Here is an 89,785-nt window from a genome sequence, read left to right as displayed (position 1 = left end):
GACGACAACCGCTTCCCCGGCATGAATCCCCATCCTCACGAGAATCCACCCCGTTGCAACAACCACTTGAGCCCAAGCCGCGCGGAGGCGCGACACGCCGCAAATCGTGTGGATCAAGCCGGCGCGGCCGGGCGAGGCGTGGCCGGCCGGGGACCGGGAAAGCTCGCGCGTCGGTGCCGGCCGGAGACGGGGAGCAGGGCGTGCGGCTGACCGGGGTGTCGCGGGAGTCCGGGTGGACCGGGCTGTCGGTGAGCACCACCCTGACCAACGCGGGCACCCGTCCCGGGCTGCGCCTGCCGGGGCGGGTGATGCTCACCGCCGGGCCGGAGGACGTCCCGGTGCGGCACGTCCGGCTCGGGCTGGTCGCCCAGGCCGAACCGGAGGATCCCGGTGCGCCCCGCCGCCTGGTGCAGTACCACCAGGTGCCGGTCGCGGGCCGGTTCGTGGTGCCGGCGGGACGGCGGCGGGCGATCGACTTCGCCGTGCCGCTGCCCTGGGAGACCCCGGTGACCATCTTCGGCGGGGTGCCGCTGCTGAGCCTGCGTACCGGGCTGCGGACCGAGGTCTCCGTCGACCCGGACCTGGACCAGGGCGCGATGGTGCCGGTCTTCGTCCACCCGCTCCCGACCCAGCTGCACATCCTGGCCGCGCTGGACACGCTCGGTTTCGCGATGCGCCAGGCGGGCCTGGTGCAGGGGCGGCTGCCCGGGGTCGAGCAGGTCCTCCCGCTGCACCAGCGGCTCGGTTTCTGGGTGGGGCCGCTCTACGCCGGCCCGATCACCGAGCTGGAACTGATCTTCGTGGCGAACTCCGCGGGCCTGGAGGTGCTCCTCTGGATGGACCGGCGGCTCTCCCTGGCGGGCATCACCCACCAGAGCATCAGCCGGTTCCGGATCTGGCACCTCGGCGACGACCAGCGGGACTGGGTCGCCGTCGTGGACGGCTGGCTGCGGGAGGCGATCAACCGGCACGCGGCGGCCGCCGCCCACGCCCACTGGTCGGCCAACATCACCGAGTCGGCCCACGTCAGCCGCCGGCCGGACCACCCGGTCGCACCCGGTTACGGCCTGGGCGGCACCGCGGGTGGCGGCGGCATCGGCGGGGGCGGCGGCGACGGCACCTGAGCCGGCTACACCGAGGCGGTGGCGAGCTTGAGGCCGAAGCCGAGGAAGAGCACGCCGACGCCGGTGGTGGCGCCCGCGGCCAGCCGCCGCCGGCGCCGGAACTGCGCCGCGAGGAACGTGCCGGCGAAGATCAGCGCGGTGAGGTAGAGCGCGCTGGTCACCTGGGCGATCAACCCGAGCAGCAGGAACGACAGCGCCGGCCAGGCGTAGCCGGGGTCGACGAACTGGATGAAGAACGAGATGAAGAAGAGGATCGCCTTGGGGTTGAGCAGGCTGATCACCAGCGCCTTGCGGAACGGGCTGCGCATCGCCGCCGGCTCCGCGGCGTCGATCAGGCGCGGGGCCGCCGGGTCGTTGCGGTCGCGCCAGCGCCGCCAGGCGCCGCGCAGCATCGTCAGCCCGACATATCCGAGGTACGCCGCGCCGGCGTACTTGATCACCAGGAAGAGCGGCGGGTACGCCTGGAGCACCGACGCCACCCCGGCGGCGGAGAGGATCATCAGCACCGAGTCGCCGACGAACACCCCGCCGGCGGCCCGGTAACCGGCCCCCACCCCCCGCTTCGCCGCGGTGGAGAGCACGAAGAGCGAGTTGGGCCCGGGCAGCAGGATGATCGCCACGGTTCCCAGCAGGTACGTCCAGATGTCGGTGATGCCCAGCACGCCCGCCATCCTCACCCCACCGGTGCGGCCGCGCGAAGCCTTTTCCGGAGGCTGACCTGTGCGTTCGGCCACTCGTCGGCCAGCATCGAGTAGAGCGCCGAGTTTCGCCAGGTGCCGTCGGAGCGGCGGCGGTTGGCCCGCAGGGTGCCCTCCCGGGTGGCGCCGAGCCGTTCGATGGCCCGCTGCGAGCGCTCGTTGAGGGTGCTGGTCTGCCAGGTGACCCGGACCGCGTCCAGCTCCTCGAAGGCGCGGGTGAGCAGCAGCAGCTTCGCCTCGGTGTTGATCCCGGTGCGCCACCACGCCCGCCCGAGCTGGGTGAAGCCGATCTCCACCGACCGCAGCCCCTCGTCGGGCTCGTAGTAGGAGGTGGTGCCGACCACCGCACCGGTGGCGGCGCACCGCTGCACCCACGGCACCCGCACGCCCCGCTGGTGGGCGTCCAGCGCGGCCCGGACGTGGTCGGCCATCTCGGCCACGCTCGTCGGCCGGGGGCTGCCGATGTAGCGCCACACCTCCGGGTCGTCGAGCGCGGTGTACAGCTCCCCGGCGTGGGCCAGGTCGAGCGGTTCCAGCACGACGTGCTCGCCGCGCAGCACCGCCGGCTCCAGCCAGGGCGACCGGGCCGGACGGAGGTACGCCGGCACCGGCGCGGTCACCCCGGCGTCCGGTTCGGGCACCCCGGCGGCCAGCCGAAGCGGCACCACCCCGGCCCAGTACGGCAGGTCCGCATCGGCCGGGTCCTCGCTGACCCCGCCGCTGCGGGAGCGCACCGACACCTCGCGCAGGGGCAGCGCCAGCACCGCGGTCTCGGCCAGCTCACGGCGGTTCGGTGGGCGGCTGTCGGCGCCGCGGCCGAGGCCGACCTTCTCCACCAGCGCGGTCATCGCCGCGCGCTTCTCGCCGTCGTCGGTGACGAGGTGGGCGGTGCCGTGCGCCACCACCGAGCGGTAGTTGGCGCTGTGGTGGAACTGGGAGCGGGCGTAGACGAAGCCGTCGAGCAGGGTGACGGTGACGCAGACCGCCAGCCCGGCGTCGCCCCGGGCGGCGAGCAGCGGCCGGCTGCCGGTGGAGCCGTGCAGGTAGAGGGTGTCGCCGACGCGTACGTGCAGCGTGGGCAGCAGCCGCGGCTCGCCGTCGGAGACGAAGCCGAGCACGCAGTGGTGGGCCTCGTCGAGCACCGCGTGGGCGGCGGCCCGGTCGTAGCTCATCCGGTCGCGGGAGCGGCTGGCGGTGGTCCGCGCGGTCGGGGGGTACATGCGACATCCCACCTTTGTTCTAGTACAATCTCGGAGTTGTGGCAGTACGTTATCAGATCAGCGGGGCGACGTCGGCCGCCATTTCGGCCAGCGTGGAAACCGGCATCCGCACGGGCGCGCTCGACGCCGGCGCCGCCCTGCCCGCGGTCCGCGCCCTCGCCCTCGAGCTGGCGGTCAGCCCGGCCACCGTCGCCCGGGCCTACCAGGAGCTGCGCCGGCGCGGCCTGATCGTCACCGCCGGCCGGCACGGCACCCGGGTACGCCCCCGGCCGCCGGTCGCGGGCCGCCGCGCCGTGCTGCACCCGCCGCCCGCCCCCGGCACCCGGGACCTGTCCCTCGGCCGGCCGGACCCCCGGCTGCTGCCCCCGCTCGGCCCGCACCTGGCCGCGCTGGCCGCCGAGATCGGCCCGCCCACCGGGTACGCGACCGACGCCGTGGTCCCCGGCCTGGCCGCCGCCGCCCGGGAGCGGCTCACCGCCGACGGCGTGCCGGCCGACGACCTGACCGTCACCGGCGGCGCGCTGGACGGCATCGAGCGGCTGCTCGCCGCCCACCTGCGCCCCGGTGACGCGGTCGCGGTGGAGGACCCGGGCTGGGCCAACCTGCTCGACCTGGTCGCCGCGCTGGGGCTGCGTCCGATCGCCGTGCCGGTGGACGCGGAGGGGCCCACCGAGGCCGGGGTGCGCGACGCGCTGGCCCTCGGGGCGCGGGCCCTGGTGGTCACCAGCCGCGCCCAGAACCCCACCGGCGCCGCCGTCTCCGCCGACCGGGCCGGCGCGCTGCGCGAGCTGCTCGCCGGCCGGCCCGACCTGCTGCTGATCGAGGACGACCACGCCGCCGAGCTGGCCCGGGTGCCGCTGCACCCGCTCGCCGGGGCGACCCCGTCGTGGGCCTTCGTCCGGTCGGTGAGCAAGCCGTTCGGCCCCGACCTGCGGCTGGCGGTGCTGGCCGGCGACGAGGCCACCGTGGCCCGGGTCGCCGGGCGGGCCCGGGTCGGCGCCGGCTGGGTCTCCACGGTGCTGCAACGCCTGGTGCTGGCGATGTGGGACGACCCGGCAACCGCCGCGCTGGTCGGCCGGGCCGGAGCCGAGTACGAACGCCGCCGTGCCGGCCTGCTGGCCGGGCTCGCCGCCCGGGGCCTGACCGGGTGCGGACGCACCGGCATCAACGTGTGGCTGCCGGTGCCGGACGAGACGACCGCGGTCACCGCCCTGCGGGATGCCGGCTGGTCGGTCGCCCCGGGCGCGCTCTACCGGATCGCCGCCGACCCGGGCATCCGGATCACCGTGAGCCCGCTCGACGCCGCCGACGTCGCGCCGCTCGCCGACGCGGTGGCGCGGGCGGTACGCCCGGCGGGCCAGCGCGGTTTCACCGCCTGACCGCCCACTGTGGTCCCGACCAGGTCGCGGGGCGCGATCGCCGGGCCGCGCGGGTGGCCGCCGGATGATTCCGCCCGGTGCGCCGGGCGGGTCCCGTCGCGTGACGGGCGCCACGCGGGGTAGAACAGTCGCCATGGCCGAGCAGACCGACGCACCCGGTGCCCAGCAGTTCATCCCCCCGCAGGCCGACACCCTGGACGAGCTGCGCGCCGCATCCGCCGGCTGCCAGGGCTGCGAGCTCTACCGGGACGCCACCCAGACGGTCTTCGGCCGGGGCGACGAGAGCGCCCGGGTGGTCTTCGTCGGTGAGCAGCCCGGCGACCTGGAGGACCAGAAGGGACTGCCCTTCGTCGGCCCGGCCGGGCGGCTGCTGCGCAAGGCGGTCGACGACGCCGGGCTCGACCCGGGGCAGCTCTACATCACGAACGCCGTCAAGCACTTCCGGCACGAGGTGCGGGGCCGGCGGCGCATCCACCAGACCCCGGACCGGGTGCACATCACCGCCTGCCGCCCGTGGCTGGTCGCCGAGTTCGCCCGGCTGCGTCCGGACCTGGTGGTGGTGCTCGGCGCGACCGCCGCCAAGGCGCTGCTCGGGCCGTCGTTCCGGGTCACCCGGCAGCGCGGCGAGCTGCTGCCCTGGCCGGCGTCCGCCCAGAACCCGCAGGATTTCACCCGGGTGCCGGTGGACAGCGCGGGCAAGGTCGCCGACGCGCCCGCCGCCCGGATGCTGGCCACCATCCACCCGTCCGCGGTGCTGCGGGCCGACGACCAGGGCGCCGCGTACGCGGGGCTGGTGGCCGACCTGACCGTCGGCGCGCGCGCCCTGGCCGCCTGACGGGGTCGACCCACGCGGCCCGGCCCCCGGCACGATAACCGCCGTCGCTCCGCCCGTGGCGCCCGTCATGTCCATGATCGCGCTCGAACCGGGATGTAGTGGCCTCCTGACGCCGCCGTGACCACTACATCCATGTTCGCGCGCGATCATGCAGACCGCCGGCCGGGGGCGTCGGCCGGGCGGCGCCGGTCGACCCCTGGGCAGCGCGGGTGAGCGGTGCCACACTGGCCGGCATGGAGCAGCATCTCTACGAAGCCGTCCACGAGGAGTTCCGCGACCTGTGCCGGGAGTTCCTGGCCCGCGAGGCGGTTCCGCACCACGAGCGCTGGGAGGCCGAGGGCATCGTCGACCGGGAGGTGTGGCGCAAGGCCGGGGTGGCCGGGCTGCTCGGCATGGACGTCGACCCGGAGTACGGCGGCGGTGGGCAGCAGGACTTCCGGTTCAACGCGGTGCTGGTCGAGGAGGTGGTCTCCGCCGGCTGCTCGGGGCTCGGCTTCGGCCTGCACAACGACGTGGTGGCGCCGTACCTCACCGAGCTGACCACCGACGACCAGCGCAAGCGCTGGCTGCCCGGCTTCTGCTCCGGCGACCTGGTGACCGCGATCGCGATGAGCGAACCGGGCGCGGGCTCGGACCTGGCCGGGGTCCGCACCAGCGCGGTCCGCGACGGCGACGCGCTCGTGCTCAACGGCCAGAAGACCTTCATCACCAACGGCGAGATGGCCGACCTCGTGGTGGTGGTGGCGCGGACCGCGCCGGACCAGGGCGCGCACGGGGTGAGTCTGGTCGCGGTGGAGACCGGCACGCCCGGATTCAGCCGGGGCCGGCGGCTGGCCAAGGTCGGCCTGAAGGCCAACGACACCGCCGAACTCTTCTTCGACGACTGCCGGGTGCCGGCGGAGAACCTGATCGGCACCGAGAACCACGGCTTCTACCACCTGATGGGCAACCTGCCGCGGGAGCGGCTGAGCATCGCCGTGGCCGCGGTGGCGGCGGCGGAGAAGCTGCTCGCGGTCACCCTCGACTACGCCCGTTCGCGGGAGGCGTTCGGCCGGCCGATCGGGAAGTTCCAGCACAACCGGTTCCTCCTGGCCGAGCTGGACACCGAGGTCACCATCGCGCGCACCTTCGTCAACCACTGCGTCGCCGAGTTCAACGCCGGGCGGCTCTCGGTGACCGACGCGGCGAAGGCGAAGTGGTGGACCACGGAGCTGCAGAACAGGGTCGCCGACCGGTGCGTGCAGCTGCACGGTGGCTACGGCTTCATGCTGGAGTACCCGGTCGCGAAGGCCTGGCTGGACGGGCGGGTGCAGACCATCTACGGCGGCACCACCGAGATCATGAAGGAGATCATCGGGCGCGGCCTCGGCCTGTAGCGAAACCGGGTGTGGCCGGCCCGGTCAGGTGCGCGAGGATGGGAGGCCCTTACCGAGGAGGTCCGATGGCCACCGACCTGACCGCGCCGGCCCGTACCCGGCCGGACGTCGCGCCGATCCAGCGGCGGACCCTGGGTCTGCTCTTCACCACCCAGATCATCGGCGGGATCGGCGTCACCATCGGCATCGCGGTGGGGGCGCTGCTCGCCGCCCGGGTCGCCGGCACCGCGGTCGCCGGCCTGGCGCAGAGCGCCGCCGTGGTGGGCGGGGCCCTGCTCGCCGTACCGGTCACCCGGATCATGAACGGGTACGGACGCCGGCCGGGGCTGGCCTTCGCCTACCTGGTCGGCGCGGTCGGGGCGGTGCTGGTGGTGCTCGCCACCGGCACCCGCTCCGTGCCGCTGCTCTTCCTCGGCATGCTGCTCTTCGGCGGGGGCACCGCGGCGAACCTCCAGGCCCGCTACGCCGCGGTGGACCTCGCCGAGCCGGCCCGGCGGGGACGCCAGCTCTCCCTGATCGTCTGGGCGACCACCATCGGCGCGGTGTCGGCGCCGAACTTCGCCGCGCTCGCCGACCGCACCACCAGCGGTTGGGGGTTGCCGGCGCTGGCCGGCCCGTTCGCGTTCAGCGCCGCCGCCTTCGTGCTCGCCGCCGTCGTACTCCTGGGTCTGCTGCGGCCCGACCCGTTGCTGACCGCGCGCCGGCTGGCGGCGGCCGAGGCCCCGGTGGCGGCCGGGCCGCCGCCGGACCTCACCCCACCGGCCGGCGCCGTCGCCCCGCCGGCGCCGACCGCCCGGCGCGGCGCGGGGATGCGGGTGGCCTGGCAGGTGGTACGCGGGCGCCCGGCCGCCCGGCTCGGCATCGCGGCGGTGGCGGTGGGTCACGTGGTGATGGTGGCGGTGATGTCGATGACCCCGGTACACCTCGGCGACTCGCACGGCGACGCGGACGTGCTGCGGGTGGTCGGCATCGTGCTGAGCCTGCACATCGCCGGCATGTACGCCCTCAGCCCGGTGGTGGGCTGGCTCACCGACCGGCTCGGTCGCCGGGCGGTCATCCTCGGCGGCGTCGGCACGCTGCTGGCCGCCTGCGCGGTCGCCGGCACCGCCGGGCACCACACGCCCCGGCTCTCCGTCGGCCTGGTCCTGCTCGGGCTGGGGTGGTCCGGCACCATGGTGGCCGGCTCGACCCTGCTGTCGGAGTCGGTGCCGGCGGCGGTCCGGCCGAGTGTGCAGGGCTTCTCCGACCTGACGATGGGGCTGGCCGGCGCGGGGGCCGCCGCGGCCAGCGGGTTTGTCATGCGGGCGGCCGGTTATCCGGAGCTCACCCTGCTGGCGGCGATCGCGGTCGTGCCCCTGGTGGCGCTAGCGTTGCGTCCGGTGCCGGCGGGGGCACCCGACGAGGAGGAATGATCACGTGCGGCTGACCGACTTCTGGGCCCGGTTGGAGGAGGCCTTCGGGCCGGGTTACGCGGCCAGCATCGCCCGCGACCAGGTGCTCTCCCAGCTCGGTGGGCGGACCATCGAGCAGGCGCTGAGCTCGGGTGAGCAGACCCACGTGGTGTGGCGGGCGGTCGTGGCCGCCTATCCCGACCGGGTGCCCGCGCGGCTGCGTTGAGCAGCCTGTTCCCCGCTTCCGCGTGTCGCTTGCCGACTCGTACACCTGTTCGGCTATTGTCCACAGCGGGGGTGCTCGTCCACAGCTCACGGCCGGTCGGCTGGTTTTCTGTCGGACCCAGCGCCTAGCGTGTCCCGCGTGACGCGAAGCTCAGGAAAGACGCCGGCGAAGGCAGGGGTGGCAAACATGGCCGCAGGGCCCGACCGGGAGAAGGCACTCGACCTTGCTCTCGCTCAGATCGACAAGCAGTTCGGCAAGGGTTCGGTGATGCGGCTGGGGGAGCGGCCGGTCATCCAGACCTCGGTGATCCCGACCGGCTCGATCGCGCTCGACGTGGCGCTCGGCGTGGGCGGTCTGCCCCGCGGCCGGGTCGTCGAGATCTACGGTCCGGAGTCCAGCGGTAAGACCACGGTCGCCCTGCACGCGGTGGCCAACGCCCAGCGGGCCGGCGGCATCGCCGCCTTCGTCGACGCCGAGCACGCGCTCGACCCGGAGTACGCGAAGGCCCTCGGCGTCGACACCGACGCCCTGCTGGTCTCCCAGCCGGACACCGGCGAGCAGGCGCTGGAGATCGCGGACATGCTGGTCCGCTCCGGCGCGATCGACATCATCGTGATCGACTCGGTGGCGGCCCTGGTGCCGCGCGCCGAGATCGAGGGCGAGATGGGCGACAGCCACGTGGGTCTCCAGGCCCGGCTGATGAGCCAGGCGCTGCGGAAGATCACCGGTGTGCTCAACAACACCGGCACCACCGCGATCTTCATCAACCAGCTCCGCGAGAAGATCGGTGTGATGTTCGGCAGCCCGGAGACCACCACCGGTGGTCGGGCGCTGAAGTTCTACGCCTCGGTCCGACTCGACGTGCGCCGCATCGAGAGCCTCAAGGACGGCACCGACGTGGTCGGTAACCGCACCCGGGTCAAGGTCGTGAAGAACAAGGTCGCCGCGCCGTTCAAGCAGGCCGAGTTCGACATCATGTACGGCAAGGGCATCTCCCGCGAGGGCTCGCTGATCGACGTCGGCGTGGAGCAGGCGATCATCCGCAAGTCCGGCGCCTGGTACACCTACGACGGTGACCAGCTCGGTCAGGGCAAGGAGAAGGCCCGGGAGTTCCTCAAGGAGAACCCGGACGTGGCCGCCGAGATCGAGAAGAAGATCCTGGAGAAGCTCGGCGTCGGGGTCGGCGCGGGCGACGCCGCCGGCGGCCCGGAGCTGCCGCCGGTGGACTTCTGACCGGTCGCCGGTTAAATGGCAGGACGACGCGCCCGCACGGGGCGGGGCTGGGACGCCGGTCCGCCCCGCGCGGGTGACGCCAACAGCACTCCCCGGCCGCGCCGGGGTCGTCGCGGCGGGTCCGACGGGACCGACCCGGAGCCGCCGGCCGGCCCGCCGCGGGACGAGGCGGAGCTGGCCCGGGAGATCTGCCTGCGGCAGCTCGCCGTGCGCCCCCGCACCCGGGCCGAGCTGGCCGGGGCGCTGGCCAAGCGGGGCATCTCCGACGAGGTGTCGGCCGAGGTGCTCGACCGCTACGACGAGGTCGGCATCATCGACGACGCCGCCTTCGCCCGCGCCTGGGTCTCCAGCCGGCACACCGGCCGGGGCCTGGCCCGCCGGGCGCTCGCCAACGAGCTGCGCCAGCGCGGCGTGGACGGCGAGGTGGCCAGCGAGGCGCTCGGTGAGCTGGACGAGGAGACCGAGGCGGAGACCGCCCGTGCCCTGGTGGAGCGGAAGCTCCGCACGGCCCGGGGTGAGCCCGACGCGGTGTTCCGGCGGCTGGTCGGGATGCTGGCCCGCAAGGGCTACCCGCCCGGCGTGGCGATCCGCGCGGTGAAGGACGCGCTGGCCGCGCAGAGCGCCGAGGCGGCGGAGTTCGCCGAGCAGATCGACGCCGAGGCCCTCGCCGAGGCCGAGGGGGAACTCGACCGGGACAGCCGGGTGGTGGAGTGAGCCGACGGGCAGGATGATCCGGTGCTGAAGGCGTGTCTCAACGGTGGCCGTCGACGCGACGAGCACGACGCCGTGCCGGTCACCGCCGCCGAGCTGGCCGCCGACGCGGTCCGCTGCGCCGAGCTCGGCGTGCCGGCCGTGCACGTCCACCCCCGGGACGCCTCCGGCGCCGAGTCGCTGGCCCCCACGGTGATCGCCGACACGGTCACCGCTCTCCGCGCCGCCCGACCCGGCCTGGCGGTCGGCGTGACCACCGGCGCCTGGATCGAGCCCGACCCGGCCGCCCGGGTGGCCGCCGTACGTGCCTGGCCGGTCCTGCCCGACTTCGCCTCGGTCAACGCCCACGAGGAGGGTGCGGAGGCGGTCGCGGCGGCCCTGCACGAGCGGGGGGTGCTGGTCGAGGCGGGGCTCTGGACCGGGTGGGCGGTCCGGTCCTGGCGGCGGTGGCGGACGCCGGCCGGACGGCTGCTGGTCGAGTGCACCCCGGACGACCCGGCGGCGGCGCTGGCCGACGCCGCGATGATGCTCGCGGCCGTCGGTCCCGACGACCCGCCGGTGCTGCTGCACGGCGAGGGCGCCGGGGCCTGGCCGGTGCTCGGCGAGGCGGTCCGCCGGGGCCTGGACACCCGGATCGGCCTGGAGGACACCCTGCACCTCCCCGACGGCGGGCTCGCGACCGACAACGCCGCGCTGGTGGCCGCGGCCGTCGCCCTCGGCGCCGGCTGAGCCGGCGAGGTCACCGCGCCGGCCTTCCGAGGCCCGTGCGGTGGCACAGCCCGGCGGCGACACCCACGCCCACCGCGGCACCGGGGCCGAGGGATCAGGGCACCGGGAGTTCGGCACCCTGTCGACAATCGGCCGTACGCACGGTTGCCAACCGCCGGCCGGCCACCTCCGGCGGCGGCCGGCTGTCCTTCTTTGTCCCTGGCTGTCCGCCATGCGCCTACCACCGGGTGACGGGACAACTTCTCTCCGTTCGGGGGGTTTGATCATGACTCCTTGACCGGAGGGCCCCCGGCGACCTAGCCTCGCCCTACAGGCTCACATTGCCCGACCAGCGCAGGCTAAGCGCACAACATAGATCTCGTAACGGAACAGCATCACTTTGGCCAGCTCCACCGGCCTTTGACGGTAGCTCCGGACAGCCGGTCCGGAGCCGACCCGACAACTGCACCCGGCTGTCGGCGACGCCCACGTGGCTGCGCCGACGGAGAGCTGTACCCACGGCCAGCCGCTCGGTCGGGCGTCCAGAGCCGCGGTGGCCCGTGCCCGGCACGGTCCGTCGCGGCGTCGACGTTCAGGGGAGGCGGCCATGACGGCGCGGCACAGGGACCGATGGTCCCCAGGAGGTGACGGCCGGCGGACGCCCGCCGTCGGCGCGCGGCAGCCCGGGACGGTCGATGGTGCGGCGGCGGCTGTCGTCGCGGGCCGGGCCGGGGTGCCGGCATGACCGCGTTCGACGTCGTCCTGCTCGTCGCGGTGCTCGTCCTGGCCGTGGTGGTGGTCGGGGCCGTGCTGTTCGGCGTCCGCGCGCTGCGCCGCTTCGGCGCGGCGCCCGCGCCGGAGGACCCCGCCTACATCGCCGAGAAGGACCGCCAGGAGCAGTCCCTGGCCGCGCTGCGCACCGCCGCCGACGAGGCCAACAGCACCATCGACGTGGCGAAGTCCGCCGCCGCCGCGGCGCGTACCGAGGCCGCCGCCGCCAAGGCCGAGGCGAAGTCGGCCCGGGCGGAGGCCCGCCGGGTGCTGGACGACGCGCGCGCCGAGGCGGACACCATCCTGGAGCGCGCCCACAAGCAGGCCGAGATCGATGCCGAGCAGCTGCGGACCACCGCCCGGCGCAGCGGCGAGCGGGAGGTGGCGGTGCTCGCCGCCACCACCCGGGAGCAGGCCGCCGAGGTGGAGCGCCGGGCCGCCCGGATGGACGAGCGGGAACGGCTGCACACCGAGGAGGTCGAGCGGCTCGCCGAGCGGGAACGGCAGCTCACCGCCGCCAGCGCCGCGCTCGCCGAGCGGGAGGCGGCGATCAGCGCCCGGGAGACCGCGCTGACCGCCGCGGAGGAGCAGCGCCGGCGCGAGCTGGAACGGGTCGCCGGGCTCACCGCCGAGGCCGCCCGGAACGAGCTGGTCGAGGCGATCGAGACCCAGGCCAAGCGGGAGGCGGCGTTGCTGGTCCGGGAGATCGAGTCCGACGCCCGCAACACCGCCGAGCAGCGGGCCCGGCACATCGTGGTGGACGCCATCCAGCGGGTCGCCAGCGAGCAGACCGCGGAGAGCGTGGTGAGCGTCCTGCACCTGCCCGGCGACGAGATGAAGGGGCGGATCATCGGTCGCGAGGGCCGCAACATCCGCGCCTTCGAGTCCGTCACCGGGGTCAACCTGATCATCGACGACACTCCCGAGGCGGTGCTGCTCTCCTGCTTCGACCCGGTACGCCGCGAGGTCGGCCGGCTCACCCTGGAGAAGCTGGTCCTCGACGGCCGCATCCACCCGCACCGGATCGAGGAGGTCTACGAGGTGGCCCGCGAGGAGGTGGCGGAGCTCTGCCACCGGGCCGCCGAGGACGCCCTGGTCGAGGTCGGCATCACCGAGATCCACCCGGAGCTGGTCACCCTGCTCGGCCGGCTGCGCTACCGGACGTCGTACGGGCAGAACGTGCTCAAGCACCTGGTGGAGACCGCGCACATCGCCGGGATCATGGCCGCCGAGCTGCGGCTGGACGTGCCGACCATCAAGCGCTCGGCATTCCTGCACGACATCGGCAAGGCGCTCACCCACGAGGTGGAGGGCAGCCACGCCATCATCGGCGCCGACCTGGCCCGCAAGTACGGCGAGAGCGAGGACGTCGTCCACGCCATCGAGGCGCACCACAACGAGGTGCCGCCGCAGACCATCGAGGCCGTGCTCACCCAGGCCTCCGACGCCTGCTCCGGCGGCCGGCCGGGTGCCCGTCGGGAGAGCCTGGAGGCGTACGTCAAGCGGCTGGAGCGGATCGAGGAGATCGCGGCCGGCAAGCTCGGCGTGGAGAAGGTCTTCGCCATGCAGGCGGGCCGGGAGGTCCGGGTGATGGTCAAGCCCGACGACGTCGACGACATCGGCGCGGCGGTCCTGGCCCGGGACGTGGCCAAGCAGATCGAGGAGGAGCTGACCTACCCGGGTCAGATCCGGGTGACCGTGGTCCGCGAGTCCCGGGTCACCGAGATCGCCCGCTGAGTCCCCGCCGTCGGGGCGCGGTGGTGGCGGACCACCGGACACACGACGAGGGCCGGCCCGGAATCCCGGGCCGGCCCTCGTGTCGTGTCAGGTGCGGATCAGGCGCCGCCCCCGCCGCCGCCCCCGCCGCCCTCGGCCTGCGAGATGAGCGCCGCGGCCGGCGGGTTCTGGGCCGGGGTGTTGGCGGTCTTGCGACCCTGGGAGAGCCGGCGCTGGAGGTACTGGGCCAGCTTCGACAGCGAGTAGTTCACCACGATGAAGAGCACCGCGATCACGACGTACACCTGGATCGGGTTGCCCAGCACGCCGATGATCTGCTTGCCGATGTTGAGGGTCTCCTCGTAGCTGATGATGAAGCCCAGCGAGGTGTCCTTGAGGACCACCACGAGCTGGCTGATCAGCGCCGGCAGCATGATCCGGAAGGACTGCGGCAGCAGGATCATCCGGGTGGTCTGGAGCGGGGAGAGCCCGATCGCGGCGGCGGCCTCCCGCTGGCCGCCCGGCAGCCCCTCCATGCCGGAGCGCAGGATCTCGGCGATGACCACGGAGTTGTAGATGGTCAGGCCGATCACCAGGTACCAGAGGGTGTCCATGGAGATGCCGAACTCGGGGAAGCCGCGGGCCACGAAGAAGATGGTGATGACGACCGGCAGGCCGCGGAACACCTCGACGCAGACCCGGGTGACCGCCGAGAGCAGCAGGCTCACCCCGCGCAGCAGGTACGCCAGCGGCGTGGCCAGCCCGGTGAAGCGTCGCTGGGTGAGGCTCTTGAGCTGGATGCGCAGCACGGCGAGCAGGGTGCCGACGACCAGCGAGGCGACGATGGCCAGCGCCGCGGCGGTCAGGGTGTTCTTGAAGCCGATCCCGATCCGCTCCCAGACCAGGGCGAAGTTCTCGTTGGCGGGGTCGACCAGCGGCCCCCACAGCTCCATCGAGAACTGGCCCTTGTCGGCCAGCGGCCGGTAGATCAGGAAGTACGCCCCGACGAGCAGGACCACCGCGGCGACCAGGCTGCTGATCAGGGTGATCCGCCGCTGACGGGGACCGGGGACGTCGTAGAGGACGCTGGTCTGCTGACTCATCGGGCCACCGCCTGTCGCTTCTCGATCCGGTCCAGCAGGGCACCGAGCGGCACGGTCATGATCAGGTAGCCGATCGAGATGCCGATGGCGACCGGGATGAAGGCGTAGCCCTCGGCTCCGGTGAGCTGGTCGGCCGTGGCCGACAGGTCGCCGACGACCCCGAAGAAGCCGGCCAGCGCCGAGTTCTTGATCATCGCGATGATCACCGAACCGAGCGGAACGATCGAGGCCTTCCAGGACTGCGGCAGCACCACGTACCGCAGGTTCTGGCCGAAGGTGAGGCCCAGCGAGCGGGCGGCCTCGGCCTGGCCGGCGGGCACGGCGTTCACCCCGGAGCGCAGCGCCTCACAGACGAACGCCGCGGTGTAGAGCACCAGGGCGATCAGCGCGAAACGGAAGTACGGCAGGTCGGTGTCGAGCCGGCTGAAGACCGCGCCGAGACCGGGGATGCGCAGGAAGTCGGCGTTGGAGCCGAGCGCCGGCAGGCCGAACGCGGCGAAGAACATCACCACGGTCAACGGCATGTTCCGGAAGACGTTCACGTAGCCGGTGCCGACGGCGCGCAGCGGCGGCACCGGCGAGATCCGGAGCACCGCCACGACGGCGCCCAGGAGCAGGGCGCCGATCGCGGCGAGCACGCAGATCTGGAGGGTGAGCCAGAAACCACCCGCAAAGACGTCGAACTTGTCGATGAGCACGTTCACGGGTCGGTGTTCCTCCCCACCCTCCAGATCGAAGGATCAGATCAGTAGCGGTTGATGGTCGGCGGGGTGCCCAGCTCCGCGCCGAACTTGCCGGCGGTGTCGTCCCAGGCCTTCTTCCAGCGGCCGTCGGCGATCGCCTTCTCCAGCGTGTCGTTGATGAAGGTGCGGAACGCGGTGTCCTCCTTCTTCACCCCGATGCCGTACGGCTCCTTGGTGAAGTTGTCGCCGGCCAGCTTGAACGACGCCTCGTCCTTGGCGATGTAGCCGAGCAGGATCACGTTGTCCGTGGTGACGGCGTCGACCTGACCGCCCTTGAGGGCGTCGCGGCACTTGTCGTAGGTGTCGAAGAGCACCAGCTGGGTGGCGACGTCCTTGACGTACTGCTTGATGGTCTCGGCCGGGGTGGAGCCGGTCACCGAGCAGACCTTCTTGGTGCCGTCCTTGAAGGAGTCCGGCCCGGTGATGGCGGTCTCGCTCTTCTTGACCAGGATGTTCTGGCCGGCCTCGTAGTACGGCCCGGCGAAGGCGATCCGCTCCTTGCGCTTGTCGTTGATCGTGTACGTCGCGGCGACCAGGTCGACGCTGCCATCGACGATCTTGTCCTCACGGACCTTCGAGGGGGTCTCCACCCACTCGATCTTGTCCTCGGAGATGCCGAGCTCCTTGGCGAGGATCTTCGCGACCTCGACGTCGAAGCCCTCCGGCTTGCCCGACAGGCCCTTCTGACCGAAGCCCGGCTGGTCGAACTTGGTGCCGATCTTGATCTTCTGGGCCTTGTTGAGCTTCTCCATGGTGGTGCCGGCGGCGAAGGACTTGCTGCCGGCGCCGGTGCCCTCGTCGGCGTCGCCGCCGCAGGCGGCCAGGCCGAACGCCAGGGTGGCGGCCGCCGCGAGCGCCGCTACGCGCTTGATACGCATACTCATCTCCTTCTTGGGGGTTGAGCCCGCCGGGGGACGGCGCGCTCCACGTACGGACGCCTAGTGCGTGAGGATCTTGGAAAGGAAGTCCTTGGCCCGCTCGCTGCGCGGGTTGGCGAAGAACTCGGTCGGGGGCGCGTCCTCGACGAGCTGCCCGTCCGCCATGAAGATGACCCGGTTGGCCGCGTGCCGGGCGAAGCCCATCTCGTGGGTGACCACGACCATGGTCATGCCCTCGCGGGCCAGCGACGTCATCACGTCCAGCACCTCGCCGACCATCTCCGGGTCCAGCGCGCTGGTCGGCTCGTCGAAGAGCATCGCCTTGGGCTGCATGGCCAGCGCCCGGGCGATCGCCGCCCGCTGCTGCTGGCCGCCGGAGAGCTGGGCCGGGTACTTGTCGGCCTGGTTGGCGATGCCCACCCGGTCGAGCAGGGCCAGGCCGCGCTCGCGCGCCGCCGCCGGCTTCTCCTTGCGGACCTTCACCGGCCCGAGCGTGACGTTCTCGAGGATCGTCTTGTGCGCGAAGAGGTTGAACGACTGGAAGACCATGCCGACCTCGCTGCGCAGCTTGGCCAGGGCCTTCCCCTCGGCGGGCAGCGGCTGCCCGTCGAAGGTGATGGTGCCGGAGTTGATCGGCTCCAGCCGGTTGATCGTCCGGCACAGCGTCGACTTGCCGGAGCCGGAGGGGCCGATCACCACGACCACTTCACCCCGGCCGACGGAGAGCGACACGTCGTCCAGCACGTGCAGGGGGCCGAACCACTTGTTGACCCCGTCCAGCACGATGAGCGGTTCGCCCGTCGTCACGTCGTCCACCGTCCCTGTCGTCTCCCGGAAGCGGGGTCGGTCGACCCCCGGTTGGGCCACTGTAGGCGGGGTGACATGGCGGAATGCAACTCAGATGGTCACGGAGCGGTAACACCGGTTCGGATCGTGGCCCGGAGTCCGGATTACGCCATCCATCGGCCCCACGAGTGGCGGAACCGCCGCCTCGTGGAGATCATGTGGGGATGACCCCTCGGCTCCGGCTGACCGATTACGCCCGCGGCGGCGGCTGCGCCTGCAAGATCCCGCCGGGCGAGCTGGAGGCGATGGTGGCCGGGCTCGGCCCCGCCACCGGCACCGCCGACCTGCTGGTGGGTCTGGAGCACGGTGACGACGCCGCGGTGGTCCGACTGGACGAGCGGACAGGGCTGGTCAGCACCGCCGACTTCTTCACCCCCGTGGTCGACGACCCGTACGACTGGGGCCGGATCGCCGCCGCCAACGCCCTCTCGGACGTGTACGCCATGGGCGGCACCCCGCTGGTCGCGCTCAACCTGCTCTGCTGGCCGCGCGACGTGCTGCCGCTGGAGCTGGCCCGTGAGGTGCTGCGCGGCGGCCAGGACGTCGCCCGGGAGGCCGGCTGTCACCTCGCCGGTGGGCACAGCGTCGACGACGACGGCCCGAAGTACGGGCTCGCCGTGACCGGGGTGGTCCGCCCCGAGGAGCTGATCACGCTGGACGCCGGCCGCGCCGGGCTGCCACTGTCGCTGACCAAGCCGTTGGGCGTCGGTGTGCTCAACACCCGGCACAAGAACACGGGGGAGAGCTTCCCCGAGGCGGTCGCCGCGATGACCACCCTCAACCGGGACGCCGCCCGCGCGGCGGTCTCCGCCGGCGTCCGGTGCGGCACCGACGTGACCGGGTTCGGGTTGCTCGGGCACGCCAGCAAGCTCGCCCGGGCGAGCCGGCTCACGGTGGCGATCGACGCGTCCCGGGTGCCGTACCTGCCGGGCGCGCGGGAGGCCGTGCGGGACGGGTACGTCAGCGGCGGCACCCGGCGCAACCTGGACTGGGTGACCCCGTGGACCGACTTCGGGGCGACCGGCGAGGCGGACCGGCTGCTGCTGGCCGACGCGCAGACCTCCGGCGGGCTGCTGGTCGCCGGTGAGGTGCCCGGCGGCACCGTGATCGGCGAGCTGTTGCCGCGCGGCGAGGAGTTGGTGCGGGTCCGCTGATCGGACGACCGGCCGGCGTGGGTTCCGCCGAACGGGCACCGTACCCGATAAACTGTCATCTTCCCGCTACTCGCAGCAACGGCGCTCGAGGAAATTTTGCCCGGAATGGTCACAGACCGGTAACTTGCCCCCGGCTGAGGTCAAATGCCCCCCACCATCGTCAGTAAGGCCCGATCCGGAGGCCGGTGGGACGAACGCAGCGAGGAGGCGGCATGACCGAGCTGTGGAACTGGAGAATCGACCGGGCGGCACCCGTGGAGGTGTACCCGGCGCTGGCCGAGGCGCTCGGCCGGGTGGTGATGCCCCTCGCCGTGGCCGACCCGGCGCGGCTGCCCAGACACGCGGTGATCTGCGACGTGTGGGAGGCGCCGGGGGAGTTCGGCACCGTCGTGGACTGCTACGGCGTACCCGAATCGCTGAACGAGCAGCGCGGCATCGCCGCGCTGGCCCGGCTGCTCGACCGCAACTGCCTGATGGCCGACGACACCCTCGACGCCGGCCGGCACCTGCTGGTCGCGCCGGACGGCACGATCCGGCCGGTGCACTTCGACGTCGTCGAGACCGACGACGGTGAGGTGCTCAGCAACCAGCGGCTCTGCACCCAGGCCAACCCCGGCTGCCGGGGCTGGTCCCGGTGCCACCGCTCGCGCTGGGCCCCCGACTCGGTGGTCCCGGCGCTCGCGGCCGCCTGAGCGGCGCCGCCGCCGGCCGGCCCGACCCGCCGCGAGGCGGGCCGGCGCACCTGCCCGGTCAGGTCTGCGGGGCCGAGCGGCCGCCCCGGACCTCCAACCGGTCCAGCAGGGTGGCGGTGGCGGCGGCGACCGCCCGGACGGCCTCGTCGAAGGCGGCGGCGTTGTGCGCGGCCGGCGCCCGGAACCCGGAGATCTTCCGGACGTACTGCAACGCGGCCGCCTCGACGTCCGCCGGGGTCACCTCCGGCACGTACGGCTCACGCAGGGTCTTGATGCTGCGGCACACGGCTCCTCCTCGTCTCCGGCGCTCCGGTGGTCCCGGATACGCTGTGCACGTCATGACTACCGCAGCCGCGAGCAGCCCGCGCACCTACCAGGTGCGCACGTACGGCTGCCAGATGAACGTGCACGACTCCGAGCGCATCTCCGGCCTGCTGGAGCAGGCCGGCTACGTGCGCGCGCCCGAAGCCGACGGCAACCCGGACGTGGTGGTCTTCAACACCTGCGCCGTCCGGGAGAACGCCGACAACCGGCTCTACGGCAACCTGGGTCATCTGCGCCCCGTGAAGGACAAGCACCCCGGCATGCAGATCGCCGTCGGTGGCTGCCTCGCCCAGAAGGACCGCGGCGACATCGTCCGCAAGGCCCCCTGGGTCGACGTGGTCTTCGGCACGCACAACATCGGCTCGCTGCCGGTGCTGCTGGAGCGGGCCCGGCACAACGCCGCCGCCGAGGTGGAGATCCTCGAATCGCTCGACGTCTTCCCGTCCACGCTGCCGACCCGGCGCGAGTCGACGTACGCCGGCTGGGTGTCGATCTCGGTGGGCTGCAACAACACCTGCACGTTCTGCATCGTGCCCTCCCTGCGCGGCAAGGAGAAGGACCGCCGCCCCGGCGACATCCTCTCCGAGGTGCGCGCCCTGGTCGACGAGGGCGTGCTGGAGGTGACCCTGCTCGGGCAGAACGTCAACTCCTACGGCGTCGAGTTCGGTGACCGGTACGCGTTCGGCAAGCTGCTGCGCGCCTGCGGCGACATCGACGGGCTGGAGCGGGTGCGGTTCACCAGCCCGCACCCGAAGGACTTCACCGACGACGTGATCGCGGCGATGGCCGAGACGCCGAACGTCTGCCACTCGCTGCACATGCCGTTGCAGTCCGGCTCCGACGACGTGCTGCGCGCGATGCGCCGGTCGTACCGGTCGGAGAAGTACCTGGGGATCATCTCCAAGGTCCGGGCGGCGATGCCGGACGCGGCGATCACCACCGACATCATCGTCGGTTTCCCCGGCGAGACCGAGGCGGACTTCCAGCGCACCCTGGACGTGGTGCGGGAGGCCCGGTTCTCCTCGGCGTTCACCTTCCAGTACTCGAAGCGCCCCGGCACGCCGGCCGCCACCATGGACGGCCAGCTGCCCAAGCAGGTCGTGCAGGAGCGCTACGAGCGCCTGATCGCCTGCGTCGAGGAGATCACCTGGGCGGAGAACAAGAAGCTGGTCGGGGAGACCGTCGAGGTGCTGGTCGCCGTCGGCGAGGGGCGCAAGGACGAGCGCACCGGCCGGATGTCGGGCCGGGCCCGCGACGGCCGGCTGGTCCACTTCGACGCCGGCTCGTACGCCGGCTCGATCCGACCGGGCGACATCGTGCACACCACCGTGACGTACGCCGCCCCGCACCACCTCAACGCCGACGGCGAGCCGCTGTCGCACCGGCGTACCCGGGCCGGTGACGCCGCCGAGGCGGGACGCTCCCCGCGTACCCCCGGGGTGCTGCTCGGGCTGCCCACGATCGGTGCGCCGGCCGCGGCGCCCGCGGCGGCGACCGGCTGCGCCGCCCACTGACGCCACCGCCGACGGCCGGGACCGCCACGCGGAGGCCCCGGCCGTCGCCGTGTCGGCCTCAGCAGGCGGTGCCGTTGAGCTTCACCGTGCCCGGCGCGGACGCCGCGCCGTTGGCGGTGAAGCCGATCGTCACCGACGCCCCCGCCGCCAGCGACCGGGCCCAGTCGGGCGCGGCGGCGGTGACGGTCGTCCCGGACTGGGTGACCGTGGCGTTCCAGCCGCTGGCCAGGCTCACCCCCGAGGGCCAGGTCCAGGTCACCGACCACGGGTTCACGGCGGCCGTGCCGGTGTTCTTCACCGTCAGTTCGCCCTGGAAGCCGCCCTGCCAGGCGTTGACCTGCCGGTAGCCGGCGGTGCACCCGCCGGTCGGGGCCGGGGTGGTCGGTGTCGGCGACGGGCCGCCGCCACCGCCGCCCACCGGCGGGATCAGGTACGGCTGGAGGATGGCCTGCTTGGTGGTGTTGATGCTGGTCCAGTCGTCCAGTGCGATGCCGCCGGTGTCACCGGAGTTCGGGTTCCACGACCAGTAGGTGAAGGACATCCCGGTGACCCCGGTGCCGGTGTAGGCCATCAGCCGCTCCAGCCAGACCTTGTCCTTCGGGTCGGCGAGGGTGCTGCCGAACTCGCCCATCATGATCGGCGCGATGTTCTGCCTGTGCAGGTAACCCCAGTACCTGTCCCAGATCGCCGGCATGTTCGCCGGGTAGTCGGGGGCGTCGAACCAGGCCTGGCGGTAGACCGACGTGGCGTACTCGTGCGGGGAGTAGACCAGCCGGTTCGCCACGTTCAGCCGGACCGGGAACTGGCCGGCCTTCGACAGGTTGCCGCCCCACCAGCCACAGTCCTCGTCGTTGCTGGTGTCGCCGTCCCAGACGTTCGACAGTCCCCCGCTCGGGCAGCTCACCCCCTCGACGAAGATCAGCCAGTTCGGCTGGACCCCCAGGATGGCGTTGCCGGCCCGCTCGGCGGCGAGCCGCCAGTCCCGGGCGGGGTCCCCGCAGCCCCAGCAGGCCCCGGTGGCGGCCGGGTTGGTGCCCTCGGCGTGCGGCTCGTTGTGCAGGTCCGCGCCGATCACCGTCGGGTTGCCCGCGTACCGCTGGGCGAGCATCTTCCAGTCGTTGATCCAGGTCGCCTCGGAGACGCCTGCGGTGTACCAGAGCGCCGACTGCCCGGCGGCGGTCGGCCGGTGCCGGTCCAGGATGACCCGCATCCCCTTGCCGCCGGCGTAGTCGATGACCTTGTCGAGGATCTGCAGGGGGGAGAGGCCGACCAGGTCCGGGTTGACGTGGTCGTTGATGCCGCTGGCCGTCGCGCCCGGCTTCAGCGCGTCGTTGGAGTAGGGGACGCGCAGCGTGTTGTAGCCGAGGCTGGCCATCTTGTCGAGCTGGCCACGCCATGGGTTGCCCGACCACAGACCGTGGAAGGTCTTGTTGTCGGTCTCCATGCCGAACCAGTTGATGCCGGTCAGCCGCACGGTGGCGCCGGTGCTGTCGACGATCCTGTTGCCGCTGGTGTGCAGGTAGCCGGTGCCGGTGCCGCCGGGGGCGGCGACGGCCGGGGTGGTACCGACGGCGGCGGCGACGAGGACGCCGGCCGCGGCGGTGGCGAGCGCGGTGAGCGCGCCGCCGAGGGCGGTGGGTCGGTGCATGCGAGCTCCACTTCGGATGCCCCGGGCGCCGCACGGCGGCGCGGGGCGAAAGACCAGGGACCGGGCCGCCGTCCGCCCGTCACGCTCCTCTTCGAGTACGCGGACAGGACGTCGCGGCCGACGTCACGTGGGTCACTCGCGGGATGTGCACCGGCGACTCCCGACGGCGGTGTACGCCGTCAGCGCCCTCGCGCCGGTGTCCGACCTGGCTCTGCCGCCCATTCTGATCAGCCGACCTCGATGCGTCAACCAGCCACCCGGATGCCGGGCCGCCGCCCCGGTGCCGCAGCGGCGATGGCCGAGCCCAGATCCCAGATCGTGTTGTTGCGGCGCCTCGTGCTGGCCCGGCGACGCTGCATCCGAGCACCGGCCACCTGCTGCATGGCGGTGTCGCGGTTCGTGCCCGAGCGGCGGCTGCCTCCGAGCGCCGGCCACCTGCAAGATCACGCTACATCCTGGATGTAGTGGTGTTCCATCGACTGCGAGGCCACTACCTCCAGGATGTAGCACGATCTTCAACGAGCCGCCCGGATGCCGTGCGCCGGCCCCGCGCCCGAGCGACGACGGCTGCACCGACACACCGGACACCTGAAAGGTCGTGATGTTGGGCCTCAGGCCGGGGCGACGACGGCGGCATCCGAGCGCCGGCCACCTGCTGGGTGGCGGTGTGGCGGTTCGTGCCGGGGCGGCGGCTGCCTCCGAGCGCCGGCCACTTGCAAGATCACGCTACATCCTGGATGTAGTGGTGTTCCATCGACTGCGAGGCCACTACATCCAGGATGTAGCACGATCTTGGCGCGGCGCGGCGCGGCGCGGCGGGGCGGGGCGCGGCGGGGCGCGGCACAGGCCGGGCGGCGTAGGCCGGGGCGGCGCGGGGGTGGCGGGGTGGATCAGGGACGGGCCGGGCGTGCGGGAGCCCCCGGTCCCGCCAGGGGACCGGGGGCTCCCGGGGCGTGTCAGGTCAGCCGGCCTGCTCGGCGAGCTGGAGGAACTGCCGCTTGGAGGCGAGGGCCTGCTCGGCCTCCTTGATCCGCCGGCTGTCCCCGGCGGCCTGCGCCCGGGCCAGCCGCTCCTCGGCCTCGGCCACCTGCGTGCGCATCTGCGCGAGCAGGGGGTTGTCCTCCTTGGTGGTACGCCGCCACGCGGAGTCCATGACCTCGCGGACCTTGTCGTCCACCGCCCGCAGCCGGCGCTCCAGCCCGGCGGCGGCCTCCCGCGGCACCCGACCCGCCTCGTGCCACTGCGCCTGGATCTCCCGCAGCTTGGCCTGGGCGCCCTTCGGGTCGCCGTCGACGTCCAGCGCCTCGGCCTCGGCGAGCAGCGCCTGCTTGCGCTCCAGGTTGCCCCGCTGCTCGTTGTCCCGGGCGGAGAAGACCTCGCTGCGCCGGCTGAAGAAGGCGTCCTGCGCGGCCCGGAACCGTTCCCAGAGCTTCTGCTCGGCCTCCTTGGAGGCGCGCGGCGCGGCCTTCCACTGGTTCATCAGTTCCTTGAGCTGGTTGGCGGTGGCCGCCCAGTCGGTGGACTCGCGCAGCTTCTCGGCCTCGGCGACCAGTTCCTCCTTGACCGTCTGCGCCTGCTTGCGCTGCTGGTCCAGGGAGGCGAAGTGGGCGCCCCGGCGGCGGGTGAAGCCGTCGCGCGCCGCGGCGAACCGCTTCCACAGCTCACCGTCGGTCTTCTTGTCGACGCCGCGGATGGTCTTCCACTCGTCGAGGATCTCCTTGAGCCGGTCCCCGGCGGTCTTCCAGCCGGTCGACTCGGCGGCCAGCTTCTCCGCCTCCTCGACCAGGGCGGTCTTGCGGGCGAGGGCCTCACCCCGGGCGGCGTCCCTGGCGGCCTTGGCCTCGCCGGCCTTCTCCTCGGCGACCACGGCGAGCTTGTCCAGCCGCGCGGCCAGCGCGTCGATGTCGCCGACGACGTGCGCCTCGGCCAGCGAGGCGCGGATCCGGCGGATCGTGGTCAGGGAGTGGCCGGCGTCGGCCGCGCCCGAGTTGAGCCGGGCCTCGGTCAGGTCCACCTCGGTCACCAGGTCGGCGAAGCGCCGGGCGAAGTGGGCCAAGCCCTCCTCCGGGGCACCCGCCTGCCAGGATCCGACCACCCGCTCGCCCTCGGCGGTCTTGACGTACACGGTGCCGTCCGCGTCAACCCGTCCGAAGGCAGTCCAGTCGCTCATGTGCCCATCCTCGTTCTCCCGGCGTCGACGGGACACCCCCGCGACGCCGCCACGGCGCAGCAAAGTTACAACCGGCATTGTCACAGGTCCGCCCCCGTCCGCGTCGAGCGCCTGTCGCCGACCGTGACCATACGGTGTCCTAGTGCCCGAATGGCCGGATCGGCCCGGGGACGCACCGGCGAGTCCGGCTACCGTGAACCCGTGCCTCTGGTCGCCGCCGCCGTCTGTCCCCACCCGCCGATGATCGTCCCCGAGCTGGCCGGCGCCGCCGCGCCGGAGCTGGACGACCTCCGTTCCGCCGCCGACGCGGCGGTCGCCCGGCTGCTGGCCACCCGACCGGACTGCCTGGTCGTGCTGGGCGGCGGCGCGGCGACGGGCTGGATCATCCCGCCCGCCAGCGGCTCGCTGCGCCCGTGGGGCCTCGACCTGACCGTCCCGCTGGTGCCGGGACTGCCCGACATCGGCCGGCGGCTTCCCCTCCCCGTCACCGTCGGTGCGTGGCTGCTCGGCCGGCAGCCGGCGGGCACCCGGGCGGGCGTGCGCCTGGTCGGCGCGCAGGTGAGCCCGGAGGCGCCCCCGACGGAGCTGGCCAGGCTGGCCGACCAGGTGCACGAGTACCGGCCCCGGGTGGCGCTGCTGGTGATGGGGGACGGGTCGGCCTGCCGGGGGCCGAAGTCGCCCGGCTACCACGACCCGCGCGCCGAGGCGTACGACGACGGGGTGGCCCGGGCCCTGGCCGACGCGGACGGCGACGCCCTGCTCGGCCTGGACCCGGGGTTGTCGGCGGAGCTGAAGGTCGCCGGCCGGGCCTCCTGGCAGGTGCTGGCCGGCGCGGTCCGCACGGCGGGCGGTGACTGGCGCGGCGAGCTGCGCCACTACTCGGCGCCGTACGGCGTCGCCTACTTCGTGGCGTCCTGGGAGCGGGCGTGAGCGGCGTCGTGGTGGCCGTGGTCGGGCCGACCGCGGCGGGCAAGTCGGCGCTGAGCATCGCTTTGGCGCACGCGCTCGACGGCGAGGTGGTCAACGCCGACTCGATGCAGCTCTACCGGGGCATGGACGTGGGCACCGCCAAGCTCACCCCCGCCGAGCGGGAGGGGGTGCCGCACCACCTGCTGGACATCTGGGCGGTGACCGAGCCGGCCAGCGTCGCGGAGTACCAGCGGCTGGCCCGCGCGGCGGTCGACGACATCCTGGCCCGGGGGAGGGTGCCGCTGCTGGTGGGCGGTTCGGGGCTCTACGTGCGGGCGGTGCTGGAGCAGTTCGAGTTCCCCGGCACCGATCCGGCGGTGCGGGAGCGGCTGGAGCGCGAGCTGGCCGCGGTCGGCCCGGCCCCGCTGCACGCCCGGCTGGCCGAGGCCGACCCGGCGGCGGCGGCCGGCATCCTGCCCGGCAACGGCCGGCGGATCGTCCGGGCCCTCGAGGTGATCGAGCTGACCGGGGCGCCGTTCACCGCGGCGTTGCCGGAGCCGACGCCGTACTACCCGTCGGTGCAGCTCGGCGTCGACCTGGACACCGCGCTGCTGGACGAGCGGATCGCGCTGCGGGTGGACCGGATGTGGGCCGACGGGCTGGTCGCCGAGGTCCGCGAGCTGGCCGGCCACGGCCTCGCCGAGGGGCGTACGGCCAGTCGGGCGCTCGGCTACCAGCAGGTGCTGCGCTTCCTCGCCGGGGAGCTCAGCGAGACCGAGGCGCACGACGAGACGATCCGGGCCACCCGGCGCTTCGTGCGGCGGCAGCGCTCCTGGTTCCGCCGTGACCCGCGGATCCACTGGCTGGACTCGGCGTCGCCGGAGTTTGTCGGCACTGCCCTGCGGGTCGTCGCCGACCATCGGGAATGATGGGGGCGTGGAGTTCACCAAGGGCCACGGCACCGGCAACGACTTCGTGATCCTGCCCGATCCGGACGGCACGCTCGATCTCACCCCGGGGCTGGTCGCCGCGATCTGCGACCGCCGCCGCGGGGTCGGCGGCGACGGCGTGCTGCGGGTGGTGCGGGCGGCGAAGCATCCCGAGGGCGTCGCCCTGGCCGGCGAGGCCGAGTGGTTCATGGACTACTGGAACTCCGACGGTTCCTTCGCCGAGATGTGCGGCAACGGCGCCCGGGTCTTCGTCCGCTACCTGCTGGAGACCGGGCTGGCCACGCCGACCGGCGTGGCGTTGCCGGTGGCCACCCGGGCCGGGGTGGTGCGCGCCCGGGTCGAGGGGGACACCATCGCCGTCGAGATGCGCCGCCCCCGGGTGTACGACGCGTCGACCACCACCCTCGGCGCGCTGACCCTGCCCGGCGCGGCGGTGGACGTCGGCAACCCGCATCTGGTCTGCGCGCTGCCGGCCGGGCTGGAGCTGGCCGCCCTGGACCTGACCCGGGCGCCGGACTTCGACGGCGAGCTCTTCCCCGCCGGGGTGAACGTCGAGTTCACCGCGCCGGGGGAGCCGGTGCCGGGCACCGACGGGCACGTCCTGATGCGGGTGTACGAGCGCGGCTCGGCGGAGACGCTCTCCTGCGGCACCGGCGCCTGCGCGGTCGCCGCGGTGGCCCTGCGGGACGCCGCCCGGGACACCGGCACGGTCGCGGTGGACGTCCCCGGCGGCCGCCTGACGGTCACCGTCACCGACGACTCCTGCTGGCTGGCCGGCCCGGCCGTCCTGGTGGCCACCGGCGCCGTCACTCCCGGCACCCTGCTTTCTTCCTGAGCCTCGGCCCCGCCGGCCCGTCGGCCCCGCCAGGCCCCGCTGACCCCGCCAATGGGCCGACGGCGTGGCCAGCCGCCGGGGAGAGGTGACCTTCGCACGGGCGGAGCGGCCGGGAACCGACCGTCCGCTCGGCACGCTTTGCTCTGCTGCCGCGGGCGCAACAGGCGGTGTCCGGATATCGGACGGTCGCCGTTGCCGTGGGGGCAGCAGAGCAAAGCCGGTGAACCCGGCCCGCCGACCCGCCGGGACGGGGCGCTGAGCCGACTCGTCCGTCCGGGGTCAGCGGGCGGGCCCGCAGGCGGGCGTCAGGGGGTCGCGGAGGCGTTGGCGGCGATCTCGGGGAGGTCGGACGGGCCGGAGTCGGCGGCCGGCCGCGGCGCGGTGGCCGGGTTCTGGGCAGCGGCGCGGACCGCGGCGGCGACCGCGGGCGCCACCCGGGAGTCGAAGACGCTCGGCACGATCACCGTCGGGTTGATCTTGTCCTCGCCGACCACGTCCGCGATGGCCCGGGCGGCGGCGATCGCCATCTCCTCGGTGAACTCCTCGGCGTGCGCGTCGAGCATGCCGCGGAAGACGCCCGGGAAGGCGAGCACGTTGTTGATCTGGTTGGGCTGGTCGGAGCGGCCGGTCGCCACCACGGCGGCGTGCTTGCGGGCCTCCCGCGGGTCGACCTCCGGGTCCGGGTTGGCCAGCGCGAAGACGATCGCGTCCTTGGCCATGGTGGCGATGTCGTCGCCGGTGAGCAGGTTCGGCGCGCTGACGCCGATGAAGACGTCCGCGCCGCGCACCGCCCCGGGCAGGTCGCCGGAGTAGTTCTCCTTGTTGGTGTTCTCGGCCAGCCACTGCCAGGCCGGGTTGAGGTCGGTCAGCCCGCGGTGCAGGGCGCCCTGCCGGTCGTACGCGATGATGTCGCCCACGCCCTGGCGCAGCAGCAGCTTCATGATCGCGGTGCCGGCCGCGCCGGCGCCGGAGACCACGACCCGGACGTCCGCCAGCTGCTTGCCGACGACGCGCAGCGCGTTGGTCAGCGCGGCCAGCACGCAGATCGCGGTGCCGTGCTGGTCGTCGTGGAAGACCGGGATGTCCAGCGCCTCCCGCAGCCGGGCCTCGATCTCGAAGCAGCGCGGCGCGGCGATGTCCTCCAGGTTGATCCCGCCGTACGCGGGCGCGATCGCCTTGACGATCGCGACGATCTCGTCGGTGTCCTGGGTGTCCAGCACCACCGGCCAGGCGTCCACCCCGCCGAAGCGCTTGAAGAGCGCCGCCTTGCCCTCCATCACCGGCAGCGACGCCGCCGGGCCGAGGTTGCCCAGACCCAGCACCGCCGAGCCGTCGCTGACCACCGCGACCGTGTTGCGCTTGATGGTCAGCCGCCGGGCGTCCGCCGGGTTCTCCGCGATAGCCATGCAGACCCGGGCCACCCCCGGGGTGTACGCGCGGGACAGCTCGTCGCGGGTGCGGAGCCCGACCTTGGAGGTGACCTCGATCTTGCCGCCCAGGTGCAGCAGGAACGTCCGGTCGGAGACCTTGCGGACGTCCACCCCGTCGAGCGCGGTCAGCGCGTCGACCACCTGGTCGGCGTGGCTGGTGTCGGCGGTGTCACAGGTCAGGTCGACGATGACGCTGGTCGGGTCGGAGTCGACCACGTCCAGTGCGGTGACGATGGCCCCGGCCTCGCCGACGGCGGTGGTCAGCCGACCGATGGAGGAGGCGTCCGCGGTCACCGCGATTCGGATCGTGATCGAGAATCCTGCGCTGGGCAGTCGGGTGTTGGCCACGGGAAGTTCCTCCGTCAACGCTGATCGGCTCGCCCCGCATTTCTACTCGCCCACCGAGGTCGGCCGGCATCCGGCCCCGATTTTTGTGCCCCTTTCCCGCGCGGGCATATTGCGGGTGCGTCGGGCGTTGGTACATGTCAGGATTGCTTTCTCAGTGGCAAAACGGACAGGAGACCAGTTTGCGAGACCAGGAGAGCTTCGTTCCCTTCGAGGACGAGGAGCTCGACGTGACCACCGGCGAGATGGAGCTGTCGGAGCGGCAGTCGCTGCGGCGCGTCCCCGGCCTCAGCACCGAACTCACCGACATCACCGAGGTCGAGTACCGGCAGCTGCGCCTGGAGCGGGTGGTTCTGGTCGGTGTCTGGACCGAGGGCACGCAGAGCGACGCGGACAACTCCCTCACCGAGCTGGCGGCGCTGGCCGAGACGGCCGGCTCGCAGGTGCTCGAGGGGCTGATCCAGCGGCGCAACCGCCCGGACCCGGCGACGTACATCGGCCGGGGCAAGGTCGACGACCTCGGCGCGATGGTGCTCGCCACCGGCGCCGACACGGTGATCTGCGACGGTGAGCTCTCTCCGTCGCAGCTGCGCAACCTGGAGCAGCGCACCAAGGTCAAGGTGGTCGACCGGACCGCCCTGATCCTCGACATCTTCGCCCAGCACGCCAAGAGCAAGGAAGGTAAGGCGCAGGTCGAGCTGGCCCAGCTCGAATACCTGCTGCCGCGCCTGCGCGGTTGGGGTGAGACGTTGTCCCGGCAGACCGGTGGTTCCGGCCGCGGTGGCGGCGCCGGCGGCGGCGTGGGTCTGCGTGGTCCCGGTGAGACCAAGCTGGAGACCGACCGGCGCCGGATCCGCACCCGGATCTCCCGGCTGCGCCGTGAGATCAAGGGCATGAAGACGGTACGCCAGACCAAGCGCGCCCGACGCTCCCGCAACGCGGTGCCCGCGGTCGCCATCGCCGGCTACACCAACGCCGGCAAGTCCAGTCTGCTCAACCGGCTGACCGGCGCGGGAGTGCTGGTCGAGAACGCGCTCTTCGCCACTCTCGACCCGACCACCCGCAAGGCGACCACCTCCGACGGTCGGCTCTACACCCTCTCCGACACGGTCGGCTTCGTCCGGCACCTGCCGCACCAGATCGTCGAGGCGTTCCGCTCGACGCTCGAGGAGGTCGCCGAGTCCGACCTGGTGGTGCACGTCGTCGACGGCGCCCACCCGGATCCGGAGGAGCAGGTCCGCGCGGTCCGGGAGGTGCTCTCCGAGGTCGGCGCCGACCGGCTGCCCGAGCTGCTGGTGGTCAACAAGGCCGACGCCGCCGACGAGGAGACGCTGCTGCGGCTCAAGCGGCTCTGGCCGGAGGCGGTCTTCGTCTCCGCACGCACCGGCCGCGGCATCGACGGGCTGCGCGAGGCCGTCGAGAATCGGCTGCCCCGTCCGGCGGTGGAGGTCCGTGCCGTGCTGCCGTACGACCGGGGTGACCTGGTCGCCCGGCTGCACCGGCAGGGCGAGGTGCTGAGCACCTCCCATCTGCCCGAAGGGACCCTGGTGCACGTCCGCGTCGGGGAGGAGATCGCCGCCGAGCTGGCGCCCTTCGTCACGACGGAGGAGCCCGCGGCCGCCGGCACCCGCTGAGCGCTCCCGGAGCGTCCAACGGTTCAGCGTGGCATGCGACACTGGCGCAATGCGTCGCGCTGTTTCCTCGGTCACGGTTGCCCTCGGCCTGCTGGGGGCGACCGTGGCCTCCGCCGGTGCCGCCCTGGCGGCACCGGCGCCCGCCGCTCCGGTGACGCCGGGCAAGAAGAAGTGCACGATCGAGGACAAGCGACTGCGGGAACTCTCCGGCATCGTCGCCACCAGGACCGGCTACATCGTGATCAACGACGGCTCGTTGGACGAGAGCCGTAAGCGGGTCTTCTTCCTTGACAGCAAGTGCGCCATCGCCCGGGAGCCGGTGGCCTACTCCGGCTCCGGCCCGTTGGACACCGAGGACCTGGCGGTCTCGCCGGACGGCGAAACGCTGTGGATCGGTGACATCGGCGACAACCCGGGCAAGGAGCGACGCCCCCGGGTCGCGGTCTGGACGATGCCGATCGGTGGCGGCAAGCGACCGGTGCTGCACCGGCTGTCGTACCCGGAGCAGAAGCCGCACGACGCCGAGGCGTTGCTGGTCGGCGCCGACGGGTTGCCGCTGGTGATCACCAAGGTGCCCAGCGGCAAGGCGGAGATCTACACGCCGGAGCGGAAGCTCAAGAGCAGCGGCGACCCCGAGGCGGTGCCGATGAAGAAGGTCGGCGAGATCAAGCTGCCCGAGACGACGACCGACAACCCGCTGAACATCTTCGGTCGGGTGGCGATCACCGGCGCGGCCCGGTCGCCGGACGGCTCGAAGGTGGTGCTGCGCACCTACGCCGACGCCTTCGAGTACGCCGTGACCGGCGACGACGTCGTCGGGGCGCTCACCACCGGCAAGCCCCGGGTCACCGCGCTGGCCGACCCGTTCGGTGAGGGGATCTCCTACAGCCCGGACGGCAAGACCTACCTCACGGTCTCCGACGGCGCGGACTTCGCCCCCGACGACCCGGTCGAGATCCTGGCGTACGCCCCGTCGAAGACCGGCACGGAGGCGCTCGCCACCGACCCAGAAGCCAAGAGGCCTAAGGCCGAGGGGTCCTGGCTGGACGGCATGAGCCTGGATCAGATCACCTACCTGATCGGCGCGGTCGGCGTGGTCGGCGCGCTGCTGGTCGGTGCCGGCATCTTCGGCATCGTTCGGTCCCGGCGCAGGCCGCCGACGGTTGGCGAGGACGACGGCCGGGACCGGCCCGACGGGCCGGACCGCGACGCTCCGTTCACCTCCGGTGCCCTGCCCGGGGACGGCTTCGGGCCGGCCGGCGACGGCCCGCCCGGCGGCGACCGGTCGCGGGCCGGGGTCTACGGCGGCGCGCCCGCCGGAAGTGGCGTGTACGGCGGTCCGGCTCCGGCCGGTGGTGCGCCGGCCCGCCCGGCGGGCGGGGCGGTCTACGGCGGCGGGCGTCCGGCGGGGCCACCGCCCGCGGGCGGTGGCCGTCCGGAGGGCGGGCGGGGTTCCGGCCGCCCGGCCGGCAGTGGCGTCTACGGCGGCGGCGGCCGTCCGGCGGGTGGCAGCGGCCGTCCGCCGGGCGGTGGCGTCTACGGAGGCGGGCCGGCCGGTGGCGGCGCCCCCCGCGGTGCCGGCCCGCGTGGCGAGGGTGGTCCCGACGGCGGTGGCCCCCGTCGTGGCGGCCCCCGCGGCACCGGCGTCTACGGCGGTGGGGGGCAGGCCGAGCCACCGCGCCGCGAGCCGCATCCCCGCCCCGGCCCGCGCCGCGACGGCGATCCCGACGACCGCCGGGGCGGCCGGTACGGCTACGGGCAGCCGCCGGCCCGGGGCGACCGTTACTGAGACCTGACATGACGCGACGGGTGGCCACCCCAGGGGTGGCCACCCGTCGGTCGTCGAGTGCGGCGGTGGGTCAGATGCGGCGCAGCACCGCCACGACCCGGCCCATGATGGTCGCGTCGTCGCCGGGGATCGGGTCGAAGGCGGGGTTCTGCGGCATCAGCCAGACGTGCCCGTCGCGCCGCCGGTAGGTCTTGACGGTCGCCTCGCCGTCGAGCATGGCCGCGACGATCTCCCCGGAGTCGGCGGTGGGCTGCTGCCGGACCACCACCCAGTCGCCGTCGCAGATCGCCGCGTCGAGCATCGAGTCGCCCTTGACCTGGAGCATGAAGACCTCGCCCTCACCCACCAGCTCGCGGGGGAGCGGGAAGATGTCCTCCACCGCCTGCTCGGCCAGGATCGGCCCACCGGCGGCGATCCGGCCCAGCATCGGCACGTACGCCGGGGTTGGGCGCTGCGAGCGGCTCAGCTCGTCGTCGACGGCGTCGCTCGGCGCCCGCACGTCCACCGCGCGCGGCCGGTTGGGGTCGCGCCGCAGGAAGCCCTTCTTCTCCAGCTCCTTGAGCTGGTAGGCGACGCTGGACGGGGAGACCAGGCCGACCGCCTCGCCGATCTCACGGACGCTCGGCGGGTAGCCGTGCCGCTCGACCCAGGTGCGGATGAACTCCAGGATCCGGCGCTGCCGGGCGGTGAGGTCGACCGTGGCCGGGTCGGGGAAGCTGCTGACCACCGGGGTGACCGCGCGCACGGCCGGCTGCCCGGTGCGGCTGCGGGCGGCGCGGGGGCGCCGTGTGGCCGGCGGACCCGCCTCGGCGATCTGCTGCGGGTTCTTCGGCCGGCTGGCCCGGTCCTCGGTCACGTCCGTCCTCCCTGGTCGGCGCTGGGTGCCTCGGCGGCTCGTGGTGCGTACGGGGGTGTCGCTGGTCCGGGCCCGACGTCGTGCGACGCACCCGGTCGTTCATGACCGTATAGGTGAGATCGGTCATTTTCAAACATCTGTACGACCTGCTGTCGGCGTGTCGGGCGGAAATCGTGGAAACTCGAACGCGCGTTCTGATAAATGGTACGTCCCCGTCGAACTGCTGTTCGACCGGTACGTCGTTTCGCGATGGCCGTCCGTTTCCCGCCTGTCGGCCGGGACGGGCGGTAACCTCCTGCGGGTCCCGCCGGTTGGGGTTGTCGGCGCCGGGGGTTCGGGAGGTTTGCGGCGTGACGCGCCGGACACGCCGCCAACTTGACCACGTCCGGCCGGCGGCCTACGGTCGACCCCTAGATGTAGTAGTCACACGGGCGTAAGTCGCCTACAGGTTGGGTTCGACTACCGACCGCACTCCCGTACCGTCGACGACGGCGACGGCCACCGATGGTGGTCCCGCCGGGTTGCCGCGTGCCCGGAGGCGGTCGGCGCGCCCACGGTCGATCGAGGAGGTCAGCGATGCGGTGTCCGTACTGCCGGCATGCCGACTCCCGGGTGGTCGACTCTCGAGAGGCCGACGACGGTCAGTTGATCCGTCGCCGGCGCTCCTGCCCGGAGTGCGGCAAGCGGTTCACCACGGTGGAGGAGGCCGTCCTCGCGGTGGTCAAGCGCAGCGGGGTGACCGAGCCGTTCAGCCGCACGAAGATCATCGGCGGGGTGCGCAAGGCGTGCCAGGGCCGGCCGGTCGACGAGGACTCGATCGCGCTGCTCGCGCAGAAGGTCGAGGAGACCGTTCGGGCCAAGGGGGCCGCCGAGATCCCGAGCCACGACGTGGGGCTGGCGATCCTGGGCCCGCTGCGGGACCTGGACGAGGTGGCCTACCTCCGCTTCGCCAGCGTCTACCGGTCCTTCGACTCGCTCGCCGACTTCGAGCGGGAGATAGAGACGTTGCGGGAGGCCGCGCGCGCCCGCGAAGAGGCCGGCGCCGCCGGCCGTACCAGTTGATTTTTGCGAATTCCTGACAGTGACGACGCGCGGCGGGTGACCGCGCAGACGAGGGGGCGGATGAGATGGCGGGGGACGGCGTGACAGCCAGCCGGTCGCGGGCAGCGAAGAACGGCGCGGTGACGGGGCTCAAGGTGCAGCGGGTCTGGACGACCGAGGGCGTGCACCCCTACGACGAGGTGACGTGGGAGCGTCGCGACGTCGTGATGACGAACTGGCGGGACGGCTCGATCAACTTCGAGCAGCGCGGGGTGGAGTTCCCCGAGTCCTGGAGCGTCAACGCGGCCAACATCGTGACCACCAAGTACTTCCGGGGCGCGGTGGGTACCCCGGAGCGCGAGTGGTCGCTCAGGCAGCTGATCGACCGGGTGGTCACCACCTACCGCAAGGCCGGTGAGGACCACAACTACTTCGCCACCCCGGCGGACGCGGAGATCTTCGCGCACGAGCTGACCTGGATGCTGCTGCACCAGGTGTTCAGCTTCAACTCGCCGGTCTGGTTCAACGTCGGCACGCCGTCGCCGCAGCAGGTCAGCGCCTGCTTCATCCTCAGCGTCGACGACTCGATGGACTCCATCCTGGACTGGTACAAGGAGGAGGGGCTGATCTTCAAGGGCGGCTCCGGCTCCGGCGTCAACCTCTCCCGGATCCGCTCCTCCCGCGAGCTGCTCTCCTCCGGCGGCAACGCCTCCGGCCCGGTCAGCTTCATGCGCGGCGCGGACGCCTCCGCCGGCACCATCAAGTCCGGCGGCGCCACCCGGCGCGCGGCGAAGATGGTCATCCTCGACGTGGACCACCCGGACATCCAGGAGTTCGTGGTCACCAAGGCGCGCGAGGAGGACAAGATCCGTGCGCTGCGCGACGCCGGGTTCGACATGGACCTGGGCGGCGCCGACATCGTCAGCGTGCAGTACCAGAACGCCAACAACTCGGTCCGGGTCTCCGACGAGTTCATGACGGCGGTGGAGAACGGCGGCGGCTTCGACCTGCGCGGTCGGCTCGACGGGGCGACCATCGAGACGATCGACGCGAAGAAGCTGTTCCGTGACATCTCCCAGGCCGCCTGGGAGTGCGCCGACCCCGGCCTGCAGTACGACGACACCATCAACGACTGGCACACCTGCCCGGAGACCGGGCGGATCACCGCGTCGAACCCGTGCTCGGAGTACCTGCACCTGGACAACTCCTCGTGCAACCTGGCCTCGCTCAACCTGATGAAGTTCCTCCGCGCCGACGGTGGCTTCGAGGTGGAGCAGTTCGTCAAGTCGGTCGAGCTGGTCATCACCGCGATGGACATCTCGATCTGCTTCGCCGACTTCCCGACCGAGAAGATCGGCGAGACCTCCCGCGCCTACCGGCAGCTCGGCATCGGCTACGCCAACCTGGGCGCGCTGCTGATGGCCTCGGGCCTGCCGTACGACTCGGAGCAGGGTCGCTCGGTCGCCGCGGCGATCACCTCGCTGATGACCGGCACCGCCTACCGCCGCTCGGCCGAGCTGGCCGGCGTCGTCGGCCCGTACGACGGCTACGCCCGCAACGCCGAGCCGCACAAGCGGGTCATGCGCAAGCACGCCGCCGCCAACGACGCGATCAAGCCGGCCGGCACGGTCGCCACCGCCATCCAGCGGGAGGCCACCAAGCAGTGGACCGAGGGCAACAAGGTCGGTGACAAGTTCGGCTGGCGCAACTCGCAGGCCAGCGTCCTCGCGCCGACCGGCACCATCGGCTTCATGATGGACTGCGACACCACCGGCGTGGAGCCGGACCTGGCGCTGGTCAAGTTCAAGAAGCTGGTCGGCGGCGGCTCGATGCAGATCGTCAACCAGACCGTTCCGCGCGCCCTGCGCAGCCTCGGCTACCCCGAGGAGCAGGTCGAGGCGATCGTCGAGCACATCGCCGACCACGGCCACGTGGTGGACGCCCCCGGGCTCAAGCCGGAGCACTACCCGGTCTTCGACTGCGCGATGGGCGAGCGGACGATCGCCCCGATGGGCCACGTGCGGATGATGGCGGCGATCCAGCCGTTCGTCTCCGGCGCCATCTCCAAGACGGTCAACATGCCGGAGGCGGCCACCGTCGAGGACGTCGAGAAGATCTACTTCGAGGGCTGGAAGCTCGGCCTCAAGGCACTGGCGATCTACCGGGACAACTGCAAGGTCGGCCAGCCGCTCTCGGTGGCCAAGTCCAACAAGGCCACCGAGCCGGCCGGGGTCGAGGCCGCCGCCGTCGAGAAGGTGGTCGAGAAGGTCGTCGAGTACCGCCCGGTGCGCAAGCGGCTGCCGAAGAAGCGCCCGTCGGAGACGGTCAGTTTCTCCGTCGGCGGCGCCGAGGGCTACCTCACCGCGTCGTCCTACCCCGACGACGGCCTCGGCGAGGTCTTCCTGAAGATGTCGAAGCAGGGTTCGACGCTGGCCGGGGTGATGGACGCCTTCTCGGTGGCCATCTCCATCGGTCTCCAGTACGGCGTGCCGCTGGAGACGTTCGTCAGCAAGTTCACCAACATGCGCTTCGAGCCGGCCGGTATGACCGACGACCCGGACGTGCGGATGGCCGCCTCGGTGATGGACTACATCTTCCGTCGCCTGGCGCTGGACTTCCTGCCGTACGAGCGCCGCGCCGAGCTGGGCATCTTCACCGCTGCGGAGCGGTCCGCCCAGCTGCGGGCCGAGGCCGAGGCGGAGAGCGCCGCCGCCGACCTCACCGCGATGGCCTCCTCGGCTCCGGTCGAGGCGCCGGAGCCGAAGACCGGCCCGGTGGCCCAGCCGGCCCAGGAGATGGCAGAGGTCGCCGCCGCCAAGCCGGCGCCGTCGGTGGGTTCCAGCACCGAACTGCTGGAGGCCGTGATCGGCAAGGCCGCCGACGCACCGCTCTGCTTCACCTGCGGTACGAAGATGCGCCCGGCCGGTAGCTGCTACGTCTGCGAGGGCTGCGGCTCCACCAGCGGCTGCAGCTGACCCGCACGGTCCGGCCGGCAGGTGGTGCCTGACCTGCCGGCCCGACCACTGGAACGTCCCCCGGACCGCCACGGTCCGGGGGACGTTCCATGTGGTGGCGTCCGGGGATCACTGCGACCATCGCACCATGACCATCGCCGCGAGTTACGCCGACTTCGCCGCCCGGGAGGCGCGCGGTGTGTCGCCCGGGTACGAGCGCCTGTCCCTCGCCGTCTCGCGGGACGACGAACTGCTCGCCCTGCTCGGCACGCTGCCGCCGGGCAAGCGGCAGCCGAACCTGCTGTTCGGCGTCGTCCGGCTGCTCGGCGGACCGGTCGCCGACCCGCCCGCGTTCCGCGAGTTCACGGTGGCGCACTGGTCGGCGGTCGCGGCGGAGCTGCGGGCCCGGGCCACCCAGACGAACGAGCCGGGGCGGTGCGCCGTACTCCTGCCGGTGCTCGCCGCGTTGCCGCAGCCGCTCGCGTTGCTGGAGGTCGGCGCGTCCGCCGGGCTCTGCCTCTACCCCGACCGGTACGCCTACCGCTACGGGGAGCACGTGCTCGGCGCGGGCGAACCGGTCTGCGAGTGCGCGGCCGCCGGACTGGCGCCGCCGAGCCGCCTACCCGAGGTGGTGTGGCGGGCCGGCCTGGACCTGAATCCGCTCGACGTGACCGATCCGGCCGACGTCGACTGGCTCGACGCTCTCATCTGGCCGGAGCACGAGCAGCGCCGTACCCGCCTCCGGGCGGCGGCGGCCGTCGCCGCGGCCGATCCGCCGCTGCTGGTCCGTGGCGACCTGGTGGACGACCTGCCGGCGCTGGCCGCGCGGGCGCCGGCCGGGGCGACGCTGGTGGTGTTCCACACCTCCGTGCTCTACCAGGTGCCGGCCCGGCGGCGGGACGCGTTCGTCGAGGTGGTACGCGGGCTGCGCGGCCACTGGATCTCGAACGAGGCCCCGGAGGTGCTGGCCCACGACGGGCTGCCGGAGTCGCCGGGCGAGGCGTTGTACAACGTGCTGGCGCTCGACGGACGGCCGCTGGCCTGGACCCGCTCGCACGGGCAGGCGATGACCTGGTTCGGCTGACCCGGGCGCCGCAGCGGTCGGCCGGATCCGTAGGGGCGGGGCTGCCGCGTCGGCGTGGCAGCCCCCACCCCGTACGTCAGCGCTGCTTCTGCTGGCAGGGCACGCAGAACCGGGCGTGCGGCAGCACCTCCAGGCGTTCCTGGGGGATCGGCGCGGCGCACCGCTCGCAGATCCCGTACCGGCCCTCGGCGATGCGCCGCAGCGCCCCGGTGATCTGCTCCAGGCTCTGCCGCGTGCCGGCGAGCAGCGCGTCCCGGGTGTGCGCCTCGGTCGGATCCCCCGTGTCGGCGGTGAGTTCGGTCAGCCGGGCGGTGTGCATCTCGAAGTCGGACGTCAGGGTCGACCGCAGTTCGTCGATCCAGTCCTGCCGGCCCGGCTGGGTGTGCGTGGTCATGGCGTAGCTCCTCGGAAAAGAAAAAGGGCCGAAGCTGTGGAAGCTTCGCCCTGGTGGCCGTTCACATGGTGTGCACCGGTCCAGGAGGGCTACGTCCGGCGGGGATCGGCAGTCCGGGGGCGACCGAGCCGGCGCGCGACGGCGCGACCGCGACTCGCACGACGCGGGTGGCCACGGTGACCCGAAGGGCGGGCCGGCGGGCAGCGGCGGGCGCCGCCGTCGTGTTGACGGCGGTGCTCTGCTGCTGCCCGGACGGTCGCATCCGGCCACCATAGGCCGGGCTGAACGGAAAGCCAACGCCTTACCGCGCCGTCTCGCGCCGATGCACGGTACGTCCGCCGGCGTTGCCGATCGGCGCGGGTGAACATTGAGGATGCGGTGCTGGTGGGCCCGGGCGCGCCGGTGTTGCCGGTCGGCGTCGGTCCCGGGCGCGGTCGTGCCGCAGCGGGACGACGCCGTTGCCGAAGGTGCGGGTTCCGGTCAGGCGCAGCGGCTGCCGCTCGCCCGACGCGGGGAAGACGAGGGGAACAGGGGCCGACCGCCGTCGAGGACGACCGGGTGGACGTGGAGCCGGTGATCGCCGACCGGCGTGTCCCGCCAGCCGCCATCCCGGTGGCTGACCGCCTCGGTTCGGTGGCGTTCGCCCCCGCCGTCAGGCGGCCGCGGACTGGACGGTCGCTTCGACGACCCGTTCTCCGGCCGCTGCGGCGGCCCGGCGCACCGCGACGGTCTCCCGGATGCGCCGCCGGGCTGCCCGCCAGTGTCGCTGGTCGCGGCAGGTGCGGTGAGCTGGCTCGACGATCATGTCCGACTCCTCTACTGCGTGGCGGCACGGTAGCCGTCTGCGGACACCACGGGCGTGAGCTGGCTCGCGCTGGCGGGGCGGTCGGCGTCTCCCGCCGGCGTCTTACACGGTAGTCACTAGTTCCTTCGTCAAGCAACTAAGGGCCGCATGGCGACGGTCACAGATGGTGTCCAGGTGCCCACAACTCGTCAGCGTGATCGTCTGGTCCGAGGGTTCAGGGTGCGCGGCTCGGTGGCCGGCGGCGGTAGGTTCCACCTCCGACGCGGCGCGGCGAAAGGGACCAGGCGTGACCATCTTCATCCTCACCCTCGGCGGCACCATCGCGATGGCGGGGGCCGGCCCGGGCGGCGTGGTGACCCGGCTGGCCGGGGCCGAACTCGCCGCCGCGGTGCCCGGGCTGGCGGACCTTCCGCTGGAGGTGCGGGACGTCGAGGCGGTGCCGAGCGCCGACCTGACGTACCGGCGGATCCTCGACCTGGTGGCCGTGGCGGGCGCGGCGGTGGCGGACGGGGCGGTCGGGGTGGTGGTGACCCAGGGCACCGACACGCTGGAGGAGAGCGCCTTCCTGGCGGACCTGGTCTGGCCGTACCCGGCGCCGCTGGTCTTCACCGGGGCGATGCGCAACCCGACCCTCGCCGGGCCGGACGGGCCGGCGAACCTGCTCGCCGCCGTCCGGGTCGCCGCCGCGCCGGCCGCCCGTGACCTCGGCGTCCTGGTCGCCGTCAACGACGAGATCCACGCCGCCCGGTACGTCCGCAAGACCCACAGCACCAGCCCGGCCGCCTTCGCCTCACCCAACGCCGGCCCGCTCGGTCACGTCATCGAGGGCGAGGTACGGGTGCTCACCCGGCCGGCGCGGCACGCCCCGCTGCCGCCGGTGGACCCGGACCGGCTGGCCGCCACCCGGGTGGTCCTGCACACGGTCACCCTGGACGACGACGTGGCGCTGCTCGACCGGCTCGCCGACGCTCGGCAGGGGCTGGTCGTGGCGGGCTTCGGGGTCGGTCACGTGCCGCCGGCCTTCGCCCCGGTGCTCGGCGCGCTGGCCGAGCGGATGCCGGTGGTACTGACCTCGCGGACCGGCGCCGGTTCGGTGCTGCGCCACACGTACGGGGCGGTCGGCTCGGAGACCGACCTGCGCCGGCGCGGGCTGGTCAACGGCGGGCTGCTCGACCCGTACAAGGCGAAGGTGCTGCTCCGGCTGCTGCTGGCCGGCGGCGCCGACCGGGCCGGGATCACCGCCGCCTTCGCCGCGCACGGTTGACCGGCCCGGCCGCCGGCCGGCGCGGTCCCGGCCCGGGTGATCCAGCTACGTCATCAGCTCCATAGCGCGTCGACGGCTGGTTCGGCAGTGCCGAGCCAGGACGCGTCGAGGGCAGGTCCGGCAGTGCCCGGGTCAGGACGCCGTCGAGCGCAGGCCGGTTGTGCCGAGTCAGGACGCCGCCGACCGCCTGGGAGGCGGCTGGGCCCGGGCTCCGTAGACTCGCCGGAGTGACCGGACAGCGACGACCGTTGGCGGACCGGCCGCTGACCGAGCCGCACCCGTCCCGGCTGCCGCCCGAGCACCCGGACCGGGACGAGATCCTGAGCGCCCACGCCACCGCCCTGGCCGCCGGGCAGGCCGGCTACCTCGACCCGGCGACCGGCCTCTTCGTGCTCAGCGCCGGGTTCCTGGCCCGGCGGGGCACCTGCTGCGGGCGAGGGTGCCGGCACTGTCCCTACGTGGACGGTTGAGGGCTTCCGCCGCGAGCGCCGCCGCTGCAGATGCACGGTGCACCGGGACGAGGGCTGACTCGCGTCCGGGGATCGTCTCATTCCCTCACGAGGTGCCGCGTCGCCCACCCGGTCCCGGGTGGACGATCACGGTGAGCCGCTCGATCCAGGCCCGGGATCAGATCCAGCCGCGTCGGGCCGCCTCGACGCCGGCCTGGAATCGACTGTTCGCCTCGAGTCGATCGGTCAGCGAGTTCATCAGCCGCTGAACGCTCCGGGCGGAGACACCCAGCTGGCGCGCTGCCGACTCGTCGGTGTGCCCGGCGGCGAAGAGCCGCAGCAGCGCCTTCTCCTGCGTACCGAGCGTCGTCGACCGGTTGGCGGGGCTGTGGCCGAACGGGGTGCTCTGTTGCCAGACCTGCTCGAAGAGGGCGAGCAGACCGGCGACCATACCCGGACTACGAAGCTCCAGGGCGCCGAGTCGGGGTTGCCTCGGGTCGATCGGCGTCAGCGCGATGCTCCGGTCGACGATGACCAGGCGCATCGGCAGCGTCGGCGCCGTGCGGGATTCGCTGCCCAACGCCGCCATCCGCCCTGCGTGCGCCAGCGTCGCCGGGTCGTTGCGGAAGCTGTCCAGGTAGACGTTGCGGATCCGCACGGTCCGCTCGAGCGCCGCCGCGTTGAGCGGCGCCTCGGACTGCAGGGTGTCGGCAGGCTGCGCCCCGCCGGGGCTGAAGGAGAGGCATTCCGCGGTTGCCGTACGGGCGAGCTCGGCGAGCCGTTCACGGACCGCCTCGATGCCCTCCAGCCGGATCACCACCTCCTGCTGTTCGTGCGTCATCGCCAGGTCGGCGATCGTCGTCCGAACCGTCTCGATCTGCCGCTGGCGGACCGCGATGTCCGCCTCCACCTTCGTCAGCAGAGCGGCGAGCCCGGTCTGCGGGCGCACGGCTCGCGCCACACCGTCGGTGCCGTCGAGACGGATCAGCGCCAGGCCGGCCAGCGCGTCCAACGCGTGGTGCACCTGTGACTGGTCGATGTGGAGGCGGGCCGCCAGCCCTGCCACGTCGAGCGTCGGGTGCGCGATCATCGTGAGGTAGACGGACTCGTCCATCGCCGATAAACCCAGTGCCTCCAGCATAGATCCTCCCCGTTCTGCGTTGGTGGTGATCTTAGGGGTGCGGCGACCGGTGCGCGGTCCCGTCGCCACCATTGCGACTTCTCGCCTGGCAAGGTTCCGCCACTCGCTGCCTGGTGACAGCGGCGCTCAGCTGCGGCACGCTTTGCACAACGCGGTGAACGATCACCGAACCGGGCCGGGCCGGCCGGAATCCCCATTACCAGTTCTGTGGAAGGAATGGCTATGTCTGCGCTCCGGAGCCTGTCCAATAGGCGGTATCTCGCCGCCCTCTTCGTCGCGGTGGCGGCGGTGGCACTGACCCAGGGCGCGGGCAGCGACGCCGGGACGGCCGTGCTGGCCGAGGGCTTCGGTTGGATCGCACCGGAATTGGCCGGCCCGGGCCGGCCGTGATCGCCGCCCTTGCTCGCATCGCCCCACTCGACGGCAACTGTGATTATCCCGAAGTGGAGCTCCGCACTCAGTTGTGGACACGTGCGAGCAAAGACCAGCGGATGAACCACCTGCGAATCCGGGCCGGGCCGGTCGGATTCGACATCATCGCCTTTGTGGCCGCCGACAGTCCGTCAATGGCCCATTCCATCCTGCACGGACTGGTGCAGGAATTGATTTTCGACGAACCTCGACTTCGCCTCTGGCGTGTCGTGTGAATCCCCCCCGACCGCCCGGAAGGGCGAGTCGACCCTCGAAAGGAACTGCATTGTTCGTGCAGCGCGCACGCAGATTGGCCAGCCTCGCCGCGGTCGCCACGATGGCAACCGCCGTGGCGGCGGCCGTCGCCATCTCTCCCACGGCGGCCATGGCCGCTCCGACGACCCCCTATTTCAGCTCCACCATCGACCGCTATGCCGCCTACGACGGCCAGGAGATCTGCGACCCGTCCTCCAAGCCGGGCGTGGTCGGCTTCAAGGACCTGCTCAACTCGACCTACGGCTCGCACACCTGGGGCATCGTCCGGGACTGCAGCAGCGGCGGCACCAGTGAACACAAGGAGGGTCGGGCGCTCGACTACCACTTCAACTACTACGACGCCGGACAGCGGGCCGACGCCAACGACGTGCTGAACTGGCTGCTGGCCACCGACTCGCACGGCAACAAGCACGCCATGGCCCGCCGCCTGGGCATCATGTACATGATCTGGAACGACCGGATCTGGAATTCGTACGAGGCGTCCCTCGGGTGGCAGTCCTACGGTGGCTCCAACCCGCACACCGACCACATCCACTTCAGCTTCAGCTGGGACGGCGCGAAGAAGCGCACCTCGTGGTGGTCCGGTGGCGATGTCCCGCCGGAGCCGGAGGATGTGCCGATCTCGGGTGACTGGGACGGCGACGGCGACGAGACGGTGGGCGTGTTCCGTCCGAGCACCTCGACCTTCTACCTGCGCAACACCAACAGCGGCGATGCCACGAGCATCTTCAAGTTCGGGCACGGGCCGTCCGGCGACATCCCGGTGGCCGGTGACTGGAACAACGACGGCAGGGACACCGTGGGCGTGTTCCGTCCCGGCGTCTCGACCTGGTTCCTGACCAACGGCACCACCAGCACCGACATGGAGTTCAAGTTCGGCCACGGCCCGTCGGGTGACCTGCCGGTCGCCGGTGACTGGAACAACGACGGCGCGGACACCGTGGGCGTGTTCCGTCCCGGCGTCTCGACCTGGTACCTGACCAACGGAACCGGCGCCCTGGACGCGGAGTTCAAGTTCGGCCACGGCCCGTCGGGTGACCTGCCGGTCGCCGGTGACTGGAACGACGACGGCAAGGACAGCGTCGGCGTGTTCCGGCCGGGCAACTCGACCTGGTACCTGACCAACGGCACCGGCGCCCTCGACCTGGAGTTCATCTTCGGCCACGGCCCGTCGGGTGACGTCCCGGTGCCGGGTGACTGGGACAACGACGGCGACGCCACCCCGGGTGTCCGCCGGCCCAGCAACAACACCGTCTACCTCCGCAACACCAACAGCGGCGGTGCGGTCGACATCCAGTTCATCTACGGCGTCTGATCCGAATCGGCTCACCGCGGTGGCGGGGCCCGGGACGTACCCCGGGCCCCGCCACCGCTGCCGCCGTCTGGCCCGCGGTCCGTCGCACCTGGGCGTCCGCAGGCTCGCGGCGATGAGTGGGCAAGGCGCCCGTTGCCCGCCCAGGTCGGGTCGGCCGGCCGGAAGCCGGACGATCGTGGGCTTCCGCCCGGCGGGGACAGCCCGTACGGTGTCCGACGGACATCCGGCGGGCACCCGCCGACGATCACGGAGGTGCGCGTGTACGGGCGGATCTGGCTCGCCGGCGTGGGCGTGCTGCTGACCACGGGCTGCGGCGCCGAGGCCGGGCCGGTGGCCGTGCCCCCGGTGCCCCCGGTGACGGTGGAGGTGGCGGCCGCCTCGTCGGGTGGTGCCTGCCGGCTGCTGGACTTCGCGGTCATCGAGGAGCACACGGGCGTCCGGTTCGACGTGGCGGCGGCCAGCGACCGGGGCGACACCCACACCTGCGTGGTACGCGCCGAGGACGCGGCCCTGCCCGAGCTGACGCTGACGGTCACCGACACCTCGATCGACGTGCCGGCGTTCACCGCCGACGTGCAGCCCGACGGGGCGGCCAAGGTGTCGAAGCTCGGTCAGGTCGCCTACCGGCGTACCGTCGCGAAGTCCGGCAAGCGCGGTCCGCTCGCCGAGGTGGGCTGGCTGGTGTCCGGGAAGCGGTTGGCCACGTTGCGGTGGACCTGCCCGAAGGCCGAGCCGAAGGCGACGGCGGAGGAGCTGACCGGCAAGTTGGTCGACCTGGCGAAGCAGATCGACCCCGCGGCGATGTGAGGCGGCCGGGCGGCCGGGTGACGGCGGCTCAGTGCGCGGCGACGAAGACCCGGGACGCGACCTCGCGGGGGAGCCGGATCCGCTCCCCGGAGCGGTCGATGAACACCCCGTCCCGTTCCTGCGCCACGGTGACGGTGGCGCCCGGGTCGACCCCGGCGGCGTGCAGCTGGCGCAGCACGTCGGCGTTGCTCTGCACGCTTTCGCAGATCCGCCGGACCACGACCTGACCGGAGAGGCCGGGGAACGCGAGGTTCCGCTCGGTCTCGGCGGTCTCGGCGGTCGGCTCCGCCGAGCCCAGCAGCTCCAGTCCGGGGATCGGGTTGCCGTACGGCGAGCGGGTCGGCCGGTTGAGCAGGTCGTAGACCCGCTTCTCGACGGCGTCGCTCATCACGTGCTCCCAGCGGCAGGCCTCCTCGTGGGCCTCCTCGTAGGGCATCCCGATCACGTTGACCAGCAGCAGCTCGGCGAGGCGGTGCTTGCGCATCACGGCGACGGCGTGGTCGCGGCCCAGCGCGGTGAGCGTCAGGTGCCGGTCGCCCTCGACGGTGAGCAGGCCGTCGCGCTCCATCCGGGCGACCGTCTGGCTGACGGTGGGTCCGCTCTGCCGCAGCCGCTCGGCGATCCGGGCACGCAGCGGCGGCACTCCCTCCTCTTCGAGCTCGAGGATGGTGCGAAGGTACATTTCGGTCGTATCGACCAGGTCATGCTTCACGTCAGCGGCCCTCCGGTGCACGATGCTACCCCGGCCGACCGACGAACGACCGCCGCCGAACCGCGAGGTGACCACCCGGATGGTGTTCACTGGACGCCATGTCCGGAACCGGAGAGCCGTTGATCGAGCCCGGCCAGCTCGCCGTCGCGTTGGCGGAGCCCGACCCGCCCACCCTGCTCGACGTCCGCTGGCGCCTCGCCGGCCCGCCCGGACGTGACGACTACGCCGCCGGCCACCTGCCCGGCGCGGTCTTCGTCGACCTGGACACCGCGCTCTGCGGCCCGCCCGGCGCCGCCGGGCGGCACCCGCTGCCCGACCCGGCCGCGCTCCAGGCCGCGCTGCGGGCCGCCGGCGTCCGCGCCGGCCACCCCGTCGTCGTGTACGACGGCGGCGACGGCATGTCCGCCGCCCGCGCCTGGTGGACGCTGCGCTGGGCCGGGCATCGCGAGGTACGGCTGCTGCACGGCGGCTGGCCCGCCTGGCTCGCCGCCGGCCTGCCCACCGCCACCGACGTGCCCACCCCGCCCCCGGGCGACGTGACCGTCCGCCCCGGCGCGCTGCCGGTGCTGGACGCCGACGCCGCGGCCCGGCTCGCCGCCGCCGACTCCGGCGTCCTGCTCGACGTGCGCGCCGCGCCCCGCTACCGGGGCGAGACCGAACCGATCGACCCGGTCGCCGGGCACGTGCCCGGCGCGGTGAACCTGCCCGCCCCCGAGTACGTCACCGAGGGTCGCTTCCCGGCCGCCCAGGCGCTGCGGGAGCGGTTCGCCGCCGCCGGCGTGACCGACGGCGCACCGGTCGGGGCGTACTGCGGATCGGGGGTGACCGCCGCGCAGGCGGTGCTGGCGCTGCACCTGGCCGGCCGGCCGGATGCCGCGCTCTACGTCGGCTCCTGGAGCCACTGGGTGGCCGACCCGGCCCGGCCGGTGGCCACCGGACAGACACCCCGGCGCTGACCAGCGCGCGCGGTGGGTCCGCGGCGACGCTCGTGCGACGATGGCCCCATGTCGGACGACACGGTGGTGGTGTGGGATGAGGCCCTGCTCGCCTACGACATGGGGGAGCACCCGCTCGACCCGGTGCGGGTGGAGCTGACCGTCGCGCTGGCCCGCGCGCTGGGCGTCCTGGACCGGCCCGGGGTCCGGCTGGTCAAGCCGGGGCCGGCCGACGACGCGCTGCTGACCCGGGTGCACGACCCGCGCTACCTGGAGGCGGTGCGGGCGGCCCCCGCTGACCCGCTCTTCGCCGGCTTCGGGCTGGGCACCTCCGACAACCCGGTCTTCGACGGCATGCACGAGTCCAGCGCGCTGGTGGCCGGCGCCACCGTGGCCGCCGCCGAGGCGGTCTGGCGGGGCGACGCGCGGCGCGCGGTCAACGTGGCCGGCGGCCTGCACCACGCCATGCCGGCCCGGGCCGCCGGGTTCTGCGTCTACAACGACCCGGCGGTGGCCATCGCCCGGCTGCTCGACCTGGGCGCCGAACGGGTCGCGTACGTGGACGTGGACGTGCACCACGGCGACGGCGTGCAGGAGATCTTCTACCGCGACCCGCGGGTGCTGACGGTCAGCCTGCACGAGACCCCACTCGCCCTCTTCCCCGGCACCGGGTTCCCCGACGAGACCGGCGGCCCCGGCGCCGAGGGCAGCGCGGTCAACCTGCCCCTGCCCCCCGGCGTCGACGACACCGGCTGGCAGCGCGCCTTCCACGCGGTCGTGCCGTCGGTGCTGCGCGCGTTCCGGCCGCAGATCCTCGTCACCCAGTGCGGCGCCGACGGGCACCGGTACGACCCTCTCGCCGACCTGCACCTCTCCGTTGACGGGCAGCGCGCCACCTACCTCGCCCTGCGGGCGCTCGCCGACGAGCTCTGCGACGGCCGCTGGGTCGCCACCGGCGGCGGCGGGTACGCGCTGGTCGAGGTGGTGCCCCGGGCCTGGACCCACCTGCTGGCCGTCGCCACCGGCGAGCCGGTCGCCCCGGCGACGCTCACCCCGCCCGCCTGGCGGGAGCTGGTCGAGCGGCGGCTGCCCGGCCGGCAGATCCCGCTGCGGATGACCGACGACGTCGACCCGGCGTACGAGCCGTGGCAGCCGACGGGCGAGCCGAACGCCGTGGACCGGGCCATCGCCGCCACCCGCAAGGCGGTGTTCCCGCTGCTCGGGCTCGACCCGCACGACCCCCGTGACTGACCGGGCGGCGGGGGAGCGGGACCGACCGTGACCGCTGTCGACCAGCCGGTGGACGTGCTGCTCAGCGACGGCAGCACGGTGCAGCTGCGGCCGATCCGGCCGGAGGACGCGCCGGAGATCGTGGCGATGCACTCGCGCTTCTCCGAGCGCACCCGCTACCTGCGCTACTTCTCGCCGTACCCGCGCATCCCCGACCGGGACCTGCAACGTTTCGTGGTGGTCGACCACCGTGACCGGGAGGCGTTCGTGGTGCTCGCCGGCGACCGCATCGTCGCCGTCGGCCGGTACGAGCGGCTCGGCCCGGAGGGCCCGGAGGCCGAGGTGGCGTTCGTGGTGGAGGACGCCTACCAGGGCCGCGGCATCGGCTCGGTGCTGCTGGAACACCTGGCCGACGCGGCCCGCCGCGCCGGCATCGTCCACTTCGTCGCCGAGGTGCTCCCCGCCAACGGCGCGATGCTGCGGGTCTTCTCCGACTTCGGCTACCAGGTCCAGCGCCAGTTCGCCGACGGGGTGGTGCACCTGAGCTTCCCGATCGCCCCCACCGAGGCGACGCTGGAGGTGCAGCGCGGCCGGGAGCACCGCACCGAGTCCCGCTCGATCGCCCGGCTGCTCGCCCCGCGCGGCGTCGCCGTCTACGGCGCCAGCGCCAGCGGTCAGGGGGTCGGCGCGGCGGTCCTCGGTCACCTGCGCGACGGTGGTTACCCCGGCGCGATCGTGCCGGTGCACCCGAGCGCGGCCACCGTGGCCGGGCTGCCCGCGTACCCGTCGGCGGCCGCCGCCGGCGCGGACATCGACCTGGCGGTCGTCGCGGTGGCCCCGGAGTCGGCGCCCGCGGTCGTCGCCGACGCGGCCGCCGCCGGCGCGCACGGCCTGGTGGTCATCTCGGCCGGCTTCGCCGAGTCCGGCGGTGCGGGCGCGGCGGCGCAGCGCGCGCTGGTCCGGGCCGCGCACGCCGCCGGCATGCGGGTGGTCGGACCGAACTGCCTCGGCGTGGCCAACACCGACGAAAAGGTACGCCTCAACGCCACGCTCGCCCCGGTGCTGCCGGCGCCGGGGCGGGTCGGTTTCTTCAGCCAGTCCGGGGCGTTCGGGGTGGCCCTGCTGGCCGAGGCGCACCGCCGCGGCCTGGGCCTGTCCAGCTTCGTCTCCGCCGGCAACCGGGCCGACGTCTCCGGCAACGACCTGCTCCAGTACTGGCAGGACGATCCCGGCACCGACGTCATCCTGCTCTACCTGGAGACGTTCGGTAACCCGCGCAAGTTCGCCCGGCTGGCTCGGCGGATCGGCCGGGACAAGCCGGTGGTGGCGCTCGCCTCGCTGGCCCGCCCGCTCGGCGTCGGTGCCGCGCCCCTCCTCGACGAGGCGGCGGTCAGCGCGCTCTTCGCCCAGTCCGGGGTGATCCGGGTGGACACCGTCGCCGAGCTGCTCGACGTCGGGGTGCTGCTGGCCAACCAGCCGCTGCCCGCCGGCGGTCGGGTCGGCGTGGTGGGCAACTCCTCGGCGCTGACCGGGCTCGCGGCCACCGCCTGCGCCGCCCAGGGGCTCACCCTCGCCGAGGGCTATCCGCGCGACGTCGGGCCGCGCGCCACCGCGGCCGAGTTCGCCGCCGCGCTCGGCGCGGCGGCCACCGACGACGCGGTCGACGCGCTGGTCGTGGTCTTCGCCCCGCCGCTGCCCGGCCAGCTCACCGTCGAGGAGGGCGACTTCACCGCCGCCCTGCCGGCCGCGCTCACCGGCGCCAAGCCCACCGTGGCCACCTTCCTGGCCGGCCGGTTGCCCGCCGGGGTGCCCGCGTACCCGAGTGTGGAGGAGGCGGTGCGGGCCCTGGGCCGGGCCACCCGGTACGCGGCCTGGCTGCGCCGCGATCCGGGGACGCTGCCCGAGCTGCCCCGGCTGGACCGGACGGCCGGTCAGGCCGCCCTGCGCGCCGAGACCCCCGACCCGGCCGGGCTGCTCGCCGCGTACGGCATCGACCTGGTCGGCTCGGCTCCCGCCGGCACCGCCGAGGAGGCGCTCGCCGCCGCCGAACGGCTCGGCTGGCCGGTGGCGCTGAAGGCGGCCGCCCCCGGCCTGCGGCACCGCCTCGACCTCGGCGCGGTCCGCCTCGACCTCGCCGACCCACCCGCGCTGCGCCGCGCGTACGCCGAACTCGCGGCGGTGTTCGGCGCGCACGTCCTGGTCCAGCGGATGGTCCCGCCCGGCGTGGCCTGCGTGGTGGAGCTGATGGAGGATCCGGCGTTCGGGCCGGTGGTCGGGTTCGGCCTCGGCGGCGTCGCCACCGAGCTGCTCGGCGACCGCGCCTGGCGGGCGGTGCCGCTGACCGACCGGGACGCCGCCGAGCTGGTCGACGAGCCCCGGGCCGCGCCGCTGCTGCGCGGGCACCGGGGCGCCGCACCGGTGGACCGGGCCGCCCTGGCCGACCTGCTGCTGCGGGTCGGCCGGCTCGCCGACGAGCAGCCCCGGGTCCGCAGCCTCACCCTGAACCCCGTGCTGGCCCGTCCGGACGGGATCTCCGTGCTGCACGCCACCGTCGGTGTCGGCACCGCCGCCGCCCGCCCGGACACCGGCCCCCGCCGCCTGTGAGGACGACCCCGGTCAGTGTCGGGGCCCCCGCTCGGCGGCGGGCGTCACCGCCCGGGCGGAGATCTGCTGGACGCCCCAGGCGTTGCCGTCCGGGTCGGTGAAGAAGATGAAGCCGACGTTGTCCAGCGGGTCCGGCACCGGCCGCGGGTTCTCCCCGAGCACCTGGATCTCGCTCACCTCGACGCCGCGCTCCAGCAGCTCCGCCCGGGCCCGGTGCAGGTCGGGCACGACCAGCTGGAGGCCCTTGAGAGAGCCGGGTGCCATCTCGGGCACGACCCCCTTGCCGATCACCACGGAGCAGCCGGAGCCGGGCGGGGTCAACTGCACCACCCGCGCGTCGTCGCCGATCACCGTGTCGTGGTCGACGGCGAAGCCGAGCCGGTCGGCGTAGAACTCCTTGGCCCGGTCCACGTCGGACACGGGCACCACGACCACTTCCAAGGTCCAGTTCATGCTGTCTCTCCCGGTGAGTTGAGATGCGAAGGGCTGGTACGCCCACTCTGCACGCATCCGCGCCGGCACGGCGGAGGCCCCGGCGAACCGCCGGGGCCTCCACGTCGTGGCCGGTCAGCAGGCGTACGCCTCCAACCGCTGGGCCCGCTCGGGGGCGCGCAGCTTCAGCAGGGTGACCTTCTCGATCTGCCGGATCCGCTCGCGGGACAGGCCGAACTCCCGGCCGACCTCGTCCAGGGTGCGCTGGCGGCCGTCGTCCAGGCCGAACCGGAGCCGGATCACCGCCTGCTCCCGCTGGGACAGCGTGGCGAGCACGATCCGCACCTCGTTGCGCAGCTCACCGTTGGCGGCGGCGTCGGCCGGCTCGACGTTCGGGTCCACCGCGGCGACGAAGTCCCCGAGCGCGCTCTCGCCGTCCTCCCCGACGGTCTGGTCCAGGCTGACCGGCTCCCGGTCGTACGAGATCAGCTCGATCACCTGAAACTCGGGGATCTCCAGCGCGGCGGCCACCTCGCCGACGGTGGGCTCCCGGCCGAGGCTGACCGACAACTCCCGGCGGACCCGGACCATCCGGTTGACCTGCTCCACCATGTGCACCGGGATGCGGATGGTGCGGGCCTGGTCGGCCATGGCCCGGGTGATCGCCTGCCGGATCCACCAGGTGGCGTAGGTGGAGAACTTGTAGCCCTTGGCGTAGTCGAACTTCTCCACCGCGCGGATCAGACCCAGGTTGCCCTCCTGGATCAGGTCGAGGAAGGCCATCCCCCGGCCGGTGTAGCGCTTGGCGATGCTCACCACCAGCCGCAGGTTCGCCTCCAGCAGGTGGTCCTTGGCGGCGCGGCCCTGCGTCGCGATCAACTCCAGGTCGGCGGCGAGCTCGGCGGAGACCGGGGTGCAGGTCGCCAGCTTCTCCTCGGCGAACAGCCCCGCCTCGATCCGCTTCGCCAGCTCGACCTCCTGCGCGGCGGTCAGCAGCTTCGTCCGGCCGATCCCGTTGAGGTACGCCCGGACCAGGTCGGTGGAGATCCCGCGCTCGTCGGTGGCGTCCAGATCGGTCAGGGTGTCGGTGCCGTGCTCGGCGTCGATGGTGGTGGCCGGGCGCGTCTGGTGTTCGATCATCTGCAGGGCCATCTCAGTCTCTCCCCGTGTCCGCTTCTGTGCCGCGTACCGGCCCCAGTGGCGCCGGTAGGGACAGCTTTCCAACCGGGGCGTGAAACGGGAGTGAGGCGATCGGGGACCCGACAGGAATCCGATCCCGTGTTCGTCGCCCCGTCGCTTGCCGGGCCCGGTTACGGTGCCAGCGGCCGGCCACTTCGGCCGGCGTCGAGGCAACGGAGGACACGGTGGTCTTCAAGCGGCTGATGCAGGCGATGGGGGTCGGCGGCCCGTCGGTGGACACGGTGCTGGCCAACCCGAACTGCCGCCCGGGCGGCCAGCTGGAGGGCCGGATCCAGGTGGCCGGCGGGGACCACGCGGTGGAGGTGTCCTACGTGGCGCTCGGCCTGGTCACCCGGGTGGAGGTGGAGAGCGGCGACGCCGACTACGACACCACCCAGGAGTTCGGCCGCCGGCAGGTGACCGGCGCGTTCCGGTTGGAGCCGGGGCAGCGGCAGGACATCCCGTTCCGTTTCGACGTGCCCTGGGAGACCCCGCTGACCGACCTGTACGGCCAGCGGCTGCACGGGATGACGATGGGTCTGCGTACCGAGCTGGAGGTGGCCCGGGCGGTGGACAAGGGCGACCTGGACGCGGTGTCGGTGCATCCGCTGCCCGCCCAGGAGCGGCTGCTGGAGGCGCTGCTGCGGCTGGGCTTCCGGTTCGCCCGGGCCGACGTCGAACGGGGACACATCTACGGGGTACGGCAGAGCCTGCCGTTCTACCAGGAGATCGAGTTCCATCCGGCGCCGCAGTACGCGCGCGCGATCAACCAGCTGGAGGTCACCTTCATCTCCGACCCGGGGCAGACCCAGGTGGTGCTGGAGATGGACAAGCGCGGCGGCATCTTCACCGAGGGTCGGGACGCCTTCGGCCGCTTCACCGTCGACCACGCCACCATGGACCGCACCGACTGGGCCGCCCAGCTCGACACCTGGCTGCGCCAGTCCCTCCACCGCCGTGGCCTCTTCTCCTGACCCCCACCCGCACCTTTCTCGTCGATCATGAAGTTGGCGGCGGGTTCGATCTCCCTGAGTGCCGCCAACTTCATGATCACCCGGGTGGGGTCAGAGGTCCAGGAGGAGGGTGCGGGGGCCGGTGTTGACGCTCTCGACGAGCATGTGCGCGCGGAAGCGGCCGGTCTCGACCTTCGCGCCCCGGGCACGGAGGGCCTCGACCACCGCCGTCACCAGGGGCTCCGCCACCTCGGCGGGGGCGGCCGCGGTCCAGCTGGGGCGTCTGCCCCGGCGCGCGTCGCCGTAGAGGGTGAACTGGCTGACCACCAGGACCGGGGCCCCCGTGTCGGCGGCGCTGCGCTCGTCGTCCAGGATGCGCAGCTCATGGATCTTGCGGGCCATCGTCTCCGCCACCTGCGTCGTGTCGGTGTGCGTCACCCCGAGCAGCACCAGCAGGCCGTCGGTGATCTCGCCGACCACCTCGCCGTCGACCGTGACGCTGGCCCGGCCGACCGTCTGCACCACCGCCCGCATCAGCCGGCCACCCGGACGCCGTCCCGGCGCGGCCCCGCCGTCGTCATGCCGTCACCGGTTCGATGATGCCGCGCTCGACCAGGTGGGACACGATCGGCCCGGCCGCCTCGGCCAGCTCCTCCGGCGCCACGTCGTGCGCGGCGGCGAGCAGGGTGAGCTGGTCGCGCAGGGGCAGTCGCCCGTCGCAGCCCCCGACCAGGGCCAGCACCAGCGGGTCGATCTCCTCGGTCCAGCGCAGCCCGTGCGGCATGGCGAGGACCTGCCGGTCCACCGCCCAGCCCTCGTCGCCCATGGTGGCCTCCTGCCGCAGCTGGAGCCCCGCCGCCGCCCGGTAGCGCTCGGCCAGCAGCGCGTCGGTGTCGCGTACCCGGAGGAAGTCCTGGCGGTCGAACCAGGCGGCGACCTGGTCGCCCAGCGGCGGCTCGACCCGCTGGCGCAGGTCCTCCACCCGGACCACCGGGTCGGCGTGCCCGGCACGGCGCAGCGAGACGATGCCGAAGCCGATCGCCTCCACCTTGTGCGCGTCGAACCAGTCCAGCCAGGCCGCCATCCGGTGCGGGTCGGCCGCCTCCCCGACGTCGGTGAGCCAGAGGTTGACGTACGCCATCGGGTCCGCCACCTCGCGCTGGATCACCCAGGCGTCCAGCCCGGTGCCGGCGAACCAGCCGGCCACCCGCTCGCCCCACTCCTCGCCGGCGACGTGCACCCAGTTCGCCAGGTACTGCATGGTGCCGCCCTCGGTGAGCAGGCCCGGCGCGGCGGCGGCCAGCTCGGACCCGATCGCGTCGCCGACCCGCCCGGAGTCCCGGTAGACGTGGGTGGTGGTGCCAGGGCCGACCACGAACGGCGGATTGCTCACCACCAGGTCGAAACGGCGTCCGGCGACGGGGGTGACCAGGTCGCCGCGGAGCAGCTCCCAGTCCTGCCCATTCAGGGCGGCGGTGGTGGCCGCGAAGCGCAGCGCCCGCTCGGAGACGTCGGTGGCGGTGACCGTCCGGGCGTGGGTGGACAGGTGCAGGGCCTGGATGCCGGAGCCGGTGCCCAGGTCCAGCGCGGTCTCCACCGGCCGGCGGACGGTGGCGCCGAGCAGCGTCTGGGAGGCTCCGCCGATGCCGAGCACGTGCTCGCTGTGCAGCGGCCGGCCGGGACGGGCGCTGGCCGGCACGTCGGCCAGCACCCACCAGTCGTCGCCGTACGGCTCCAGGTCCACCCCGGCGCGCAGGCCGTCGCCGTGCCGCTCGACGATCCCGCCGGCGAGCGCCTCGGCGAGGTCGAGCGGGGCGAGCGCGGCGGCCACCGCCGCCTCCGGCTCGGTCTGGTCGCAGATGAAGACCCGGATCAGGGTGGCGAGCGGGTCGCGCTCCTCGGTGGCGCGCAGCGCGGCCCGGAAGTCGTTGCGGGCCGCCCCGCCGGTGGCCTGCGGGCCGAGCCGGGCGGCGATCCCGTTCGAGGTGAAGTCCGCCCGGGTCAGCGCGGTGCGCAGCGCCTCGACGCCGGCGGGGGAGAGCAGCATGTCATGTCGGTCCACGTGGCCATCCTGCCTGCCGTCGGGACCGGAACGGCCGGCACCCGCGACATCGGCGCGTCACCTCAATCTATCGATCCACATCTCTTTCATGTGGCTCTATGCGTGGCTAGCATCTCCCCCAACAGCCGTCGATGGTGCCTCCCGGGGCCACGAGCCCCGCCGGACGCACCGGTAGGGAGACTGACGATGTCAGCTGTGCCCGTTCCCCGTCGCCGCGTGATCCGCGCGTTCGGCGTCGTCGCCGCCGCGGCGGCCCTCTCCGCCGCCGTGACCACCCCCGCCCTCGCCGCCCCCGCCGGCGAGATCCGCGGCGCGTCCGCCCCCGGCGCGATCACCGGCAGCTACCTGGTCGTGCTGAAGGCCGACGCCGTCGGCACCGCGAACAGCTCCGCCGCCCGCACCGCCGTGCCCGCCCGCGCCGCCGACCTGGCCCGCCGTTACGGCGGCAGCGTCGCCGACGTCTACAGCGCCGCGCTCACCGGCTTCAGCGCGAAGATGTCCGCCGGCCAGGCCCGCCGCCTCGCCGCCGACCCGGCGGTGGCGTACGTCGAGCAGGACCGGGTGCTCACCGTCCAGGGCACCCAGTCGAACCCGCCGTGGGGCCTGGACCGGATCGACCAGCGCAACCTGCCGCTGAACTCCAGCTACACCTACCCGAACACGGCCACGAACGTCCGGGCGTACATCATCGACACCGGCATCCGGACCACCCACACCGACTTCGGCGGCCGGGCCAGCTGGGGCACCAACACCGTGGACAGCAACAACACCGACTGCAACGGCCACGGCACCCACGTCGCCGGCACCGTGGGCGGCACCAGGTACGGGGTGGCCAAGGGCGTACGCCTGATCGCGGTGAAGGTGCTCAACTGCTCCGGCAGCGGCAGCACCACCGGCGTGGTGAACGGCATCAACTGGGTGACCGCCAACGCGGTCAAGCCGGCGGTGGCCAACATGAGCCTCGGCGGCGGCGCCAGCAGCGCCATCGACAACGCGGTGACCAACTCGGTCAACTCCGGGATCACGTACGCGGTGGCGGCCGGCAACTCCAGCGCCAACGCCTGCTCCTACTCGCCGGCCCGGGCCGCCGCCGCGATCACCGTCGGCGCCACCACCAGCAGCGACGCCCGCGCGTCCTACTCCAACTATGGCTCCTGCGTGGACATCTTCGCCCCCGGCTCGAGCATCCTGTCGGCCTGGCGCACGTCCGACACCGCCAGCAACACCATCAGCGGCACCTCGATGGCCTCGCCGCACGTGGCCGGCGCCGCCGCCCTCGTGCTGTCGGCCAACCCGTCCTACACCCCGGCGCAGGTGGCCAGCTACCTCACCGCCAACGCCACCCCGGGCAAGGTGACCAACCCGGGCACCGGCTCCCCGAACCGGCTGCTCTTCGTCGTCAACTGACGACACCGTCCGGGCGCGGCCCGGTGGGCACCAGCCCACCGGGCCGCGCGTCGTCGGTCGTCGGGCGCGTGTCGCGGCAGGTCTGGGTCAGCCGACCGGGAGTGCCGACGCGCCGACCGGAGTGGGCGCGGCGGGCCAGGCCCGGGCCGGACCGTCGACGTGGACCGCCACCTCGGCGCCGACCGGCACCGGCTCGGCCTCGTCCCACACCCGGGCGGTGACCCGGGTGCCGTCGGCCAGTCGGAGGGCGACCAGTGCGTCGTGGCCGTGGAAGTCGTGCCGCAGCACCGTCCCGGTGACCGGGTCGGCGCCCGACACGGGAGCGAGCCGCAGCTGTTCCGGGCGGACCAGCACGGTCACCGGGCCGTCGGCCGGGGCGCCGTCGATCCGCAGGGTGCCCAGGGGAGTGCGGGCGGCGCCGTCCGCCGCCACCGCCGGCAGCAGGACGGCGTCGCCGACGAAACCGGCCACCCACGGGTCGGCCGGCTCGCGGTAGAGCGTGGTCGGCGTGGCGGCCTGCACCACCTGCCCGGACCGGAGCACCACCACCCGGTCCGCCACCGACAGCGCCTCGCCCTGGTCGTGGGTGACCAGCACCGCGGTCGCCCCGTCGGCGCGCAGCGCCTCCCGGATGTCGTGCCGCAGCCCGGCGCGCAGCCCGGCGTCGAGGGCGCTGAACGGCTCGTCCAGCAGCACCAGCGACGGGCGGGGAGCCAGGGCCCGGGCCACCGCCACCCGCTGCTGCTGGCCGCCGGAGAGCTGGTGCGGCATCCGGTCGCCGTACCCGGCCAGCCCGACCAGGGTGAGCACCTCGTCCACCCGGTCACCACGGCGGTCGGCGCGGTCCAGGCCGTAGGCGATGTTGCCGGCGACGGTCAGGTGCGGGAAGAGGGCGCCCTCCTGCGGCACCACGGCGATCCGCCGGCGGTGCGCCGGCAGGTGCCGGCCCGGCCCGGCGACCGCCCGGCCGTCGACCCGGATCTCCCCGGCGTCGAGGCGTTCGAAGCCGGCGAGGCAGCGCAGCAGGGTGGTCTTGCCGCAGCCGGACGGGCCGAGCACGGCGGTCAGCGCGCCGGCCGGGACGATCAGGTCCACCCCGTCCAGCGCGGTCACCGGGCCGTACCGCTTGACGACCCCGGTCAGCACGACCTCGCTCATCGGTCCTCCTTGTCGAGCAGGCCGCCCCGCGCGACCAGCCACCAGGTGGGCAGCGCCGAGATGACCACCAGCAGGGCGGCGTACGGGGCCGCGGCCGCGTACGCCCCGACCGAGGTGGCCGTCCACAACTCGGTGGCCAGGGTGTCGGTGCCGGTCGGCCGGAGCAGCAGGGTGGCGGGGAGTTCCTTCATGCCGGTGAGGAACACCAGCGCGGCGCCCGCGCCGATGCCGGGCAGGGTCAGCGGCAGGGTGATCGTGCGCAGCACGGCCAGCGGGCCGTGGCCCAGCGAGCGGGCCACCTCCTCCAGGCCGGGCGGGGCCTGGCCCGCCGCGCCGGCCACCGCGCCGACGGCCAGCGGCAGGAAGAGCGTGGCGTAGGCGAGCGCCAGCAGCCAGGTGCTCTGGTACAGCGGGTACGCCACGGTGATGCCGAAGAAGATCAGGGAGAGCCCGACGACCACGCCGGGCAGGGCGTGGGCCAGGTAGGCCAGCCGGTCCAGCACGGTGGCGAGCGGGCCGGGCGCCCGCGCCGTGAGCAGCCCCAGCGGCAGCGCCAGCAGCATGGTCAGCGCCGCGCCGGCCAGCGAGAGCCAGAGCGAGTTGCCCGCCGCGGTGGCCACCTCGGCCAGCGCGCCGGGCCGGGACACCCCGTCGACCAGCCGGCGGGCCAGGCTCACCGCCGGCACGCCGAGCGCGAGCGCGGCCACCCCGAGCAGCGCGGCGAGGGCCGGCCAGCGGGCCGCGCCGAGCCGCAGCCGGGCGGCCGGCCGGCGGGCCCCGCCCAGCCGGGCGTACCGCGCGCCGCGTCGCCGGGTGGCGGTCTCCCCGGCCAGCAGCAGCACCGTCAACACCACCAGCACGCTGGAGAGCACCAGCGCGCCGGTGCGGTCGAAGCCCAGGTCGAAGGCGACGAAGATGGCCCGGGTGAAGGTGTCGGCGCGCAGGATCGACACCGCCCCGAAGTCGGCCAGCACGTAGAGCGCGACCAGCAGCGCCCCGGCGGCGGTGGCCGGCCGGATTTGGCGCAGGGTGACGTCGGTGAAGGTGCGCCAGCCGCCCCGGCCCAGCGAGCGGGAGACCTCCTCCTGCGCCGGGTCCGCGCCGCGCAGCGCCGCCGCGACCGGCAGGAAGACGTACGGGTACGAGCAGAGCGTGAGCACCAGCGCCGCCGGCCAGAACCCCTCCAGCCGGTCGACGGTGGAGACCCAGGCGAACGCGGCGATGTAGGTGGGCACGGCCAGGGGCAGCGCGGCGAGCACCGCCAGCGCCCGCCGCCCGGGCAGGTCGGTGCGGGTGACCAGCCAGGCGGCGCCGACGCCGAGCACCACGCAGGCGGCGGTGACCACGGCGGCCAGCCCGAGGCTGCGCAGCGCCAGCAGCCCGACCCGCTCGGTCCACAGCTCCGCGGCGATCCGTTCGGCGCCCGCCTCGGCGGTGCGGACGGTCAGGTAGACCAGCGGGATCAGGGCGACGGCGACCGCGGCGGTCGAGGCCGCGAGCAGCGCCGGGCGGGGCGCCAGCCGGCGCCACGACCCCGGTACGCCGAAACGGGCCGGCCCGGTGCGGGCCGGCCCTGCGCCGGAGGTGGTGGTCGGTGCGGTCAGGGTACGAGCCCCGAGTCCTTGATCAGGCCGATCGTGACGTCGAGCGTGTCGAGGTCGTTGAGGTCGATCTCCGGGGTGTCCAGGTCGGCCAGCGGCGGTACGCCGGCCGGCGCGGGCACCCCGGCCACCACCGGGTACTCGAAGGTCTGCTCGGCGAAGTACCGCTGCGCGTCCGCGCCGAGCAGGTAGTCGACGAAGGCCCGGGTGTCCGGGTCCTCGGCGGAGCGCTTCAGCACGCCCACGCCGGCGACGTTGACCAGGGCCCCGGTGTCGCCGCCGGGGAAGAAGTGCAGCTTCACCTTGAGCCCGTCGGGGGTGGTGCCCTTCTCCTTGGCCACCTCGCCGACGTAGTAGTGGTTGACCAGGCCGACCGGGATGGCGCCGCGGTCCACGTCCTCGACGATCTTGACGTTGTTGTCGCGGATCTGCGGCTCGTTGGCCTTGAGCCCGGCGAGGAAGTCCTTGGCCTTCTGGTCGCCGTGCTGGACCCGGATCGCGGTGACGAACGCCTGGAAGGAGGCGTTGGTCGGGGCGACGCCGAGCTTGCCCTTCCACTTCGGGTCGGTCAGCTCGAAGACGGACTTCGGCAGCTCGGCGGCGGGCACCGCGTCGGCGTTGTAGGCGAGCACCCGGGCGCGGGCGCTGACGCCGACCCACTGGCCGCTGCGGGCGCGATAGGTCTGCGGCACCTTCTCCAGGTTCGCGGCGGGCAGCGGGGCGAACATGTCCCGCTTGGCGACCGCGCCGAGCGCGCCGGCGTCCTGGGCGAAGAAGGCGTCGGCGGGCGACTTGCCGCCCTCCTCGACCAGTTGGGCGGCGAGCTGGGCGGTGGTGGCGTACCGGGTCTTCACGGTGATGCCGCTCTGCTGGCTGAACTTGTCGATCAGCGGCTTGACCAGGGCCTCGTTCCGGCCGCTGTAGACGGTGATGGTCTTGTCGCCGGGCTTGCCCGGATCCGCGGCGTCGTCCTCGCCGGAGCCGCAGGCGACCAGGCCGAGGGAGAGCAGGCCGGCGGCGGTGACGGCCGCGAGTGACCGGCGGGCGGGGAGGGGCACGGCGACTCCTTCTCATCGGTCGGCGGGCCCTCCGCCGACGCCCCGAAGTTAGCACAGCCTAACCTCAGCGGCGTTTTCCGGGCCGATGACCGGGGAGTCGACTCCGCCCGGCCCCGACCGCCGGGCAGGATGGTGCCCATGACGCTCTCGCTCCCCATCGACCCCGAGGCCAACCGGCTGCTGGAGCGCAGCCCGCTGGCCCTGCTCGTCGGCATGGTCCTCGACCAGCAGATCCCGATGGAGAAGGCGTTCTCCTCGCCGTACGTGCTGGCCCAGCGGCTGGGGCACGAGCCGGACGCGCGGGAGCTGGCGGAGTACGACCCGGAGGCGCTGGTCGAGATCTTCGCCCGGCCGCCGGCGCTGCACCGCTTCCCCAAGGCGATGGCGGGCCGGGTGCAGGAGGTGTGCCGGGCGCTGGTCGAGCGGTACGACGGCGACGCCGCCGGGCTCTGGGCCGACGTGACCGACGGCCGGGAACTGCTGCGCCGGGTCGGCGAGCTGCCCGGCTTCGGCAAGCAGAAGGCGCAGATCTTCGTCGCCCTGCTCGGCAAGCGGTACGACGTGCGCCCGGACGGCTGGCGGGAGGCCGCCGGCGGCTACGGCGAGCCGGACGCGTACCGGTCGGTGGCCGACATCACCGACCCGGAGTCGCTGCGCCGCGTCCGCGAGGCGAAGCAGGCGGCCAAGGCGGCGGCGAAGGCCGCCAAGGGCTGACGCAACCGGCCGCCGGGCCCGCTCGTTGAGTCCGCGACGGCGGCGACGGGTGGGCCATGACGGACGAGCGGGGCGCGACGCTGCTGCGCGGCGGGATGAGTTCCCCCCGGGCCAGCTTCCTGGAACTCTTCTTCGACCTGGTCTTCGTCTTCGCGCTCACCCGGGTCTCGCAGCGGCTGATCGACGACATCTCGGCGCACCGCCCGGACCTGCTCCGCCAGGCGGCCGAGACGGTGGTGCTCTTCCTCGCGCTCTGGATGATCTGGTCGTTGACCGCGTGGGCGACCAGCATCTACGAGCCGGAGTCGGGCGGAATCCAGTTCGTGGTGGTCGTCGCCATGTTCGCCGCCCTGGTGATGGCCGTGGCGCTGCCCCGGGCGTTCGACGAGCGGGCCCTGGCGTTCGCGCTGGGGTACGTGGCGATCCAGGTCGGCCGTCCGCTCCTCATCACCCTGCTCCTGGGCCGGCATCCGCGCCGGGCGGTCACCCTGCGGTTGCTGTGCTGGTCGGCGATCTCGGCGGTGGCCTGGCTCGCCGGCGCGGTGCTGCCGTCGGCCCGGGCGGTGCTCTGGACCCTCGCCCTCGCCTGGGACTACGCCGGCCTGGCGCTCGGCTGGCCGGTGCCCGGGCGCGGCGCGGCCCGGACCTCGGGCTGGGCGGTGACCGGGGAGCACCTGGCCGAGCGGTACCAGCAGTTCTTCCTGATCGCGCTCGGGGAGGCGATCCTGGTCATCGGCGTGACCTACAGCTCCGGCGACTTCCCCCCGGCGGGCGGGCTCGCCTTCGCGCTGTCGTTCGTCACCACCGTGCTGCTCTGGCGGATCTACTTCCACCGGGCCGGGCACGTGCTGACCGAGGCGGTCCGGGTGGCCCGCTCGCCGGGCCTGCTCGCCGAGTCGGCGAGCTGGACGCATCTGGTCATCGTGGCCGGCGTGCTGCTGACCGGGGTCGGCTACGAACTGGTCATCACCCACCCGCACGGGCGGACGGCGCCGGGTTGGCTGGTCTTCGTCCTGGCCGGTCCGGCGCTGTTCCTGGGCGCCCGGGCCCGCTTCGAGTACGAGATCTTCGGGCGGGTCTCCCGGAGCCGGGTGATCGGGGTGGTGCTGCTGGTGGCACTGGCCCCGGTGGCGCTCCACCTGCCCGCGGTCGGCGCGCTCGCGCTGAGCGTCCTGGTGCTGTCCGGGATCGCCGTCGCCGACGCCGTCCGGGCTCGGGGGCGCCCGCCGGAGCAGCCGGCGACGCCGCTGTAGCGGCCCGGCCGGCTCAGGCGGCGGTGGGGCGGGAGAGCGAGGCCAGCGCCCGCCGCACGTCGGCCAGGGAGACGGTGGCCGAGTCGTCCAGGTCGGCCAGGCCGGCCTCGATCCACTGCCGCATCAGCGTCGTGACGCCGATGCCGCGCGCCTCGGCCGCCGCCCGGACCCGTTCGTACGTCTCCAGCGGCAGCCGGACCGAGCGGCTGACCATCGGCACGTCGGTGTCGGGGGTGGGCAGCTCCACCGGCTGGCTGTCGTCGATCAGCTCGGCGAGCGCGTCGTCGCCGTGGAACCGCTTGGTGGCGTCGTTACGGTCCATCGTGACCGCCTCCTCGTCGGCGAGATCTCCGCACCGCCTCGTCGTAGCGCTTGGCCTCGACGTCGCTCAGTTCGCGTGCGGAGAGGATGTCCCAGTCGTTGTCGGTACCGTCGCCCTCAGCGAGCAGCACGGCCAGCCGTCGGCCGTGCCGGCTCACCGCGTAGACGACCATCACGTCGTCACCCAGGTGCCGGATCACCCGGCGGGTGCTGTGCAGGGCCTCCCAGACTTCCCCGGGCGTGACGTCGTAGACCCGCAGGTTGTCCAACGCCTCGGCGGTGAAGCTGAACCGGCTGCCCACGCGCGGAGCGTACCACGCGCGTAACACGGCAATCCGATGCGTCGATTTTCGCTGATCACGGCCGGCGGGTGACAGGATGGGTCGTACCCCTTGAGGAGGTCCGTGGTGAAGCGTCAGGCGTACCAGCCGATCCTGATCACCGACGCCTCGCGCAGTCAGGACGATCAGCTCACCAGCCGGCAGAAGCGCTACGTGCTGATGATGGGCGTCCGGGTGGCCTGCGTGATCGTCGGTGCGATCCTGGTCATCGTCGAGGCACCGCTGCTCTGGCTCTGGCTCCCGATGGTCGCGCTGGGGATGATCCTCATCCCGTGGCTGGCGGTGCTGCTGGCCAACGACCGCCCGCCCAAGGAGCAGCACCGGCTGGCCGGGAGGTTCCAGGCCAACCACCGCGACCAGACGCCCCCGATGAGCCTCACCGCCGAGGAGCGCCCCCACAAGGTCATCGACGTCGAACCCTGATCCGCCCCCGCGACCCGCACCGCCGGTCTCAGGGGGGCCCGGGATCGCGAGGGCGGTCGGCTCAGGGCGCCGGCCGGGCGCCGACCGTGGAGACGGCCAGCGCGCCGAGGTCGCCCGCGCGGCGCAGCGCCGCCCGGGGTTCGGCCCCGCCGACCCAGGCGGTGAGCAGGCCGGCGGCGAAGGCGTCCCCGGCGCCGGTGACGTCCACCACCGCCACCCGCCGCTGCGGGGCGACGCCGACCGTGGCGTTCCGGTCGACCCACACCGCGCCGGCCTCGCCGCGCTTCACCACCACCGCGCGGGCCGTGACCGACAGGGCCCGCGCCTGCGCCGCCGGGTCCAGCCCGCCGGCCAGCACGGCCGCCTCGTCGGAGTTGACCAGCAGCAGGTCGACGTCGCGTACCCAGGACAGGAAGGCCGCCGCGCCGACCCGCCGCAGCGGCGCCGCGGAGGCGGCGTCCACGCTGGTGGTGAGGCCGCGCTCGCGGGCGGCGGCCAGCGCCGCCAGCCCGGCCGGTCGCGACGCGGCGTCCAGCAGGGGGTACGCGGACAGGTGCAGGTGGGTCGCGTCGGGCGCCGCCGCGACGGCCCGTTCGACGTGCGCCGCGGTCAGCCGCAGGTTGGCGCCCCGCTCGGTCACCATCGTCCGCTCCGCCCCGGTGGCCAGGACGATCACCGTGCCGGTGGTGGCGCCCGCGTGCCGCTCGACCGCGCACCGCACCCCGGCGCGCTCCAGCTCGGTCACCCGGTCGCCGGCGGCGCCGTCGTCGCCGACCGCGCCCACCAGCGTCACCGGCTGTCCCTGGGCGGCGATCCAGGCCGCCGTGTTGGCCGCCTGGCCGCCGCCGCGCACCTGGATGGCCGCCGGGGTGTCCGAGCCGGTGGCGAGCGGCCCGGCCAGCACCGCGACGACGTCGGTGATCAGGTCGCCGACGACGACGATCCGTGGCGGCCGGCTCATGCCGCGGTGCGGCTCGCCGCCGCGACGGCGATCCGGGCCGCCAGCTCGGCGTTGCGCAGGATGATCCGCACGTTCACCGCCAGGCTGGCGCCCGCGGTGGCCGAGTGGAAGTGGGCGAGCAGGAACGGCGTCACCGCCTTGCCGGTCACCCCGTCCCGGGCCAGCAGGGCCAGGCCCTCGGCGAGGGTACGGTCGTGCAACGCCGGGTCGAGCTGCTCGTCGACCGGGAGCGGGTTGGCCACGATCAGCCCGCCGCCGTGCACCCCCTGCCGCTGTCGGGCGGCCAGCACGTCGGCGACCTGCTCGGGGGAGTCCACCGACCAGTCCAGGTCGAAGCCGGCGTCGGTGAGGTAGAAGCCGGGGAACCGGCGGGTGCGGTAGCCGACCACCGCGACGCCGAGGGTCTCCAGCCGTTCGAGGGTCGCCCCGACGTCGAGGATCGACTTGACCCCGGCGCAGACCACCGCGATCGGCGTGCGGGCCAGGGTCACCAGGTCCGCCGACTCGTCGAAGGTCTGCGCCGCCTCCCGGTGGACCCCGCCCAGTCCGCCGGTGGCGAAGACGCCGATCCCCGTGGCCGCGGCCACCGCGCTGGTGGCGGCCACGGTGGTGGCGCCGTCCGCACCGGTCGCCGCCGCGACGGCCAGGTCGCGGACGGAGAGCTTGGCCACCCCGTCGACGGTGGCGAGGCGGGTCAGCTGGGCGTCGTCGAGGCCCACCACGAGTTCGCCGCCGACCATGCCGATCGTGGCCGGTACGGCCCCCGCGTCGCGTACCGTCTGTTCGATCCGGCGGGCCACCCGCAGGTTGTCCGGCCGGGGCAGGCCGTGCGAGACGATGGTGCTCTCCAGGGCGACGACGGGTCGCCCGTCGCGCAGGGCCGCGGCGACCTCGGCGCCGTGACGGATGTGAAAGTTGGTCACCTCCGTTACCGTACGGGCCGCCGTCGGGCTGGGCTGCGGTGGACCAGGCCCGGCCGACCTGCCAGACTGGAAAGTTGGAGGTGTACACGTGAGCACAGAGGTTCTCGAGCGTCCCGAGCTGAAGGACGCCGACACCGGTCCCGAGATGTTCCACTACGTCCGCAAGGAGAAGATCGCCGAGAGTGCCGTCATGGGCACCTACGTCGTGGCGCTCTGCGGCGAGACGTTCCCGGTGACCAAGGCGGCCAAGCCCGGCTCGCCGGTCTGCCCCAAGTGCAAGGAGATCTACGACTCGTACCGCGAGTGATCCCGGGCGGCCGGACCGGCCGCCCCCGTAACCTTTCCGGGCGTGACCACCTCGACCGCCCTGCTCCTCGCCGACCTGACCGGAGTGGCCGTCTTCGCCGCCTCCGGTGCCTCCGCGGCGGTGGCCAAACGGCTCGACCTCTTCGGCGTCGTCTTCGTCGGCTTCGTGGCCGCGCTCGGCGGTGGGATCTTCCGGGACCTGGTCATCGACGAGGTGCCCCCGCTGGCCTTCGCCGACTGGCGGTACGCCACCACCGCCGCGGTCACCGCCGCCGCCGTCTTCTGGCTGCATCCCCAGCTCGCCCGGCTCCGCACCACCGTGCTGGTGCTGGACGCCGCCGGGCTGGCGCTGTTCACCGTCACCGGCACGCTCAAGGCCCTGGACGCCCAGGTGCCACCGGTCGGCGCCTGCGTGATCGGCATGCTCACCGCCATCGGCGGCGGGCTCGGTCGGGACCTGCTCACCGGGGAGATCCCCGTCGTGCTGCGGCGCGAGATCTACGCGGTCGCCGCGCTCACCGGCGCGGTGGTGGTGGCGTTGCTCAACGCCACCGGGCACGCCGGCACGGGCCCCCTGACCGCGGCGGCCGTGCTGGTCTTCGTACTCCGGCTGGTGGCGCTGCGGCGGCGCTGGTCCGCGCCGGTGGCGACGATGCGGCCCCCGAAGACCGGGGTGCGCGGCCCCCGAGCCTGACCGCCCACCACCCGTACCTGGCCCCCTTTGCGGCGTGTCGCGGTGTCGCCGTGCCGGGATGGCCCGACACGCCGCGAAACGGGCGGTCCTCCTCCGCAGAGGGGGTCGGGTGGGGCGGCGGATGTGACCAGCGTGGCGTCGAGTGGGGCGCGGCGGCTCCGCTGGTTATGCTGAGTCGGCCTTCGCGGCATTCTCTGCGCGGAGGCGTTTTCATGGGCGGCGGTACCCGTGGCCCTCGGCCGGGGTCCGCCTTCGTGCGGTCGGAGAGGAGCTTCGCGTGGCAGCCCAAACGCCGGCGCTCGAGACGTTCCCGCCCCTGCGCGCCTGGCAGCGCAAGGCGCTGGTGGAGTACCTCCGCCGGCGCAGCGAGGACTTCACCGCGGTCGCCACCCCCGGCGCCGGCAAGACCACCTTCGCCCTGCGGATCGCCGCCGAGCTGCTCGCCGACGGCACCGTCGAGGCGGTCACCGTGGTCGCCCCCACCGAGCACCTGAAGAACCAGTGGGCGGCCGCCGCGGCCCGGGTCGGCATCCAGCTCGACGCCGCGTTCCGCAACGCCGACCTGCACTCCTCCGCCGACTTCCACGGCGCCGTCGTGACGTACGCGCAGGTCGGCATGGCCCCGCAGGTGCACCGGCGGCGCACCATGACCCGGCGCACGCTGGTCATCCTCGACGAGATCCACCACGCCGGCGACTCCCGTTCCTGGGGTGACGGGGTCAAGGCGGCCTTCGAGCCCGCCGTGCGCCGGTTGATGCTCACCGGCACGCCGTTCCGCTCCGACGACAACCCCATCCCGTTCGTCACCTACGAGCGGGGCGGCGACGGCCTGCTGCGCTCCCGCGCCGACTCGGTCTACGGCTACTCCGACGCGCTGCGCGACGGCGTGGTCCGGCCGGTGCTCTTCCTGGCGTACTCGGGGGAGACCCGGTGGCGCACCAACGCCGGGGACGAGTTGGCGGCGCGGCTGGGCGAGCCGATGACCCAGGACCTCGTCGCGCAGGCCTGGCGTACCGCGCTGGACCCGGCCGGGGACTGGATGCCGCAGGTGCTGCGCGCCGCCGACGCCCGGCTCACCGTGCTGCGCAACGCCGGGATGACCGACGCGGGCGGGCTGGTGATCGCCAGCGACCAGCAGAACGCCCGGTCGTATGCGAAGCTGATCGAGCAGGTGACCGGCGAGAAGGCCGCGGTGGTGCTCTCCGACGACGTCGGCGCGTCCGCCCGGATCGCGACGTTCGCGGCCTCCGACCAGCGCTGGCTGGTCGCGGTCCGGATGGTGTCCGAGGGCGTCGACATCCCCCGCCTCGCGGTCGGCGTGTACGCCACCAGCGCCAGCACCCCGCTCTACTTCGCCCAGGCGATCGGCCGTTTCGTGCGGGCCCGCCGCCCCGGGGAGACCGCCTCGGTCTTCGTGCCCAGCGTGCCGCACCTGCTCGGGCTGGCCAGCGAGATGGAGGCCGAGCGGGACCACGTGCTCGGCAAGCCGAAGGACCGCGAGGGCTTCGACGACGACCTGTTGGAGCGCGCCCAGCGCGACGACCAGGCCAGCGGCGAACTGGAGAAGCGCTTCACCGCGCTCTCCGCCACCGCCGAACTGGACCAGGTCATCTTCGACGGCACCTCCTTCGGCACCGCCGCCCAGTCGGGCACCCCCGAGGAGGAGGAATACCTCGGCCTGCCCGGTCTCCTCACCGCCGACCAGGTCTCCCTGCTGCTCACCAAGCGGCAGGCCGAGCAGCTCGCCGCCCAACGCCGCCGGACGGCCGCCCGGGCCGCTGAGCCGGCCGCTGCGGCCACGACCGCGCCGCCGGCACCGATGAGCGCCGCCCAGCGCCGGGTGGCGCTGCGGCGGCAGCTGAACGCCCTGGTGGCCGCCCGCCACCACCGCACCGGCCAACCGCACGGCAAGATCCACGCCGAGCTGCGCCGGCTCTGCGGCGGCCCGCCGAGCGCCCAGGCGACCATCGAACAGCTCGAAGAGCGCATCGCCACCGTCCAGACGCTCTGACCCACCAGGTCGGCGGTACCCAGCGCCGGAATGCGCCGAGGGCGCCGGACGTCCCGGGCGGACGTGCTTCGGCAGGCGTGCCAGGGACCGTGGACGTGGCCCAGGCGGCGGTGCTCGACGGCGGCGGCGGTGCTCGACGGCGCCGAACGTGTCGAGGGCGGCGCAAGTGCTGAGCTGACGTGCCGGGAGCGCCGAACGTGCCGAGAGCGCCGCACGTGTCGAGGGCGGCGGACGTGTCGAGGGCGGCGGACGCGTTGACGGCGGAGGACGTGCCGAGGGGCGGCGAGCCCGCCGCCGTCCCGGAACGCCGCAGGCCGCTGGGAGGCCCCTCGACAGCCTCCAGCAGGGCGAGGGCGGCCGGATCATGCTGCACGGTCACCGTGTCGTCGGAAGTGCGATGTGCGGAAGCACAAGATCCTGCCCGATCCTGGATGTAGTGGCATCCGTGCCGGGTTGAGACCACTACATCCAGGATCGGGCGCGATCTTGCCGGGGGCCGGGGGCCGGGGGCCGGGGGCCGGGGGCGCGCGGCGTGGGGCGGGGCGCGCGGCGTGGGGCGGGGCGCGCGGCGTGGGGTGCGGGGGTCGGGCGGGGGACGAAAAGGCCGACGAAAAAAGCCGACCGGAGGAGCCCCTCGGGGCGCCTCCGGTCGGCTATGTCGTCGGAATGCGGTTGCGGATTCAGTTCGCCATCAGATCGGCGCCACGCCAGCTGAACTCCGGGTCCGTCGCGTACCGCACGGTGATCTTCACGAGATCCTCCGCGTACTTGTTCGCGTGGTGCCCACAGAACACCAGCTCGCTCCCACCCGCCAGAGTGATGCGGAGCTTGCCGGCAGCATTGCAGCGGTCGCACCGTTCATCGGCGGCTGGGGGAGCCACCGTCTCGGGCGGCGGCGTGAGGGTCGGGGTCATCGCCTTCCTCCTCTGGTCGTCACCGATGAACACTCTCTTCGGTCGTTGCTCACCCATCGTGCAACACCCGGGTGGGGCGCTGCCTTCCCTGTGTGCCCGCGGGCGACCGAGGTCACACCTGGCAGGGAGACAGTGTGCCGTGCACCAAGGGTGCCACGTCAACGATCACAAACGGGCAACCGACCGATCACCTTTGAGTGTTCTACGGCTGGTGATCAAACCGACACGGCTGGTTGACGTGAAGGGTCAGTCCAGGTAATCCCGTAGCACCTGCGAACGGGACGGGTGGCGCAGCTTCGACATCGTCTTGGACTCGATCTGCCGGATCCGCTCCCGGGTGACGCCGTACACCTGGCCGATCTCGTCCAGGGTGCGCGGCTGCCCGTCGGTGAGGCCGAAGCGCAGGCGTACCACGCCCGCCTCACGCTCGGAGAGCGTCTGCAGGACCTGCTGGAGCTGGTCCTGGAGCAGGGAGAAGGAGACCGCGTCGACCGCCACCACGGCCTCCGAGTCCTCGATGAAGTCACCGAGCTGGCTGTCGCCCTCGTCGCCGATGGTCTGGTCCAGCGAGATGGGCTCCCGGGCGTACTGCTGGATCTCCAGCACCTTCTCCGGTGTGATGTCCATCTCCTTGGCGAGCTCCTCCGGGGTGGGCTCGCGGCCCAGGTCCTGGAGCAGTTCGCGCTGGATCCGGCCGAGCTTGTTGATCACTTCGACCATGTGCACCGGGATGCGGATGGTGCGGGCCTGGTCGGCCATGGCCCGGGTGATCGCCTGCCGGATCCACCAGGTGGCGTAGGTGGAGAACTTGTAGCCCTTGGTGTAGTCGAACTTCTCGACCGCGCGGATCAGACCCAGGTTGCCCTCCTGGATCAGGTCGAGGAAGGCCATCCCGCGCCCGGTGTAGCGCTTGGCCAGCGAGACGACCAGCCGGAGGTTGGCCTCCAGCAGGTGGTTCTTGGCGCGCTCGCCGTCGCGGGAGATCCAGCCCAGGTCCCGCTGCATCTCGCGGGTGAGCTTCTCCTCGCCCTCCTCGGCCGCGCGCAGCCGCTCGGCGGCGTAGAGCCCGGCCTCGATCCGCTTGGCGAGCTCCACCTCCTGCTCCGCGTTGAGCAGCGGCACCTTGCCGATCTGCTTGAGGTACGCCCGGACGGAGTCGGCCGACGCGGTCAACTCGGCGTCGCGACGCGCCTGCTTGAGCGCCTCGGACTCCTCGTCGTCCCACTCGAAGTCGTTGTCGGTGGCGGAGTTGGCGGCGTCGGTCGCGGCCGCCTGGGCCAGCTCGGCCGGCTCCTCGACCACCACGTCCTCGATCGTGGCCGCGAGCTCCTCGGGGTCGATGTCGCCCTCGGCGCCCTCACCCTTGGCCTTGCCGGCGCCGGCCACCGTCGCCTTGGTCGCCCGGGTGGCCTTGGTCGCCTTGGCGGCCGGGGCGGCGGCCTTGGCGGCCACCCCCGCGGTGGTGGTGGCCTTGCGGGCGGTCGCCTTGCGCGGGGCGGGAGCCGGGGCCTCGTCGGCGGCGGGCGCCTGCTTCGGGGCGGGCGCGGCGGCCTTCTTGGTCGTCTTGGCGGTGGTGGCCCGGGACGCCGGGGTGGCGGACCGCGCGGCGGCCACCCGGCGACGGGTGCTGGCCGAGCCGTCCACGACCACGGTCACCCCCGCCTCGGAGAGCGCCCGCAGGATCTTCTTGGCCTGGGCCGGGGTCACCTCAGCGGACTCGACGGTGCGCGCGAGCTGAGCCGACGTCAACTGACCGCCGGCGCTCTGCGCGTGGGCGATCAGAGTGTCGGTGAGCGAGCGAACGTCGGCGCCGGTCTGGCGGGGTTCTGTCACGAATGACCTTCCGGAGGCGAAGAGCGAGCACGGCCGGGTCGTCCGGCGCAGCGTGGCGAACCGTGCCGGGCGATGTCGTTGAGGGGCCCCCGTGTCCCGGGCCGGCCGTCCGGCGGCGGTCCGTGGCGCGTGGGCAGGGTGAATTGTAACGCCGTCTGCGGCGATCATCCTGCGGCGCACGGGTGCTGGCGGCGGGGACCGCCGATTCGGCGCAGTTGTGGACTTTGTAAGGATGATACCGCGCGCGATGCGGGGGGTCCCCGAACGTGCGGGAAGGGGACGAACCATGACTCGTTCGGCACCGGCGCCACGGGAACTGTTGGAGATCGCGATCGAGGTGGCGCGGGACGCGGCGGCCACCGCGTACCGGATGCGCGCCGAGGGGGTCTCGGTCGCCGCGACCAAGAGCACCGCCACGGACGTGGTCACCGCCGCCGACCGCGCGGTCGAGCGGCAGGTCCTCGACGCCCTGGCCAAACTCCGGCCGGACGACTCGGTGCTCGGCGAGGAGTACGGCGGGGGCGAGGCCGGCGACGCGGCCAGCGGGGTGCGCTGGATCGTCGACCCGATCGACGGCACCGTCAACTACCTCTACGGACTGCCGCACTGCGCGGTGTCGCTGGCCGCCGAGGTCGACGGCGAGGTGGTCGCCGGGGTGGTACGCAACCTGATGACCGGTGAGGAGTGGACGGCCACCGCCGGCGGCGGCGCCTGGCGGGACGGACAGCGGCTGCGCTGCTCGACCGAGACCGACCTCGGGCAGGCGCTGGTCGCCACCGGCTTCGGCTACGACCCGGCGCGTCGGTCGCACCAGGCCCGGGTGATCGCCGAGCTGATCCCGCACGTGCGGGACATCCGCCGGCTCGGCGCCGCCGCGCTGGACCTCTGCCTGGCCGCCGAGGGGCGGGTGGACGCCTACTACGAGAAGGGGCTGGCCGCCTGGGACCAGGCGGCCGGCGGCCTGGTGGCGAGCGAGGCGGGGCTGCGGGTGGCCGGGCTCGGCGGGCTGCCGGCCGGCCCGGACCTGGTGATCGCCGCGCCGGCGGCGCTCTTCGCGTCGCTGCACGACCGGCTCGCCGACCTGGACGCCTCCGGCGGCCCCTGACCGTCCGGACCGCCGACGGCCCCCGACCGGCCGCCGATCAGTCACCGACCGGCCACCAACCGGCCGGCGACCGGCCACCGACCGGACCCCGACCCGCGCCCGCGCCGGGGCGAGGACCCCGGAAGACGGCGACGCGATGATCCGCGAAGACGGCGACAGGGCGGTGTCCCGGACGGGGACACCGCCCTGTCGGCGGCACCTGGAACGTGATCCGGTCAGTTCTCCACCGGCATCGGGCAGGAGCCGGCCGGGGCCGCCGGGGCGCCCAGGTCACCGAGGGACTGGTTGACCTCGGTGGTGGTGGCGAGCTGCTGGAAGCCGTTGCCGAGCACCACGTCGACCGTGTCGTCCTTCCGGTCGGCCTCGTACGCCGTCTTGGCGTTGTTGAGGAAGTAGGCCCGCAGCAGGTGCGCGGAGCCCACGCCCTTCGGGCCGTACCGCAGCACCGCGATCCCCTCGAAGCCCTTGGGGTCGTTGCCGATCTTCTTGACCTGGAACTTGCGGTTGCGGAAGTCGTCGGCGACGGTGCCGGCCCGGCCCGGCTCGCCGGTGCCGTTCAGCACGTTGATCCTGACGTCCTTGGGCTCGCGGAGTGTGACGTCGGCGAGCGGCCAGCCCTCGGGACAGCCTCCGGCCATGCCCGCCTCGCCCTGTGTGTCCTTGACCATGGCCACGACGACGAAGACCAGGGCGACGACCGCCAGCAGACCGACGACAACGAGTGCTCGCACTCGCGCAAAACTCATCTGGGCGCTCCCCGGACAGTGGTGGGTGGTGGCGGGCGCCAGCGGTCGGGCCGCCCCGCCGGCCGTCGAGTACGCCGCTGAGGTTAGCGGTTGTCCGACCGTCGCGTGGAAACAGTCCGACATGCCGGCGCGCCACCGGGGAAGCGGGTACTACTACCCCTATCTTCGTGTCGCCTGAGTCACATTGGGAACAACTCAGGGTGCGTGGGCGTACATCCCAGCCGCGAGGGCGGTATACATGCCTCGCTCGAAGGGGGTAAGGTTCCGCGCTCGCTGGGTAGTGCCCCCTGGCGGCCCGGCCCGAACGGCCGTCGGGTCGGGTGACCGACACAAACGGTGGCCGGCCAGTGGGAACCGAAACAGCGTCGCCCGGCGTTACAACCGGAAGCGACAATATCGATATTGGAGAGTGAGACCGATGGCCACCGACTACGACGCTCCGCGTCGCGACGAGGTCGACCTCGGCGAGGACAGCCTGGAAGAGCTCAAGGCCCGGCGGGTCGACTCACAGTCGGGCGCCGTGGACGTCGACGAGGCCGAGGTGGCCGAGAGCTTCGAGCTGCCCGGTGCCGACCTGGCCGATGAGGAGCTGACCGTCAAGGTCCTCCCGATGCAGCAGGACGAGTTCCGGTGCGGCCGCTGCTTCCTCGTACACCACCGCAGCCAGTTGGCGGTCGAGCGCAACGGCGACCTGATCTGCCGCGAGTGCGTCTGATCCTGACACCACACACCGGCGGCGGCCTCCTCGACGGGGCCGCCGCTGTCCGAGCTGCCGTGCGCCGGCGGTGGGTTACTGCTTGACTCGAAACGGGCAGTCACCATGCCGACGGAGGACATCGGGAGGTCGGACGGATGAACGAGCGTCGCGAGCGGAGCGGCGGATCCGGCACGGACGCGACGCGCTCCGGCAGCGGGTCGGATCCGACCGGCCCGCCGGACGCCACGATCCACCCGCAGCCGGGCGTCCCGCACGCCGCGCCGACGGCTGACCCGGACGACCACGCCCGGGAGGAGCTGGGCGCCACCGTGGCGGCGCTGACCGCCGACGACATCGCACCGGCCGAACGCCGCCAACTGCTCACCCGGCTGGTGGGGCAGGCCCGGGCGCGCGGGCTGGCCGACCTGTTCAAACCGAAGGCCGCGCTGCGCTGGATGACCGACGCGGTCGCCGACGTCGCCCCGCACGTGCCGGTCCGCGACCTCGCCACCCTGCGCCGGCACTTCCCGGGGCTCGACGACGAGGCCATCGCGCAGCGGCTGGTCCGCAACGCCGCCCGGGCCACCGCCGGGGTGGGCGCGGCCGGCGGGGGAGTCGCCGCGGTCGAGTGGGTCGCCACCCCCACCCTGCTCTCGGCGCCCGTGCTGCTGGCCGCCGAGACCGTCGCGGTGGTGGCGGTCGAGCTGAAGCTGATCGGCGAGCTGCACGAGGTCCACGGCGTCCCGCTGCCCACCGGGGGCACCCAGCGGGCGGTCGCCCTGGTGCAGTCCTGGGCCAGTCAGCGGGGAATCAACCCGATGACGCCCGGGGTGGGCGTCAGCGCGGTGCTCGGCACCGCCGCCCGCAAGGAGCTGCGCGACACCCTGCTCAAGCGGTTCGGCCGCAACCTCACCACCCTCGGCCCGTTCCTGACCGGCGCCGCGGTGGCCAGCTACCTCAACCGGCGCTCGACCCTGGCGCTGGCCGAGCAGCTCCGGCGCGATCTGCGCAAGCAGGGCGCCACGCTGCCCGGAGGCCGTCCGGCCCGGCCCTGAACGACGGACTCAGGCCGCGTCCCGGGCCGCCAGGACCGCCTCGGCCAGCGCGACCGGGTGGCGGGTGCTCACCACCCAGAACGGGGTCGGATCCGCCGGATCGTCCAGCACCACCTGCACCGCGCCGCCGATCCACGGCCGCTGCACCACGAAGGCGAGCGGGTCCGACCCGACCCCGAGCACCTCACGGCGGCCGGCCGCGTCCAGCGGCACGACGTCGGCGACGAACCGGACGGGGAGCCGGGCGTCGTCCACCTGCAGCTCACCGTCGCGGACCGCGACCCGGACCCGGCCCAGCCACCACAGGGCCGCCGCCGTCGCCGGGGGCAGCACCACGAAGGGCAGCCAGGCACGCACCCCCGGCGCGCCCATCCACACCTCGGCGGCGAGCAGCCCGGACAGGGCGAGCCCGGCCAGCCAGAACCACCAGGGCAGGCCGAGCCGCTCGGAGTACTCCGCGGCCGCCGCGGTGCGCGGGGCCGGCGACGACGGGGAAGGCGACGCGCTCACTCCTGCCAGGGTACGGCGCACGGCGGCCGGTCGACCCGGCAGGATGGCAGGGTCACCCCGCGAACGCCGACGGAAGAGGGAGACCGTGACCCACGTCGTACCCGTGCCCGTGCGGCAGCTCGACCCGGAGCTGCCACTGCCCGCGTACGCCCATCCCGGCGACGCCGGCGCCGACCTGGTGGCCGCCGCGGACGTCGAGCTGCCCCCCGGCGGCCGGGCCCTGGTCCCCACCGGGGTCGCGCTGGCCCTGCCGGAGGGGTACGTCGGCCTGGTGCACCCGCGCTCCGGCCTGGCCGCCAGGCTCGGCGTGACGGTGCTCAACGCGCCCGGTACGGTCGACGCCGGCTACCGGGGTGAGATCCTGGTCAACCTGATCAACCATGATCGGATCACTCCGGCGAAGATCTCCCGTGGCGATCGGATCGCGCAGCTCGTTGTGCAGCGGGTGGAGCGGGCCGATTTCCGGCCGGTGGCGGAGCTGCCCGACTCCCGGCGCGGCGCCGGGGGGCACGGGTCCACCGGCGGACACGCCGGGCTCGTGCCGCCGCCGGCGGACCCCGCCGGCCGGGGAGACCCGGACCGGGCGGGCGGACGGACGGAAGAGGTGGCAGGGTGAGTGCGAACAGCGGAGGGTGGACGCAGTGATCTTCAGTCGAAAGCGGGCCGGTGGCGGGCGGCACGCCCATGACGAGCGGGCCACCGAGCTCCTCGACTCCTACGACGCCGAGGAGACCCCGACGGCTCCGTCGCGTGGTCCCTACGACATCTCCGAGGCGCCGGACGACGTGCAGCGGCTCGACCTGGGCAGCCTGCACATCCCGGCGGTGCCCGAGGTCGAGGTGCGGGTGCAGGCCGACCAGCAGGGCGTGATCCAGCAGGTCGTACTGGTGCACGGGGAGAACGCGCTCCAGCTCGGCGTCTTCGCCGCGCCCCGCTCCGAGGGCATCTGGGACGAGGTGCGCGAGGAGATCCGGCAGTCACTCTTCGCCGACGGCGCCGCCGCCCAGGAGACCCAGGGCGAGTACGGCACCGAGCTGCACGCCCGGGTGCGGACCCAGGACGGCATCACCGACCTGCGCTTCGTCGGCGTCGACGGGCCGCGCTGGATGGTCCGCGGGGTCTACCAGGGCGCCGCGGCGACCGACCCGGCCGCCGCCGGACCGCTCCGGCAGTGCATGGACGGCCTGGTGGTGGACCGGGGGCAGGAGGCCAAGCCGGTCCGTGAGCCGTTGCCGCTGCGGCTGCCCCGCGAGGTCGCCGATCAGGCCGAGCAGGCCGGCGGCGCTCCGGCGCCGGCCCCGCGCGAGGCCTGAGCGGGACCAGGACGTAGCGCACCGGGCCCGGCACCGTCCACGACAGGTGCCGGGCCCGGTGCCGTACCAGGCCGCGCCAGGCCGGGCCGGTCGCTCCGGCCGGCACCGCGACCCTGCGGGGGTACGCCCCGGTGCGCCGCCACCGCCGGCCGGGCCGACGCCGGGACCGCCGCCGCGCCGCATCGGCGTACGCTGGCGGAACGGTCCCGGTGCTCCGGGGCCGGGCCAGCGCCGGCGTGGACCGGCCAGCGGGGAGAGGGTGACGCGGAGGTCATGACGACCGACGAGGGCCGGGTGTCGCTGCGGCGCATCCTGCGACGGCTCACCGCCAGCGAGGCCGAGATCGAGGCGCAGGAGCTGCGCCGGGAGAGCGCCGAGTCCGGCGGGGTGCCCGCCCAGCAGTGCATGCGCGGGCAGGTGGTGTCGGTCTCCGGCCGGCTCCGCACGGTCTGCTACACCCCGCGGACCAACCTGCCGACCCTGGAGGCGGACCTCTACGACGGCAGCGACGTGGTCACATTGGTCTGGTTGGGCCGGCGGCACATCGCCGGCATCGAACCCGGGCGGCACCTGATCGCGCGGGGCCGCGTCGCGGTCCGGGACGACCGCAAGGTGATCTACAACCCGTACTACGAGCTGGAGTCGCCGAAGTGACCACCGGACAGCACCGGGCCACCGAGCCGGAGATCGGGCCGGAGGGCGACGAGCGGCTGCCCACCATGGCCGAGCAGATGGCCGAGCAGCTCGGCGGCTGGCGCGGGCTGGTCGAGTCCAGCATCCCGGTGGTCGTCTTCGTCCTCGCCAACGTCGTCGGCGAGCTGCGGCCCGCCGTGATCGCCTCGGTGGGCGTGGCGCTGCTGATCGCCGTCGTCCGGCTGGCCCAGCGCCGGCCGGTGCGACACGCGGTCAACGGGCTCTTCGGCGTCGCCATCGGCGCGGCGATCGCCTGGCGGACCGGGGACGAGCGGGACTTCTACCTTCCCGGCATCCTCTACGGCATCGGCTACGGCGTGGCGCTGCTCATCTCGGCGGCGATCCGCCAGCCCCTGGTCGGCTGGATCTGGTCGGTGCTGGTCGCCAAGGGTCGCGCCGAGTGGCGGGACGACCCCCGCCTGGTGCGCACCTTCACCCAGCTCACCGTGCTCTGGGGGGTGGTCTGGCTGGCCAAGGTGGGCGTGCAGGCCGGGCTCTACCTGGCCCACCAGGACACCCTGCTGGGCATCGCCCGGCTGGCGCTGGGCTACCCGCCGTACGCGCTGCTCCTGCTGATCACCGTCTGGACCGTGCGCCGGGTGACCCGGGAGACGGCGCCGCGGCCGCTGCCGGGGGCCTGAGCCGCCCGGCCCGACTCACCGCTGGCCGCGGGTCCGCTCGACGCTGTCCGGGCCGAGGATGACCGCCCGGACGTCGTCCTCCACCTCGGCGGTGCACACGAAGATCAGCTCGTCGCCGGCCTCGATCGGGTCGTCCGGGCTGGGCACCAGCACCCGCTTGCCGCGCAGGATGGCGACCAGGGCGGCGTCCCGGGGGATCGGCACCGCGTGGATCGGCTGGCCGACGTACGGGGCGGTCGGCGGCAGGGTGATCTCCACCAGGTTCGCCTCGCCCTGTCGGAAGGTCATCAGCCGGACCAGGTCGCCGACGGTGACCGCCTCCTCCACCAGGGCGGCCATCACCCGCGGCTTGCTGACCGCCACGTCGACGCCCCACTGCTCGGTGAAGAGCCACTCGTTCTCGGCCCGGTTGACCCGGGCGACCACCCGGGGCACCGCGAACTCGGTCTTGGCCAGCAGCGACACCACCAGGTTGACCTTGTCGTCACCGGTCGCCGCGACCACCACGTCGCAGCCGGCGACGTTCGCCTCCTCCAGGCTGGTCAGCTCGCAGGCGTCGGCGAGCACCCAGTCGGCGGCGGGCACCCGGTCCGGGCGCAGCATCCGGGGCTGGCGCTCGATCAGCATCACCTGGTGGCCGTTGTCGATCAGCTCCTGGGCGATCGAGCGGCCCACGTTGCCGGCGCCGGCGATGGCGATCCGCATGCTCAGTGCCCTCCTTCGGGCGGTGCCGCGGCCACCTCGGTGACCGAGGCGGCGATGTCGTCGGTGACCAGCACGTAGAGCTGGTCGCCCTCCTGCACCACGGTGGACGCGATGGGCAGGGTGCCGATGCCGAAGCGGGTGAGGTACGCGACCCGGGCCCCGGTCGCCGCCTCCAACTGGCGCAGCGGCCGGCCGATCCACTCCTTGTGCACCGGCACCTCGACGATCGAGACGGTGCTGGTCGGGTCGCGGAAGATCTCCACGTTGCCCTCGGGGACCAGGTGCCGCAGCATCCGGTCGGCCGTCCAGCGGACAGTGGCCACGGTGGGGATGCCGAGCCGCTCGTAGACCTGGGCCCGGCGCTGGTCGTAGATCCGGGCGGCGACCCGGGAGACGCCGAACGTCTCGCGGGCCAGCCGAGCCGAGATGATGTTGGAGTTGTCGCCGCTGGAGACCGCCGCGAAGGCGTCCGCCCGCTCGATGCCGGCCTGGCGGAGCACCTCGCCGTCGAAGCCGGCCCCGGTGACGGTGACGCCGGCGAAGTCGGGGCCGAGGCGGCGGAACGCGTCGGCGTCCTGGTCGATCACGGCCACCGAGTGCCCCCGGGACTCCAGGCTGTGGGCCAGCGTCGAGCCGACCCGACCGCAGCCCATGATCACGACATGCACGGTGTCCCTCCCAAGGTGCCCCGTCGACGCGGGCCTGTCGTCTGCGAGCCTGCCACGTCCGGTGCTCCGGCGGGGGACCGACGGTACCCCGGGGGCGCGGCACCGGTTGATCAGGCACCCCCGACGGTCCGCCCCGGGTGGTCGTACCCTTAGCGCTTGTGGCCAGTCCCACCTCGCTGCTGAAGCGACTCCTCGTCGGTCGACCGTTCCGGTCCGACCGGCTCCAGCACACCCTCCTGCCGAAGCGTGTCGCCCTGCCGGTCTTCGCCTCCGACGCCCTCTCCAGCGTCGCGTACGCCCCCGACGAGATCCTGCTGACCCTCTCCATCGCCGGGGCGTCGGCGTACCTCTTCTCCCCGTGGATCGCCCTCGCGGTCGTCGTGGTGATGCTCACCGTGGTGGCCAGCTACCGGCAGAACGTGCACGCCTACCCGTCGGGCGGCGGCGACTACGAGGTGGCCACCGTCAACCTCGGGCCGCGGGCGGGCCTGGCCGTGGGCAGCGCGCTGATGGTCGACTACGTGCTCACCGTGGCGGTGTCGGTCTCCTCCGGGGTGGCGAACCTGGGCTCGGTGGTGCCCTTCGTGGCCGCCCACAAGGTGCTCATCGCGGTCGTCGCGGTGGCGCTGCTGACCGCGATGAACCTGCGTGGTCTCCGCGAGTCGGGCACCGCCTTCGCGATCCCCACCTACGGCTTCATCATCGTGATGGTCGGGATGATCCTCACCGGGCTGGTCCGGATCTTCGTGCTCGGCGACGACCTGCGGGCGCCCAGCGCCGGCCTGGAGATCCAGGCCGAGCACTCCGTGACCGGTCTCGCCCTGGTCTTCCTGTTGTTGCGCACGTTCTCCTCCGGCTGCGCCGCGCTCACCGGTGTGGAGGCCATCTCCAACGGCGTCCCGGCGTTCAAGGCGCCGAAGAGCCGCAACGCCGCCACCACCCTGCTGCTGCTCGGCACCATCGCGGTGACCATGCTGGTCGGCATCATCTGGCTGGCCAAGCTGACCGGCCTGCAGTTCGTCGAGGACCCGGAGCTGCAGATCCTCGCCGGCCCCGAGGGCTACGTGCAGAAGACCGTCACCACCCAGCTCGGCGAGACCGTCTTCGGCTCGGGCTCGCTGCTGCTCTACGTGGTCGCCGGGGCGACCGCGCTGATCCTCTTCCTCGCCGCGAACACCGCGTTCAACGGCTTCCCGGTGCTCGGGTCGATCCTCGCCCAGGACCGCTATCTGCCCCGACAGTTCCACACCCGGGGCGACCGGCTGGCCTTCTCCAACGGCATCGTCTTCCTGGCCGTCTTCGCGATCGTGCTGATCGTCGGCTTCCAGGCCGAGGTGACCCGCCTGATCCAGCTCTACATCGTCGGGGTGTTCGTCTCGTTCACCCTCTCCCAGGCCGGCATGATCCGGCACTGGAACCGGCGCCTGCGCAACGAGCGGAACCCGGAGACCCGACGGCGGATGACCCGGTCCCGGGCGATCAACGCCTTCGGCATGGCGATGACCGGCGCCGTGCTGGTCATCGTGCTGCTCACCAAGTTCCTGCTCGGCGCCTGGATCGCGATCGCCGCGATGGGGGTGATCTACCTGGTGATGCTCGCCATCCGTCGGCACTACGACCGGGTCGCCGTCGAGCTGACCCCGGACGAGGGCCGGCCCGTGCTGCCCGCCCGCAACCACGCCATCGTGCTGGTCAGCAAGCTGCACCAGCCGACCCTGCGGGCCATCGCGTACGCCCGGGCCACCCGGCCCGACACCCTCACCGCGGTGACCGTCAACGTCGACGAGAAGGACACCCGACAGTTGCAGGCCGAGTGGGAGCGCCGCGAGCTGCCCGTCCCGCTGACCGTCGTCGACTCGCCGTACCGGGAGATCACCCGCCCGATCCTGAACTTCGTCGCCTCCACCCGCCGGGAGTCGCCCCGCGACGTGGTCACCGTCTTCATCCCGGAGTACGTCGTGGGCCGCTGGTGGGAGAACCTGCTGCACAACCAGAGCGCGCTTCGGCTCAAGGGCCGGCTGCTCTTCGAGCCGGGCGTTATGGTCACCAGCGTGCCCTGGCAACTCGCCTCCACCGCCAGCAAGAACCTGGACCGGCTCGACGCCACCCTGAGCCGCACCCCCGCCCGGGGGCCGCGGGTGGCGCCGCGCTCCACCCTGCCGCCGCGCGTCCCACCGGTGGACTCCGGGCCGCCCGGCGAGACCGGCCCGATCGGCGGTGACCGCCCGTGACCGCCGAGCGCGAACCGGCCCGGCGGGACGGGCTGGAGGAGGCCGAACGGGTCGAGTTGACCGTCGACGCGGTCGCCCCCGGCGGGCACTGCGTGGCCCGGGTGGACGGCCAGGTGGTCTTCGTCCGGCACGCGCTGCCCGGCGAGCGGGTGATCGCCGAGGTGACCGAACTGCACAAGGGCTTCGCGCGCGCCGACGCCGTCGAGATCCTGACGGCCTCGCCGGACCGGGTGGAGCAGCCCTGCCCGTACGCGAAGCCGGGCCGCTGCGGCGGCTGCGACCTCCAGCACGTCACCCGCGCCGCCCAGCTGGAGTGGAAGAGCACGGTCGTCCGCGAGCAGCTCACCCGCCTCGGTGGCCTCACCGGCGCGGAGGTCGACGCCCTCGGCGTCACCGTCGCGGCGCTGCCCGGCGGGGCGCTCGGCTGGCGCTCCCGGGTCCGGTACGCGATCGACGCCGCCGGCCGGGCCGGGCTGCTCAAGCACCGCTCGCACGAGGTGGTGCCGATCGAGCGCTGCCTCATCGCCCACCCGACGATCCAGCAGCTGCCGGTGCTCACCCCGTCGGGCGCGCGCTGGCCGGACGCCGAGGCGGTCGAGACGGTCGCCTCCACCGGCGGGGACGTCACCGTCGCCACCGTCACCGAGGGGGTCGCCACGCCGGTCGAGGGCCCGGAGACGGTCCGCGAGCGCGCCGCCGGACGGGACTGGACCCTGCCCGCCGGCGGCTTCTGGCAGGTCCACCCGGCCGCCGCCGACACCCTGGTCGGGGCGGTCCTCGACCTGCTCGCCCCGCGCCCCGGCGAATCCGCCTGGGACCTGTACGGCGGGGCCGGGCTCTTCGCCGCCGCGCTCGCCGGCCGGGTCGGCCCGGACGCCCGGATCACCCTGGTCGAGTCCTCCGCGCAGGGCGTCGCCGCCGCCCGGGAGAACCTGGCCGACCTGCCCCGGGTCGAGGTGGTGGCCGCCCGGGTGGAGACCGCGCTGGCCCGCCGCCGGGTCACCGGCCCGGTCGACCTGGTGGTGCTCGACCCGCCGCGCTCCGGAGCCGGCGCCCCGGTCGTCCGGGACGTGGCCGCCGCCGGGCCGCGCGCGGTCGCGTACGTGGCGTGCGACCCGGCCGCCTTCGCCCGGGACGTGCGCACCTTCACCGGGCTCGGCTGGCGGCTGGCCGCACTGCGCGGCTTCGACCTGTTCCCGATGACCCAGCACGTCGAGCTGGTCGGGTTGCTCCTGCCGCCGGCGCGGTGACTAGCCTGACCCGATGAAGATCGTCGGGTTGATGTCGGGAACCTCGTACGACGGGGTGGACGTGGTCGCCGCCGAGTTCACCGCCGACGGCGACGCGCTGCGGATGCGGCCGCTGGGGCACCGGGAACTGGGCTACGACGAGGCGCTGCGGGCGGAGATCGCGGCGCTGCTGCCCCCGGCGGCCACCACCATCGCGGCGGTCTGCCGGCTGGACAACGCCCTCGGCGAGGTCTTCGCCGACGCCGCCGCGCTCGGGGTCGAGCTGGCCGGCGGGCACGCCGACCTGGTGGTCTCGCCCGGCCAGACCGTCTTCCACTGGGTCGAGGCCGGCGTCACCCGGGGCACCCTCCAGCTCGGCGCGCCGGCCCGGGTGGCCGCCCGGGTCGGCGTACCCGTGCTGTCGGACCTGCGCGCGGCGGACGTGGCCGCCGGCGGGCAGGGCGCGCCGCTGGTGCCGGCCTTCGACGCGCTGCTGCTCGACCCGGCCGGCGGGCCGCGGGCGGCGCTCAACCTGGGCGGCATCGCCAACCTCACCGTGGTCGCCCCGGACGCGCCGGTCCTCGGGTACGACGTGGGCCCCGCCAACGCGCTGCTGGACGCGGCGGCCCGGCGCCTCCTGGGTCGCCCCTGCGACCTCGACGGGGCCCGCGCGGCGGCCGGCCGGGTGCACGACGGCCTGCTGGACGTGCTGCTGGCCGAGCCGTACTACGCGGCGCCGCCGCCCAAGTCGACCGGCAAGGAGCTCTTCCACGCCGGCTACCTGGACGAGCGGCTGGCCGCGGTGGGGGAACCGGTGGCCCCGGACGACGTGCTCGCCACGCTGACCGAGCTGACCGCCCGGACGGTGGCCGCCGAGTGCGACCGGCACCGGGTCACCGAGGTGGTCGCCGCCGGTGGGGGAGTGCGCAATCCCACACTGCTCGGCCGGCTGGCCGCCCTCGGCGCGGGCCGCTGGCGGCTGCGCACCACCGACGAGCTGGGGGTGCCGGCGCAGGCCCGGGAGGCGTACGCCTTCGCCCTGCTCGGTTGGCTCTCCTGGCACGGCCTGCCGGGGGCGATCTGCTCGGTGACCGGCGCCCGGACGGCCGCCGTGCTGGGCTCGTGGACCCCTTCCGGGCCGCCGTACGGGGCGACTCCGCCCGCCGCGCCGCGGCGGCTGCTGGTCCAGCGGTGATGGCTGGGAACCGGCTGGGAGTGATCCACGGCCGAGCTGCGGTGTCGCGGGCGGCCGATAGACTCTCTCGTCATGAGTGTTGAATCGGACACGGCCCACCACGGTCGGTTGCTGGGCACGGTGCACGGTCCGCAGGACGTGAAGCGGATGACCGTCGAGCAGCTGGACATCCTCGCCGCCGAGATCCGTGACTTTCTGATCGCCAAGGTCTCCCGCACCGGCGGGCACATCGGCCCCAACCTCGGTGTGGTGGAGCTGACCCTGGCCATGCACCGGGTCTTCGACTCCCCCCGGGACCGGCTCCTGTTCGACACCGGCCACCAGGCGTACGTGCACAAGATCCTCACCGGCCGACAGGACGGCTTCGACAAGCTGCGCCAGCGCGGTGGGCTCTCCGGCTACCCCAGCCAGGCCGAGAGCGAGCACGACCTGATCGAGAACTCGCACGCCTCCACCGCCCTGTCGTACGCCGACGGGCTGGCCAAGGCGTACGCCCTGCGCGGCGAGCAGCGCAGCGTGGTCGCAGTGGTCGGCGACGGCGCGCTGACCGGCGGCATGTGCTGGGAGGCGCTGAACAACATCGCCACCGCCGGCAACCCCCTCGTCATCGTGGTGAACGACAACGGCCGGTCGTACTCGCCGACCATCGGCGGCCTCGCCGACCACCTCTCCTTCCTGCGGCTCAACCCGGGCTACGAGAAGGTCCTCGACACCGTCAAGGAGGCCCTCGGCTCCACCCCGCTGGTCGGCAAGCCGATGTACGAGGTGCTGCACGCCGTCAAGAAGGGCATCAAGGACGCGGTCGCCCCGCAGGCGATGTTCGAGGACCTGGGCATCAAGTACGTCGGCCCGGTCGACGGGCACGACATCGCCGCGGTCGAGTCGGCGCTGCGCGCCGCGAAGAACTTCGGCGGCCCGGTGATCGTGCACGCGGTCACCCGCAAGGGCTACGGCTACCGGCCCGCCGAGGAGGACGAGGCGGACTGCCTGCACGGCCCGGGCGGTGCCTTCGACGTCGAGACCGGCCAGCTGGTCGCCGCCCCGTCGGTGAAGTGGACCCACGTCTTCGCCGACGAGCTGGTGGCGATCGCCGACGAGCGCCCCGACGTGGTGGGCATCACCGCTGCGATGGCCGAGCCCACCGGCATCGCCAAGCTCGCCCGCAAGTACCCGGAGCGGGTGTACGACGTCGGCATCGCCGAGCAGCACGCCGCCACCTCCGCCGCCGGCCTGGCGATGGGCGGGCTGCACCCGGTGGTGGCGGTCTACGCGACTTTCCTCAACCGCGCCTTCGACCAGGTCCTGCTGGACGTGGCGATGCACAAGCTGCCGGTCACGTTCGTGCTGGACCGGTCCGGCATCACCGGCCCGGACGGACCGAGCCACTACGGCATCTGGGACATGTCGGTCTTCGGGGTGGTGCCCGGCCTGCGGATCGCCGCGCCCCGGGACGCCAGCAGCCTCCGCGAGGAGCTGCGCGAGGCGCTGGCCGTCGACGACGGTCCCACCATCGTCCGCTTCCCGACCGGCACCGTCGCCGCCGACCTGCCCGCGGTCCGCCGCGTCGGCACCGTCGACGTGCTGGCCGAGTCGGCGCGTACCGACGTGCTGCTGGTCGCGGTCGGCTCCTTCGGCCAGCTGGGCATGGAGGTCGCCGCCCGCCTCGCCGAGCAGGGCTACGGCGTCACCGTGGTCGACCCGCGCTGGGTCCGTCCGGTCCCCGCCGAGCTGGTCGAACTGGCCGCCGGCCACCGGCTCGTGGTCAGCGTCGAGGACGGTGTCCGGGTCGGCGGCGTCGGCGACGCGCTCGGCCAGGCCATGCGGGACGCCGACGTCCGGGTTCCGCTGCGTGACCTCGGCGTGCCCGCCGACTGGCACCCGCACGGCACCCGGGCGCAGATCCTCGCCGACCTGGGGCTGACCGCGCAGGACGTGGCCCGGGACGTCACCGGCTGGATCTCCGGCCTGGACGCCGAGCCGGTGGAACCGGTCCGGCTGCCCGCCAGCGAGGCCAGCCAGAACTGATCGCCGCGCCCGACGGGCGGTCCCGGTTCCCCCGGGGCCGCCCGTCGGCGTCTGCGAGGACACGGCGCTCCCACCGTCAGCGCCGCGCCAACCGATGGCGAGGACACCCTGTGGTCCGACTTCGAGGAGGGCCCTGTGGTCCGGCCCGAGGAGGGACCGGTGGCCGCGACGCCGCGGGAGTTCTGTGGTTCGACGCCGCGGAAGCCCGGTGGTGCGACGTCGAGGAGGCCCGACGAGAGCGATCCCGCGCGCTCCACGTCACGCCCGCCGTCGGTGACGGCCACGATTTGCGCCGCCGGCGCGGTCCACCGCCCTGTTGCCGCTGGCATCCCGGCCTGCGCCCACGCCTGCACCGGCGGCAATGCTTTGCACGTCCTTTAGAGCTGATGTCGCAAACGAATCACCCGCCCCGGGTCGGGCCTGCCCTCCCGCCCCGCCTCGGCCGCCTCGCCCCGGTTCCGCCCGCTCCGGCCGAGCCTGTCCCGGCTGTGCCCGTCCTGGCGTGGCCCGTTTCGGTCTGACCCGCTGCGGGTCCGGGTGACGTCGACGCGTGAAGATCGTGCTACTTCCAGGAAGCAGCGCGATCTTGAAGGCGCGGGGGTGATCGGCGACCGGCAACCGGCGACGTGCGAGTCGTTGGCGTCATCAGCTCTAAAGGGCGGGGCGGGGACATCCTTTGCCTAGCCGGTTCCAGGACGGTGCGCGGGCGGGCAGTGCGGGCGGGGCGGGACTCTTTTGCCGGGCCAGTTCTGCGGCGGTGCGCGGGCGAGGCAGTGTGGGCGATGCGACGGCTGTGGGCGGTGCAGGTGGCGGGCGGGCGGTGCGCGGGCGGACAGTGTGGGGCGTCGCGATCGCTGTGCGGGTCGGGGCAGGCGGCGGGCGGGGCGATGCGCGGGCGGGGCCGGTCCGGAGGGCTGTGCGGGTCGGTGCAGGCGGCGGGCGAGGGTCGACAGCCGCCGGGTCCGCGCTGACTCGCTGCCGCTGTCAGCTCCGAGGGGCAAGCATCGGCCTCGCGCCCCAGCCGGTGCGGCCACGGAGCCAGCGCGGCCACGGGGCCGGCCTGATTGCGGGGCCGGCCTGGCGGCGAAGCCGGCCTGGCCACGGGGGCCTGCCTGACTGCGGGGTTGGGCGCCGGGCTGGCGTCAGCGGCCGCCGACGGAGCGGTAGTAGGTCTTCTCGGCGCCGGCGAGGCTGAAGGTCTGCTTCGCCGCCGGCATCGGCACGACCACCAGGCCGGGGCGGTCCACCAGCCGGGGGGTGCCTGGCGGCACCGCGAGCGTGGCGTCCCGGTTGCCCCGCCAGGTCAGCACCACCAGCGGCTGCCCCGGCACCGGCAGCACGTACGTCTGCAGGGGGTTGGACCGGTCGGCGGGGGAGACCACCGGGGGGCCGTCGCCGGCCGGGCGGTAGACCACCGAGGTCATCGTCCCGGCGTCGGTCTCCCAGCTGAGCTGCTCCAGGTCACCTGGGTCGTCGCCGCCGCCCAGCGCCATCTCGCCGATCGCCCGGACGGTCACCTTCTCCATCGGCCACGACTCGGGCACCGAGCGGGGCGCGTCCCGGTCGCCGATCCGGCGCGGGATGCTGCCGAACGGGCCCCGCTCGTCGGCGAGCACGCAGGTGTCCAGCCCGTCCAGGGCCCGCCGCCCGGAGCCCGTCTCGTCCCGCACCAGCGGGTACCGGGGGTCGGTGGTGGCGGTGCCGAGGTCGAGCAGCCGGTCCGCGGCCCGGCCCCGGGGCAGCGACTCGGTGGCCCGCAGCGTCGCGGTCACCGGGACCGCCGCGCAGGCCGGCACCGCCGCCCGGGCGCTGAGCCCGTCGGTCACCATCAGCGCCCGGCCGTCCGGGCCGAGCAGCCGCTCCACCCGCCCCGAGGTCAGGTACCGGCGCCCGTCGGGCAGCTGCACCGGCAGGACGTCGGCGTACGCCAGATAGCCGGGATCGGTGTACTCGGTGGCCCGGTCGACCCGGTACCGGCCGCCGGACCCGCTGAGCTGGAGCAGCCAGGAGGCGCTCTCGCCGGGCACGTCGGCGACGACCAGGGCCAGCGGGGCACCGCCGACCTCACCGGACCAGAGGATGCCGGACGACGGCAGGTGGGCCCGGTCGTCGATCGGCGACCGCCAGGCGCGTACCGCCTCGGTCACCGCCCTCGTCGCGGCGGCGTCGCCGGCGAGCGAGCCGCGCGGCGGCCACACCGGCAGGGTGCCGTCCAGGCTGTCGTAGCCCATCCGCAGCTCCGGCGACCGGCGCTCGGTGACCGGACCGCACGCCGTCACCAGGAGCGCCGCGGTGAGCAGCGCGATGGCCCTCACGCCGCGCCGGCGGACTCGAGCCACCTGTACGCCCCCGATCCCGTCACCGTCGTTGTCGGAAGCCCACATGGTACGCAACGCCCGGGGGCGCGGGCGCGGCCGCCCGGGGGCCCGGGGACGACCGGGCTCACAAGGGACAGCGGGGGGATTTCGTGCGATTTTCCGGCTCCGGTAGACTCCGCCGACTGTGACGTCTGCCGAGCACCGTGGCGAATCCGCACCGGACCCCGACGCTCCCGCCGGCGCGCGCCGGGGCACCGCCACGGCGGTGGCGGACGTCGCCGCACCGGAACCGATGACCGTACCCGCCGTCGGCGTGGCCCCGGACGTCGTACCCGAGGGGCGGCGGACCGCGACGCGGCGCGACGGCGACGCGGCGCCCGCGTGGGCACGGCGGTGGCGCTGGACCTCCCGGCGCAAGGACCTCACCGTGTACGGGATCTTCCTGTTCGCCGCCGTCTGGGTGACCAGCCAGATCTGGGTCGACCCGGCCGGCCGGGTCGCCTCGCTCTACAGCAGCGACCCGGCGCAGGTGCAGTTCTTCCTCGCCCACTCGGTGCGGGTGGTGCTGCACGGCGAGTTCCCGTTCTACACCGACCAGTTCAACTACCCCGACGGCGTCAACCTGATGGCGAACACGGCGGTGCTGGCGCTGGGCATCCCGATGGTGCCGGTCACCCTGATCTTCGGGCCCGCCGTGTCCTTCGTGGTGCTGGTCACCCTCGGCCTGGCCGGCACCGCCGCGGGCTGGTACCACGTGCTCTCCCGGCACCTGGTGGGGAGGCGGCTGGCGGCCGCCGTGGGCGGCTGGTTCTGCGGGTTCTCGCCGGCGATGCTCTCGCACGCCAACTGGCACCCCAACATCATCTCCCAGTTCCTGCTGCCGTTCATCGTCTGGCGGGTCATGGTGCTCACCCGCTCGACCCGCCCGGTACGCGACGGCGTGCTGCTCGCCCTGCTGGTCACCACCCAGGCGTTCATCAACGAGGAGATCCTGCTCTTCACCGCGCTGGCCTGCGGCGTCTTCCTCACCGCGGTGCTGGTGCAGCGGCCGGCGCGGTGGTCGGCCGCGTGGCGCCCGCTGGCGAAGGGCCTGTCGGCCTGCGCGCTGCTGGCCGGGGCGCTGCTGGCGTACCCGCTCTGGGTGCAGTTCGCCGGGCCGATGGCGTACCACGGGCTCAGCGCCACGGTCCGGGACTACGGCAACGACATCGCCGCCTTCTTCGCACCGGGCTCGCCGACCTTCGGCGGCAACGAACGGGCCAACGTCAACCTCGCCCCGAACTACTCGGAGGAGAACGCCTTCTTCGGCTGGAGCCTCGCGCTGACCGCCGTCGGCATCGTGATCTGGCTGCGTCGGGACGTCCTGGTCCGGGCCCTCGCCGCGACCGGCGCCTTCTTCGCCGTGCTCTCCCTCGGCGAGCGGGTCTCCTGGTGGGACCGGGACCTCTTCACCGGCCCGTGGGACCTGCTCGTCCGGCTG

Annotated in this window: 84 protein-coding genes (1 of these 84 running past the window's edge); 50 read left to right on the top strand and 34 right to left on the bottom strand. The window is 73.6% G+C overall.

Annotated features, from left to right (window positions below; all coding sequences use genetic code 11):
- Positions 1-200 precede the first annotated feature (200 nt).
- The gene (locus AC5L3Z_RS18855; RefSeq protein WP_494843720.1) at positions 201-1,124 is read left to right on the top strand and encodes a sporulation protein; all 924 of its coding nucleotides are present in this window, start codon (positions 201-203) and stop codon (positions 1,122-1,124) included.
- A gap of 5 nt (positions 1,125-1,129) precedes the next feature.
- Here AC5L3Z_RS18855 and leuE read toward each other — a convergent pair whose 3' ends face one another.
- On the bottom strand, positions 1,130-1,795 hold the full coding sequence (leuE, locus tag AC5L3Z_RS18850; protein ID WP_494843718.1) for a leucine efflux protein LeuE: 666 nt from the start codon (positions 1,793-1,795) through the stop codon (positions 1,130-1,132).
- A 2-nt stretch (positions 1,796-1,797) separates the two neighbouring features.
- Positions 1,798-3,042 (bottom strand): bifunctional pyridoxamine 5'-phosphate oxidase family protein/GNAT family N-acetyltransferase, encoded by a 1,245-nt coding sequence (locus tag AC5L3Z_RS18845; RefSeq protein WP_494843716.1) that lies wholly within the window; start codon positions 3,040-3,042, stop codon positions 1,798-1,800.
- A gap of 38 nt (positions 3,043-3,080) precedes the next feature.
- Here AC5L3Z_RS18845 and AC5L3Z_RS18840 point away from each other — a divergent pair, with 38 nt between their 5' ends.
- From AC5L3Z_RS18840 to rny, 9 genes are all read left to right on the top strand, one after another.
- Complete coding sequence (locus AC5L3Z_RS18840; protein ID WP_494843714.1) at positions 3,081-4,421, top strand: aminotransferase class I/II-fold pyridoxal phosphate-dependent enzyme; 1,341 nt, start codon at positions 3,081-3,083, stop codon at positions 4,419-4,421.
- 133 nt (positions 4,422-4,554) lie between these two features.
- The gene (locus AC5L3Z_RS18835) at positions 4,555-5,256 is read left to right on the top strand and encodes a UdgX family uracil-DNA binding protein (RefSeq protein WP_494843712.1); all 702 of its coding nucleotides are present in this window, start codon (positions 4,555-4,557) and stop codon (positions 5,254-5,256) included.
- A gap of 233 nt (positions 5,257-5,489) precedes the next feature.
- The gene (locus AC5L3Z_RS18830; protein WP_494843710.1) at positions 5,490-6,632 is read left to right on the top strand and encodes an acyl-CoA dehydrogenase family protein; all 1,143 of its coding nucleotides are present in this window, start codon (positions 5,490-5,492) and stop codon (positions 6,630-6,632) included.
- Positions 6,633-6,697: 65 nt separating this feature from the next.
- A complete protein-coding gene (locus AC5L3Z_RS18825; RefSeq protein WP_494843708.1) occupies positions 6,698-8,044 on the top strand; it encodes an MFS transporter in 1,347 nt (448 codons plus the stop codon).
- Positions 8,045-8,048: 4 nt separating this feature from the next.
- Positions 8,049-8,249: a DUF3046 domain-containing protein gene (locus AC5L3Z_RS18820; RefSeq protein WP_088970405.1), complete on the top strand. Its 201-nt coding sequence runs from the start codon at positions 8,049-8,051 to the stop codon at positions 8,247-8,249.
- Positions 8,250-8,435: 186 nt separating this feature from the next.
- Entirely contained in the window at positions 8,436-9,482 is a 1,047-nt protein-coding gene (gene recA / locus AC5L3Z_RS18815; protein WP_088978017.1) for a recombinase RecA, read from the top strand.
- Between the two features lie 15 nt (positions 9,483-9,497).
- Positions 9,498-10,196 (top strand): regulatory protein RecX, encoded by a 699-nt coding sequence (locus tag AC5L3Z_RS18810; protein ID WP_494843705.1) that lies wholly within the window; start codon positions 9,498-9,500, stop codon positions 10,194-10,196.
- A gap of 21 nt (positions 10,197-10,217) precedes the next feature.
- Positions 10,218-10,922, top strand: coding sequence for a 3-keto-5-aminohexanoate cleavage protein (locus AC5L3Z_RS18805; protein WP_494843703.1), 705 nt, complete (start codon positions 10,218-10,220; stop codon positions 10,920-10,922).
- 720 nt (positions 10,923-11,642) lie between these two features.
- Complete coding sequence (rny, locus tag AC5L3Z_RS18800) at positions 11,643-13,409, top strand: ribonuclease Y (RefSeq protein WP_494843702.1); 1,767 nt, start codon at positions 11,643-11,645, stop codon at positions 13,407-13,409.
- A gap of 98 nt (positions 13,410-13,507) precedes the next feature.
- Here rny and AC5L3Z_RS18795 read toward each other — a convergent pair whose 3' ends face one another.
- The 4 genes from AC5L3Z_RS18795 to AC5L3Z_RS18780 are packed head-to-tail and all read right to left on the bottom strand — an operon-like array spanning position 13,508 to position 16,928.
- Positions 13,508-14,491, bottom strand: coding sequence for an amino acid ABC transporter permease (locus AC5L3Z_RS18795; RefSeq protein ID WP_494843701.1), 984 nt, complete (start codon positions 14,489-14,491; stop codon positions 13,508-13,510).
- Positions 14,488-15,195 (bottom strand): amino acid ABC transporter permease, encoded by a 708-nt coding sequence (locus tag AC5L3Z_RS18790; protein WP_494843700.1) that lies wholly within the window; start codon positions 15,193-15,195, stop codon positions 14,488-14,490. Before AC5L3Z_RS18790 ends, AC5L3Z_RS18795 begins: the two co-directional genes overlap by 4 nt.
- 41 nt (positions 15,196-15,236) lie before the next feature.
- Positions 15,237-16,112, bottom strand: a complete 876-nt coding sequence (locus AC5L3Z_RS18785; protein WP_334527628.1) for a glutamate ABC transporter substrate-binding protein — start codon at positions 16,110-16,112, stop codon at positions 15,237-15,239.
- 60 nt (positions 16,113-16,172) lie between these two features.
- Positions 16,173-16,928, bottom strand: a complete 756-nt coding sequence (locus tag AC5L3Z_RS18780) for an amino acid ABC transporter ATP-binding protein (RefSeq protein WP_334527625.1) — start codon at positions 16,926-16,928, stop codon at positions 16,173-16,175.
- A 194-nt stretch (positions 16,929-17,122) separates the two neighbouring features.
- On the opposite strand from AC5L3Z_RS18780, the gene selD reads away from it, so the two are divergent.
- The gene (gene selD / locus AC5L3Z_RS18775) at positions 17,123-18,112 is read left to right on the top strand and encodes a selenide, water dikinase SelD (protein ID WP_494843699.1); all 990 of its coding nucleotides are present in this window, start codon (positions 17,123-17,125) and stop codon (positions 18,110-18,112) included.
- A gap of 212 nt (positions 18,113-18,324) precedes the next feature.
- Positions 18,325-18,804: a hypothetical protein gene (locus AC5L3Z_RS18770; protein WP_494843697.1), complete on the top strand. Its 480-nt coding sequence runs from the start codon at positions 18,325-18,327 to the stop codon at positions 18,802-18,804.
- Positions 18,805-18,862: 58 nt separating this feature from the next.
- Here AC5L3Z_RS18770 and AC5L3Z_RS18765 read toward each other — a convergent pair whose 3' ends face one another.
- The gene (locus tag AC5L3Z_RS18765) at positions 18,863-19,090 is read right to left on the bottom strand and encodes a DUF2277 family protein (protein WP_494843696.1); all 228 of its coding nucleotides are present in this window, start codon (positions 19,088-19,090) and stop codon (positions 18,863-18,865) included.
- Between the two features lie 52 nt (positions 19,091-19,142).
- On the opposite strand from AC5L3Z_RS18765, the gene miaB reads away from it, so the two are divergent.
- Positions 19,143-20,642 carry a tRNA (N6-isopentenyl adenosine(37)-C2)-methylthiotransferase MiaB gene (miaB, locus tag AC5L3Z_RS18760; protein WP_494843695.1) on the top strand — a complete coding sequence of 500 codons (1,500 nt, stop codon included), beginning with the start codon at positions 19,143-19,145 and terminating at the stop codon, positions 20,640-20,642.
- Between the two features lie 58 nt (positions 20,643-20,700).
- Here miaB and AC5L3Z_RS18755 read toward each other — a convergent pair whose 3' ends face one another.
- Together AC5L3Z_RS18755 and AC5L3Z_RS18750 are read right to left on the bottom strand one after the other, a co-directional pair.
- On the bottom strand, positions 20,701-22,290 hold the full coding sequence (locus AC5L3Z_RS18755; protein WP_494843693.1) for a cellulase family glycosylhydrolase: 1,590 nt from the start codon (positions 22,288-22,290) through the stop codon (positions 20,701-20,703).
- Between the two features lie 961 nt (positions 22,291-23,251).
- Positions 23,252-24,460: a DUF349 domain-containing protein gene (locus tag AC5L3Z_RS18750; protein WP_494843691.1), complete on the bottom strand. Its 1,209-nt coding sequence runs from the start codon at positions 24,458-24,460 to the stop codon at positions 23,252-23,254.
- A 150-nt stretch (positions 24,461-24,610) separates the two neighbouring features.
- Between AC5L3Z_RS18750 and AC5L3Z_RS18745 the strand changes: the two genes are divergently transcribed.
- Genes AC5L3Z_RS18745 through dapF form a run of 3 tightly spaced genes read left to right on the top strand, consistent with a single transcriptional unit; the run spans position 24,611 to position 27,154 of the window.
- The gene (locus AC5L3Z_RS18745; protein WP_494843689.1) at positions 24,611-25,390 is read left to right on the top strand and encodes a class III extradiol dioxygenase subunit B-like domain-containing protein; all 780 of its coding nucleotides are present in this window, start codon (positions 24,611-24,613) and stop codon (positions 25,388-25,390) included.
- Positions 25,375-26,298, top strand: coding sequence for a tRNA (adenosine(37)-N6)-dimethylallyltransferase MiaA (gene miaA / locus AC5L3Z_RS18740; RefSeq protein ID WP_494843736.1), 924 nt, complete (start codon positions 25,375-25,377; stop codon positions 26,296-26,298). The genes AC5L3Z_RS18745 and miaA overlap by 16 nt, the downstream gene beginning before the upstream one ends.
- Positions 26,299-26,305: 7 nt before the next feature.
- Positions 26,306-27,154, top strand: a complete 849-nt coding sequence (dapF, locus tag AC5L3Z_RS18735; protein ID WP_494843687.1) for a diaminopimelate epimerase — start codon at positions 26,306-26,308, stop codon at positions 27,152-27,154.
- Between the two features lie 305 nt (positions 27,155-27,459).
- Here dapF and AC5L3Z_RS18730 read toward each other — a convergent pair whose 3' ends face one another.
- Complete coding sequence (locus tag AC5L3Z_RS18730; RefSeq protein ID WP_494843685.1) at positions 27,460-28,932, bottom strand: NAD-dependent malic enzyme; 1,473 nt, start codon at positions 28,930-28,932, stop codon at positions 27,460-27,462.
- A 179-nt stretch (positions 28,933-29,111) separates the two neighbouring features.
- Here AC5L3Z_RS18730 and hflX point away from each other — a divergent pair, with 179 nt between their 5' ends.
- Both hflX and AC5L3Z_RS18720 read left to right on the top strand, forming a co-directional pair.
- Positions 29,112-30,563, top strand: a complete 1,452-nt coding sequence (gene hflX / locus AC5L3Z_RS18725) for a GTPase HflX (protein ID WP_494843683.1) — start codon at positions 29,112-29,114, stop codon at positions 30,561-30,563.
- Between the two features lie 49 nt (positions 30,564-30,612).
- Positions 30,613-32,352, top strand: a complete 1,740-nt coding sequence (locus AC5L3Z_RS18720) for a hypothetical protein (protein WP_494843681.1) — start codon at positions 30,613-30,615, stop codon at positions 32,350-32,352.
- A 70-nt stretch (positions 32,353-32,422) separates the two neighbouring features.
- On the opposite strand, the gene lexA is transcribed toward AC5L3Z_RS18720, so the two are convergent.
- Entirely contained in the window at positions 32,423-33,208 is a 786-nt protein-coding gene (gene lexA, locus AC5L3Z_RS18715) for a transcriptional repressor LexA (RefSeq protein WP_334527590.1), read from the bottom strand.
- 576 nt (positions 33,209-33,784) lie between these two features.
- On the opposite strand from lexA, the gene nrdR reads away from it, so the two are divergent.
- The 3 genes from nrdR (at position 33,785) to AC5L3Z_RS18700 (ending at position 38,287) form a co-directional block, all read left to right on the top strand.
- Positions 33,785-34,270 carry a transcriptional regulator NrdR gene (gene nrdR, locus AC5L3Z_RS18710; RefSeq protein ID WP_334527587.1) on the top strand — a complete coding sequence of 162 codons (486 nt, stop codon included), beginning with the start codon at positions 33,785-33,787 and terminating at the stop codon, positions 34,268-34,270.
- Positions 34,271-34,335: 65 nt separating this feature from the next.
- Entirely contained in the window at positions 34,336-37,224 is a 2,889-nt protein-coding gene (locus tag AC5L3Z_RS18705; protein WP_494843678.1) for a vitamin B12-dependent ribonucleotide reductase, read from the top strand.
- 127 nt (positions 37,225-37,351) lie between these two features.
- Entirely contained in the window at positions 37,352-38,287 is a 936-nt protein-coding gene (locus AC5L3Z_RS18700) for a DUF2332 domain-containing protein (RefSeq protein ID WP_494843676.1), read from the top strand.
- Positions 38,288-38,363: 76 nt separating this feature from the next.
- On the opposite strand, the gene AC5L3Z_RS18695 is transcribed toward AC5L3Z_RS18700, so the two are convergent.
- From AC5L3Z_RS18695 to AC5L3Z_RS18685, 3 genes are all read right to left on the bottom strand, one after another.
- Positions 38,364-38,681 carry a TraR/DksA family transcriptional regulator gene (locus AC5L3Z_RS18695; RefSeq protein WP_494843674.1) on the bottom strand — a complete coding sequence of 106 codons (318 nt, stop codon included), beginning with the start codon at positions 38,679-38,681 and terminating at the stop codon, positions 38,364-38,366.
- Positions 38,682-38,742: 61 nt separating this feature from the next.
- A complete protein-coding gene (locus AC5L3Z_RS18690) occupies positions 38,743-38,943 on the bottom strand; it encodes a hypothetical protein (protein ID WP_494843672.1) in 201 nt (66 codons plus the stop codon).
- Between the two features lie 390 nt (positions 38,944-39,333).
- Positions 39,334-39,486, bottom strand: coding sequence for a hypothetical protein (locus tag AC5L3Z_RS18685; RefSeq protein WP_494843670.1), 153 nt, complete (start codon positions 39,484-39,486; stop codon positions 39,334-39,336).
- A 286-nt stretch (positions 39,487-39,772) separates the two neighbouring features.
- Between AC5L3Z_RS18685 and AC5L3Z_RS18680 the strand changes: the two genes are divergently transcribed.
- Together AC5L3Z_RS18680 and AC5L3Z_RS18675 are read left to right on the top strand one after the other, a co-directional pair.
- Positions 39,773-40,750 (top strand): asparaginase, encoded by a 978-nt coding sequence (locus AC5L3Z_RS18680; RefSeq protein WP_494843668.1) that lies wholly within the window; start codon positions 39,773-39,775, stop codon positions 40,748-40,750.
- A gap of 227 nt (positions 40,751-40,977) precedes the next feature.
- Positions 40,978-41,220, top strand: coding sequence for a C1orf53 family protein (locus tag AC5L3Z_RS18675; protein WP_494843667.1), 243 nt, complete (start codon positions 40,978-40,980; stop codon positions 41,218-41,220).
- A 157-nt stretch (positions 41,221-41,377) separates the two neighbouring features.
- Here AC5L3Z_RS18675 and AC5L3Z_RS18670 read toward each other — a convergent pair whose 3' ends face one another.
- Positions 41,378-42,340 carry a LuxR C-terminal-related transcriptional regulator gene (locus AC5L3Z_RS18670; RefSeq protein ID WP_494843665.1) on the bottom strand — a complete coding sequence of 321 codons (963 nt, stop codon included), beginning with the start codon at positions 42,338-42,340 and terminating at the stop codon, positions 41,378-41,380.
- Positions 42,341-42,562: 222 nt separating this feature from the next.
- On the opposite strand from AC5L3Z_RS18670, the gene AC5L3Z_RS18665 reads away from it, so the two are divergent.
- The 4 genes from AC5L3Z_RS18665 to AC5L3Z_RS18650 all read left to right on the top strand — a co-directional run bounded on the left by AC5L3Z_RS18665 (position 42,563) and on the right by AC5L3Z_RS18650 (position 45,149).
- Positions 42,563-42,730: a hypothetical protein gene (locus tag AC5L3Z_RS18665; RefSeq protein WP_494843663.1), complete on the top strand. Its 168-nt coding sequence runs from the start codon at positions 42,563-42,565 to the stop codon at positions 42,728-42,730.
- Positions 42,727-42,987 carry a hypothetical protein gene (locus tag AC5L3Z_RS18660; RefSeq protein WP_494843661.1) on the top strand — a complete coding sequence of 87 codons (261 nt, stop codon included), beginning with the start codon at positions 42,727-42,729 and terminating at the stop codon, positions 42,985-42,987. The genes AC5L3Z_RS18665 and AC5L3Z_RS18660 overlap by 4 nt, the downstream gene beginning before the upstream one ends.
- Before the next feature lie 56 nt (positions 42,988-43,043).
- Positions 43,044-44,342: an FG-GAP repeat domain-containing protein gene (locus AC5L3Z_RS18655; RefSeq protein ID WP_494843659.1), complete on the top strand. Its 1,299-nt coding sequence runs from the start codon at positions 43,044-43,046 to the stop codon at positions 44,340-44,342.
- Between the two features lie 252 nt (positions 44,343-44,594).
- A complete protein-coding gene (locus AC5L3Z_RS18650; protein ID WP_494843657.1) occupies positions 44,595-45,149 on the top strand; it encodes a hypothetical protein in 555 nt (184 codons plus the stop codon).
- Between the two features lie 28 nt (positions 45,150-45,177).
- Here AC5L3Z_RS18650 and AC5L3Z_RS18645 read toward each other — a convergent pair whose 3' ends face one another.
- Entirely contained in the window at positions 45,178-45,861 is a 684-nt protein-coding gene (locus tag AC5L3Z_RS18645; protein WP_494843655.1) for an iron-dependent transcriptional repressor DtxR, read from the bottom strand.
- A 98-nt stretch (positions 45,862-45,959) separates the two neighbouring features.
- Between AC5L3Z_RS18645 and AC5L3Z_RS18640 the strand changes: the two genes are divergently transcribed.
- Genes AC5L3Z_RS18640 through AC5L3Z_RS18630 form a run of 3 tightly spaced genes read left to right on the top strand, consistent with a single transcriptional unit; the run spans position 45,960 to position 50,630 of the window.
- A complete protein-coding gene (locus AC5L3Z_RS18640; RefSeq protein ID WP_494843653.1) occupies positions 45,960-46,817 on the top strand; it encodes a sulfurtransferase in 858 nt (285 codons plus the stop codon).
- 48 nt (positions 46,818-46,865) lie between these two features.
- Positions 46,866-48,047: an acetoin utilization protein AcuC gene (locus tag AC5L3Z_RS18635; RefSeq protein WP_494843651.1), complete on the top strand. Its 1,182-nt coding sequence runs from the start codon at positions 46,866-46,868 to the stop codon at positions 48,045-48,047.
- 27 nt (positions 48,048-48,074) lie between these two features.
- Positions 48,075-50,630, top strand: a complete 2,556-nt coding sequence (locus AC5L3Z_RS18630; protein ID WP_494843649.1) for a bifunctional acetate--CoA ligase family protein/GNAT family N-acetyltransferase — start codon at positions 48,075-48,077, stop codon at positions 50,628-50,630.
- 12 nt (positions 50,631-50,642) lie between these two features.
- Here AC5L3Z_RS18630 and AC5L3Z_RS18625 read toward each other — a convergent pair whose 3' ends face one another.
- Together AC5L3Z_RS18625 and sigB are read right to left on the bottom strand one after the other, a co-directional pair.
- Entirely contained in the window at positions 50,643-51,083 is a 441-nt protein-coding gene (locus AC5L3Z_RS18625; protein WP_334527534.1) for a VOC family protein, read from the bottom strand.
- 114 nt (positions 51,084-51,197) lie between these two features.
- Entirely contained in the window at positions 51,198-52,214 is a 1,017-nt protein-coding gene (gene sigB, locus AC5L3Z_RS18620) for an RNA polymerase sigma factor SigB (protein ID WP_442933339.1), read from the bottom strand.
- 212 nt (positions 52,215-52,426) lie between these two features.
- On the opposite strand from sigB, the gene AC5L3Z_RS18615 reads away from it, so the two are divergent.
- Entirely contained in the window at positions 52,427-53,215 is a 789-nt protein-coding gene (locus AC5L3Z_RS18615; protein ID WP_494843646.1) for a sporulation protein, read from the top strand.
- A 90-nt stretch (positions 53,216-53,305) separates the two neighbouring features.
- On the opposite strand, the gene dtd is transcribed toward AC5L3Z_RS18615, so the two are convergent.
- Both dtd and AC5L3Z_RS18605 read right to left on the bottom strand, forming a co-directional pair.
- Positions 53,306-53,728 carry a D-aminoacyl-tRNA deacylase gene (dtd, locus tag AC5L3Z_RS18610; protein WP_494843644.1) on the bottom strand — a complete coding sequence of 141 codons (423 nt, stop codon included), beginning with the start codon at positions 53,726-53,728 and terminating at the stop codon, positions 53,306-53,308.
- A gap of 43 nt (positions 53,729-53,771) precedes the next feature.
- Positions 53,772-55,256, bottom strand: coding sequence for a DUF7782 domain-containing protein (locus AC5L3Z_RS18605; protein ID WP_494843642.1), 1,485 nt, complete (start codon positions 55,254-55,256; stop codon positions 53,772-53,774).
- A 186-nt stretch (positions 55,257-55,442) separates the two neighbouring features.
- Between AC5L3Z_RS18605 and AC5L3Z_RS18600 the strand changes: the two genes are divergently transcribed.
- Positions 55,443-56,663 carry a S8 family peptidase gene (locus AC5L3Z_RS18600; RefSeq protein WP_494843640.1) on the top strand — a complete coding sequence of 407 codons (1,221 nt, stop codon included), beginning with the start codon at positions 55,443-55,445 and terminating at the stop codon, positions 56,661-56,663.
- A gap of 87 nt (positions 56,664-56,750) precedes the next feature.
- Here AC5L3Z_RS18600 and AC5L3Z_RS18595 read toward each other — a convergent pair whose 3' ends face one another.
- From AC5L3Z_RS18595 to AC5L3Z_RS18585, 3 genes are all read right to left on the bottom strand, one after another.
- A complete protein-coding gene (locus tag AC5L3Z_RS18595) occupies positions 56,751-57,821 on the bottom strand; it encodes an ABC transporter ATP-binding protein (protein WP_494843638.1) in 1,071 nt (356 codons plus the stop codon).
- Positions 57,818-59,341, bottom strand: a complete 1,524-nt coding sequence (locus tag AC5L3Z_RS18590) for an ABC transporter permease (RefSeq protein WP_494843735.1) — start codon at positions 59,339-59,341, stop codon at positions 57,818-57,820. The genes AC5L3Z_RS18595 and AC5L3Z_RS18590 overlap by 4 nt, the downstream gene beginning before the upstream one ends.
- 80 nt (positions 59,342-59,421) lie before the next feature.
- Positions 59,422-60,480, bottom strand: a complete 1,059-nt coding sequence (locus tag AC5L3Z_RS18585) for an iron ABC transporter substrate-binding protein (protein ID WP_494843636.1) — start codon at positions 60,478-60,480, stop codon at positions 59,422-59,424.
- Between the two features lie 129 nt (positions 60,481-60,609).
- On the opposite strand from AC5L3Z_RS18585, the gene AC5L3Z_RS18580 reads away from it, so the two are divergent.
- A complete protein-coding gene (locus AC5L3Z_RS18580) occupies positions 60,610-61,194 on the top strand; it encodes an HhH-GPD-type base excision DNA repair protein (protein ID WP_494843634.1) in 585 nt (194 codons plus the stop codon).
- A 56-nt stretch (positions 61,195-61,250) separates the two neighbouring features.
- Entirely contained in the window at positions 61,251-62,447 is a 1,197-nt protein-coding gene (locus tag AC5L3Z_RS18575; protein WP_494843632.1) for a low temperature requirement protein A, read from the top strand.
- Positions 62,448-62,460: 13 nt separating this feature from the next.
- On the opposite strand, the gene AC5L3Z_RS18570 is transcribed toward AC5L3Z_RS18575, so the two are convergent.
- Both AC5L3Z_RS18570 and AC5L3Z_RS18565 read right to left on the bottom strand, forming a co-directional pair.
- On the bottom strand, positions 62,461-62,769 hold the full coding sequence (locus tag AC5L3Z_RS18570; RefSeq protein WP_334527040.1) for a hypothetical protein: 309 nt from the start codon (positions 62,767-62,769) through the stop codon (positions 62,461-62,463).
- Positions 62,759-63,070: a hypothetical protein gene (locus tag AC5L3Z_RS18565; protein WP_334527038.1), complete on the bottom strand. Its 312-nt coding sequence runs from the start codon at positions 63,068-63,070 to the stop codon at positions 62,759-62,761. Before AC5L3Z_RS18565 ends, AC5L3Z_RS18570 begins: the two co-directional genes overlap by 11 nt.
- Positions 63,071-63,175: 105 nt before the next feature.
- Here AC5L3Z_RS18565 and AC5L3Z_RS18560 point away from each other — a divergent pair, with 105 nt between their 5' ends.
- Positions 63,176-63,532 carry a DUF3099 domain-containing protein gene (locus AC5L3Z_RS18560; RefSeq protein ID WP_494843629.1) on the top strand — a complete coding sequence of 119 codons (357 nt, stop codon included), beginning with the start codon at positions 63,176-63,178 and terminating at the stop codon, positions 63,530-63,532.
- A gap of 61 nt (positions 63,533-63,593) precedes the next feature.
- Here the strand turns inward: AC5L3Z_RS18560 and AC5L3Z_RS18555 are convergent, their stop codons facing one another.
- Together AC5L3Z_RS18555 and AC5L3Z_RS18550 are read right to left on the bottom strand one after the other, a co-directional pair.
- Positions 63,594-64,493: a carbohydrate kinase family protein gene (locus AC5L3Z_RS18555; protein WP_494843627.1), complete on the bottom strand. Its 900-nt coding sequence runs from the start codon at positions 64,491-64,493 to the stop codon at positions 63,594-63,596.
- The gene (locus AC5L3Z_RS18550; protein WP_494843625.1) at positions 64,490-65,416 is read right to left on the bottom strand and encodes a pseudouridine-5'-phosphate glycosidase; all 927 of its coding nucleotides are present in this window, start codon (positions 65,414-65,416) and stop codon (positions 64,490-64,492) included. Before AC5L3Z_RS18550 ends, AC5L3Z_RS18555 begins: the two co-directional genes overlap by 4 nt.
- An 88-nt stretch (positions 65,417-65,504) precedes the next feature.
- Between AC5L3Z_RS18550 and AC5L3Z_RS18545 the strand changes: the two genes are divergently transcribed.
- The 3 genes from AC5L3Z_RS18545 (at position 65,505) to AC5L3Z_RS18535 (ending at position 68,427) form a co-directional block, all read left to right on the top strand.
- Positions 65,505-65,723, top strand: coding sequence for a DUF3039 domain-containing protein (locus tag AC5L3Z_RS18545; protein WP_088946800.1), 219 nt, complete (start codon positions 65,505-65,507; stop codon positions 65,721-65,723).
- 42 nt (positions 65,724-65,765) lie between these two features.
- The gene (locus AC5L3Z_RS18540; protein ID WP_494843623.1) at positions 65,766-66,416 is read left to right on the top strand and encodes a trimeric intracellular cation channel family protein; all 651 of its coding nucleotides are present in this window, start codon (positions 65,766-65,768) and stop codon (positions 66,414-66,416) included.
- Between the two features lie 277 nt (positions 66,417-66,693).
- Positions 66,694-68,427 carry a DEAD/DEAH box helicase gene (locus AC5L3Z_RS18535; RefSeq protein ID WP_494843621.1) on the top strand — a complete coding sequence of 578 codons (1,734 nt, stop codon included), beginning with the start codon at positions 66,694-66,696 and terminating at the stop codon, positions 68,425-68,427.
- A gap of 680 nt (positions 68,428-69,107) precedes the next feature.
- Here the strand turns inward: AC5L3Z_RS18535 and AC5L3Z_RS18530 are convergent.
- Both AC5L3Z_RS18530 and AC5L3Z_RS18525 read right to left on the bottom strand, forming a co-directional pair.
- The gene (locus tag AC5L3Z_RS18530; RefSeq protein ID WP_036374862.1) at positions 69,108-69,341 is read right to left on the bottom strand and encodes a DUF7455 domain-containing protein; all 234 of its coding nucleotides are present in this window, start codon (positions 69,339-69,341) and stop codon (positions 69,108-69,110) included.
- Between the two features lie 246 nt (positions 69,342-69,587).
- A complete protein-coding gene (locus AC5L3Z_RS18525) occupies positions 69,588-71,174 on the bottom strand; it encodes an RNA polymerase sigma factor (protein ID WP_494843619.1) in 1,587 nt (528 codons plus the stop codon).
- Positions 71,175-71,460: 286 nt separating this feature from the next.
- On the opposite strand from AC5L3Z_RS18525, the gene AC5L3Z_RS18520 reads away from it, so the two are divergent.
- On the top strand, positions 71,461-72,279 hold the full coding sequence (locus AC5L3Z_RS18520) for an inositol monophosphatase family protein (RefSeq protein WP_494843617.1): 819 nt from the start codon (positions 71,461-71,463) through the stop codon (positions 72,277-72,279).
- 215 nt (positions 72,280-72,494) lie between these two features.
- Here AC5L3Z_RS18520 and AC5L3Z_RS18515 read toward each other — a convergent pair whose 3' ends face one another.
- A complete protein-coding gene (locus AC5L3Z_RS18515; protein WP_494843733.1) occupies positions 72,495-73,010 on the bottom strand; it encodes a LytR C-terminal domain-containing protein in 516 nt (171 codons plus the stop codon).
- Positions 73,011-73,443: 433 nt separating this feature from the next.
- On the opposite strand from AC5L3Z_RS18515, the gene AC5L3Z_RS18510 reads away from it, so the two are divergent.
- Together AC5L3Z_RS18510 and AC5L3Z_RS18505 are read left to right on the top strand one after the other, a co-directional pair.
- Positions 73,444-73,740: a DUF4193 domain-containing protein gene (locus AC5L3Z_RS18510; RefSeq protein WP_067315205.1), complete on the top strand. Its 297-nt coding sequence runs from the start codon at positions 73,444-73,446 to the stop codon at positions 73,738-73,740.
- A 137-nt stretch (positions 73,741-73,877) separates the two neighbouring features.
- On the top strand, positions 73,878-74,777 hold the full coding sequence (locus AC5L3Z_RS18505; protein ID WP_494843615.1) for a hypothetical protein: 900 nt from the start codon (positions 73,878-73,880) through the stop codon (positions 74,775-74,777).
- A gap of 9 nt (positions 74,778-74,786) precedes the next feature.
- Here the strand turns inward: AC5L3Z_RS18505 and AC5L3Z_RS18500 are convergent, their stop codons facing one another.
- Positions 74,787-75,287, bottom strand: coding sequence for a DUF3093 domain-containing protein (locus AC5L3Z_RS18500; protein ID WP_494843613.1), 501 nt, complete (start codon positions 75,285-75,287; stop codon positions 74,787-74,789).
- Positions 75,288-75,330: 43 nt separating this feature from the next.
- Between AC5L3Z_RS18500 and dut the strand changes: the two genes are divergently transcribed.
- From dut to AC5L3Z_RS18480, 4 genes are all read left to right on the top strand, one after another.
- Entirely contained in the window at positions 75,331-75,903 is a 573-nt protein-coding gene (dut, locus tag AC5L3Z_RS18495) for a dUTP diphosphatase (protein WP_494843611.1), read from the top strand.
- A 25-nt stretch (positions 75,904-75,928) separates the two neighbouring features.
- Positions 75,929-76,600 carry a DUF3710 domain-containing protein gene (locus tag AC5L3Z_RS18490; protein ID WP_494843609.1) on the top strand — a complete coding sequence of 224 codons (672 nt, stop codon included), beginning with the start codon at positions 75,929-75,931 and terminating at the stop codon, positions 76,598-76,600.
- Positions 76,601-76,873: 273 nt separating this feature from the next.
- A complete protein-coding gene (locus tag AC5L3Z_RS18485) occupies positions 76,874-77,254 on the top strand; it encodes an OB-fold nucleic acid binding domain-containing protein (RefSeq protein WP_334526992.1) in 381 nt (126 codons plus the stop codon).
- Positions 77,251-77,934, top strand: a complete 684-nt coding sequence (locus AC5L3Z_RS18480; RefSeq protein WP_494843607.1) for a DUF3159 domain-containing protein — start codon at positions 77,251-77,253, stop codon at positions 77,932-77,934. Before AC5L3Z_RS18485 ends, AC5L3Z_RS18480 begins: the two co-directional genes overlap by 4 nt.
- 15 nt (positions 77,935-77,949) lie before the next feature.
- Here AC5L3Z_RS18480 and AC5L3Z_RS18475 read toward each other — a convergent pair whose 3' ends face one another.
- Both AC5L3Z_RS18475 and AC5L3Z_RS18470 read right to left on the bottom strand, forming a co-directional pair.
- Complete coding sequence (locus tag AC5L3Z_RS18475; protein WP_334526987.1) at positions 77,950-78,639, bottom strand: potassium channel family protein; 690 nt, start codon at positions 78,637-78,639, stop codon at positions 77,950-77,952.
- Between the two features lie 2 nt (positions 78,640-78,641).
- A complete protein-coding gene (locus AC5L3Z_RS18470) occupies positions 78,642-79,307 on the bottom strand; it encodes a potassium channel family protein (RefSeq protein WP_494843605.1) in 666 nt (221 codons plus the stop codon).
- A 158-nt stretch (positions 79,308-79,465) separates the two neighbouring features.
- Between AC5L3Z_RS18470 and AC5L3Z_RS18465 the strand changes: the two genes are divergently transcribed.
- The 4 genes from AC5L3Z_RS18465 to dxs all read left to right on the top strand — a co-directional run bounded on the left by AC5L3Z_RS18465 (position 79,466) and on the right by dxs (position 85,987).
- The gene (locus AC5L3Z_RS18465) at positions 79,466-81,538 is read left to right on the top strand and encodes an APC family permease (RefSeq protein ID WP_494843603.1); all 2,073 of its coding nucleotides are present in this window, start codon (positions 79,466-79,468) and stop codon (positions 81,536-81,538) included.
- Positions 81,535-82,788 (top strand): class I SAM-dependent RNA methyltransferase, encoded by a 1,254-nt coding sequence (locus tag AC5L3Z_RS18460; protein WP_494843601.1) that lies wholly within the window; start codon positions 81,535-81,537, stop codon positions 82,786-82,788. Before AC5L3Z_RS18465 ends, AC5L3Z_RS18460 begins: the two co-directional genes overlap by 4 nt.
- Before the next feature lie 13 nt (positions 82,789-82,801).
- The gene (locus AC5L3Z_RS18455) at positions 82,802-83,962 is read left to right on the top strand and encodes an anhydro-N-acetylmuramic acid kinase (protein WP_494843599.1); all 1,161 of its coding nucleotides are present in this window, start codon (positions 82,802-82,804) and stop codon (positions 83,960-83,962) included.
- A gap of 72 nt (positions 83,963-84,034) precedes the next feature.
- Positions 84,035-85,987 (top strand): 1-deoxy-D-xylulose-5-phosphate synthase, encoded by a 1,953-nt coding sequence (dxs, locus tag AC5L3Z_RS18450; RefSeq protein WP_494843597.1) that lies wholly within the window; start codon positions 84,035-84,037, stop codon positions 85,985-85,987.
- A 1,142-nt stretch (positions 85,988-87,129) separates the two neighbouring features.
- Here the strand turns inward: dxs and AC5L3Z_RS18445 are convergent.
- Complete coding sequence (locus tag AC5L3Z_RS18445) at positions 87,130-88,326, bottom strand: hypothetical protein (RefSeq protein ID WP_494843595.1); 1,197 nt, start codon at positions 88,324-88,326, stop codon at positions 87,130-87,132.
- Positions 88,327-88,597: 271 nt separating this feature from the next.
- Here AC5L3Z_RS18445 and AC5L3Z_RS18440 point away from each other — a divergent pair, with 271 nt between their 5' ends.
- Positions 88,598-89,785, top strand: the 5' portion of a protein-coding gene (locus AC5L3Z_RS18440) for a glycosyltransferase family protein (protein WP_494843732.1). Its footprint extends 657 nt past the window's final position; only the first 1,188 of its 1,845 coding nucleotides appear in the window; its start codon is at positions 88,598-88,600; its stop codon lies beyond the right edge, outside the window.

It is taken from the genome of Micromonospora sp. LZ37, from assembly GCF_059359015.1.
This window is presented reverse-complemented; position numbering and strand designations above follow the sequence as displayed.

Excerpts from the sequence above, each read along its gene's own strand:
- leuE (WP_494843718.1), bottom strand. The coding sequence starts at position 1,795 with ATGGCGGGCGTGCTGGGCATCACCGACATCTGGACGTACCTGCTGGGA.
- AC5L3Z_RS18845 (WP_494843716.1), bottom strand. The coding sequence starts at position 3,042 with ATGTACCCCCCGACCGCGCGGACCACCGCCAGCCGCTCCCGCGACCGG.
- AC5L3Z_RS18835 (WP_494843712.1), top strand. The coding sequence starts at position 4,555 with ATGGCCGAGCAGACCGACGCACCCGGTGCCCAGCAGTTCATCCCCCCG.
- AC5L3Z_RS18830 (WP_494843710.1), top strand. The coding sequence starts at position 5,490 with ATGGAGCAGCATCTCTACGAAGCCGTCCACGAGGAGTTCCGCGACCTG.
- AC5L3Z_RS18825 (WP_494843708.1), top strand. The coding sequence starts at position 6,698 with ATGGCCACCGACCTGACCGCGCCGGCCCGTACCCGGCCGGACGTCGCG.
- recA (WP_088978017.1), top strand. The coding sequence starts at position 8,436 with ATGGCCGCAGGGCCCGACCGGGAGAAGGCACTCGACCTTGCTCTCGCT.
- AC5L3Z_RS18810 (WP_494843705.1), top strand. The coding sequence starts at position 9,498 with ATGGCAGGACGACGCGCCCGCACGGGGCGGGGCTGGGACGCCGGTCCG.
- rny (WP_494843702.1), top strand. The coding sequence starts at position 11,643 with ATGACCGCGTTCGACGTCGTCCTGCTCGTCGCGGTGCTCGTCCTGGCC.
- AC5L3Z_RS18795 (WP_494843701.1), bottom strand. The coding sequence starts at position 14,491 with ATGAGTCAGCAGACCAGCGTCCTCTACGACGTCCCCGGTCCCCGTCAG.
- AC5L3Z_RS18785 (WP_334527628.1), bottom strand. The coding sequence starts at position 16,112 with ATGCGTATCAAGCGCGTAGCGGCGCTCGCGGCGGCCGCCACCCTGGCG.
- selD (WP_494843699.1), top strand. The coding sequence starts at position 17,123 with ATGACCCCTCGGCTCCGGCTGACCGATTACGCCCGCGGCGGCGGCTGC.
- AC5L3Z_RS18770 (WP_494843697.1), top strand. The coding sequence starts at position 18,325 with ATGACCGAGCTGTGGAACTGGAGAATCGACCGGGCGGCACCCGTGGAG.
- miaB (WP_494843695.1), top strand. The coding sequence starts at position 19,143 with ATGACTACCGCAGCCGCGAGCAGCCCGCGCACCTACCAGGTGCGCACG.
- AC5L3Z_RS18755 (WP_494843693.1), bottom strand. The coding sequence starts at position 22,290 with ATGCACCGACCCACCGCCCTCGGCGGCGCGCTCACCGCGCTCGCCACC.
- AC5L3Z_RS18750 (WP_494843691.1), bottom strand. The coding sequence starts at position 24,460 with ATGAGCGACTGGACTGCCTTCGGACGGGTTGACGCGGACGGCACCGTG.
- AC5L3Z_RS18745 (WP_494843689.1), top strand. The coding sequence starts at position 24,611 with ATGGCCGGATCGGCCCGGGGACGCACCGGCGAGTCCGGCTACCGTGAA.
- AC5L3Z_RS18720 (WP_494843681.1), top strand. The coding sequence starts at position 30,613 with ATGCGTCGCGCTGTTTCCTCGGTCACGGTTGCCCTCGGCCTGCTGGGG.
- nrdR (WP_334527587.1), top strand. The coding sequence starts at position 33,785 with ATGCGGTGTCCGTACTGCCGGCATGCCGACTCCCGGGTGGTCGACTCT.
- AC5L3Z_RS18705 (WP_494843678.1), top strand. The coding sequence starts at position 34,336 with ATGGCGGGGGACGGCGTGACAGCCAGCCGGTCGCGGGCAGCGAAGAAC.
- AC5L3Z_RS18700 (WP_494843676.1), top strand. The coding sequence starts at position 37,352 with ATGACCATCGCCGCGAGTTACGCCGACTTCGCCGCCCGGGAGGCGCGC.
- AC5L3Z_RS18695 (WP_494843674.1), bottom strand. The coding sequence starts at position 38,681 with ATGACCACGCACACCCAGCCGGGCCGGCAGGACTGGATCGACGAACTG.
- AC5L3Z_RS18690 (WP_494843672.1), bottom strand. The coding sequence starts at position 38,943 with ATGCGACCGTCCGGGCAGCAGCAGAGCACCGCCGTCAACACGACGGCG.
- AC5L3Z_RS18685 (WP_494843670.1), bottom strand. The coding sequence starts at position 39,486 with ATGATCGTCGAGCCAGCTCACCGCACCTGCCGCGACCAGCGACACTGG.
- AC5L3Z_RS18670 (WP_494843665.1), bottom strand. The coding sequence starts at position 42,340 with ATGCTGGAGGCACTGGGTTTATCGGCGATGGACGAGTCCGTCTACCTC.
- AC5L3Z_RS18665 (WP_494843663.1), top strand. The coding sequence starts at position 42,563 with ATGTCTGCGCTCCGGAGCCTGTCCAATAGGCGGTATCTCGCCGCCCTC.
- AC5L3Z_RS18640 (WP_494843653.1), top strand. The coding sequence starts at position 45,960 with ATGTCCGGAACCGGAGAGCCGTTGATCGAGCCCGGCCAGCTCGCCGTC.
- AC5L3Z_RS18635 (WP_494843651.1), top strand. The coding sequence starts at position 46,866 with ATGTCGGACGACACGGTGGTGGTGTGGGATGAGGCCCTGCTCGCCTAC.
- AC5L3Z_RS18625 (WP_334527534.1), bottom strand. The coding sequence starts at position 51,083 with ATGAACTGGACCTTGGAAGTGGTCGTGGTGCCCGTGTCCGACGTGGAC.
- sigB (WP_442933339.1), bottom strand. The coding sequence starts at position 52,214 with ATGGCCCTGCAGATGATCGAACACCAGACGCGCCCGGCCACCACCATC.
- dtd (WP_494843644.1), bottom strand. The coding sequence starts at position 53,728 with ATGCGGGCGGTGGTGCAGACGGTCGGCCGGGCCAGCGTCACGGTCGAC.
- AC5L3Z_RS18600 (WP_494843640.1), top strand. The coding sequence starts at position 55,443 with ATGTCAGCTGTGCCCGTTCCCCGTCGCCGCGTGATCCGCGCGTTCGGC.
- AC5L3Z_RS18595 (WP_494843638.1), bottom strand. The coding sequence starts at position 57,821 with ATGAGCGAGGTCGTGCTGACCGGGGTCGTCAAGCGGTACGGCCCGGTG.
- AC5L3Z_RS18580 (WP_494843634.1), top strand. The coding sequence starts at position 60,610 with ATGGTGCCCATGACGCTCTCGCTCCCCATCGACCCCGAGGCCAACCGG.
- AC5L3Z_RS18575 (WP_494843632.1), top strand. The coding sequence starts at position 61,251 with ATGACGGACGAGCGGGGCGCGACGCTGCTGCGCGGCGGGATGAGTTCC.
- AC5L3Z_RS18570 (WP_334527040.1), bottom strand. The coding sequence starts at position 62,769 with ATGGACCGTAACGACGCCACCAAGCGGTTCCACGGCGACGACGCGCTC.
- AC5L3Z_RS18555 (WP_494843627.1), bottom strand. The coding sequence starts at position 64,493 with ATGAGCCGGCCGCCACGGATCGTCGTCGTCGGCGACCTGATCACCGAC.
- AC5L3Z_RS18530 (WP_036374862.1), bottom strand. The coding sequence starts at position 69,341 with ATGACCCCGACCCTCACGCCGCCGCCCGAGACGGTGGCTCCCCCAGCC.
- AC5L3Z_RS18520 (WP_494843617.1), top strand. The coding sequence starts at position 71,461 with ATGACTCGTTCGGCACCGGCGCCACGGGAACTGTTGGAGATCGCGATC.
- AC5L3Z_RS18510 (WP_067315205.1), top strand. The coding sequence starts at position 73,444 with ATGGCCACCGACTACGACGCTCCGCGTCGCGACGAGGTCGACCTCGGC.
- AC5L3Z_RS18505 (WP_494843615.1), top strand. The coding sequence starts at position 73,878 with ATGAACGAGCGTCGCGAGCGGAGCGGCGGATCCGGCACGGACGCGACG.
- dut (WP_494843611.1), top strand. The coding sequence starts at position 75,331 with ATGGCAGGGTCACCCCGCGAACGCCGACGGAAGAGGGAGACCGTGACC.
- AC5L3Z_RS18485 (WP_334526992.1), top strand. The coding sequence starts at position 76,874 with ATGACGACCGACGAGGGCCGGGTGTCGCTGCGGCGCATCCTGCGACGG.
- AC5L3Z_RS18475 (WP_334526987.1), bottom strand. The coding sequence starts at position 78,639 with ATGCGGATCGCCATCGCCGGCGCCGGCAACGTGGGCCGCTCGATCGCC.
- AC5L3Z_RS18455 (WP_494843599.1), top strand. The coding sequence starts at position 82,802 with ATGAAGATCGTCGGGTTGATGTCGGGAACCTCGTACGACGGGGTGGAC.
- dxs (WP_494843597.1), top strand. The coding sequence starts at position 84,035 with ATGAGTGTTGAATCGGACACGGCCCACCACGGTCGGTTGCTGGGCACG.